At 72.6% G+C, this 113038-nt stretch carries 102 protein-coding genes and 5 pseudogenes (2 of these 107 only partly in view); 43 read left to right on the top strand and 64 right to left on the bottom strand.

Annotated elements, in window-relative coordinates:
- On the bottom strand, positions 1-605 hold the 5' portion of the coding sequence (locus tag H0H10_RS20115) for a sensor histidine kinase (protein WP_188182396.1). Its footprint begins 550 nt before the window's first position; only the first 605 of its 1155 coding nucleotides appear in the window; it begins with the start codon at positions 603-605; the stop codon falls past the left edge of the window.
- A gap of 108 nt (positions 606-713) precedes the next feature.
- On the opposite strand from H0H10_RS20115, the gene H0H10_RS20110 reads away from it, so the two are divergent.
- From H0H10_RS20110 to H0H10_RS20100, 3 genes are read left to right on the top strand one after another with little or no spacing between them, the layout of a single operon-like run.
- Positions 714-1634: an ABC transporter ATP-binding protein gene (locus tag H0H10_RS20110; RefSeq protein ID WP_188182395.1), complete on the top strand. Its 921-nt coding sequence runs from the start codon at positions 714-716 to the stop codon at positions 1632-1634.
- Positions 1635-1636: 2 nt separating this feature from the next.
- Entirely contained in the window at positions 1637-2362 is a 726-nt protein-coding gene (locus H0H10_RS20105) for an ABC transporter permease (protein WP_188182394.1), read from the top strand.
- A 58-nt stretch (positions 2363-2420) separates the two neighbouring features.
- A complete protein-coding gene (locus H0H10_RS20100) occupies positions 2421-2861 on the top strand; it encodes a hypothetical protein (protein ID WP_188182393.1) in 441 nt (146 codons plus the stop codon).
- A gap of 7 nt (positions 2862-2868) precedes the next feature.
- On the opposite strand, the gene mug is transcribed toward H0H10_RS20100, so the two are convergent.
- The 9 genes from mug to H0H10_RS20055 all read right to left on the bottom strand — a co-directional run bounded on the left by mug (position 2869) and on the right by H0H10_RS20055 (position 13021).
- Positions 2869-3414 carry a G/U mismatch-specific DNA glycosylase gene (gene mug / locus H0H10_RS20095; protein WP_188182488.1) on the bottom strand — a complete coding sequence of 182 codons (546 nt, stop codon included), beginning with the start codon at positions 3412-3414 and terminating at the stop codon, positions 2869-2871.
- Positions 3411-4853 (bottom strand): adenylosuccinate lyase, encoded by a 1443-nt coding sequence (gene purB, locus H0H10_RS20090; RefSeq protein WP_188182392.1) that lies wholly within the window; start codon positions 4851-4853, stop codon positions 3411-3413. Before purB ends, mug begins: the two co-directional genes overlap by 4 nt.
- A 70-nt stretch (positions 4854-4923) precedes the next feature.
- Positions 4924-5712 (bottom strand): SGNH/GDSL hydrolase family protein, encoded by a 789-nt coding sequence (locus H0H10_RS20085; protein ID WP_188182391.1) that lies wholly within the window; start codon positions 5710-5712, stop codon positions 4924-4926.
- A gap of 66 nt (positions 5713-5778) precedes the next feature.
- Complete coding sequence (locus H0H10_RS20080) at positions 5779-6792, bottom strand: hemolysin family protein (RefSeq protein WP_188182390.1); 1014 nt, start codon at positions 6790-6792, stop codon at positions 5779-5781.
- The gene (locus H0H10_RS20075) at positions 6789-8135 is read right to left on the bottom strand and encodes a hemolysin family protein (protein ID WP_188182389.1); all 1347 of its coding nucleotides are present in this window, start codon (positions 8133-8135) and stop codon (positions 6789-6791) included. Before H0H10_RS20075 ends, H0H10_RS20080 begins: the two co-directional genes overlap by 4 nt.
- Positions 8136-8228: 93 nt before the next feature.
- Positions 8229-8654, bottom strand: coding sequence for a GNAT family N-acetyltransferase (locus H0H10_RS20070; protein ID WP_188182388.1), 426 nt, complete (start codon positions 8652-8654; stop codon positions 8229-8231).
- 55 nt (positions 8655-8709) lie between these two features.
- On the bottom strand, positions 8710-9600 hold the full coding sequence (locus H0H10_RS20065; protein WP_188182387.1) for an LLM class F420-dependent oxidoreductase: 891 nt from the start codon (positions 9598-9600) through the stop codon (positions 8710-8712).
- A 43-nt stretch (positions 9601-9643) separates the two neighbouring features.
- On the bottom strand, positions 9644-12211 hold the full coding sequence (locus H0H10_RS20060) for an ABC transporter permease (RefSeq protein WP_188182386.1): 2568 nt from the start codon (positions 12209-12211) through the stop codon (positions 9644-9646).
- 3 nt (positions 12212-12214) lie between these two features.
- Positions 12215-13021: an ABC transporter ATP-binding protein gene (locus tag H0H10_RS20055; protein ID WP_188182385.1), complete on the bottom strand. Its 807-nt coding sequence runs from the start codon at positions 13019-13021 to the stop codon at positions 12215-12217.
- A gap of 207 nt (positions 13022-13228) precedes the next feature.
- On the opposite strand from H0H10_RS20055, the gene H0H10_RS20050 reads away from it, so the two are divergent.
- Positions 13229-13447 (top strand): toxin-antitoxin system HicB family antitoxin, encoded by a 219-nt coding sequence (locus tag H0H10_RS20050; protein WP_188182384.1) that lies wholly within the window; start codon positions 13229-13231, stop codon positions 13445-13447.
- A 4-nt stretch (positions 13448-13451) separates the two neighbouring features.
- Complete coding sequence (locus H0H10_RS20045; RefSeq protein ID WP_188182383.1) at positions 13452-13826, top strand: fic family toxin-antitoxin system, toxin component; 375 nt, start codon at positions 13452-13454, stop codon at positions 13824-13826.
- On the opposite strand, the gene H0H10_RS20040 is transcribed toward H0H10_RS20045, so the two are convergent.
- The 4 genes from H0H10_RS20040 to bioB all read right to left on the bottom strand — a co-directional run bounded on the left by H0H10_RS20040 (position 13827) and on the right by bioB (position 18113).
- Positions 13827-14516, bottom strand: coding sequence for a class I SAM-dependent methyltransferase (locus H0H10_RS20040; protein ID WP_188182382.1), 690 nt, complete (start codon positions 14514-14516; stop codon positions 13827-13829).
- Between the two features lie 448 nt (positions 14517-14964).
- Complete coding sequence (bioD, locus tag H0H10_RS20035) at positions 14965-15681, bottom strand: dethiobiotin synthase (RefSeq protein ID WP_188182381.1); 717 nt, start codon at positions 15679-15681, stop codon at positions 14965-14967.
- 1 nt (position 15682) lies between these two features.
- Positions 15683-16969: an adenosylmethionine--8-amino-7-oxononanoate transaminase gene (locus H0H10_RS20030; protein ID WP_188182380.1), complete on the bottom strand. Its 1287-nt coding sequence runs from the start codon at positions 16967-16969 to the stop codon at positions 15683-15685.
- Positions 16962-18113 carry a biotin synthase BioB gene (bioB, locus tag H0H10_RS20025; RefSeq protein WP_188182379.1) on the bottom strand — a complete coding sequence of 384 codons (1152 nt, stop codon included), beginning with the start codon at positions 18111-18113 and terminating at the stop codon, positions 16962-16964. Before bioB ends, H0H10_RS20030 begins: the two co-directional genes overlap by 8 nt.
- Positions 18114-18263: 150 nt before the next feature.
- Between bioB and H0H10_RS20020 the strand changes: the two genes are divergently transcribed.
- Positions 18264-19391: an 8-amino-7-oxononanoate synthase gene (locus tag H0H10_RS20020; RefSeq protein ID WP_188182378.1), complete on the top strand. Its 1128-nt coding sequence runs from the start codon at positions 18264-18266 to the stop codon at positions 19389-19391.
- A gap of 42 nt (positions 19392-19433) precedes the next feature.
- On the opposite strand, the gene H0H10_RS20015 is transcribed toward H0H10_RS20020, so the two are convergent.
- A complete protein-coding gene (locus H0H10_RS20015) occupies positions 19434-19667 on the bottom strand; it encodes a DUF397 domain-containing protein (protein ID WP_188182377.1) in 234 nt (77 codons plus the stop codon).
- 9 nt (positions 19668-19676) lie between these two features.
- Positions 19677-20537 carry a helix-turn-helix domain-containing protein gene (locus H0H10_RS20010; protein WP_188182376.1) on the bottom strand — a complete coding sequence of 287 codons (861 nt, stop codon included), beginning with the start codon at positions 20535-20537 and terminating at the stop codon, positions 19677-19679.
- Positions 20538-20751: 214 nt separating this feature from the next.
- On the opposite strand from H0H10_RS20010, the gene H0H10_RS20005 reads away from it, so the two are divergent.
- Complete coding sequence (locus H0H10_RS20005; RefSeq protein WP_188182375.1) at positions 20752-21231, top strand: ATP-binding protein; 480 nt, start codon at positions 20752-20754, stop codon at positions 21229-21231.
- A gap of 66 nt (positions 21232-21297) precedes the next feature.
- Here H0H10_RS20005 and H0H10_RS20000 read toward each other — a convergent pair whose 3' ends face one another.
- The 3 genes from H0H10_RS20000 to H0H10_RS19990 all read right to left on the bottom strand — a co-directional run bounded on the left by H0H10_RS20000 (position 21298) and on the right by H0H10_RS19990 (position 23269).
- Positions 21298-21771 (bottom strand): C40 family peptidase, encoded by a 474-nt coding sequence (locus tag H0H10_RS20000; protein WP_188182374.1) that lies wholly within the window; start codon positions 21769-21771, stop codon positions 21298-21300.
- A gap of 546 nt (positions 21772-22317) precedes the next feature.
- Positions 22318-22626 carry a hypothetical protein gene (locus H0H10_RS19995; protein ID WP_188182373.1) on the bottom strand — a complete coding sequence of 103 codons (309 nt, stop codon included), beginning with the start codon at positions 22624-22626 and terminating at the stop codon, positions 22318-22320.
- Between the two features lie 7 nt (positions 22627-22633).
- On the bottom strand, positions 22634-23269 hold the full coding sequence (locus tag H0H10_RS19990; RefSeq protein ID WP_188182372.1) for an ATP-dependent Clp protease proteolytic subunit: 636 nt from the start codon (positions 23267-23269) through the stop codon (positions 22634-22636).
- A gap of 201 nt (positions 23270-23470) precedes the next feature.
- Here H0H10_RS19990 and H0H10_RS19985 point away from each other — a divergent pair, with 201 nt between their 5' ends.
- Positions 23471-23749, top strand: a complete 279-nt coding sequence (locus tag H0H10_RS19985; RefSeq protein WP_188182371.1) for a type II toxin-antitoxin system Phd/YefM family antitoxin — start codon at positions 23471-23473, stop codon at positions 23747-23749.
- Positions 23750-24298: 549 nt separating this feature from the next.
- On the opposite strand, the gene H0H10_RS19980 is transcribed toward H0H10_RS19985, so the two are convergent.
- A complete protein-coding gene (locus H0H10_RS19980; protein WP_223180130.1) occupies positions 24299-25324 on the bottom strand; it encodes an ABC transporter permease in 1026 nt (341 codons plus the stop codon).
- Between the two features lie 104 nt (positions 25325-25428).
- Here H0H10_RS19980 and H0H10_RS19975 point away from each other — a divergent pair, with 104 nt between their 5' ends.
- The 8 genes from H0H10_RS19975 to H0H10_RS19940 all read left to right on the top strand — a co-directional run bounded on the left by H0H10_RS19975 (position 25429) and on the right by H0H10_RS19940 (position 32611).
- Entirely contained in the window at positions 25429-26082 is a 654-nt protein-coding gene (locus H0H10_RS19975; RefSeq protein ID WP_188182370.1) for a TetR/AcrR family transcriptional regulator, read from the top strand.
- A 166-nt stretch (positions 26083-26248) separates the two neighbouring features.
- The gene (locus tag H0H10_RS19970; protein ID WP_188182369.1) at positions 26249-26551 is read left to right on the top strand and encodes an urease subunit gamma; all 303 of its coding nucleotides are present in this window, start codon (positions 26249-26251) and stop codon (positions 26549-26551) included.
- Positions 26552-26565: 14 nt separating this feature from the next.
- Positions 26566-26877: an urease subunit beta gene (locus H0H10_RS19965; RefSeq protein WP_188182368.1), complete on the top strand. Its 312-nt coding sequence runs from the start codon at positions 26566-26568 to the stop codon at positions 26875-26877.
- Entirely contained in the window at positions 26870-28591 is a 1722-nt protein-coding gene (locus H0H10_RS19960) for an urease subunit alpha (protein ID WP_188182367.1), read from the top strand. The genes H0H10_RS19965 and H0H10_RS19960 overlap by 8 nt, the downstream gene beginning before the upstream one ends.
- Positions 28592-28599: 8 nt before the next feature.
- Complete coding sequence (locus H0H10_RS19955; RefSeq protein ID WP_188182366.1) at positions 28600-29274, top strand: urease accessory protein UreF; 675 nt, start codon at positions 28600-28602, stop codon at positions 29272-29274.
- 163 nt (positions 29275-29437) lie between these two features.
- A complete protein-coding gene (gene ureG, locus H0H10_RS19950) occupies positions 29438-30115 on the top strand; it encodes an urease accessory protein UreG (protein WP_188182365.1) in 678 nt (225 codons plus the stop codon).
- Positions 30103-30873, top strand: coding sequence for an urease accessory protein UreD (locus H0H10_RS19945; protein ID WP_188182364.1), 771 nt, complete (start codon positions 30103-30105; stop codon positions 30871-30873). Before ureG ends, H0H10_RS19945 begins: the two co-directional genes overlap by 13 nt.
- A gap of 130 nt (positions 30874-31003) precedes the next feature.
- Positions 31004-32611 carry an alpha/beta hydrolase gene (locus H0H10_RS19940; protein WP_188182363.1) on the top strand — a complete coding sequence of 536 codons (1608 nt, stop codon included), beginning with the start codon at positions 31004-31006 and terminating at the stop codon, positions 32609-32611.
- A gap of 59 nt (positions 32612-32670) precedes the next feature.
- Here the strand turns inward: H0H10_RS19940 and H0H10_RS19935 are convergent, their stop codons facing one another.
- From H0H10_RS19935 to H0H10_RS19925, 3 genes are all read right to left on the bottom strand, one after another.
- Entirely contained in the window at positions 32671-33705 is a 1035-nt protein-coding gene (locus tag H0H10_RS19935; RefSeq protein ID WP_223180128.1) for an NAD-dependent epimerase/dehydratase family protein, read from the bottom strand.
- A 73-nt stretch (positions 33706-33778) separates the two neighbouring features.
- Positions 33779-34501, bottom strand: coding sequence for a lysophospholipid acyltransferase family protein (locus H0H10_RS19930; RefSeq protein ID WP_188182362.1), 723 nt, complete (start codon positions 34499-34501; stop codon positions 33779-33781).
- A 126-nt stretch (positions 34502-34627) separates the two neighbouring features.
- Positions 34628-36148 carry an MFS transporter gene (locus H0H10_RS19925; protein ID WP_188182361.1) on the bottom strand — a complete coding sequence of 507 codons (1521 nt, stop codon included), beginning with the start codon at positions 36146-36148 and terminating at the stop codon, positions 34628-34630.
- A 99-nt stretch (positions 36149-36247) separates the two neighbouring features.
- Between H0H10_RS19925 and H0H10_RS19920 the strand changes: the two genes are divergently transcribed.
- Complete coding sequence (locus tag H0H10_RS19920) at positions 36248-36703, top strand: RpiB/LacA/LacB family sugar-phosphate isomerase (RefSeq protein WP_188182360.1); 456 nt, start codon at positions 36248-36250, stop codon at positions 36701-36703.
- Positions 36704-36852: 149 nt separating this feature from the next.
- On the opposite strand, the gene rocD is transcribed toward H0H10_RS19920, so the two are convergent.
- The 3 genes from rocD to H0H10_RS19905 all read right to left on the bottom strand — a co-directional run bounded on the left by rocD (position 36853) and on the right by H0H10_RS19905 (position 39554).
- Positions 36853-38073, bottom strand: a complete 1221-nt coding sequence (rocD, locus tag H0H10_RS19915) for an ornithine--oxo-acid transaminase (protein ID WP_188182359.1) — start codon at positions 38071-38073, stop codon at positions 36853-36855.
- Positions 38070-38924, bottom strand: coding sequence for a dimethylargininase (gene ddaH / locus H0H10_RS19910; protein ID WP_309141845.1), 855 nt, complete (start codon positions 38922-38924; stop codon positions 38070-38072). Before ddaH ends, rocD begins: the two co-directional genes overlap by 4 nt.
- 96 nt (positions 38925-39020) lie before the next feature.
- Positions 39021-39554, bottom strand: a complete 534-nt coding sequence (locus H0H10_RS19905; RefSeq protein ID WP_188182357.1) for an Lrp/AsnC family transcriptional regulator — start codon at positions 39552-39554, stop codon at positions 39021-39023.
- Between the two features lie 77 nt (positions 39555-39631).
- On the opposite strand from H0H10_RS19905, the gene H0H10_RS19900 reads away from it, so the two are divergent.
- From H0H10_RS19900 to H0H10_RS19885, 4 genes are read left to right on the top strand one after another with little or no spacing between them, the layout of a single operon-like run.
- The gene (locus H0H10_RS19900) at positions 39632-40384 is read left to right on the top strand and encodes a LytR/AlgR family response regulator transcription factor (protein ID WP_188182356.1); all 753 of its coding nucleotides are present in this window, start codon (positions 39632-39634) and stop codon (positions 40382-40384) included.
- A gap of 2 nt (positions 40385-40386) precedes the next feature.
- A complete protein-coding gene (locus H0H10_RS19895) occupies positions 40387-40746 on the top strand; it encodes a hypothetical protein (protein WP_188182485.1) in 360 nt (119 codons plus the stop codon).
- 15 nt (positions 40747-40761) lie between these two features.
- Positions 40762-42537, top strand: coding sequence for a sodium/solute symporter (locus tag H0H10_RS19890; RefSeq protein ID WP_188182355.1), 1776 nt, complete (start codon positions 40762-40764; stop codon positions 42535-42537).
- Positions 42534-43739, top strand: a complete 1206-nt coding sequence (locus H0H10_RS19885) for a sensor histidine kinase (protein ID WP_188182354.1) — start codon at positions 42534-42536, stop codon at positions 43737-43739. Before H0H10_RS19890 ends, H0H10_RS19885 begins: the two co-directional genes overlap by 4 nt.
- 9 nt (positions 43740-43748) lie before the next feature.
- Here the strand turns inward: H0H10_RS19885 and H0H10_RS40080 are convergent, their stop codons facing one another.
- The 6 genes from H0H10_RS40080 to H0H10_RS19855 all read right to left on the bottom strand — a co-directional run bounded on the left by H0H10_RS40080 (position 43749) and on the right by H0H10_RS19855 (position 50468).
- Positions 43749-43919 (bottom strand): hypothetical protein, encoded by a 171-nt coding sequence (locus tag H0H10_RS40080; RefSeq protein ID WP_223180127.1) that lies wholly within the window; start codon positions 43917-43919, stop codon positions 43749-43751.
- Positions 43920-43932: 13 nt separating this feature from the next.
- Complete coding sequence (locus H0H10_RS19875; protein WP_188182352.1) at positions 43933-46068, bottom strand: serine/threonine-protein kinase; 2136 nt, start codon at positions 46066-46068, stop codon at positions 43933-43935.
- 68 nt (positions 46069-46136) lie between these two features.
- Positions 46137-47087 (bottom strand): cytochrome c oxidase assembly protein, encoded by a 951-nt coding sequence (locus H0H10_RS19870; RefSeq protein ID WP_188182351.1) that lies wholly within the window; start codon positions 47085-47087, stop codon positions 46137-46139.
- Between the two features lie 133 nt (positions 47088-47220).
- A complete protein-coding gene (locus H0H10_RS19865) occupies positions 47221-48246 on the bottom strand; it encodes a 6-phosphofructokinase (protein ID WP_188182350.1) in 1026 nt (341 codons plus the stop codon).
- A 229-nt stretch (positions 48247-48475) separates the two neighbouring features.
- Positions 48476-49204, bottom strand: a complete 729-nt coding sequence (locus tag H0H10_RS19860; protein WP_188182349.1) for a type 1 glutamine amidotransferase — start codon at positions 49202-49204, stop codon at positions 48476-48478.
- A gap of 25 nt (positions 49205-49229) precedes the next feature.
- Positions 49230-50468, bottom strand: coding sequence for a MurT ligase domain-containing protein (locus tag H0H10_RS19855; protein WP_188182348.1), 1239 nt, complete (start codon positions 50466-50468; stop codon positions 49230-49232).
- 179 nt (positions 50469-50647) lie between these two features.
- On the opposite strand from H0H10_RS19855, the gene def reads away from it, so the two are divergent.
- Complete coding sequence (gene def / locus H0H10_RS19850) at positions 50648-51187, top strand: peptide deformylase (protein WP_188182347.1); 540 nt, start codon at positions 50648-50650, stop codon at positions 51185-51187.
- Between the two features lie 505 nt (positions 51188-51692).
- Here the strand turns inward: def and H0H10_RS19845 are convergent.
- Positions 51693-52349 carry a TetR/AcrR family transcriptional regulator gene (locus tag H0H10_RS19845; RefSeq protein ID WP_188182346.1) on the bottom strand — a complete coding sequence of 219 codons (657 nt, stop codon included), beginning with the start codon at positions 52347-52349 and terminating at the stop codon, positions 51693-51695.
- A gap of 169 nt (positions 52350-52518) precedes the next feature.
- Between H0H10_RS19845 and H0H10_RS19840 the strand changes: the two genes are divergently transcribed.
- Complete coding sequence (locus H0H10_RS19840; protein WP_188182345.1) at positions 52519-53745, top strand: acyl-CoA dehydrogenase family protein; 1227 nt, start codon at positions 52519-52521, stop codon at positions 53743-53745.
- A 74-nt stretch (positions 53746-53819) separates the two neighbouring features.
- On the opposite strand, the gene H0H10_RS19835 is transcribed toward H0H10_RS19840, so the two are convergent.
- From H0H10_RS19835 to H0H10_RS19825, 3 genes and pseudogenes are all read right to left on the bottom strand, one after another.
- Positions 53820-54341: a cupin domain-containing protein gene (locus tag H0H10_RS19835; RefSeq protein ID WP_188182344.1), complete on the bottom strand. Its 522-nt coding sequence runs from the start codon at positions 54339-54341 to the stop codon at positions 53820-53822.
- Between the two features lie 7 nt (positions 54342-54348).
- Entirely contained in the window at positions 54349-55503 is a 1155-nt protein-coding gene (locus H0H10_RS19830) for a cytochrome P450 (RefSeq protein WP_223180163.1), read from the bottom strand.
- Positions 55504-55714: 211 nt separating this feature from the next.
- Positions 55715-56788 (bottom strand): annotated as a pseudogene (locus H0H10_RS19825) (type III polyketide synthase); the annotation flags it as partial.
- A 196-nt stretch (positions 56789-56984) separates the two neighbouring features.
- Here H0H10_RS19825 and H0H10_RS19820 point away from each other — a divergent pair.
- Complete coding sequence (locus H0H10_RS19820) at positions 56985-57662, top strand: thiaminase II/PqqC family protein (RefSeq protein WP_188182342.1); 678 nt, start codon at positions 56985-56987, stop codon at positions 57660-57662.
- Here H0H10_RS19820 and H0H10_RS19815 read toward each other — a convergent pair.
- From H0H10_RS19815 to H0H10_RS19795, 5 genes are all read right to left on the bottom strand, one after another.
- Positions 57650-57886, bottom strand: a complete 237-nt coding sequence (locus H0H10_RS19815; RefSeq protein WP_188182341.1) for a DUF6213 family protein — start codon at positions 57884-57886, stop codon at positions 57650-57652. The genes H0H10_RS19820 and H0H10_RS19815 overlap by 13 nt on opposite strands.
- Before the next feature lie 26 nt (positions 57887-57912).
- Complete coding sequence (locus H0H10_RS19810) at positions 57913-59298, bottom strand: NADP-dependent succinic semialdehyde dehydrogenase (protein WP_188182340.1); 1386 nt, start codon at positions 59296-59298, stop codon at positions 57913-57915.
- A gap of 77 nt (positions 59299-59375) precedes the next feature.
- Positions 59376-59834, bottom strand: a complete 459-nt coding sequence (locus H0H10_RS19805) for an NUDIX hydrolase (RefSeq protein ID WP_188182339.1) — start codon at positions 59832-59834, stop codon at positions 59376-59378.
- Positions 59831-61369 (bottom strand): ATP-dependent DNA ligase, encoded by a 1539-nt coding sequence (locus H0H10_RS19800; protein WP_188182338.1) that lies wholly within the window; start codon positions 61367-61369, stop codon positions 59831-59833. Before H0H10_RS19800 ends, H0H10_RS19805 begins: the two co-directional genes overlap by 4 nt.
- A 159-nt stretch (positions 61370-61528) precedes the next feature.
- On the bottom strand, positions 61529-62476 hold the full coding sequence (locus H0H10_RS19795; protein ID WP_188182337.1) for an NAD(P)/FAD-dependent oxidoreductase: 948 nt from the start codon (positions 62474-62476) through the stop codon (positions 61529-61531).
- Between the two features lie 77 nt (positions 62477-62553).
- Between H0H10_RS19795 and H0H10_RS19790 the strand changes: the two genes are divergently transcribed.
- The 6 genes from H0H10_RS19790 to H0H10_RS19765 all read left to right on the top strand — a co-directional run bounded on the left by H0H10_RS19790 (position 62554) and on the right by H0H10_RS19765 (position 67885).
- On the top strand, positions 62554-63126 hold the full coding sequence (locus tag H0H10_RS19790) for a helix-turn-helix domain-containing protein (RefSeq protein ID WP_188182336.1): 573 nt from the start codon (positions 62554-62556) through the stop codon (positions 63124-63126).
- Between the two features lie 90 nt (positions 63127-63216).
- The gene (locus H0H10_RS19785; RefSeq protein ID WP_188182335.1) at positions 63217-64188 is read left to right on the top strand and encodes an NADPH:quinone oxidoreductase family protein; all 972 of its coding nucleotides are present in this window, start codon (positions 63217-63219) and stop codon (positions 64186-64188) included.
- Positions 64185-65366: an acyl-CoA dehydrogenase family protein gene (locus H0H10_RS19780; protein WP_188182334.1), complete on the top strand. Its 1182-nt coding sequence runs from the start codon at positions 64185-64187 to the stop codon at positions 65364-65366. The genes H0H10_RS19785 and H0H10_RS19780 overlap by 4 nt, the downstream gene beginning before the upstream one ends.
- Complete coding sequence (locus H0H10_RS19775) at positions 65363-66469, top strand: acyl-CoA dehydrogenase family protein (protein WP_223180125.1); 1107 nt, start codon at positions 65363-65365, stop codon at positions 66467-66469. Before H0H10_RS19780 ends, H0H10_RS19775 begins: the two co-directional genes overlap by 4 nt.
- A 243-nt stretch (positions 66470-66712) precedes the next feature.
- The gene (locus H0H10_RS19770; protein WP_188182333.1) at positions 66713-67576 is read left to right on the top strand and encodes a phosphatidylinositol-specific phospholipase C/glycerophosphodiester phosphodiesterase family protein; all 864 of its coding nucleotides are present in this window, start codon (positions 66713-66715) and stop codon (positions 67574-67576) included.
- Between the two features lie 114 nt (positions 67577-67690).
- The gene (locus tag H0H10_RS19765) at positions 67691-67885 is read left to right on the top strand and encodes a hypothetical protein (RefSeq protein WP_188182332.1); all 195 of its coding nucleotides are present in this window, start codon (positions 67691-67693) and stop codon (positions 67883-67885) included.
- Positions 67886-67957: 72 nt separating this feature from the next.
- On the opposite strand, the gene H0H10_RS19760 is transcribed toward H0H10_RS19765, so the two are convergent.
- The 8 genes from H0H10_RS19760 to H0H10_RS19725 form a co-directional block, all read right to left on the bottom strand.
- On the bottom strand, positions 67958-68326 hold the full coding sequence (locus H0H10_RS19760; RefSeq protein WP_188182331.1) for a DUF779 domain-containing protein: 369 nt from the start codon (positions 68324-68326) through the stop codon (positions 67958-67960).
- A 102-nt stretch (positions 68327-68428) separates the two neighbouring features.
- A complete protein-coding gene (locus tag H0H10_RS19755) occupies positions 68429-68818 on the bottom strand; it encodes a luciferase domain-containing protein (protein WP_188182330.1) in 390 nt (129 codons plus the stop codon).
- Positions 68819-68951: 133 nt separating this feature from the next.
- Positions 68952-70034, bottom strand: coding sequence for a lytic polysaccharide monooxygenase (locus tag H0H10_RS19750; protein ID WP_188182329.1), 1083 nt, complete (start codon positions 70032-70034; stop codon positions 68952-68954).
- A 242-nt stretch (positions 70035-70276) separates the two neighbouring features.
- Positions 70277-72241: an SWIM zinc finger family protein gene (locus tag H0H10_RS19745; protein ID WP_188182328.1), complete on the bottom strand. Its 1965-nt coding sequence runs from the start codon at positions 72239-72241 to the stop codon at positions 70277-70279.
- Entirely contained in the window at positions 72238-75903 is a 3666-nt protein-coding gene (locus H0H10_RS19740) for a vWA domain-containing protein (protein WP_373566855.1), read from the bottom strand. Before H0H10_RS19740 ends, H0H10_RS19745 begins: the two co-directional genes overlap by 4 nt.
- Positions 75904-75905: 2 nt before the next feature.
- Positions 75906-77075, bottom strand: coding sequence for an ATP-binding protein (locus H0H10_RS19735; protein ID WP_188182327.1), 1170 nt, complete (start codon positions 77073-77075; stop codon positions 75906-75908).
- Positions 77076-77504: 429 nt separating this feature from the next.
- Positions 77505-82589, bottom strand: coding sequence for a hypothetical protein (locus H0H10_RS19730; RefSeq protein WP_223180124.1), 5085 nt, complete (start codon positions 82587-82589; stop codon positions 77505-77507).
- Positions 82586-83440: a DUF4132 domain-containing protein gene (locus tag H0H10_RS19725; RefSeq protein WP_188182326.1), complete on the bottom strand. Its 855-nt coding sequence runs from the start codon at positions 83438-83440 to the stop codon at positions 82586-82588. The genes H0H10_RS19730 and H0H10_RS19725 overlap by 4 nt, the downstream gene beginning before the upstream one ends.
- A gap of 254 nt (positions 83441-83694) precedes the next feature.
- Between H0H10_RS19725 and H0H10_RS40075 the strand changes: the two are divergent.
- A pseudogene (locus H0H10_RS40075) lies at positions 83695-83987 on the top strand (nuclear transport factor 2 family protein); the annotation flags it as partial.
- Positions 83988-84052: 65 nt separating this feature from the next.
- On the opposite strand, the gene H0H10_RS19720 reads toward H0H10_RS40075, so the two are convergent.
- From H0H10_RS19720 to H0H10_RS19705, 4 genes are all read right to left on the bottom strand, one after another.
- Positions 84053-85447, bottom strand: coding sequence for a hypothetical protein (locus tag H0H10_RS19720; RefSeq protein WP_188182325.1), 1395 nt, complete (start codon positions 85445-85447; stop codon positions 84053-84055).
- Complete coding sequence (locus H0H10_RS19715) at positions 85444-86235, bottom strand: alpha/beta fold hydrolase (RefSeq protein ID WP_188182324.1); 792 nt, start codon at positions 86233-86235, stop codon at positions 85444-85446. The genes H0H10_RS19720 and H0H10_RS19715 overlap by 4 nt, the downstream gene beginning before the upstream one ends.
- An 88-nt stretch (positions 86236-86323) precedes the next feature.
- Positions 86324-87586: a cytochrome P450 family protein gene (locus tag H0H10_RS19710; RefSeq protein ID WP_188182323.1), complete on the bottom strand. Its 1263-nt coding sequence runs from the start codon at positions 87584-87586 to the stop codon at positions 86324-86326.
- A gap of 191 nt (positions 87587-87777) precedes the next feature.
- Positions 87778-88185, bottom strand: coding sequence for a RidA family protein (locus tag H0H10_RS19705; protein WP_188182322.1), 408 nt, complete (start codon positions 88183-88185; stop codon positions 87778-87780).
- Positions 88186-88492: 307 nt separating this feature from the next.
- On the opposite strand from H0H10_RS19705, the gene H0H10_RS19700 reads away from it, so the two are divergent.
- The 6 genes from H0H10_RS19700 to H0H10_RS19675 all read left to right on the top strand — a co-directional run bounded on the left by H0H10_RS19700 (position 88493) and on the right by H0H10_RS19675 (position 94059).
- Positions 88493-88681 carry a hypothetical protein gene (locus H0H10_RS19700; RefSeq protein WP_188182495.1) on the top strand — a complete coding sequence of 63 codons (189 nt, stop codon included), beginning with the start codon at positions 88493-88495 and terminating at the stop codon, positions 88679-88681.
- Complete coding sequence (gene kdpF, locus H0H10_RS19695; RefSeq protein WP_016434100.1) at positions 88678-88767, top strand: K(+)-transporting ATPase subunit F; 90 nt, start codon at positions 88678-88680, stop codon at positions 88765-88767. Before H0H10_RS19700 ends, kdpF begins: the two co-directional genes overlap by 4 nt.
- A gap of 7 nt (positions 88768-88774) precedes the next feature.
- On the top strand, positions 88775-90436 hold the full coding sequence (gene kdpA / locus H0H10_RS19690) for a potassium-transporting ATPase subunit KdpA (protein ID WP_188182321.1): 1662 nt from the start codon (positions 88775-88777) through the stop codon (positions 90434-90436).
- A gap of 32 nt (positions 90437-90468) precedes the next feature.
- Positions 90469-92571, top strand: a complete 2103-nt coding sequence (gene kdpB / locus H0H10_RS19685) for a potassium-transporting ATPase subunit KdpB (protein WP_188182320.1) — start codon at positions 90469-90471, stop codon at positions 92569-92571.
- Between the two features lie 5 nt (positions 92572-92576).
- Positions 92577-93245 carry a potassium-transporting ATPase subunit C gene (locus tag H0H10_RS19680; RefSeq protein ID WP_188182319.1) on the top strand — a complete coding sequence of 223 codons (669 nt, stop codon included), beginning with the start codon at positions 92577-92579 and terminating at the stop codon, positions 93243-93245.
- Between the two features lie 130 nt (positions 93246-93375).
- Positions 93376-94059, top strand: a complete 684-nt coding sequence (locus H0H10_RS19675) for a response regulator (protein WP_188182318.1) — start codon at positions 93376-93378, stop codon at positions 94057-94059.
- 351 nt (positions 94060-94410) lie between these two features.
- On the opposite strand, the gene H0H10_RS40565 is transcribed toward H0H10_RS19675, so the two are convergent.
- From H0H10_RS40565 to H0H10_RS19655, 4 genes and pseudogenes are all read right to left on the bottom strand, one after another.
- Entirely contained in the window at positions 94411-94908 is a 498-nt protein-coding gene (locus H0H10_RS40565; protein ID WP_309141844.1) for an FAD-binding protein, read from the bottom strand.
- 133 nt (positions 94909-95041) lie between these two features.
- Positions 95042-95431 (bottom strand): annotated as a pseudogene (locus tag H0H10_RS40560) (Lrp/AsnC family transcriptional regulator); the annotation flags it as partial.
- A gap of 100 nt (positions 95432-95531) precedes the next feature.
- Complete coding sequence (locus H0H10_RS19660; RefSeq protein ID WP_188182317.1) at positions 95532-96746, bottom strand: MFS transporter; 1215 nt, start codon at positions 96744-96746, stop codon at positions 95532-95534.
- Entirely contained in the window at positions 96743-97333 is a 591-nt protein-coding gene (locus tag H0H10_RS19655; protein WP_188182316.1) for a helix-turn-helix domain-containing protein, read from the bottom strand. The genes H0H10_RS19660 and H0H10_RS19655 overlap by 4 nt, the downstream gene beginning before the upstream one ends.
- On the opposite strand from H0H10_RS19655, the gene H0H10_RS19650 reads away from it, so the two are divergent.
- The 3 genes from H0H10_RS19650 (at position 97332) to H0H10_RS19640 (ending at position 100676) form a co-directional block, all read left to right on the top strand.
- Complete coding sequence (locus tag H0H10_RS19650; protein WP_188182315.1) at positions 97332-97850, top strand: GNAT family N-acetyltransferase; 519 nt, start codon at positions 97332-97334, stop codon at positions 97848-97850. The two genes, H0H10_RS19655 and H0H10_RS19650, sit on opposite strands and share 2 nt — an antisense overlap.
- A gap of 494 nt (positions 97851-98344) precedes the next feature.
- A complete protein-coding gene (locus H0H10_RS19645) occupies positions 98345-98929 on the top strand; it encodes a GNAT family N-acetyltransferase (RefSeq protein ID WP_188182479.1) in 585 nt (194 codons plus the stop codon).
- A 742-nt stretch (positions 98930-99671) separates the two neighbouring features.
- On the top strand, positions 99672-100676 hold the full coding sequence (locus H0H10_RS19640) for an ankyrin repeat domain-containing protein (RefSeq protein ID WP_188182314.1): 1005 nt from the start codon (positions 99672-99674) through the stop codon (positions 100674-100676).
- A gap of 794 nt (positions 100677-101470) precedes the next feature.
- On the opposite strand, the pseudogene H0H10_RS40055 reads toward H0H10_RS19640, so the two are convergent.
- Positions 101471-101770 (bottom strand): annotated as a pseudogene (locus H0H10_RS40055) (DoxX family membrane protein); the annotation flags it as partial.
- 183 nt (positions 101771-101953) lie between these two features.
- Here H0H10_RS40055 and H0H10_RS19630 point away from each other — a divergent pair.
- The 3 genes and pseudogenes from H0H10_RS19630 to H0H10_RS41505 form a co-directional block, all read left to right on the top strand.
- Positions 101954-103408: a basic amino acid/polyamine antiporter gene (locus H0H10_RS19630; RefSeq protein WP_188182313.1), complete on the top strand. Its 1455-nt coding sequence runs from the start codon at positions 101954-101956 to the stop codon at positions 103406-103408.
- A gap of 47 nt (positions 103409-103455) precedes the next feature.
- Positions 103456-104712 carry an arginine deiminase gene (locus H0H10_RS19625; protein WP_373566857.1) on the top strand — a complete coding sequence of 419 codons (1257 nt, stop codon included), beginning with the start codon at positions 103456-103458 and terminating at the stop codon, positions 104710-104712.
- 660 nt (positions 104713-105372) lie between these two features.
- Positions 105373-105522 (top strand): annotated as a pseudogene (locus H0H10_RS41505) (DUF7144 family membrane protein); the annotation flags it as partial.
- Between the two features lie 87 nt (positions 105523-105609).
- On the opposite strand, the gene adh reads toward H0H10_RS41505, so the two are convergent.
- From adh to xylB, 6 genes are all read right to left on the bottom strand, one after another.
- Positions 105610-107133, bottom strand: coding sequence for an aldehyde dehydrogenase (adh, locus tag H0H10_RS19620; RefSeq protein WP_188182311.1), 1524 nt, complete (start codon positions 107131-107133; stop codon positions 105610-105612).
- A gap of 133 nt (positions 107134-107266) precedes the next feature.
- Positions 107267-108562, bottom strand: a complete 1296-nt coding sequence (locus tag H0H10_RS19615; RefSeq protein ID WP_223180123.1) for a GAF domain-containing protein — start codon at positions 108560-108562, stop codon at positions 107267-107269.
- 72 nt (positions 108563-108634) lie between these two features.
- On the bottom strand, positions 108635-109192 hold the full coding sequence (locus H0H10_RS19610; protein ID WP_223180122.1) for an N-acetylmuramoyl-L-alanine amidase: 558 nt from the start codon (positions 109190-109192) through the stop codon (positions 108635-108637).
- A 73-nt stretch (positions 109193-109265) separates the two neighbouring features.
- Complete coding sequence (locus H0H10_RS19605) at positions 109266-110279, bottom strand: acetamidase/formamidase family protein (RefSeq protein ID WP_188182309.1); 1014 nt, start codon at positions 110277-110279, stop codon at positions 109266-109268.
- Between the two features lie 366 nt (positions 110280-110645).
- Positions 110646-111854 carry an ROK family transcriptional regulator gene (locus H0H10_RS19600; protein ID WP_188182308.1) on the bottom strand — a complete coding sequence of 403 codons (1209 nt, stop codon included), beginning with the start codon at positions 111852-111854 and terminating at the stop codon, positions 110646-110648.
- A 174-nt stretch (positions 111855-112028) separates the two neighbouring features.
- Positions 112029-113038, bottom strand: partial view of a xylulokinase gene (gene xylB, locus H0H10_RS19595; RefSeq protein ID WP_188182307.1) — the 3' portion only. It continues 436 nt past the right edge of the window; only the last 1010 of its 1446 coding nucleotides appear in the window; its start codon lies off the right edge, out of view — the gene reads right to left on this strand; it ends in the stop codon at positions 112029-112031.

Here is a 113038-nt window from a genome sequence, read left to right as displayed (position 1 = left end):
GAGTCGTGCAGTTCGCGCGCGATGCGGTTGCGTTCCAGGAGCTGCTCGGTGCGTTCCTCCAGGGCCGCGAGGCGTTCGGCAGCGGACGGGCCGAGCAGCCGGCGCGCCACGGCTGCGGCCAGCTCACCGAGGCCGACCACCACCGCGTACAGCACGACCAGCGGGAGCGGTGCCGCCAGGGCGTACGCCCAGTGAGGCTGCGCACCGTGCAGGACGGGGATGTCCTCGGGCACCGGTTCCACGACGCCCGCGGCGGCCGTGTACGCGAGGATCGGCAGCCAGACCGTGGCGAAGGCCGCCACCGCGCCCAGCACCAGCCGTACTTCCAGCCACAGCACCGTCCGCAGCCGGTCCCGCCAGGTCGTCGCCGGCTCCACGGAGATGCCCGGCTCCCGCTCGCCCGGTGTCAGCAGCAGCCGCGCCTGCACTCCCTCGCCCACACGCACGGCCGGGATCAGCCCGACCGGGATCACCACCAGCGCGGGCACCCACGGCAGCTCCGGCTCGATGAACATCCACACGCTGAAAGCCGCGACCGGCACCCACAGATGCAGCAGCCGGGTGTACGTCGTCCCGCGGAGGAGCGGGCGGAGCAAGCGGACCATTCCGTCATCCTGCCAGCGGCCACTGACAACCGGCCTCCCCCGCACGGGGGAGACGATCTCCACCGGCGGGGGAAGCCCCACCCCCGTGGGACCGGCCACGCTGATGCCATGACCAGCATCGACGTGCGAGACCTCACCAAGGAGTACGGCACCCGACGAGCCGTCGACCACCTCACCTTCTCCGTGCGACCCGGCCGCGTCACCGGCTTCCTCGGCCCCAACGGCGCCGGAAAGTCCACCACCATGCGCCTGGTGCTGGGCCTGGACCGGCCCACCTCCGGGGCCGCCACCGTCGGCGGACGCGCCTATGCCTCGCTCAACGAGCCCCTGCGGCACGTCGGCGCCCTGCTCGACGCGCACGCCGCGCACGGCTCGCGCACCGGCCGCGACCACCTGCGCGTCCTGGCGGCGAGCAACCGCATCCCGGTGCGCCGGGTGGACGAGGTCCTGGAGGAGACGGGGATCGCGTCGGTGGCACGCCGCCGGGTGAGGACGTACTCCCTGGGCATGCGTCAGCGGCTGGGCATCGCCGCCGCCCTGCTCGGCGATCCCGGGGTGGTCATGCTGGACGAACCGTCCAACGGCCTCGATCCCGAAGGCATCATCTGGATCCGGGAGTTGCTGCGCCGGCTCGCGGCCGAGGGCCGCACCGTCCTGGTCTCCAGCCACCTGATGAACGAGACCGCGTCCTTCGCCGACCACCTGGTGGTCCTCGGGCGGGGCCGTCTGCTGGCCGACACGCCCATGCGGGAGTTCATCGACGCACGCGTGCAGCCCCGCGTCAGGATCCGCACCACGGACCCCACCGCTCTCAAGAGGGTCCTCGCCCGGCACGGACACGACGCCGTGGAACACGCCGACGGGTACTGGAGCGTCCACCACGCGCGCGTGGACGACATCGGCCTCCTCACGTCCGCCGCGGGCGTACCGATTCTCGAACTGGCGGCGGACGAGGGGACGTTGGAGCAGGCCTACCTCGACCTGACCGCGTCCGAGGCCGAGTTCACCGCACCGCCCCAGGAGGTCTGACGATGGAATTCACGCCCGTGCTCCGTTCCGAGTGGCTCAAGATCCGCACACTCCGCTCGCTGTGCGGAACGCTGCTGGCGGTGTTCGCCGCGACCACGGCGTTCTCCGCGCTGGCCGGTCTCTCCGGTTCCTCCGACCCGGACTTCGACCCCCTGTTCACATCGCTGTCCGGCGTCATGCCCGGCCAGATCGCCGCCATCGCCTTCGGCGCCATGGCGGTGTCGACCGAGTACCACGGCAACGGCATCCGGCTCTCGCTGGCCGCCGTCCCGCGGCGCGGACGGTGGTTCGCCGCCAAGGTGACGGTCATCGCCGTACCGGCCCTCGCGGTCGGACTGGTCACCGCGTTCGCCTCCCTGCTCGCGGCGCGCGCGGGTCTGGGCTCCGCGGCGAACGGGCTGACCGTGGCGGAACAGGCGCGGGGCGTCGTCGGCTGCGGCGTCTACCTCATGCTGATGGCCCTGTTCGCGGCCGGCCTCACGGCCCTGCTCCGCAGCGGCGTGGCCACGCTCTCCCTGCTGATCCCGTTCATCCTCGTCGTCTCCTTCGTCATCGGCGACGCGGCGGGCGGCATCACCGACTTCCTCCCCGACAGGGCCGGACAGGTGGTGCTGCACGAGACGTACGACGGGACGCCGGGCCCCTGGACCGGACTGGCGGTGACCGCCCTGTGGACGGCGGCCGCCCTGCTGGCGGGCGCCTGGCGGCTGCGCCGCCGGGATGCCTGATCCGGCCGGCGGACTGACGCCCCGCCAATTGTCAGTGCCCGCCGCTTTACTGGACCGCATGAACATCGCGCGGCACATCGCCCTCATCGACGAGCTGTGCTTCCGGCCCTTCCCGGCGGAGCACGGCCCGTCGGACGAGGGCACGGAAGGATCCGGCCACTTCGTCGCGGTGCTGGAGAGCAGCCACGGCCTGCGCGGCGGCGACCAGGGGGAGCGGGGGATCACGGTGGACCAGTACGAGAAGTACCGCGACGCCCTCGCGGAGCGGCTGTCCGCCCGCTGGGGGGAGACCGACCCGTACAACCTGGACACGGTCCTGCTGCGGACCGAACGGGAGACGATACCGCAGCCGTGGGCCACGCTCGGCGCACGCGCGCGTGTGGCCTGCCTCTGGGAGGCCGAGGGCACCGGCCGCTGGATAGCGCTGGCCGTGGCCGACCGGGACGAGACCGACGAGGTGCAGCTGCTGGCCGTCGTCACGGAGACGGACCCGCCGTGACCCCTGGCTACGCCTCCGCCGCGGCCCGCAGCCGTGCGAACTCCTCCGCCATCGTCTGCGCCGTCCAGTGCGCGTTGAGCCCGCTCGGGTTGGGCAGCACCCACACGCGCGTGTCCCCGATCGTCCGCGCCTGCGGACCCACCTGCGCCCGGCGGTCGTCGAACGCGGCCCGGTACGCGGTGACCCCGACCACGGCCAGCCAACGGGGCCGCAGCCGCGCCACCTTGGAGGCCAGCAGCCGCCCGCCCTCGCGGTACTCCTCCGCGGTCAGCTCGTCCGCCCGGGCGCTGGCCCGGGCGACGACGTTGGTGATGCCGAGCCCGTACGACAGCAGCTCCCGCTGCTCCGACGGCTTCAGCAGCCGGGGCGTGAAACCGGACAGATGCAGCACCGGCCAGAAGCGGTTGCCCGGGCGCGCGAAGTGGTGGCCCGTCGCGGCCGTCATCAGACCCGGGTTGATGCCGCAGAACAGCACACGGAGGCCGTCCGCGACGACGTCCGGTACGAGACGGTCGCGGGCGGCCTCCAGTTCCGCCGGTGTGAACCGGGTCAGAGGATCGCTCCCGGGGTGTAGCCCGCGGCCTCCGGGTGCTGCTTGACGATCTCCTCGATCCGGCCGACGACCGCGGCCACCTGGTCGGCCGCGGCCCCCGTGAAGGAGAGCTTGTCGGCCATCAGGGCGTCCAGCTCGGCCCGGTTCAGCGGGATGCGCTCGTCGGCGGCCAGCTTGTCGAGGAGCTCGTTGCGCTCGGCACCCTGCTCCCGCATCGCGAGGGCGGACGCCACGGCGTTCTCCTTGATCGCCTCGTGCGCGACCTCACGGCCGACACCGGCGCGCACCGCGCCCATCAGCACCTTGGTGGTGGCGAGGAACGGCAGGTAGCGGTCCAGCTCCCGGGCCACGACGGCCGGGAAGGCACCGAACTCGTCGAGCACGGTCAGGAAGGTCTCCAGCAGCCCGTCGAGCGCGAAGAACGCGTCCGGCAGCGCGACGCGGCGCACCACCGAGCAGGACACGTCGCCCTCGTTCCACTGGTCGCCCGCCAGCTCCCCGGTCATGGAGGCGTAGCCGCGCAGGATCACCATGAGACCGTTGACGCGCTCGCAGGAGCGGGTGTTCATCTTGTGCGGCATCGCCGAGGAGCCGACCTGGCCGGGCTTGAAGCCCTCGGTGACCAGTTCGTGCCCGGCCATCAGGCGGATCGTCTTCGCCAGCGACGAGGGCGCCGCCGCCAGCTGGACCAGCGCGGTGACGACCTCGTAGTCCAGCGAGCGCGGGTAGACCTGGCCGACCGAGGTGAACGCCTCGGAGAAGCCCAGGTGACCGGCGATCCGGCGCTCCAGCTCGGCGAGCTTGCCGGCGTCCCCGCCGAGCAGGTCCAGCATGTCCTGGGCGGTGCCGACCGGGCCCTTGATGCCGCGCAGCGGGTAGCGGCCCAGCAGCTCCTCGACCCGGCCGTGGGCGACGAGCAGCTCGTCGGCGGCGGTGGCGAACCGCTTGCCCAGCGTCGTGGCCTGCGCGGCCACGTTGTGGGAGCGGCCCGCCATGACCAGCTCGCCGTACTCACCGGCCAGCTTGCCGAGCCGGGCGAGGACGGCCACCGTGCGGTCCCGCATCAGCTCCAGCGAGAGCCGGATCTGCAGCTGCTCGACGTTCTCCGTCAGGTCGCGGGACGTCATGCCCTTGTGGACGTGCTCGTGCCCGGCGAGGTCGTTGAACTCCTCGATCCGCGCCTTCACGTCGTGCCGGGTGACCTTCTCGCGCTCGGCGATCGAGGCCAGGTCGACCTGGTCGAGGACGCGCTCGTAGTCGGCGATGGCGGCGTCGGGCACCTCGATGCCGAGGTCCTTCTGCGCCCGCAGCACGGCGAGCCAGAGCTGCCGCTCCAGCCTCACCTTCTGCTCGGGCGACCAGAGCGTGGCGAGCTCGGCGGAGGCGTAGCGTCCGGCGAGGACGTTGGGGATGCGGGGCTTGGCGGGAGCGGAAGTCACGTGTACGGATTCTACTGGCGATTCGTGCAGGCCAGCGCCACCGGGTGGTTCGGCGGAACCTACAAGGAGGTCACGCCGGTCCCTCGGCGGCCTCGTACGGCAGCAGCTCCGGACGCTTCGGAGGACGGCCGTCGCCGGACGACCGGCCCGTCAGCCGGCGGCCGATCCACGGCAGCAGGTGCTGCCGGGCGAACCGGACGTCCGCGGCCCGCCGCACGACCCAGCCCGGCGGCGGCGTCGCCGGCATCGGCGTGTGCCACTCGGCATCCTCGGGCTCGTACCCGAGCGTCTGCCACACGGCCTCCGCGACCCGGCGGTGCCCCTCGGCGGTCAGGTGCAGCCGGTCCACGTCCCACAGGCGCGGGTCGGCCAGCGAGGGCGCCCCGTACAGGTCCACGACCAGGGCGCCGTGCCGTGCGGCGAGGTCGTCGATGCAGGCGAACAGCGCCTCCATGCGCGGCCGGAAACGCTCCAGCACCGGTCCCTGGCGGCCGGGGCTGCGCATCAGCACGAGCTGCTTGCAGCTCGGGGCCAGCCGCTCGACGGCCTCGGTCAGCAGGTCCCGCACCCGGACCATGTCGCACTTGGGCCGCAGCGTGTCGTTGAGCCCGCCCACCAGCGTGACCACGTCGGCGCCCATGGCCGCCGCCGCGTCCACCTGCTCGTCGACGATCTGGCCGATCAGCTTGCCGCGCACCGCGAGGTTCGCGTACCGGAAACCGGGGGAGCGGGCCGCCATCCGCGCGGCGAGCAGGTCGGCCCAGCCGCGGTAGGAGCCGTCGGGCAGCAGGTCCGACATGCCCTCGGTGAAGGAGTCGCCGACGGCGACGAGACTGGTGTGGGCGGGGTTCATCTGCATGGCGACAGAAATGGTAGCCCGTGCACATACCCGTCGGTCGGTCGCCCTCGGCGCCCGTGCGCCTTCTCACGTGCGCTGCCCGAACAGCTCCCGCAGCACGTCCTCCATGGTCACCAGCCCCGCCAGCCGCCCGTCGCTGCCCAGCACGGCCGCCAGGTGCGTACGGCTGCCCCGCATCGCGGTGAGCACGTCGTCCAGCGGGGTGCTCTCCCGCACCCGGGGGATGGCCCGCATGTCCCGCAGCCGGAACGGCAGGTTCTGCGGGGAGGCGTCCAGGGCGTCCTTCACATGCAGATAGCCCACGATCCGCCGCCCGTCGTCCACCACGGGGAAACGGGAGAACCCGGACTCGGCGGACAGCCGCTCCAGCTGCTCCGGCGTGATGCCCACGCGCGCGTGGACGACGCGCTCCAGCGGCAGCACGACGTCGCGGACCGGCCGCCGGCCCAGTTCCAGGGCGTCGTGCAGCCGCTCCTGGGCCCGGTCGTCGATCAGGCCGGCCTGGCTGGCGTCCTTCACGATCTCCGCCAGCTCCCTGTCCGAGAACGTGGCCGACACCTCGCTCTTCGCCTCCACCCTGAGCAGCTTGAGCAGGGCGTTGGCGAAGGCGTTGATCGTGAAGATCACCGGACGCAGCGCCCGGGACAGCGCCACCAGGGGAGGCCCGAGCAGCAGCGCGCTGCGCACCGGCTCCGCCAGCGCGACGTTCTTCGGCACCATCTCGCCGAGCAGCATGTGCAGATACGTCGCCAGCGTCAGCGCGATCACGAAGGACACCGCGTGCCCCGCGCCGGCCGGCACGCCCATCGCGTGGAACACGGGCTCCAGCAGATGCGCGATCGCCGGTTCCGCGACCACACCGAGGACCAGGGTGCACAGCGTGATGCCGAGCTGGGCCGCCGCCATCAGCGCCGACACGTGCTCCAGCCCCCACAGCACGCTCTTCGCACGCCGGTCGCCGCCCTCGGCGTACGCCTCGACCTGGCTGCGGCGCACGGAGATCAGCGCGAACTCCGCGCCCACGAAGAAGGCGTTGACGACGAGCGTCGCCAGACCGATCAGCAGCTGTACGGCGATCATCGTCCGGCCTCCCCGTCGTCGGCGCCCCCCCGCTCGTCGTCGAGCGGCGCGTGCAGCAGCACCCGCGCCGCCCTGCGCCCGGTGGCGTCCACCACGTCCAGCCGCCAGCCGGCGACCCGCACGGTGTCGCCGACCGCGGGGATGCGGCCGAGCCCCGCCGCGACCAGGCCGGCCAGCGTCTCGTACGGTCCCTCCGGCACCCGGAGCCCGAGGCGCGCCAGCCGGTCCACCCGCGCCGAGCCGTCGGCCCAGTACAGGGCGTGTCCCTGTTCGTCCGTGCCGGCCGGTTCCAGCTCGGGCGTCTCGTGCGGATCGTGCTCGTCGCGCACCTCGCCGACGACCTCCTCGACGATGTCCTCCAGCGTGGCGACCCCCGCCGTTCCGCCGTACTCGTCGATCACGACGGCCATCGTGCGCCGGCCGGACAGCCGGTCCAGGAGCCGGTCGACGGTCAGCGACTCGGGGACCATCAGCGGCTCCCGCATGAGTTCGGCGACCGGCACCTGCGGCCGGCGCTCGGCGGGCACCGCCAGGACGTCCTTGACGTGCGCGGTGCCCACCACCGAGTCGAGGTTTCCCCGGTAGACCGGGAAGCGGGACAGCCCGGTCGCCCGTGTCGCGTTCGCCACGTCCTCACAGGTCGCCCGGGCGTCCAGGGCGATGACCTGGACGCGCGGGGTCATCACGTTCTCGGCGGTCAGGTCGGCGAGGTTCAGCGTCCGCACGAACAGTTCGGCGGTGTCGGGCTCCAGGGCGCCCTCCTTGGCGGAGTGCCGGGCGAGGGCCGCCAGCTCCTGCGGTCCGCGCGCGGAGGCCAGTTCCTCCGCGGGCTCCACCCCGAGGCGGCGCACGACGCGGTTGGCCATGTTGTTCAGGTGGGAGATGAAGGGCCGGAACGCGGCACTGAACCAGCGCTGCGGGCTGCCCACCCGCTTGGCCACCGCAAGGGGCGAGGAGATCGCCCAGTTCTTCGGCACCAGCTCGCCGACGATCATCAGGAACACGGTCGACAGCGCCGTGCCCAGCACCAGCGCCAGCGAGGAGGCCACCGAGCGCGAGACCCCCAGGTCCCGCAGCGGACCCGCGATCAGCCTGGCCACCGAGGGCTCGGCGAGCATGCCCACCACCAGGTTGGTCACCGTGATGCCGAGCTGCGCGCCCGAGAGCTGGAACGTCAGGTTCCGTACGGCCTTCAGGGCGCCCGGCGCGCCCCGCTCGCCGCGCTTCGCCGCCCGCTCCAGCTCGCCGCGCTCGACGGTGGTCAGCGAGAACTCCGCCGCGACGAACGCACCGCAGGCGAGCGAGAGCAGGACGGCCACCAGCAGCAGGAGCACTTCGGTCATCGGGTCACCTCGCCTCCCATGATCGGCCAGGCCGCGGAGGATCGCGCGACGTCGGGCGCCGGGCACGCACTCGTGCGCGGCGCACACCGCCCGTCAGCCGGTGAGGGGCTTCACCCAGCGTCGCCACTGCTCCTCCGGCGCGTACCCGGCGGCCCGCCAGGCATGCTGCGCCCGCTCGTTGCGCCGCAGCACCATCGCGTCCCCGCGGCGCCCGCCGAGCCGCACGAACCGCTCCTCCGCGGCGGCCAGCAGGGCCGAGGCGATCCCCTGCCGCCGGTGGTCCGGGTGCACCGCCAGCCGGTACAGATGGCACCGCCAGCCGTCGAAGCCCGCGATCACCGTGCCCACCAGGTCCCCGTCGCGCTCGGCCAGGACCAGCGCCTCCGGGTCGCGGGCGACCAGCCGCTCCACGCCCTCCCGGTCGTCGCTGATGCTCGTCCCCTCGGCGGCCACCTTCCAGAAGGCCAGCACGGCGTCCAGGTCCTCGGGCCCGGCGGCCCGTATCCGCAGATCAGTCATGCCGTGATCCCACCACGCGCGGTGGGCGGCCACGGGGAATTCCGGGATGTGGACGTCAGTGGCCGCGCAGCGCCCGCATCACCGGAGCGAACGCCTCCATGTACGGCTCCAGCACGGTCAGGTACGAGAACCCGTACCGCTCGCGCCGCGCCCGCACCTGCGCGGTGATCTCCTCCGGCGTCCCGGCCAGCACGATGGGCAGCTCCAGCACCTGCTCCGGGGTCAGATCCGGCACGTGCTCCAGGAAGGGGCGTACGGCGGCCTCGCGGTCCTCGCCGACGAGCACCGCCTGGATGAGCAGATTGAGCTCGGCCGGTTCCTTCCGGTCCCGCGCCAGCCCCTGGTACCGCGCCACGCGCTCGTCGAGCTCCTCGGGGCCGACCGGCACGAGCCGGCCCGTGGTGCTCCCCGGGACCGACCTCGCCCCCGTGAACGCCGCGATGTCGGCATGCCGGGCGGTCAGCTCCAGCATCCGGTCGCCGCCCGCGCCGATCAGCAGCGGCACACCGGGCCGCTGCACGGGGCGGGGCCGGTGCTCCTCCGAGCCGAGCAGCCGCTCCAGTTCCTCGACGGTGCGGCGCAGATGGTCCACCCGTTCGCCCGGCGAGCCGAACGGCAGTCCCGCCGCCTCGTGCTCCGCCTGCACGTAGCCGGTGCCGAGCCCCAGCTCCAGGCGTCCGCCGGTCAGGGCGTCCGTGGTCGCCACCTCCCGGGCCAGCAGGGCCGGGTTCCAGAAGCCCGCGTTCAGCACGAACGTGCCCAGCCGGGGCCGCTCGGTGGCCCGGGCCGCCGCGACCAGGGCCGGAAAGGGCGCCACCATGCCGAGATGGTCCGGCACCAGGATCACGTCGTAGCCCAGCTCCTCGGCCCGCCGGCACTTGGCACTCCACTCCTCGGCCGGCGCGGCGGCCATCAGGTTGACGCCGAAGCGGAACGGACGCGACATGAACACTCCTTGACTGCCGGTGACTTGGGGCACGGCGAGTCAATCACTCGTGCGCGATGGCCGCCAGTACGTTCATCCGCGACGCACGCAGCGCCGGCAGCAGCGCCGCCACGACGCCGACCACCGCCGAGCCGATGACGACCGCGACGACCGTGCCCCAGGGGACGGCGAACGCCGTCATGCCCTGCAGCGCCAGCACCTGCTGTATGCACACGCCCCACACCAGCCCCAGGGCCAGCCCGAGGACGGCGCCGAACACCGCGATCACCACCGACTCCAGCCGGATCATCCGGCGCAGCTGGCGCCGCGAGAGCCCGATCGCCCGCAGCAGCCCGATCTCGCGGGTGCGCTCCACGACGGACAGGGCCAGGGTGTTGACCACGCCGAGCACCGCGATCACGATCGCCAGCCCCAGCAGCGCGTAGACGAGGTACAGCAGCACGGAGATCTGGTCGTGCACCAGCTTCTTGTAGTCGGCGATGTCACGCACCTGCACCTGCGGATAGGGGTCGAGCGTCCGTTCCAGGTTCGCGCGCAGCTCGTCGTCCCCTGTGCCCGGCGCGGCGTTCACGTAGAGCGCCGATTCCTGGCCGCCCGGTGCGTACCGCTGAAGCGTCTCCAGCCCGAGGAACAGCCCTCCCCGCGCCCCGAACCCCTCGGCGGACTCCATGTCGGTGAGCGCGCCCACCGTCAGTTCGGCCGTGCGCCCGCCCTGGAACTCGACGGGGAGGGTGCTGCCGAGGCGTACGCCGTGCTCCCGCGCGAAGTCCGCGTCCATCGCCAGGTGCCCGGCCGCCAGCGCGCCGGCGGTGTCGCCCCGCGCGTAGCTGATGCTGGCGACCTCGTCGAGCCGCGGGTCGTAGGCCGCCGCGGTCGTCTCCACCCGGTCGCCGTCGGGCAGCCGCACCGCGAGCGGCGCGAACCGCGAGCGCACGACGAGCCCGGCGCCCGGCGTCTCGCGCACCCGGTCGGTGATCTCGCGGGGGAACGGCATGAAACCGCCGTTCTGCACGATGAAGTCGGCGCCCAGCGTCCTGTCGATCTGCCGGTCGAAGGACTCGGTCATGGAGGCGCTGGCCACGGACATCCCGCCGACCAGGGCGAGCCCCACCATGAGGGCGGCGGCCGTGGCGCCGGTACGCCGGGGATTGCGCAGGGCGTTGCGCTGGCTCATCCGCCCGACCGGACCGAACAGCGCCGGGAAGGCCGCGCCGAGCACCCGGATCACGGGCCGCACGAGCAGCGGACCGGCGATCACGGTGGCGACGAGGGTCAGCACGACGCCCAGCCCGAGCAGCGACGCCGCCGAGGCGGTCTCCGTGGCCGCCGCGCACCCGGCCAGCGCGGCCGCACCCGCCGCCCCGACCACGCCGCCCACCACGGCACGCAGGCGCAGCGGGCGGCCCACCCCGGCGACCTCGGCGTCCGTGAGCGCGGCCATCGGCGAGACGGCCGCCGCCCGGCGGGCCGGGAGATACGCGGCGACGAACGTCACGCCGATGCCGACGACGTAGGCGGCGACCGGTGTGGCCCAGCCGATGACCATCTCGGCGGAGCTGATGTTCATGCCGATCGCGTTCATCAGCCCGATCAGTCCGGCGGCCAGCCCGATGCCCGCGGCCAGCCCCAGCGTGGAGCCGACCACGCCGAGCAGCAGCGCCTCGGTGAGCACCGAGCGGCGCACCTGCCGCCGGTCCGCGCCCAGCGCGCGCAGCAGTCCGAGTTCCCGGGTGCGCTGCGCGATCAGCATCGAGAAGGTGTTGACGATCAGGAACACGCCCACCAGAACGGCGATGCCGGCGAAGCCGAGCATCACGTACTTGATGACGTCGAGGAATCCGCCCAGTTGCTCGACGTCCGACTCGGCCTGCTCGGCCGCGGTGCGGTACTCGTAGGCGTCCGGGCCGAGGGCGTCGGCGACGCGCCGCTTGAGCAGGTCGTCGCTCACCCCGGCGGCGGCCTCCACGGAGATGCCCGTGGCGGCCTTCGCGTCGCCCAGCAGCTTCGTCTGCGCGGTCGGGGTGTCGAGGAAGAGCAGCGCGGCGCCGGGATTGGTGGTGGTGAACGTGACGATGCCGACGACCTCGACACGGAACGAGCCCGGCGGGGCGACGACGGTGAGTGAGTCGCCGATGCGTACGCCCGTGCGGTCGGCGGTCTCCGAGTCGAGCAGTGCCTGCCCGGGGCCGTCCGGGGCGTGCCCGGAGGTGAGCTCCACGGGGCTGCGTTCGGTGGGGTGCCAGTTGGTGCCGATCGTGGGGGCGCCCGTGGTCGGGCTCACCGGCTCGTTCTCGTCGTCGACCACGGTGAGGTTCTCGACCTCCGCGTCCACGTGCGCGGCGGCCACTCCCTCGACACCGGACAGCCGGCCGGCGAGCGCGGCGGGCAGCGTCGCCGTCGTGCCCGACGGAACGGCCTCGTCGAGGCCCTCCTGGGGGCGGACGGTGACGTCGGCGGCAGTGGAGGCGAACAGCCGGTCGAAGGTGCGTCCGAGGGTGTCGGAGAAGATCAGGCTGCCCGCGACGAAGGCCACGGACAGGACGACGGCCAACGCGGACAGCAGCAGCCGTCCCTTGTGCGCGAGGAAGCTCCTGAGCGTCGCCTTCAGCACGGGTCAGTCCTCGGCGCCGTCGCCGGAGAACCGGGAGCCGGCACCCGTGAACAGGCGCATGCGCTCCAGTACGGCCTCCGCCGTGGGCCGCGCCATCTCGTCGACGATCCGCCCGTCGGCGAGGAACAGCACCAGGTCGGAGTGGGCGGCGGCACCGGGGTCGTGGGTGACCATGACGACGGTCTGGCCGAGGTCGTCGACGGCCTCGCGCAGGAAGCCCAGCACCTCCAGACCGGCGCGCGAGTCGAGGTTGCCGGTCGGCTCGTCCGCGAAGATCAGCTCGGGCCGGGAGACCAGCGCCCGCGCGCAGGCCACCCGCTGCTGCTGGCCGCCGGAGAGCTGCGCCGGCCGGTGCTTCAACCGGTCCCGCAGCCCCAGCGTGTCGATCACCTGGTCCAGCCACGCCCGGTCGGGGTCCCGGCCCGCGATGTTCATCGGCAGCGTGATGTTCTCCAGCGCGTTCAGCGTCGGAATGAGGTTGAACGACTGGAACATGAACCCGATCCGGTCCCGGCGCAGCCGGGTCAGCTCCCGCTCCCTCAGCCCCGTGATCTCGGTGTTCCCGAGCCACACCTGTCCGGCCGAGACGGTGTCGAGCCCCGCCAGGCAGTGCATCAGCGTGGACTTCCCCGACCCGGACGGGCCCATGACCGCCGTGAACCGGCCGCGCACGATGTCCACGTCCACCGAGTCCAGGGCGAGCACCGTCGTCTCGCCGGAACCGTACGCCTTGGTCAGGCCGCGGGCGCGGGCCGCGATCCCGTCGGCCGGCGCCAGGCCCGGGGCGTGCTCCGCAGCAGGTGTGGACAAGACGGCCTCCTCGGTGGTCCGGGCACACGGGTTCCGGCGTCCCTCGTCCCGGCCGAGGGTAATGTGATCCGGCCCACAGCGGGTATCCCCCTGCGGTCTCGGGCGGGTCTCCGCCCCAGGTCGGGTCCCGGAGGCCCGTGTAAGGGGCAACTTCGTCCCGGGAGGGCGTTCCTTGCCGTGCTAGCGGTCCGGCGCTAGCTTCGAGGTATGGCGAAGACCCAGCTGAACGTGCGGGTGGACGAGGGCACCGCCCGAGCGGCACGCGAACGCGCCCTGGCCCGCGGAATCAGCGTCAACCGCTACATCGAGGAACTGGTCCGGCGGGACACCGGGGAGGCCGGCCGCACGTTCGTGGAGGCCGCCGCCGACTTCATGCGGGAGTACGAGAAGGTGTTCGCCGAAGAGGCCGGCGGGGACCGCCGCTGAGCCGTTGAACGACCTCAGGATCGACCTCGCCTGGCTGCTGATGCTCGCCGAACAGCGGACCCCGGGAGACCCCCAGGTCACCGACTGGGGAGCCCTCGTCGCCGCCGTCGCACGCCACCGGGCCGAGATACTCGACGTCCCCGTCTACGACAGCCCGCACGCCCGCGCCGCCGCGCTGCTCCAGCTCCTGATCCACGTCCCCGCGCTGGAGCGCTCCAACGCCCTGTTCGCCTCGGCGGTCGCGTACGCCTACCTCGTCGCCAGCGGCGTCAAGGTCACCACCACACCCGAGCAGGTGCGCGATCTCGCCCTTCTCGTCAAGAGCGGCGAGGCGTCGGTCGACGACATCGCGCGGGAGCTGCGCCAGTGGACCCTGTGACTACCCGTCGGTCCCCGGCGGCCGCCAGGCCGTGCCGAGCACGCAGTACGAGGTGGGCAGCGTGGGACCCGTCTCCGGCATCCGCACCCGCCGGTAGGGGCCCAGCTCGAACCCGGCCGCCCGCAGCGCGGCCACCGGGTCCCGGGAGACGTGGCAGCCGCCGGTCACCCGCGGCCACACCGTACGGTCCAGCGTGCGCTGGGTGAGGGTCATCAGGCGGCCGCCGCCCCGCCCGTGCTCGAAGAACCGCACCTCGCCGCCGGGCCGCAGCACCCGCCGCAGCTCACCGAGCGACCGCTGGACGTCGCGCACGCTGCACAGCACGAGCGACACCACGGCCCCGTCGAACGCCTCGCTCTTGACCGGCAGCGCCTCGGCCGCACCCGGCACCACGTCGACCGGCACCTCCGCACGCAGGGCCGCCTCCACGGCCAACTTCCGCAGCACGCGCTCCGGTTCGATGGCGACCACCTCCGACACGGTGCCGGGGTAGTGCGCGAAGTTCAGGCCGTTGCCCGCGCCGATCTCGATCACCCGTCCGGACAGCCCGGCGAGCAGCCGTCCGCGCACCCGCCCCATGCCCATCCTGGTCTCGGCGGCCACGCTGACCCTGGCGTAGTAGCGGGCGAACACCGGGTGGTGCACGGCGTCCGGCGGCACCCCGCGGGAGCGGGTGGATCGCAACGGCATGGGACCTCCCTCACGAGGCGGCGCCTTACCGCGATTCTCCCCCGTCCACCCGCCGTCCACCCCCGGCCGACACCTCCGGTTCACATCACCCCGCCCACGGCCCACACCGGGCCCGCCGACGGGTGAGGGGCGGCTCGTGCGGCGGGCCCGACTGGTGAGCCGGGCGGGCGAGCCGCCCACCTGTGAGGTGGGCGGGGCGGCGGGCGCCCGACCCGCTCCGCCTCCTGCCGGGGACGGCGTTCCGGCTCCGCCGCAGGTGACCTCACGCCGTGTGCGGTGGCCGCTTGTGCGGCGGCCTCGCGCGGGAGTTCCTGCGGGGCAGGGGCGTCCGCTTCGGTCCGCCCTCTGCCCAGGGCGGCGTGCCGGCTCCGCCGCACGTGACGTCACGTCACGTGCGACGGCCTCGCCAGGGAGGTGGGGCGGGGCGCCGCCCGGTCGCCCAGCCGGCTCAGGGCGCTTCCCGTCTCCGGAAGGACTCCGCGTCCCAGGTCCCGTCCAGTGCGGGGGCCAGCCAGCGCGGTGCCGTCGAGCGGAACGCGGGCGGGGTGAGGGTGCCCGCGCCCGCGGGCAGGGCGCCGAGGAGCGGAGCCCCGGCCACCTCCGGCAGGTCCGCGAGGTTGCACCGCGAGGCGAGGTCCGGCTCCCGCGGCCAGCTGCCGATCACCACGCCCGGCAGCTCGAGTCCGCGAGCGCGCAGTTCACGTGCCGTCAGCTCCGTGCTGTTCAGCGTGCCCAGCCCCGCCGGGACCACCACCAGCACCGGCGCGCCGAGCAGCCCGGCGGCGTCCGCCAGCGTCCCGCCCGCCGCGTCGAACCGGACGAGCAGTCCGCCCGCCCCCTCCACCAGCACCAGGTCGTGCTCCGTGGCCAGCTTGGCGGCGGCCTCGGCCACCTCCTCCGGGTGCACCGGCGCCCGGCCGGCCCGGCGGGCGGCCGTGCCCGGCGCCAACGGTTCCGGGTAGCGGGCGACCTCGGCCGCCGTCACCGCACCCGCGAGGCGGGCGACCTCCTGGGCGTCGCCGGGCTCCTCGGGTCCCACTCCCGTCTGCGCGGCCTTCAGCACCGCCACCGAGCGGCCGGCCGCCACCGCCGTCGCCGCGACGGCGGCGGTCACGACCGTCTTGCCGACCTCGGTGCCCGTGCCCGTGATCACCAGTACCGGCATCTCAACCCTCCCGTGCCGCCGCGCACACCGCACGGCCGATCCGCGCCACGTCCGCGTCACCCGTGACGTAGGGCGGCATGGTGTAGATCAGGTCGCGGAACGGCCGCAGCCACACGCCCTCGCGCACGGCCGCCCGCGTCGCCGCCTCCATGTCGACCGGGTGGTCGAGCTGCACCACGCCGATCGCACCGAGCACCCGGACGTCCCTCACCCCCGGCAGCCCGGCGGCCGGCGCCAGACCGGCGCGCAGGCCCGCCTCGATGCGCTTGACCTCCGCCAGCCAGTCCTGCTCCAGCAGGAGCCCGATCGAGGCGCACGCCACGGCCGCGGCCAGCGGGTTGCCCATGAACGTCGGCCCGTGGGCGAGGACCGGAACCTCGCCCCGCGAGATGCCGTCGGCGACCCGCGAGGTGCACAGCGTCGCCGCCATCGTCAGATAGCCGCCGGTCAGCGCCTTGCCCACGCACATCACATCCGGCGCCACCGCCGCGTGATCCGCCGCGAACAGCGCGCCCGTACGCCCGAAGCCGGTCGCGATCTCGTCGAACACCAGCAGCACGTCGTGGGCGTCGCACGCCTCGCGCAGCACCCGCAGGTACGCGGGGGAGTGGAAGCGCATCCCGCCCGCTCCCTGCACCACCGGCTCGACGATCACCGCGGCCAGTTCGTCGGCGTGCCGCTCGACCATCGTCCGCAGATGGTCCGCGTACGCCTCCTCGTACCGCGCCGGCGGCGCGTCCGCGAAGATCTGGCGCGGCAGCACGCCCGTCCACAGCTCGTGCATCCCGCCCTCGGGGTCGCACACCGACATCGGCTGCCAGGTGTCGCCGTGGTAGCCCCCGCGCCAGGTCAGCAGCCGCCGTTTCGCCGGCCGGCCCAGCGAACGCCAGTACTGCAGGCACATCTTGACCGCGACCTCGACCGACACCGAGCCCGAGTCGGCGAGGAAGACGTGCTCCAGGCCCTCGGGCGAGATGTCGACGAGCAGCTTCGCCAGCCGTACGGCGGGCTCATGGGTGAGCCCGCCGAACATCACATGGCTCATCCGCTCCAGCTGCTCGTGCGCGGCCGCGTTCAGCACCGGGTGGTTGTAGCCGTGGATCGCCGACCACCAGGACGACATCCCGTCGACGAGGTCCCCGGAGCCGTCGGCCGGCCGCAGCCGCACCCCGCTCGCCGACTCCACGACGAGCGGGTCCTGCCGGCCGGGCATCGGGCCGTACGGGTGCCAGACGTGCCTCCGGTCGAGCCGGAGCAGCTCGTCCACCGTCAGATCGGGCTCAGGCATTGGGCGCGAGGTCCGTTCCGGCACCACGGCGGCGTACGGCGACCAGGTCGGTGCGGGGCTCGTTGACGGGCGCCTCGGTCACCGGGGCCGAACCGCAGGCCCCGCCGCCCTCGTGCGAGCCGCAGCCGCCGCCGGCCGTCGCCCGGTGCTCCGGCAGGGTGACCTGGTCGGTGCCCTCCACCTCGAACCCGGCGTCGGCGATCATCTCCAGGTCGGCCCTGCCCGCCTGGCCCTCGCTGGTGAGGTAGTCGCCGAGGAAGATGGAGTTGGCCAGGTGCAGGGCGAGCGGCTGCATCGTGCGCAGGTGGACCTCGCGCCCGCCGGCGATGCGCACTTCCACGTCGGGGCAGACGAACCGCGTCATCGCCAGGATGCGCAGGCAGCGCTGCGGGGTGAGGTTCCACTCCTTGGCCAGCGGGGTGCCCTCGAAGGGGATCAGGAAGTTCACCGGGACCGAGTCCGGGTCCAGTTCACGCAGCGAGAAGACCACGTCGACCAGGTCCTCGTCGGTCTCGCCCATGCCCGCGATCAGCCCGGAGCAGGCGGACAGGCCGGCGGCGTGCGCCTTCTGCACCGTGTCCACCCGGTCGGCGTACGTGTGCGTGGTCGTGATGTCCCCGTACGTCGACTCCGAGGTGTTGAGGTTGTGGTTGTAGGCGTCGGCGCCCGCCTCGCGCAGCCGTTCCGCCTGGCCGTCGGAGAGCAGGCCCAGGCAGGCGCACACCTCGACGGACTCGTTCTGCTCCTTGATGGCCTTGATCGTCTCGGACACCCGGTCCACGTCCCGGTCCGTCGGACCCCGCCCGCTGGCCACCAGGCACACCCGCTTCGCGCCCCCGGACACGCCGGCGGCGGCCGCCGCGGACGCCTCGTCGGGCTTGAGCCAGGTGTACTTCAGGATCTCGGCCTTGGAACCGAGCCGCTGCGAGCAGTAGGAGCAGTCCTCGGGGCACAGGCCCGACTTGAGGTTGACCAGATAGTTGAGTTTCACCCGTCGGCCGAACCAGTGGCGGCGCACCTTGCCGGCCGCGGCCACCACGTCGAGCAGTTCGTCGTCGGAAGTGGCGAGGACGGCCAGAGCTTCCTCGCGGGTCGGCGGCTCGCGCCGAAGCCCCTTGTCCACCAGCGTGTTCAGCAGGTCCATGGGAGCCGATCCTGTCCTATGGAGGCACCCGGGGCCAAGGAGACTTCACACAACACTGCCGGATCACCGTGTGGGTATTGCCACACCTCGGGTGGACGGCCCTGCCGCTAGTGTCTGTTCACTGCCTACAAAATCCCGGAGGAGCGACCCATGGCGTTCGGCTGGATCGACGAGCAGGCGGAGCAGCGCCGCCGGGCCGGGCTCGTACGCACCCTGCGCCCCCGTGCGGCCGACTCCCCGCTGCTGGACCTGGCGAGCAACGACTACCTCGGCCTGGCCCGGCATCCCGAGGTCGTCGAGGGAGCGGTCCGGGCCGCGCGGACCTGGGGCGGCGGCGCGACCGGCTCCCGGCTGGTCACCGGTACCACGGCACTGCACGCCGAGCTCGAACGCGAACTCGCCGCCTTCTGCGGCTTCGAGGCCGCGCTCGTCCTCTCCTCCGGCTATGCGGCCAACCTCGCCGCGGTCACGGCGCTCGCTCCGCACGGCACGCTCGTCGTGTCCGACGCGGGCAACCACGCCTCGCTGATCGACGGCTGCCGACTGGCCCGCGGCACGGTCCAGGTGGCGGCGCACGCCGACCCGGAGGCGGTGGACAAGGCCCTCCGTACGCACGACGGGCCTGCCGTCGCCGTCTCCGACACGGTCTTCTCGGTCGACGGCGACGCCGCGCCGCTCGCGGCCCTCGCCGGTGTGTGCCGGGAGCGCGGTGCCGGACTGGTCGTCGACGACGCCCACGGCCTCGGCGTCCTCGGCGACGGCGGCCGCGGCGCCCCGCACGCGGCGGGACTCGCGGGCGCCGACGACGTGGTCGTGACGGTCACGCTGTCCAAGTCGCTCGGCAGCCAGGGCGGAGCCGTGCTCGGCCCCGCCCGGGTGATCGACCACCTGGTCAACACGGCCCGGACGCTCATCTTCGACACGGGCCTCGCCCCCGCGGCGGCGGGCGCGGCCCTGGCGGCGCTGGGACTGCTGCGCCGTGAGCCGGAGCGGGCGGCGCGGGCCCGTGCGGTGGCCCGCGAACTGCACGCGCGGCTGACCGCCGCGGGCCTGGAAGCGGTGCGTCCCGACGCCGCGGTGGTCTCGGTGCGCGCGCCCTCCCCGGAGGGGGCCGTGCGCTGGGCGGCCGACTGCCGTGCGGCCGGCCTGGCCGTGGGCTGCTTCCGTCCTCCTTCCGTGCCCGACGGCATCTCACGGCTCAGGCTGACCGCTCGCGCGGACCTGACTGCGCAACAGATCGAACGCGCTGTACGGGTGATCGGCGAAACGCGGCCATGAGTCGGCGTGGCACGGCCGTGTTCCGCCCGGTGCGCGCGGGGATCAGAAGCGGTGGACCCCGGCGGTGAACGACGCCCAGCTCTCGGGGGAGAAGAGCAGCGCGGGCCCGGCCGGATCCTTGGAGTCGCGTACGGCGAGCAGTCCGGCCCAGGGGCCGGCCGGCGGCCGGGCCGTCTCCACGCAGTTGTTCGCTCCGGTGCTGTGACTGCTGCGCAGCCATCGCACGCCGTGCAGGTCCTTGCTCGAACAGATGGTCTTCCGGGGGAATGCGGACATGGTGCCTCCTTACGCGCCGGCCGCTGTCGCGGCGATGAAGTCCAACGAGTCCTCGGGCGAAAGGGCATGGTTCACAAGAGCGTTGAAGGCCTCGGTGTAAGCCTCTAGGTCTTCTTTCCGTTCGAGATGCAGGCTACTCGTCAAGTGGTCGAGAACAACCACGTCCAGATCAGAAGTGCTCGAAAATGAGAAGATTACGAAAGGGCCGGTGACGCCGATGTGCGCCCCGGCGGCGAACGGCAGCACCTGGAGCCGCACATGCGGCAGACGCGCCGCCTCCATCAACCGCTGGAGCTGACGGGCCATCACGCCGGGACCGCCGACCTCGCGGCGCAGCACCGCCTCGTCCAGGACGGCGTTCAGCCGCAGCGGCGGTTCGCCGCGCAGCACGTCCTGCCGGGCCAGCCGCACCTCGACGAGCGTGTCCAGCCGCTCCTCCGGCAGTCCGTCCACCGCCGCGCGTGTCACCGCACGGGCGTACTCGGGCGTCTGCAGCAGCCCCGGGACCACGGTCGTCTCCAGGGTGCGCATGGCGCTGGCCTGGGACTCCAGACTGATGAAATCCCGGTAGGTCGGCGGCAGCACCCCGCGATAGGCGTGCCACCAGTGGTGCCGGCCGCCTCCGCCGTCGGATCCCGCCAGCATCAGCAGCAGCTCCCGCAGCTGCGGGTCGTCCACGTGGTAGGCGTCCAGGAGCAATCGCACGTCGGCGGGCTTCGTCCCGCTCGTGCCGGTCTCGATCCGGCTCACCTTCGACTGGTGCCAGCCCACCAGCCGCGCCGCCTCGCCACTGGTGATCCCCGCCGAGGTGCGCAGTGCGCGCAGTTCGGCGCCCAGCTTCCGGCGGCGCACCACGGGACCGTGCTGCATGGGCCACTCCTCTACTCCCCATGAGCCGCCCAAATACGTGCTGCCGTCGCAGAGTTCACCGCATCGAGCGACAGATATATGCAGATCTTGGCGGATCGCCACCCTTCACCGGTGTGGTGATGGCACTCTGGCGACGAAGCACCAGTCCGGGACCGTACTCGAACCATCCGCTCCGTGTCGGACTGCGGTCCCGTCGGAAAGGGACGACGTCGCCATGGCAGACCATCTGGAAGCATCCGTCACTCTGCCGAGCGATCCGGCCTCGGTCGCCGCGGCCCGTACCTATGTGGTCGGCACGCTGGCGGAGTGGGGCCTGCCGGCGGACACGGACGTGTCCGACACCGTCCGCCTCATCGTCTCCGAACTGGCCACCAACGCGGTGCAGCACACGTTCGGACAGTCCCCCACCTTCACGGTCGATCTGGTGCTCGACCGTGACGAGCGGCTGAGCGTCGGCGTGACCGACAGCCATCCGCGCTTCCCCAAACGCCTGCCCGCGGCGGTCCAGCAGGACAACGGCCGGGGCATGGTGATCATCCGGTGGCTGACGGCGGAGTGCGGCGGCAAGCTGAGGGTCCGGCCCACGCGCGAGGGCGGCAAGACCGTCTCCATCGAGCTGCCCTGGACGGCGACGGACCGGCCGGTGACCTCCGAACCGGTCCCGGCCGCGGGCCGGCCGGAGCCGCAGGGGTGAAGCGGTACGGACGCGACGCCCGGGAAGGTGGCGGCGCGTCAGTTCACCGCCACCTCCCCGGGCGGGTCACTTGACCCGGCCGTACAAGACGTTCGAGGTCCAGATCTTCTGCAGCCGTACCACGTCCCCGGTCTTCGGGGCGTGCCAGATCTTGCCCTTCCCGGCGTAGATGCCGACGTGGTAGATGCTTCGGCCCGAGTGGAAGAACACGAGGTCTCCGGCCTTGCGGTTCTTGGCGGAGATGTGACGGGTCTTGTTGTACTGCTGAGCGGCGGTGCGGGGCAGCTTCTTGCCGGCCTTCTTGAACGAGTACAGCGTCAGCCCGGAGCAGTCGAACCTGCGTGGCCCCGTGGCGCCCCACTGGTACGGCGAGCCCTTCTTCGAGGCCGCGATCCGGAGGGCCTTCGTCGCATGGCTCGCGGCCGCGGCCTCGGAGGACGCGCCGGGGACGACGATGGAGCCGCCGACGGCGGCGATGGTCAGGGCCGAGGCCGTACCGGCGCGGGCCACGAGGGACGGGACACGATTGAGCGCAGTCATGCGCAACCCTTCGTCAGCCGCCTGTGAAGGATGACCTGTCGGATTCGGGCTGGCGAAGTGGCCCGGCCGCACGAGTGCGGCTTCACCCCAAGGGCTGCTCGGCCCGGCCGTGACGCGACCGTGCCGGCGACCCGTCGTGCTTGGGTCCTCCACTCCTGCCGATCCACTCCTGTCGACCGGTCATCCGGGCGGCGGCAGGACTCGGCGTCCGCCCGGACCGCCCCGCCGCTTTGGCGGGGGCTTGTCGTCAGTCACGGATCTTGTCTCACTCCAGTCGGAAAATCCCAACGGAACCGGGTTTCTGTGTTGTTGCTCACCACTCACCCGTTCGGGTGGACATTGCTGTGTTCGAGTCGTCGTCCGGTGAGTCGACGACGCCCGGACCAGGAGCGGAGTGAGCTATTCCGCCGTCCGTGCACGCGGGTCGCGCAAGCCGGGCAGGCCGGAAAAACCCTGTGTGGCTACGCCGAAGGGGGGTACGCCATTCGGCTCGTTTCGATTCCGGCCGGCGTGCGTCGTCGACGCCGGCCCTTGCGAAGGCGTCCGTCAACCGTCGGGGCCGGGCGGGAGGCCGACGCGCGCCGTGCGCCGCTCGCCGTCCAGGACGCGCAGTGCCCGGGCCAGGGTGGCGGCGTGCAGTTCCGTCTCGCCGCGCCGGTGCATCAGCGCCAGCGCGTCGCGCAGGGCGGTGGCCTTGCCGACGAGGGCCTGGGCGGCGCGCAGCCCGCGGTAGGTGTCCCTGTGCTGTGCGGGGTTGATGCGGCCGAGCAGATCGACGACCTCCAGGTAACGGTCGATCAGCTCGGCCTCCGCGCGCGTCAGAGCGGGCAGGGGTGGCAGTTCCGGCGGGAGCATCGCCGGCTCACCTCTCGCCGGGCGCCGGACGCGCCCCCCTGCCGGCGGGGACGATCCGGTCCACCAGGCCGTACTCCAGTGCCTGGTGCGCGTCCAGGGCCGTGTCCCGCTCGATGTCGGCCGTCACCTGCTCCGGGGTGCGGCCCGTGTGCCGTACGAGCATCTCCTCCATACGGGCGCGGACACGGGCCAACTCCTCCGCCTGCACGGCCAGATCGCTCGCCCGTCCCTCCAGCTGCCCGGTCGGCTCCGGCTGCCGGAGCACCACCCGGGCGCCCGGCAGCACGGCGCGCTTGCCCGGCGTGCCGGCGGCCAGCAGTACCGCGGCGGATTCACGCGCCTGGCCGAGGCAGGTCGTCTCCACGTCGCAGGCGACGAAGCGCATCGTGTCGTAGATCGCGGACATTGCGCTGAACGAGCCGCCGGGGGAGTTGATGTACAGCGCGATGTCGCGGTCCGGGGCCTGGTGCTCCAGGTACATGAACTGGGCCGTCACGTCGTTCGCCGACGCTTCGTCGATCCGTGTCCCGAGGAGGACGATCCGCTCCTGGAGGAGCTTCGAGTACGGATCGGTGGTCCGGTTCCCGAAGCCCGCGCGCTCGGTGAACTCGGGCAGGACATGGCGGGCGGGCGGTCGGGTCATGGCGAACCCCTCCTCGTGGCAGAGCCGTCGTCGGCTGCGCTGCGCTGTGTCCGTCAAAAATGTACAGGACGTACGTTCCGTGAGGGGAGAAGATGCGGTTCGCGGGCAGCGGAACGTCGGTTGCGGGCCCGGGAGGACGGAAGAGGGGAGCGCGGACTCCGGCGCGGCGGGCCGCCGCGAGGCGAACCGTAAGCTGTGGGTATGGCCTACGAGATTCCGGTGACGCAAGCCAGGGCTGAGCTCGCCGACCTGATCAACCGGGTGGTGTACGGCGGTGAGCGCGTCGTCGTGACGCGGCACGGCAAGCCTCTCGTCGCCCTCGTCTCCGCCGCCGACCTCGAACGCCTGGAGGAACTCCAGGAGCCGCCGGGTGACCAGGTGGTCTCCACGGTCTCCGGCGTCCGCGACACCGCCCCCACGCCCCGGGAGCGGCAGCGCTTCGGCATCGCGGCGGAGCACCGCGGCCCCAACCCCACGTAACCCTCCGGGCACACGCCGAGGAACCGCGGCCCGCGTGCCCGAACGGGGCCACGGCCGACCACCCCCGACGCTGCCGAGCCGCCGCGGCACCGGCACCCTTCAGCCGACCGCGACCGATGCCCGCCCGCCCCCCCGGCTGGCCGGTCCCGCGGCGCCCGGGCCGGGAGCGTTCCACCGGGGCCGGTACCCGTACGCGGGCGACTGGCGTCGAGCCGCTGCGGGTTCGTTCCCGTAGCGTTCCGCCGTAACCGGGCCGGGCGTGGGCCCACCGGCTCAGCATCGGCGTCGGGCCGGTGGTGGTCGGCCGGCCGGTGCCAGTATCCGGTCGCCCGCCGTCGAGTCGCCGTTGGCCCGTTCCCGCAGTGCTTCGCGGCGCCCGGGCCGGTAGCGGTCCACTGGGGCCGCTTCGGTGCGGGGCTGGTGGTGGTCGGCCGGCCGGTGGCGGTACGCGGGCGACTGGCGTCGAGCCGCTGCGGGTTCGTTCCCATAGCGTTCCGCCGACCGAGGCCGAGTGTGGGCCCGCCAGGTCCGCGTCGGCGCGGGCCGTGGTCAGCCGGTCAGTGCCGGTGTCCGGTCGTTCGGCGTCGAGCCGTCGGGGGTCCGTTCCCACAGTGCTCCGGCGAGGAGTACCGCGCCCAGGCCCAGCGCGGCCCAGCACGTCAGCGTCAGGGCGGGGCCGGTGGCCGCGGCGCCGTCGAAGAACGACACCGAGCGCAGCAGTGAGACACCGGCGCCCGGCGGCAGCCACTGGCCGATCGTCCCGACCGGCTCGGGCAGCATCTCCGGGGCCGACGCCGCCCCGGAGAACGGGTTGCCCAGCAGCATCACCAGCGCCGCGCCGAGCCCGACGCCCCGCTGTCCGAGCAGGGTGCCGAGCCCGGCGACGGCCGCGGCCACGGCGAGGGCCGACAGCCAGAAGACCCCGGCCACTGCCCACCAGTCACCCGTGACGGCCTCAAGCCAGCTGTGCGTGACCGCTGCGGCGACCGCTCCGGCGAGGGCCGTGGCGCCGGCCACGGTGGCCACCGCGCGCGTGCCGCGCAGTCCCAGCAGGACCACCACGGCTCCGGTGGCGATCCCGGCCAGGGCGAGCGGGAGCACGCCGGCGTTCAGGGCCGCGCCGCGCGGATCCGTCCCGGGCGCGGCCACCACGTCGACCGTCGGGACTTCCGTCCCCGTGGCGGCGGTCTGCTCGGCCACCGCCTGCTGCAGCAGCTGGGCCACGGCCGGGCTCGCCGCCGAGGCCGTGAGCAGCTTCGGGCCCTGCTCGGTGACGACCACCGCGCCGTATACGGCCCGGTCCTCGATGGCGTCGCGGGCGGCGGCCTCGTCGGCGTAGCGGTGCACCTCGAAGGCGCCCTCGCGCTGGGTGAGCCGCTGCTCCAGCGGTGCGGTCGCGGTCGCCGGTCCCGCCACGCCGAGCGGCAGGTCGTGGGGCGCCGTCCGGGCGGCCGGCCAGGCGAAGGCCCACAGCGCCAGTGCGACCAGCACGGGCACCAGGACGACCACGGCGGCCATGCGGCGGCCGTGCGGAGGAGTGGGAGCCGGGCGCGGCTCGGCGGGTGTGCTGGACATGGGCACTCCACGTAAAAAGAAGGATCGTTCGTTTTCGCTCTGTCCACACCGTGCGGCGACTCGGCGCGCTTGTCAAGAAGGAACGTTCGTTTTACGTTTGGTGCATGGCCCGCGTATCCCAGGAACACCTCGACGCCCGCCGCCGGCAGATCCTCGACGGCGCCGCGCGCTGCTTCGCCCGCAACGGCTTCCACGCCACGTCGATGCAGGACGTCCTGAAGGAGGTCGACCTGTCCGCGGGTGCCGTCTACCGCTACTTCAGCGGCAAGGACGAACTGATCGCGGCGACCGTCACCGAGGTGCTGGACTCCGTGCAGGCCATGTACGAGCGGGCAGCCCTGGAGAGTCCGCCGCCCGCCCCCGACGTGCTCATCGCCCGGACCCTGACGCACATGACACAGGAGCGGTCGGCGGTGCTGGACACCGGCGAATGGGCCTTCCCGCGACTGATGATCCAGGTCTGGACCGAGACGCTGCGCAACGACGAGTTGTCCGCCCTCCTGCGCGAGCGCTTCACGAAGGTCAGGGCGGCCTGGGTCAAGGTCGTGGTCCGCTACCAGGAGGCCGGCATGATGCCCGACGACGTCGACCCGGACGCCGTCGCCCGGACGCTCATGGCCACCGCCCAGGGGTTCGGCGCCCAGTACGCACTCTTCGGTCCCTTCCCCCCGGAGGTACTGCGGGCGGGTGTGCGGGGACTGCTGGGCATGCGTGAGACCGCGGAGGGCGCCGGTAATCAGTCGGTCAAATCCGGGTGACCTCGCCGAAACATCGTAGACCTAGTCTGCGCACCGATCCACCTGCGGTTTCATGGGCACCGGCATGCTCTTCGACGTGCATGCGTGTGTGTTACATCTATAGCCGTCGCGGTGGCCGCGGCAGCCGGACCCCCGGGTCATGGCGCGATGTTCTGTGAGGTGGTACGTGCAACTGACCCCGCACGAGCAGGAGAGACTGCTCATCCATGTGGCCGCGGACGTCGCGGAGAAGCGCCGCGCACGAGGCGTGAAGCTCAACCACCCCGAGGCCGTCGCACTGATCACCTCCCACATCCTCGAGGGCGCCCGGGACGGCCGCACCGTCGCCGAACTCATGGCCTCCGGGCGCAAGGTGCTCCAGCGTCACGAGGTCATGGACGGCATCCCCGAGATGCTCCACGACGTCCAGGTCGAAGCCACCTTCCCCGACGGCACCAAGCTGGTCACCGTCCACGACCCGATCATCTGACGGGAACGGTGGCCATGATTCCCGGAGAGATCCTGTTCGCCGACGAGCCGGTCGCCTTCAACGAGGGGCGCGAGGCCGCCCGTCTGACCGTGCTCAACACCGCCGACCGGCCCGTCCAGGTCGGCTCCCACTACCACTTCGCCGAGGCCAACCCCGCCCTCGACTTCGACCGCGCCACCGCCCACGGCAGGCGGCTCAACATCGCCGCGGGCACCGCCGTCCGGTTCGAGCCCGGGATCCCCGTCGACGTCGAACTGGTGCCCCTCGCGGGCGCCCGCGTCGTCGTGGGTCTGCGCGGCGCCACCGGAGGTGCCCTCGATGCCTGAACTGTCCCGCGCCGCCTACGCCGACCTGTTCGGCCCGACCACCGGTGACCGCATCCGCCTCGCCGACACCGACCTCCTCGTCGAGATCGAGGAGGACCGCTCGGGCGGCCCCGGCCGCTCCGGTGACGAGTCCGTGTTCGGCGGCGGGAAGGTGCTGCGCGAGTCCATGGGCCAGTCCCGCGCCACGCGCGCCGACGGCGCCCCCGACACCGTGATCACCGGAGCCGTGATCATCGACCACTGGGGCGTCGTCAAGGCCGACATCGGCATCCGCGACGGCCGCATCACCGGCATCGGCAAGTCCGGCAACCCCGACACCATGGACGGCGTTCACCCCGATCTCGTCATCGGCCCCGAGACGGAGGTCATCGCCGGCAACGGCAAGATCCTCACCGCGGGCGGCATCGACACGCACGTCCACTTCATCGCGCCCACGCTCGTCGACGAAGCCCTCGCCTCCGGCATCACCACCCTCATCGGCGGCGGCACGGGCCCGGCCGAAGGCAGCAAGGCGACCACGGTCACCCCCGGGTCGTGGCACCTCGCGCGGATGTTCGCGGCCATGGAGTCGAGCCCCGTCAACATCGGCTTCCTCGGCAAGGGCAGCACCATGTCGAAGGAGTCCATGCGCGACCAGCTGCGCGCCGGAGTCCTCGGCTTCAAGATCCACGAGGACTGGGGGGCCACTCCCGCGGTGATCTCCGCCTGCCTGGACGTGTGCGAGGAGTCCGGCGTCCAGCTCGCGGTCCACACCGACACCCTGAACGAGGCCGGATTCGTCGGCGACACCTTCGACGCCGTCGCGGGCCGCACCCTGCACGCCTTCCACGTCGAGGGCGCCGGCGGCGGCCACGCGCCCGACATGATCACGGCGGTGTCGCTGCCCAACATGCTGCCCGCGTCCACCAACCCGACCAGGCCGCACACCGTCAACACCGTCGAGGAGCACCTCGACATGCTGATGGTCTGTCACCACCTGAACCCGGCCGTCCCCGAGGACCTGGCCTTCGCCGAGTCCCGGATCCGGCCCAGCACCATCGCGGCCGAGGACATCCTGCACGACATGGGGGCCATCTCCATCATGTCGTCGGACTCCCAGGCCATGGGCCGCATCGGGGAGGTGATCCTGCGGACGTGGCAGACCGCGCACGTGATGAAGCGCCGCCGCGGCTTCCTGCCCGGCGACACCCGGGCCGACAACCGGCGCGCCCGCCGCTATGTCGCCAAGTACACGATCAACCCCGCCGTCGCCCAGGGCATCGAGCACGAGGTCGGCTCCGTGGAGTCCGGCAAGCTCGCCGACCTGGTGCTCTGGGACCCGCGGTTCTTCGGTGTGAAGCCGCAGCTCGTCCTCAAGGGCGGACAGATCGCGTACGCGCAGGTGGGCGACGCCAACGCCTCCATCCCCACCCCGCAGCCGGTCCTGCCGCGCCCCATGTTCGGCGCACACGGCACGGCGCCGGCCGCCAACTCGGTCAACTTTGTCTCGCAGGCGGCCGTCGAGGACGGGCTGCCCGAACGCCTCGGTCTCGGCCGGGAGTTCCTGCCCATCCGCTCCACCCGCGGACGCACCAAGGCCGACATGCGGGAGAACGACGCCCTGCCCCGTGTCGAGGTCGCCGCGGACTCCTTCGCGGTGACCATCGACGGTGAACTCGTCGAGCCCGCACCCGCCGCCGAACTGCCGCTGGCCCAGCGGTACTTCCTCTTCTGAGTGCCGCCGTGAGCCGCGCAGCACTCCTCGTCCTGGCCGACGGCCGCTTTCCCGCCGGAGGGCACGCCCACTCCGGCGGGGCGGAGGCCGCCGTCAGGGCGGGACGCATCACCGACGCGCCGAGCCTGGAGGAGTTCTGCCGGGGGCGGCTGCACACCGGCGGGGCCGTGACGGCCGCCCTCGCGGCCGCCGCCGCGCTCGACGCCGACCCCGGCGAACTCGACCGGGCCGCGGACGCCCGTACGCCGTCGCCCGCCCTGCGCGCTGCGGCACGCAGACTCGGCCGGCAGCTGATGCGGGCCGCCCGCGCCACCTGGCCGCACCCCGAACTCGACGCGCTGGCCCGGCGGTTCCCCAAGGGCGCCCACCAGCCCGTCGTCCTCGGTCTGGCCGCCCGCGCGGCCGGGCTCGGGCCCGAGGACGCGGCGTACTGCTCCGCCTACGAGGGGGTCAGCGGCCCGGCGACCGCCGTCGTACGGCTGCTGAGCCTGGACCCGTTCGATGCCACCGCCGTCCTCGCCCGGCTCGCTCCCGAGGTGGACCGGGTGGTCCAGGACGCCGTGGACGTGGCGCGCAGGGCCGTGAGCGAGGGGCCCGACGTGCTGCCCGCGCGGTCGGCGCCGCTGCTGGAGACCGGGGCGGAGGCGCATGCCACGTGGCCGGTGCGGTTGTTCGCCTCGTAGGGGGTTCGCCCCCGCCGCCCTTACCCGTTCCCTTCTCCAGGGGCGCTGCCCCTTCGACCCCGCCAGGGGGCTTCGCCCCCTGGACCCCCATCGGCCTGAACGGCCTCGTCCTCAAACGCCGGACGGGCTGGTTGCGCCGGCCCAGTTTCACAGGAGTCGCCACATGCACCTCGACCACCACCATGACGGTCCCGCCGCCGTCTCCGCCGACGCCCACCGCCCCGACGGCACCCGCCGCGCCCTGCGCATCGGGCTCGGCGGGCCCGTGGGGTCCGGTAAGACCGCCACCGTCGCCGCGCTGTGCCGGGCCCTGCGCGAGGAGCTGTCCCTCGCCGTCGTCACCAACGACATCTACACGCGCGAGGACGCCGAGTTCCTGCTCCGTGAGGCGGTGCTGCCGCCGGAGCGGATCAGTGCCGTCGAGACGGGCGCCTGCCCGCACACCGCGATCCGGGACGACATCTCCGCCAACCTCGAAGCCGTCGAGGACCTGGAGGACGAGGTCGGCCCGCTGGACCTGGTCCTGGTGGAGTCCGGCGGCGACAACCTCACCGCCACCTTCTCCAAGGGCCTCGTCGACGCGCAGATCTTCGTGATCGACGTGGCGGGCGGCGACGACATCCCGCGCAAGGGCGGACCCGGCGTCAGCACCGCCGACCTGCTGGTCGTCAACAAGACCGACCTCGCCCCGTACGTCGGCTCCGACCTGGCGCGGATGGCGGCCGACGCCAAGGCGCAGCGCGGCGAACTGCCGGTCGTCCTGCAGTCGCTCAGGAGCGAGGACGGCGTACGGGACGTCGCCGACTGGGTGCGCGCCCGGCTCGCCGCGTGGACGGCGTGACCACGCCGGGCGGCGTGCGGGCGACGGCGAGGATCGTCGCGCGCGGCGACGGCCGCGGCGGCACCTCCCTGCCCGTGCTGGAGGGCGAGGGGCCGCTCGCGCTGCGGCGGACCCGGGGGAGCGGGGCCGAGGCCCGGGTGATGCTGGTCGGCGCGATGAGCGGGCCGCTCGGCGGCGACCACTTCACGGTGGACGCCCGGGCGGAACAGGGCGCCGGGCTCAGGGTCGGTTCGGCCGCCGCCACCCTAGCGCTGCCGGGCCAGGACAAGGCCGCGGCCCGCTACGACGTCCGGCTCTCCGTCGCCGACGGTGCCGAACTGCACTGGCTGCCCGAGCAGTTGATCTCCGCGCACGGCAGCGACCTCTACGTCGGAACCCGGGTCGATCTCGCGGCGACGGCCCGGCTCGTGCTGCGCGAGGAGCAGGTGCTCGGGCGGACCGGTGAGGAACCGGGGCGGCTCACCAGCCGTCTCACGGTGCGGATCGCCGGCCGCTGCGTCCTCGACCAGGAGCTGGCCTGCGGACCCGGCGCGCCGGGCGGCTGGGACGGCCCCGCCGGACTGGCGGGACACCGGGCCGTGGGGCAGGCCGTCGTCGCGCGCCCGGAGTTCGCCGCCGACCCGCCCACCGCCCGTATGCTCGGTCAGGACGCGGCCGTCATGCCGCTCGCCGGACCCGCCGCGCTGGTGACGGCCGTGGCACCGGACGCGCAGCGGCTGCGCCGGCTGCTGGACGAGGCGCTGGCGTCCTTCGTCTGACTGTCCCGACCGCCGAACATGCTTATCCGTTTATCGGATTGGCAAAGAAGTCCGGCCGCCCCTGTCCTCAGGGAACGCACAGCCGCGAGGATCCCCCTACTTGTCGCAACCACGTAGGGGGAGGGCCCACTTGAGGAAGAGAAGCCTGCACCGCAGAGCGGCGGCCTTCGGCTCGGTCGGAGCGCTCGTCACCGCCACGCTGATAGCCGGCGCGGTCACCGCACCCACCGCCGGAGCCAGCCCGGCCACCGGCCACGGGAAGGGCCAGGACCGCGAGGCCCGCGGCGTCGCCATCGCCGCCGAGCGCGCCGCCGAGGCCGGCATCGACTGGAAGGACTGCCCCGCCGACTGGAACCTGCCCAAGCCGATCCAGTGCGGCTGGGTCACGGTGCCGCTCGACTACGCCAAGCCGTACGGCAAGCAGATCAAGCTCGCCGTCGACCGCATCGGCAACACCGGCACGCAGTCCGAGCGCCAGGGCGCGCTCATCTACAACCCGGGCGGCCCGGGCGGTTCCGGCCTGCGCTTCCCGGCCCGGGTCACGGCCAAGAACCCGGTGTGGGCCAAGACCGCCAAGGCCTACGACTTCGTGGGCTTCGACCCGCGCGGCGTCGGCAAGTCCGCGCCCATCTCCTGCGTCGACCCGCAGGAGTTCGTCAAGGCGCCCAAGCTGGACCCGGTGCCCGACTCCGAGGCCGACAAGCTCGCCCAGCGCAAGCTCGCCCGCGAGTACGCCGAGGGCTGCTACGAGCGCAGCGGCGAGATGCTGCCGCACATGACGACGCCGAACACCGCGCGCGACCTCGACGTCATCCGCGCCGCCCTCGGTGAGAAGAAGCTCAACTACCTCGGCGTCTCCTACGGCACCTACCTCGGCGCCGTCTACGGCACCCTCTTCCCGGGCCACGTGCGCCGCATGGTCGTCGACAGCGTCGTCAACCCCTCCCGCGACAAGATCTGGTACCAGGCCAACCTGGACCAGGACGTCGCCTTCGAGAAGCGCTGGCAGGACTGGCAGGACTGGGTCGCCGCGAACGACGCCGTCTTCCACCTCGGCGACACCCGCGCCGAGGTCCAGGACCAGTGGCTGAAGCTGCGCGCCACCGCCAAGAAGAACCCCCTCGGCGGGGTCGTCGGCCCGGCCGAGCTGCTCTCCTTCTTCCAGAGCGCCCCGTACTACGACTCCGCGTGGGTGCCGGTCGCGACCGTGTTCAGCAAGTACGTCGCCGGCGACACCCAGGCCCTCGTCGACGCCGCGGCCCCCGACCCGTCCGACACCGCGGGCAACGCCGCCTCGGAGAACGGCAACGCCGTCTACACGGCCGTCGAGTGCGCCGACGCCAAGTGGCCGACCAACTGGCGGACCTGGGACCGCGACAACACCCGGCTGCACAAGGACCACCCGTTCCTGACCTGGTCCAACGCCTGGATGAACCTGCCGTGCTCCACCTGGCCGGTCAAGCAGCAGACACCGCTGAACGTGAAGACCAGCAAGGGACTCCCGCCGGTGCTGATCGTCCAGTCCGAGCGTGACGCGGCCACCCCCTACGGCGGTGCCGTCGAACTGCACCAGCGGTTCAAGGGCTCGCGCCTGATCACCGAGCGGGACGCCGGCTCGCACGGCGTCACCGGTCTGGTCAACCCGTGCGTCAACGACCGCGTCGACACCTACCTGCTCACCGGCAAGGTGGACACCCGGGACGTGACCTGCGCCCCGCACGCCACGCCCAAGCCGTAACGACCGCAGGGCACAAAGGGGGGGCGGCCGGTCCGACCGGCCGCCCCCTTCTTCCGTCCCTACGGCTGCCGCGCCGCCAGCCAGGCGTCCTCGGCCGCGTAGTCGAACAGGTCGCCGTACGCCTGGACCATCTTCGGGTACGCCTCCCGCCAGTCCCGCCCGGCCAGCCGCTCCTCGATCCAGGCGACGGTCTCCGGCAGCGTCTCGGCGTACCGGACCACCGGGCGGTAGCCCAACTGCCGTTCGGCGGCGGTCATGTCGCAGACCACGGGCACGGGCACGGACCACGGTGTCTCGCCCACGCCAGGCGCGGGCGGCGGACCGTCCACCAGCACGTCCTCCGGCTCCACCCCCATCACCGCGTCGATCGCGGCCGCGATCTCGGCCACCGTCGGCGCGTCCGCGTCCACGGCGTTCAGGACGCGGGCGCCCGGCCGGACCGCGGCCAGCCGGATCAGCTCCGCGACGGTGTGCACGCTCGCCGGGTGGAAGCGGCTCGCGCCGCCGAAGGCGAGCACCCGCCGGCGCCTGCCGTCCAGGTTGCGCTTGACGAAGTACAGCTCGCGCGGGGTGCGGCAGTGCGGGCCGTGGATCGCGCCGGCGCGCAGCAGCGTGGTGGGCAGCCGGTCGCCCGCCGCGAGGAGCTCGCGCTCCAGCCCCGCCTTGCGGGTGCTGTAGGAGGTCTCGCCCGGCCGGACCGTGCGCTGCTCCTCGGTGACCGGCACCGGGTACTCGGGGAAGCCGCCGGGTTCGGCCTGCGTGTCGAAGTTGCGGCCCTTGTCGTCCTCGTAGACCGAGACGCTGGAGATGACCACCGCCGAGCCCACCCGCCCGGCCAGCGACGTCAGCTGCCGGGCGTGTTCGGGCCCGAAGGCCACCATGTCCACCAGGACGTCGCAGCCGTCGCCCACCGCGGCGGACAGGGCCGCGTCGTCCTCCCGGTCGGCCCGCACCACCCGCACGCCGTCGGGCCAGGCCGGGTCCCGGTCGCCGCCCCGCGAGACGGCCGTCACCTCCCAGCCGTCCCGGGCCAGCACGCCCACGGCCACTCGTCCGATCTGTCCCGTCGCTCCGACCACCACAGCACGTGTCATACGTCGGACCGTAGGCGCACCGGCACCGTGGGGTCACGCCCTTCTGCCGACGGCAGACGGCTGAAGGCAGGGGCTAGCGGCGCGGCAGCCGGGGGAGCCTGCGGCCCTTGTCCGCCTTCTCTGCCTCCTCGGCCTTGACCTCGGCGGCGTACCGGTCGACGTACTCCTGCTCGGACAGGGCCAGGATCGCGTACATGATCTCGTCGGTGACGGCACGCAGCACGGCCTTCTCGTTCTCCATGCCGGCGTAACGCGAGAAGTCCAGGGGCTCCCCGAAACGGATCACCACGGGGTGGATGTTCGGGACGACCTTGCCCGGCGGCTGCGCCTCGAAGGTGCCGATCATCGCGCAGGGCACCACCGGCACCCCCGCCCGCAGCGCCATCACGGCCACGCCGACCTTTCCCTTGTACAGCCGTCCGTCGTGCGAACGGGTGCCCTCCGGATAGATGCCGAGCAGTTCGCCCCTGGCCAGGACGCCGAGCCCCTCACGGATCGCCGCCCGGCCCGCGTCCTTGCCGGAGCGGTCCACCGGGATCTGCCCGGCGCTGCGGAAGAAGAACGCGGTGAGCCGGCCCTTGAGGCCGGGGCCGGTGAAGTACTCCGCCTTGGCGAGGAAGGTGATGCGGCGCTTGAGCACCGCGGGCATCAGGAAGTGGTCGGAGAACGACAGATGGTTGCCGGCGACGATGGCCGGGCCCGAGGACGGCACGTTCCCCAGGCCCTCGATCCGGGGGCGGAAGAGCAGTCTCAGCAGCGGGCCCAGCAGTACGTATTTGAGCACGTAGTAGAACAAGGCGTCGCTCCTCACCCCGGCGGAACGGCTCAGTGCCCCGTTCTCACTGGTCAACCGGCGTCTGGCGGGGTGCCAGTGTAGGTGCGGGGGCGGCCGTCCGGTACCGGGCCGGACAGCGCGCCGCGGTCAGAACTTCGGTGCCGGGGCCTGTGCCTCGACGAGTGCCGCGGCCTCCTCCTCGGTCTGCACCGAGGGCGGGGAGCCCGCGAGCGGCATTCGGGCGGTCTCCTTCATGCAGGCCACCGACACCACCCCGACCAGCGCCGCGGCCATCGAGTAGTAGGCGGGCATCATGTCCGAGCCGGTCGCGCTGATCAGGGCGGTGATGACCAGTGGCGTGGTGCCGCCGAACAGGGACGCCGACAGGTTGTACCCGACCGACAGGGAGCCGTACCGGACGTTGGTGGGGAACATCGCCGGGAGCGCCGCCGACATGGTGCCGAGCAGGCACACGAGGGACAGGCCCAGCATCACCATGCCGGCCGAGACGGCGAGCAGGCTGCCCTGCTGGACCAGCACGAAGGACGGCGCCGACAGGAAGAAGAAGCCGAGCATGCCCGTCATCAGCAGGGGCTTGCGGCCGAAGCGGTCGGACAGCCGGCCCACCTGGTTGATGACCAGCATCAGCAGGACCATGGTGGCCACCAGGATCAGCAGGCCGTGGGTCTCGGTGTAGTGCAGCTCGTCCGACAGGTACGTCGGCATGTACGACAGCAGCATGTAGTCGTTGATGTTGTACGCGCCGACCAGCGCGATGCACAGCACCAGCGTCGGCCAGTGCTTGCGGAAGATCTTGGCGAGGTCGCCCCGGGCGGTGGTCTCCACCGTGTCCGCCGCCTCGGAGACGTGCACGGTGCCCTCCTCCAGCTTCAGGAAGGCGGGAGTGTCGTCCAGCCTCAGCCGCAGGTAGAGGCCGACGATGCCGAGCGGCCCGGCGACGAGGAACGGGATGCGCCAGCCCCAGGCGTCCATCGTGTCGGTGCCGAGCCCGGCGGTGAGCGCGGTCACCAGGCCCGCGGCGCACGTGTAGCCGGCGAGCGTACCCAGTTCCAGGAAGCTGCCGAAGAAGCCGCGCCGCTTGTCCGGGGCGTACTCCGCGATGAAGGTGGAGGCGCCGCCGTACTCGCCGCCGGTGGAGAAGCCCTGCAGGAGCCGGAAGACGATGAGCAGCAGCGGGGACCAGAAGCCGATCGTCGCGTACGACGGGATCAGTCCGATCGCGAACGTGCCGATCGCCATCAGGATCATCGTCAGCGCCAGGACCTTCTTGCGGCCGATCTTGTCCCCCATCGGCCCGAAGACCATGCCCCCGACCGGACGCACCAGGAAGGCGACCGCGAAGGTGGCGAAGGACGACAGCAGCTGCGCGGTGTCGCTCCCGGAGGGGAAGAAGACCCGGCCGATGGTGCCGGCCAGATAGGCGTAGATGCCGAAGTCGAACCACTCCATGGCGTTGCCGAGGGAGGCCGCCTTCACCGCCCGCTTGACCGCCGCCTCGTCCGTGACCGTGATGTCCGACCGGCGGAGCCGGGGGTTCTGCCGGCGCCTGATCGCACGGAAGAGCGTGGGGTGGCGCCGGACCGCCGCGGAGTCGGGGACGCGGCCGTTCTCGGTGGAGGACGTGGCGGACTCCCTTTCCTGAGGCATTCGTACGGTTCTCAGGACGTATGGTTTCCCGGATCACGCCGTGAATCTTCGCGACGTCAGTCGTGTGGATCAGCGGTCGGGTGAGTACGCTTTTCTGACATGCGGATCTCCGTCTCCTCCGACATGGACGAACCCGTGGCCCGGCTCCTCGTCGAGGAACTGCGCCGGCGCGGCCACGAGGTGCTGGCGCACGGCGCGCTGGACCCCGGAGCGGACACCCAGTGGGCGGTGTGCTCGGAACGGGCGGCACGCGAGGTCGCCGACGGGAAGGCCGACCAGGCGGTGGTGTGCTGCTGGACCGGCACGGGCGCGTCGATCGCCGCCAACAAGGTGCCGGGCGTACGGGCGGCCCTGTGCACCGACGCCTACTCGGCGGACGGGGCACGCCGCTGGAACGACGCCAACGTGCTCGCGCTGAGCCTGCGGCTGACGTCGGGGCCGCTGCTCGCGGAGATCCTCGACGCCTGGTTCGCGGGCGAGCCGAGCGCGGACGCTGAGGACCGGGGCAACGTGGCGCACGTGGAGCGGCTCGACGCCGGCCGAGCCGCTCCCTGATCCTTCCCTGCCGTCACCGGGTCCGCGATCCCTGCCGTCACCGGGTCCGCGATCCCTGCCGTCACCGGGTCCGCGATCCCTGCCGTCACCGGTCCCGCCCGGCCGCTGTGCCGACAGGGCCCGGGCCGGCGCCCGTCGGCGTCCGCCCGTCAGGACGTCAGCACCTTCTCCAGCGTGCCGAGCGCCTCCCGCAGTTCCTCGCCGGTCACGGTCAGCGGCGGCGCCAGCCGGATCGTGGAGCCGTGGGTGTCCTTGACCAGGATGCCCTCGCGCATCAGGCGTTCGCTGACCTCGCGGCCCGTGCCGAGGGCCGGGTCGACGTCGACGCCCGCCCACAGTCCGCGCGCCCGGAAGCCGACGACGCCCCGGCCGGTCAGGGTCGTGAGGCCGTCGCGCAGCACCGTGCCGAGTTCGGCGGCCCGGCGCTGGAACTCGCCGGTCTCCAGCAGCCCCACCACGGCGGTGCCGACCGCGGCGGCCAGGGGGTTGCCGCCGAACGTCGAGCCGTGCTCGCCCGGGTGCAGCACGCCCAGGACCTCCCGGCTGCCGACCACCGCGGAGACCGGGACGATCCCGCCGCCCAGCGCCTTGCCGAGCAGCACCACGTCCGGGACGACCGACTCGTGCTCGACGGCGAGGGTGTGCCCGGTCCGGCCCAGGCCCGACTGGATCTCGTCGGCCATGAACAGACAGCCGGCGCGGCGGGTCAGCTCCCGGACGCCCGCCAGATAGCCGTCGTCCGGGACGATCACGCCGGCCTCGCCCTGGATCGGCTCGATCAGCACGGCCGCGGTCGTCTCGTCGACGGCCGCCTCCATGGCCGCCAGGTCGTTGTAGGGGACGATCCGGAAGCCCGGCGTAAAGGGACCGAAGCCCGAGCGGGCCGTCTCGTCCGTGGAGAAGCCGACGATCGTCGTCGTCCGGCCGTGGAAGTTGTCCGCCGCGACCACGATCGTCGCCCGGTCGGCCGGGACGCCCTTGACGTCGTAGGCCCACTTCCGGGCGACCTTGATGCCGCTCTCCACCGCCTCGGCGCCGGTGTTCATCGGCAGCACCATGTCCATGCCGGTGAGCGCCGCCAGCCGCTCGGCGAACTCGGCGAGCCGGTCGTTGTGGAAGGCCCGGGAGGTGAGCGTGAGCCGGTCCAGCTGGCGGTGGGCGGCCTCGATCAGCGCCGGATGGCGGTGGCCGAAGTTGAGGGCCGAGTAGCCGGCCAGCATGTCCAGGTAGCGACGGCCCTCCACGTCCTCCACCCAGGCGCCCTCGGCGCGGGCGACGACCACGGGCAGCGGGTGGTAGTTGTGCGCGAGGACGGGCTCCTCCGCACGGATGAGCTCCTCGGAGCCTCGGGTGCGGGCGGGTGCGGTCATGAGCGGTTCTCCCGGATCTCCTGGGTGCAGCACTTGATGCCGCCGCCGGCCTTGTGGAACTCGGACAGGTCGACGGGGACGGGGACGTAGCCGAGGGCGGCGAGCCGGCCGGCCAGGCCGGTCGCCTCCGGCGCGATGAACACGTGCCGTCCGTCGGACACGGAGTTGAGCCCGAAGGCCATGGCGTCCTCGCGCGTCGCGAGGACCGCGTCCGGGTAGAGCCGGGCGAGCACCTCGCGGCTGCCGGGCGAGAACGCTCCCGGGTAGTAGGCGATGTTGCCCTCGCCGCCCGCCTGTCCGTCGTCGAGGACGAACAGTGCCGTGTCCAGATGGTAGAAGTACGGGTCCACCAGCGTCAGACCGATCACCGGCCGGCCGAAGTACTCCTGCACCTCGTGATGCGCCTCCCGGGTCGTGCGGAACCCGGTGCCGGCGAGGATCCACCGGCCGACGGGCACGAGGTCGCCCTCGCCCTCGCAGACCGCCTCGGGATGGTGGACGTCGAAACCCGCGCCCTTGAACCACGTCTCGTACGGGACGGACTCGGGGCGGCGTTCGGGCGCGTGGAAGAGGGAGCCGAAGACCCGGCCCCCCACGACGACCGCCGCATTGGCGGCGAAGACCATGTCGGGCAGTCCGGGCACCGGGGCCACGGTCTCCACGGTGTGGCCGTGGGCCCGGTAGGCGCTGACCAGCTGCTGCCACTGGGCGCGGGCCCGGCCCGTATGGACGGGCTCGCCGGGACGCATCCAGGGGTTGATCGCGTACTTCACGTCGAAGTACGTGGGCTCGCAGACGAGGAAGCGCCGTCGGCGCGGCACAGGTCCGCGCGGCGCAGGGGAGTCGGGCACAGAGGGGTTCCTCCGCTTCCTGACGGAACGTGACTGAGGGTTGACACCACGGTAGGAAGAGGCGGTGACGGCCGACAAGCAAGGAAGGCTGCGTGTTCACGCAGGATTGCTGCGTTCATGACCGAACAGACGCACGTCTGCTGCGTCCCCAGGCGCGGGCTGGCTCGCCCCGGCCTCCGGACTGTCCGGAATCAGATGCGACAGCACCATCACACTGATCGTCTTCCGGATGAACGGCTCGGCCCGGATGCGCTCCAGCACCTCCTCGAAATGCTCCACGTCCCGCGCCCGCACATGCAGCAGCGCGTCCGCCCCACCGGTCACCGTCATCGCCGCCGTGATCTCCGGATGGTTGCGGACCACCTCCGCCAGCCTGCGCGGCGGCGCCGCGCCCTCGCAGTACACCTCCACATAGGCCTCGGTGCGCCAGCCCAGCGCCGACGGCTTCACCGTGGCCGTGAAACCGGTGATCACCCCGGTCTCGCGCAGCCGGTCCACCCGTCGCTTGACCGCCGTCGAGGACAGCCCGACCTCCGCCCCGATCTCGGCGAAGGACGTCCTGGCGTTGGCCATCAGCGCCGTGATGATCTTCCGGTCCAGCTCGTCGAAGGGCGTCGGCCTGCTGTTCATGCGGGCACTGTATCCAGCGGAAACGTCCACGCCCGGCACGTGTGCAGGCGTACGGATTACTCCTACACTCCACGTTCATGCTGCGCGCCCTGGCTGTCGACGACGAACGCCCCACGCTCGAGGAACTCGTGTACCTGCTGAACGCCGATCCGCGGATCGGCACGGCGGAGGGCGCGAGCGACGCGACGGAGGCACTGCGCCGCATCAACCGCGCCCTGGAGTCGGGCCCCGACGGGCCGGACGCCATCGACGTCGTCTTCCTCGACATCCAGATGCCCGGACTCGACGGGCTCGACCTCGCCCGGCTGCTCACCGGGTTCGCCCGGCCGCCGCTGGTCGTGTTCGTCACCGCGCACGAGGACTTCGCCGTACAGGCGTTCGACCTCAAGGCCGTCGACTACGTCCTCAAACCCGTGCGCAAGGAACGGCTGGCCGAGGCCGTGCGCCGCGCCGCCGAACTGCGCGGCGGCGCCGCCCCGCGCATACCGGTCCACGAACCCGACCCCGACCACATACCCGTCGAACTCGGCGGCGTGACCCGGTTCGTCGCCGTCGACGACATCACCCACGTCGAGGCCCAGGGCGACTACGCCCGCCTGCACACCGACAAGGGCAGCCACCTCGTCCGCATCCCGCTCTCCACCCTGGAGGAGCGCTGGCGCGCCCGCGGCTTCGTCCGCATCCACCGCCGCCACCTGGTCGCCCTGCGCCACATCGGCGAACTCCGCCTGGACGCCGGCACCGTGAGCGTCCTGGTCGGCTCGGAGGAACTCCAGGTCAGCCGGCGCCACGCCCGCGAACTGCGGGACCTGCTCATGCGGAGGCCGTGACCGTGCCCCAGGATCCCACCGAACGCCGCGTCACCGTCACCGGCCCGCCCCGGCGCACCCGCCGGGCCTCCGGCTACTACCGGCCGCGCACCGAGATCGACGAGCAGACCACCCTCGGCCACACCTACGTCCGCTCCCTGATGCGCAGCCAGCTGCGCGCCGCCCTCACCGTCTTCGCCGTCCTCGGCCTGCTCGTCGGCCCGCTGCCCCTGCTCTTCGCGACGATGCCCGACGCCCGCCGCCTGCAGTGGGCCGTGCTCGGCTTCGGCCTGTACGCCCCGCTCGTCCTCCTCGCCCGCTGGTACGTGCGCCGCGCCGAACGCAACGAGCGCGACTTCGTACGCCTCGTCGAGGACCGCTAGGACCAGGGACGACCCGTGAACTCCAGCTACGCCGTGCCCGCCGTCGCCCTCGTCGTCGTCGCGACCGTCCTCGTCGGCGCCTTCGGCCTGCGCATCTCCCGCACCACCTCCGACTTCTACGTCGCCTCCCGCACCGTCGGCCCCCGCCTCAACGCCGCCGCCATCAGCGGGGAGTACCTCTCCGCCGCGTCCTTCCTCGGCATCGCCGGCCTGGTCCTCGTCCAGGGCCCGGACATGCTCTGGTACCCGGTCGGCTACACCGCCGGCTACCTCGTCCTCCTCCTCTTCGTCGCCGCCCCGCTGCGCCGCTCCGGCGCCTACACACTGCCCGACTTCGCCGAGGCACGGCTCGCCTCCCAGGCGGTACGGCGGCTCGCGGGCGCCTTCGTCGTCGGGGTCGGCTGGCTGTACCTGCTGCCCCAGCTCCAGGGCGCGGGACTGACCCTGACCGTGCTGACCGGGGCGCCCGACTGGCTGGGCGGACTGATCGTCGCCGTCGTGGTCACCGCCACCGTCGCCGCCGGCGGCATGCGCAGCATCACCTTCGTGCAGGCCTTCCAGTACTGGCTGAAGCTCACCGCCCTGCTCGTCCCCGCCCTCTTCCTGATCCTGGCCTGGCAGGGCGACGGAGCACCGAGCCGCGCCTTCCAGGAACCGGCGACCTTCCGCGAGCAGCGGTCGGTCCTCGTCGACGACGGCCTCGCCCTGAAGCTCGACCGGCCGCTGACCGTCACGGTCGACGGCACCGTCGACGGCCGCGCCCACGACGGCACCCGGCTGAGCCTGCCCGCCGGCACGCACCGCATCGAGGCCGGCACCCGCCTCACGTTCGCCAAGGACACCCCGGTCCCGGCCGCCGGACGCGGCGCCGACGACGCCCTGTCGCCCTCCCGGGCCGAGAGCCGCACCGAACGCCCGCTGTACGCGACCTACGGGCTGATCCTCGCCACCTTCCTCGGCACCATGGGCCTGCCGCACGTCGTGGTCCGCTTCTACACCAGCCCGCACGGCGTCGCCGCCCGCCGCACCACGGTCGCCGTGCTCGGCCTGATCGGCGCCTTCTACCTGCTGCCGCCCGTCTACGGCGCCCTCGGCCGCCTGTACGCCCCCGAACTCACCCTCACCGGCGACGCCGACGCCGCCGTGCTGCTGCTGCCCGACCGGGTGATCGGGGGAGTGGGCGGCGACCTGCTCGGCGCGCTGATCGCGGGCGGCGCCTTCGCCGCGTTCCTGTCCACGGCGTCCGGGCTCACCATGGCCGTGGCGGGCGTCCTCACCCAGGACGTCCTGCCGTCCCGCGCCGTACGGCACTTCCGGCTCGGCACCCTGCTCGCCATGTCCGTACCCCTCGCGGCGAGCGCCCTGGTCGGCGGGCTGCCGGTCGCCGACGCCGTCGGCCTCGCCTTCGCCGTGTCCGCCTCCTCCTTCTGCCCGCTGCTCGTCCTCGGCATCTGGTGGCGGCGGCTGACCCCGCCCGGCGCGGCGGCCGGGATGCTGGTCGGCGGCGGCTCGGCGCTGCTCGCCGTCGCCGCGACCATGGCGGGCTTCCCGGGTGGCGGCGGGGCGCTGCACGCGCTGCTGGCCTGGCCCGCGCTCTGGTCGGTGCCGCTGGGCTTCCTCACCATGATCCTGGTCTCCCTGGCCACTCCGGGCCGGGTGCCGGCCGGCACCGCCGCGGTCCTGGCCCGCTTCCATCTGCCGGAGGAACTGCGCACGGAGGAACTGCGCGCCGACGAGTTGCGCACGGACGGTGTGCGCACGGACGGCGTGCGCACGGAGGTGACCCCATGAGCGGCTTCCTGGCCGGCCTGTGCGTCGCGGTGCTCCCGCTGCTCGCCGCCGGCTTCTGGCTCGGGCGGCGCACGGCCCGGCCCCGGGACCTCGGCGGACTCGGCACCCCGGTCGAGCACGCCACCTTTCAGACCCTGCACACCGCTTCCCTCGCCACGCCCCCGCTCAGGGCCGGCCTGACGGAGGAGACCGCCCGCAAGTCGGCCCGCAAACTGCGTTCCCTGCTCGGCACGGACGCGCTGTGCCTGGCCGACCACAAGGAGGTCCTGGTCTGGGACGGTGTGGGCGCCCACCACCGCGCCGAGATCATGGAGCGCCTGTCCGGCCCGCTGGAGACCGGCCGCGGCGAGGCGTTCCGGCTCAGCTGCGACACCCCCGACTGCGCGGTGCGCTGGGCGGTCGTCGCCCCGCTCACCGTCGACGACCGGGTGCACGGCGCCCTCGTCGCCTGCGCGCCCCGCGAGTCGGCCGTCCTGGTCCGGGCCGCCGGAGAGGTCGCCCGCTGGGTGTCGGTCCAGCTCGAACTGGCCGACCTCGACCAGTCCCGCACCCGGCTGATCGAGGCCGAGATCAAGGCGCTCAGGGCCCAGATATCCCCGCACTTCATCTTCAACTCGCTCGCGGTGATCGCCTCCTTCGTGCGCACCGACCCCGAGCGCGCCCGCGAGCTGCTGCTGGAGTTCGCCGACTTCACCCGCTACTCGTTCCGCCGGCACGGCGACTTCACCACCCTCGCCGACGAGCTGCACGCCATCGACCACTACCTGGCGCTCGTCCGGGCCCGCTTCGGCGACCGTCTCGCCGTCACCCTCCAGGTCGCCCCCGAGGTGCTGCCGGTCGCCCTGCCCTTCCTCTGCCTCCAGCCGCTCGTCGAGAACGCCGTCAAGCACGGACTGGAGGGCAAGTCCGACAAGTGCCACATCCAGATCACCGCGCAGGACGCGGGCGCCGAGGCGCTGGTCGTCATCGAGGACGACGGCGCCGGCATGGACCCGGACCTGCTGCGCCGCATCCTCGCGCGCGAGATCAGCCCGTCCGGCGGCATCGGACTGTCCAACGTCGACGACCGGCTCCGCCAGGTCTACGGCGACGACCACGGCCTCGTCATCGAGACGGCCGTCGGCGCGGGCATGAAGATCACGGTGCGACTGCCGAAGTACCAGCCGGGCGTGCACTCGGCCGGACTGCTCGGCCGTGAGTGAGCGTCCGCGTCAGCTGCTGCGCGTGGCCACCATCCCCAGGGTGATCAGGCCCAGGACGACCCAGCCGAACCACAGCCAGCCGTTGCTGCCGAGCGCCACCGTGTAGGCCGTCACCGCGACCAGGCCGCCGATGGTGAGCGCTCCCATCGTCTTCGTGGAACTGTCCGTGGAACCGGGCATCGCGACACCCTCCTCATGGTCCGTTGCCCTCCATGGTGCCCCCGTTCTGCCTCCGCACGGTGCAGACGACGAGATGTGTGCCGGTTTTCCAGGCACTTTCGCCGATCCGGGACCCGGACTCGTGGAGGGAGGGGTCGAAGCCGTAGTCGCGCGGCGGCACGTCCCGCGCGCACGCCCGGTCCGCCGCGGTCCGCGCCCCGGCGTACGTCACGTCGGAGGCCACGCGGGTGAAACCGAGCACCTGCTCGTCGTACCGGCCCGCGCAGGACACCAGCCGGACGTCCCCGGCGGAGCGGACGTCCAGGCAGTCCCGCCGCTGCATGTTCGCCGTGTCCGAGAACACCGACCCCGGCGTGCGGTGCCGGCCGAGCGGACCGTGCACCGGCCCGTGGGCGCCCAGCAGCAGGCAGGCGGCGCGGCGCCCGGCGGCGTCGAAACCGTCCCCGGTCGGTACGACGGCGATGCTGCGCACATCGGCCAGCCGGGCCCGGACCTCCCGCGTCCGCTCCTCGCACAGCGCCGGGCCCAGCTCGCGGGCCTCCTCGGCGGAGGACGCCGCCACGAACGCCATCACCTGACCGTCGGGCGCCCTGCCGCGGCAGCCCGGGTCGGCGGTGAGCCGGGGCGTCCCCGCGAACCGGGTGCCGCCGGGCCAGTGGGCACGCACGCAGTCCCCGTCCCGCAGCGGCGCCTCCAGCCCCACGGTGTCGCCGTACGGCGCCCCCGTCCCCTGCGGCGCCCGGTCGGCGAGCGCGTACCAGACACCACCGAGGGCGAGCACCAGCCCGAGAGCGCCGGCGAGCCCGGCCCGCAGCGCCCGCAGCCGCGGCCGGCGGTGCCCGGCGGGCGGGGGAGGAGTGGCGGGGGTTGCTGAGGCCCTCGGACCGGATGCCCCCGGACCGGATGCCCCCGGACCGGATGCCGCCGGACTGGGGCCTCGGGGACGGGAGCCGCTGGGGTCGGGGGCGTGCGGCTCCCGGGAGTGCGGAGGGTGGACAGGCGGAACCGAGACACGCGGATCGCGGGAACATGGATCCCGGAGATCCGCGAGGTCCGGACCGGCGCCCGCGCTGCCCGGCGGCGCGGACGTGGACTCTGTGCCGAAGGCCCCGGCCCCGGGCCGGGCGGGAAGCGGCCCGGCCCCGGCCTCGGCGCCGGCCGGACCGGAAACCGGCTCCGTGCCGTGCGGACCGGGCGCGGGCGGGCTCGGTGTGGCCCAGGGCGGCTGGGACCCCGGGTCGGTCCGCGTCCGGGCGTATGTCTCGGTCTGGGGCGTGATGATCCACGCCAGCTCCGCCGCCGCCTCGGCCGCCGTCATCCGCAGGTCCGGGTCCTTGGCGAGGAGGCCGTCCAGCAGGGGCCGCAGCGCACCGGCCCGGCGCGGCGGACGCGGCTCCTCCGTCACCACCGCGGTGATCTCCGCGAGGTGCGACTCCCGCTCGAAGGGCCCTCGGCCCTCGACGCCGTGGTACAGCGTGCAGCCCAGCGAGAACAGGTCGGCCGCCGGAGTGGGCGGCCCGCCCCTGGCCCGCTCGGGCGCCAGATATCCCGCCGTGCCCAGCAGCGCCGACGCGTGCGTGTACCGCGTCTCACCGGTGTCCGGCCGCACGGAGATGCCGTAGTCGGTGAGCAGGATCCGGCCGTACGGCGCACCGGCGCGGTCCGGCGCCAGCAGGATGTTCGCCGGCTTCACGTCCCGGTGCAGCACACCCCGCTCGTGCCCGGCGGTCAGCGCGTCGAGCACGGCGAGCCCGATCCGGGCGCCCTCGGCCGGGGACAGCGGACCGCGCCGGGCCACCAGGTCGCGCAGGTCCACGGCGTTCGCCACGTACTCCATGACGATCCACGGCAGGCCCTCGTGCTCCAGGACGTCGTGGACGGTCACCACGTGCGGATGGTCGCGCAGCCCGGCCGCGTGCCGGGCCTCCGCGCGGGCGCGGGCGACCCGCGCCTCACGCTCCCGGCCTGCCTCGGCCGGGTCGCGGAAGACGATCTCCTTGAGCGCGACCTCGCAGGCCAGTCGCTGATCATGGGCGTGCCACACATGGCCCATCCCGCCGCTGCCCACCCGGCGCAGCAGCAGATAGCGGCCGGCGATGACCCGGCCCACCCCCGACGGCGAAGATCCTGGCGACGCGTGACGTGACATACCGCTCCCCCCGGGCGGTTCCCCCGACGCGCCTCATGCTACTGAACGGCGCCGCGCGGCGTGGTCGCTCAGTTACCGCGTGCGTTCAGTGAGGCCAGATAGGCGTTGTACGCCTCGAGTTCCTTGTCACCGTTGCGCGCGGCGGCCCGGTCCGTGCGCCGGGCGTGCCGCTGCTCGGAGGCGTACCACTGGAACAGCAGCGCGATCAGCACCAGTACGGACGGGACCTCGCTGAAGGCCCAGGCGATGCCGCCGGCCGCGTTCTGGTCGGAGAGCGCGTCGATGCCGAGGGAGGCGGGAGGGTTCTTGAAGGTCTCGACCATGGGGGAGGAGGCCATCATCAGCGCGATGCCGAAGAACGCGTGGAACGGCATGCCCGCGAACAGCTCCAGCATTCGCATCAGGTGGCCCGGCCGGTGGGGGCCGGGGTCGACGCCCATGATCGGCCAGAAGAAGACCAGGCCGACGGCGAGGAAGTGCACCATCATCCCGATGTGCCCGGCCCTGGAGCCCATCAGGGTGTCGAAGAGCGGGGTGAAGTACAGCGCGTACAGGCTCGCGATGAACAGCGGGATGGTGAACGCCGGGTGCGTGACGACCCGGATGTAGCGGCTGTGCAGCAGCATCAGCAGCACCTCGCGCGGACCCCTGCGGTCGCGGCCCGCCGTCGGCAGGGCGCGCAGCGCCAGGGTGATCGGGGCGCCGAGCAGGATCAGGATGGGCGACACCATGCTGATCACCATGTGCTGCACCATGTGCACGCTGAACATGACCATGCCGTAGTCGTTCAGCTTCGTGCACATCATCAGCCCGACGCTCAGCACGCCGGCGACGTACGCGACGGTCCGGCCCACCGGCCACTTGTCACCGCGCCGCACCAGGCGGACGACCCCCCAGCCGTACAGCGCCAAGCCGAGGAGACAGGCGATGAGGAAGAAGGAGTCCGCCGACCACGCGAGACCTCGCCCCAGCGTGAACGGCGGCAGATCCGTCGTCATGCCGTGCCCGCTGTGATCCATCCGCCGGCTCCTGTTTCGTGGGGGTTGAGCACTGTGTGTCCGCAGCTGTCTGCCGACATCTGTTTGTCCGCACCAGAGTAGAACCGCCCCCGGTCGCGGCTGCGACCGGGGGCGGTTTGACGTCGGCTGTGGCCTACAGCACGCACTCCGCCTCGTCGTACCGCTCCCGCGGCACGGTCTTCAGCGTCTCCACGGCTTCGGCCAGCGGCACCGTCACGATGTCGGTGCCCCGCAGGGCGGTCATCTTCCCGAACTCGCCCCGGTGCACCGCCTCGACGGCGTGCCAGCCGAACCGGGTGGCCAGCACCCGGTCGTACGCCGTCGGCGTGCCGCCGCGCTGGACGTGTCCGAGTATCACCGGCCGGGCCTCCTTGCCCAGGCGCCGCTCCAGCTCCAGCGAGAGCTGGCGGGCGATGCCGGCGAAGCGCTCGTGGCCGTAGATGTCCTTGCCGCCCTCGTCGAAGTCCATGGTGCCCGGCCGGGGCTTGGCCCCCTCGGCGGCCACCACGATCGCGAACCGCTTGCCCGCCGAGAAGCGCTCACCGACCTTGGCGGTCAGCTCCTCGATGTCGAAGGGGCGTTCCGGCACGACGACGGCGTGCGCGCCAGCCGCCATGCCCGAGTGCAGTGCGATCCAGCCGGTGTGACGGCCCATGACCTCCACGATCAGCACGCGCTGGTGGGACTCGGCGGTGGTCTTCAGCCGGTCCAGGGCCTCGGTGGCGACGGTGACGGCCGTGTCGAAGCCGAAGGTGACGTCCGTGACCGCTATGTCGTTGTCGATGGTCTTCGGCACGCCCACGATCGGCAGGCCGTTGTCGGACAGCAGCCGGGCGGCCTTCAGCGTGCCCTCGCCGCCGATGGGGATGATCGCGTCCAGCCCGAGATCCTCGACATGGCCCCGTGCCCGCTCCACACCGTCCCGCAGATGCTCGGGACGGACCCGGGAGGAGCCGAGGATGGTGCCGCCGCGCGCCAGGATGCCGCCGACCGCGTCGAGGTCGAGCTTGAGGTAGTCGCACTCCAGGAGGCCCTTCCAGCCGTCCCTGAAGCCGATGACCTCGTCGCCGTGGTCGACGACCGCACGGTGCACGACGGACCGGATGACGGCGTTCAGGCCGGGGCAGTCGCCGCCGGACGTGAGGACACCAATGCGCATAGCCCGAAATACCTTCTCAACATGGGCACGGGGACCGGACCGCGCTGTCCGGCTCGATCCCCGCCACCCTAGCGGCATCGGGGGGCGGGACCGAACAGCGCGTCCGCCTGCTGGACGTGCCCGCTCACCTGTGCGGACGAGCCATCAGACGGGCCGCACCGACCCGCCCGGCGACCCTCCCGGCGGCCTGTCCGGCGGCCCGGCGGCGCGGGCTGCCGGGCGGCTGTGGCTACGCGGGCTGCTGCGCGGCCGCGATGCGCTCGTTGCGCAGCGCCTCGTACCACCGGTCGTCGGTCGGCGGCAGCGCGTTCACGTCGAGGGCCAGCTTCAGCAGCAGGTCGGCGATGAGCGGGTTGCGCGCGAGCACGGGGCCGTGCATGTACGTGCCGAAGACCGTGTCGTTGTACGCGCCCTCCGTGCCGTCGCCCGTGCCGTTGCCGTTGCCGAAACGGACCTGGGCGAACGGGCGGGCGGTGGGGCCCAGGTGGGTGACGCCCTGGTGGTTCTCGAAACCGGTCAGAGGGGGCAGGCCCAGGCGCGGGTCGATGTCGCCGAGGACGTCGCCGACGCACCGTGCGCCCTCGCCGCGCACCGAGACCACGTCGAGCAGGCCGAGGCCCGGCTCGCGCTGGCCGAGGTCGTTGATGAACTCGTGGCCGAGGATCTGGTACCCGGCGCAGACGGAGAAGACGATCGCGCCGTTCTCCACCGCCCGGTGCAGACCGCCGTCGCGGCGCAGCCGCTCGGCCGCGAGCCGCTGCGGCCGGTCCTCGCCGCCGCCGATGAGGTAGATGTCGCCGGAGGTCGGGATCGGCTGGTCGCTGCGCACGTCGAGCCGGGCCACGTCGAGGCCGCGCTGCCGGGCCCGCCGCTCCACGACGAGCGCGTTGCCCTGGTCGCCGTACGTGCTGAGCAGGTCCGGGTAGATCCAGACGATCCGCAGCTGGTTGTCGCTCACTTCAAGTCCCCTACTGGTCTCGTGGTCAGTTGCCGACCCGGCGGCGCAGGTCCTGGAAGGCGGTGTAGTTCGCGATGACCTCGATCCGGCCCGGCGGGCACAGCTGCACGGCCTGGTCGAGGTTCTCGCACACCTGGAACTGCTGGTTGGCGACCTCCAGCCGGACCGCGAGGTCCAGCTTCCGGTCGCCGATGACGCAGATCGGGTGGCCGGTGAGGCGGGTGTAGTCGACGTCCCACAGCCAGGAGGTGTCGGTGCCGTCGGCGCCGCGGGCGTTCACCGACAGGATGACCGGGGCCGGCGGCGGGTCGATCAGGGAGAAGGTCTCCAGCCAGCCTGCGGGGTTCTTGGCGAGCAGCAGCCGCAGGTCGCGGCCCTGGAACTGCACGACGTCGTAGCGGCCGGCGACCGCCTGCACCTGGTACATGCGCTCCAGGGCGACCTGCGGCGGCACCCCGAAGACGGCGGCGACGGCGGCCGAGGAGGCGGCGTTGGCCTTGTTGGCGCGGCCCGGCAGCTGGAGGTGGATCGGCCAGGCGGAGCCGTGCGGGTCGAGGACGTGGTCGCCGGACAGGGCCCAGCTCGGCGTGGGCCGGCGGAAGCCGCACTCCCCGCAGAACCAGTCGTCGCCGGGGCGCTGCATCACACCGCCGCAGGCGGGGCAGGACCAGGCGTCGTCCTTCCACATCTGACCGGCGGCGACCCAGATCACGTTGGGGGAGGAGGACGCGGCCCACACCACCAGCGGGTCGTCGGCGTTGGCGACGACCACGGCCTTCGAACCGGTCAGTCCCTCGCGCCAGTTCTCGGCGAGCATGCGGGTCTCGGCGGCCCGGTCGAGCTGGTCGCGCGAGAGGTTGAGCAGCGCGATGCACTTCGGCTCGGTGGCCTGGGCGACGCCGACGAGGTACTTCTCGTCGACCTCGATGACCCCGTACCGGGCGTCCGAGCCGCCCGCGAGGGCGGAGGTGATGCCGGCCGGCATGTTGGCGCCGAGCGCGTTGGACACGACCGGCCCGGCCGCCCTGAGGGCCTCGGCGATGAGCCGGGTGGTGGTGGTCTTGCCGTTGGTCGCCGAGACCAGGACCACGTCCAGGTTCTGGGCGAGCCTGGCGAGCAGGTCGGGGTCGAGTTTCAGCGCGACCCGGCCGCCGATCACCGAACCGCTGCCGCGCCCTGCGGCGCGCGATGCCGCCGCGACCGCCTTGCCCGCGGTCACGGCCAGCTTGGCCCGCGGCGTGAGCGGGTCCGAGTTGCCTGCCATCAGTTCTCGATCCTCCTTGCGTACGCGCCGCGCCTGAAGCCTGTGAAGCCTGACGGCCACGTGGTGTGGACCTCAGCCTATCGAGATCCATTCGCACTCCCGAATCGCGGCCACCCGCCGCACGGTCCCCGAGGTGGGCGCGGACCGGCCGGGGACACAGGGACCTTACTCTTGCCGCCATGCGACAAGGCTCCATCCCGGGCGCCCACGGGCGCGTACGGCCCCTCACTCTCCTCGGCGACCCCGTCCTGCACGCGCCCTGCGCGGAGGTCACCGACTTCGGTCCGGAACTCGCGGCGCTCGTGGAGGACTTGTTCGCGACCATGTACGCCGCCCGGGGCGTGGGCCTGGCCGCCAACCAGATCGGCGAGCCGGTGCGGGTCTTCGTGTACGACTGCCCGGACGACGATGACGTGCGTCACCTCGGCCATGTGGTGAACCCGCGGCTCGTCACGGCCGACGGGGTGGTGGTGCGCGGGCCGGAGGGCTGTCTGTCGCTGCCGGGACTGGAGGCCGGGACCGAGCGGCACGACCACGCCGTCGTGGAGGGCTTCACGGTGACCGGGGAGCCGGTCACCGTCCATGGGACGGGGTTCTTCGCCCGGTGCCTGCAGCACGAGTGCGACCACCTTGAGGGGCGCGTGTACGCCGACCGCCTCACGGGCTGGCGCAGGCGCAGGGTGCTGCGGCAGGCCGCCAGGGCGTCCTGGAGCCGTTAGCCCGCGGTCCGGCGGATCACGCACCGCGGCCGAGTCCGACCGGCGGCCGGCCCCTCACGGCCGACCGCACCGGCTCCGCACCGTGGCCGCCGCCGACGCGGGTCGGCACCGTGGCCGCCGCCGACCCCCACTCACCGGCGACCGTCGTCCGCCGCCGGCTTTCTGTGTCGGTCGTCCGCCGCCCGTTTCCTGCGTCGGTTGTCCGCCGCTGGATGCCTGTGTCGGGTGTCCGTTGCGGGTCTTCTGCGTTGGTTGTCCGTTGCGGCTTTCTGCGTCGGTTGTCCGCTGCCGGTTCTCTGCGTCGGTTGTCCGCCGCTGGATGCCTGTGTCGGGTGTCCGTTGCGGGTCTTCTGCGCTGGTTGTCCGTTGCGGCCTTCTGTGTCGGTCGTCCGCCGACGGATTCCGGCGCCGATCCTTCGCCACCCGTTTCCTGCGGGCCGGGCCGGTCCGCCGGGCGGGACCCGGCTGTCGGGACCGGCAGCCGGGACGGCCGGTTGTCGGGGCGTCAGAAGCCGGGGCCGCCGAGCCGGTCCCCGGCCGCCGCCAGCCGTCCCCACAGAAGGTCGGCCAGGCTGCGCACCAGGTCCGCCCGGCTGCACGGCCGTTCGCCCAGCCACCAGTCACCGGCGGCGTGCATCATGCCGACGATCCCGTGGCCCCATACCCGGGCCAGCTGCTGGGTGCCCGGACCGAGGTCCAGGCGCTCCTCGATGACCTTGCCCAGTTCCTCGCCCATGCGGCGCAGCAGGGGTGCGGAGTGCTTGCCGACGTCGAAGCCCTGCTCGCCCTGGTCGCCGGGCGCGGCACTGCCTTCCGCCGGATGCATCAGGAAGCGGTACACCTGCGGGCGGGCCTCGATGGCCGCCAGATACGTGTCCAGGGTGGACTCGACGCGCTCCCGCCGCTCCGCCGGGGCGTCCAGGGCGGCGCGCAGCGAATCGAGGAGGGCGTCCGTGTGCCGCTGGGCGAGGGCGGCGTACAGGCCGCCCTTGTCGCCGAAGTGCCGGTAGAGGATCGGCTTGGTGATGCCCGCCTCGGCGGCGATGGCGTTCATCGAGGCCTGGGGGCCGTCGCGCAGCACCACCCGGTCGGCGGCCTCCAGCAGCTCCCGCCGTCGGCGGTCGGCGGACCGCTGCTGATCGGTCCGCTGCGTGGTGTCCATGTGCTCTCCCCACCCGTGCTGTTTCGGTGACGCCTGCGCAAAGTAACACTGAGCGGGCCCCGGACATCGAACGGGATGCCGACGGGTCGTCGGGAGTTGACTTTTCCTACCCGCCGGTAACAGACTCGGGTTACCGCAAGTAACATGCACGTGCGCCGCTGGAGGGGACATGGCCGAGTTCACCATGGAGCTCAACGACGAACAGAAGGAGGTCCGGGACTGGCTGCACGGTTTCGCCGCCGACGTCATCCGTCCCGCGGCCGCCGAATGGGACGAGCGTGAGGAGACTCCCTGGCCGGTCATCCAGGAGGCCGCGAAGGTCGGCATCTACTCCCTCGACTTCTACGCACAGCAGTACTTCGACTCCACCGGTCTCGGCATCCCCATGGTGATGGAGGAGCTGTTCTGGGGCGACGCCGGCATCGCCCTGTCGATCGTCGGCACCGGCCTCGCCGCCGTCGGCGTCCTCGCCAACGGCACCGAGGAGCAGATCGGCACCTGGATCCCCCAGATGTACGGCGACGCCAACGATGTCAAGGTCGCCGCCTTCTGCTCCTCCGAGCCCGACGCCGGCTCCGACGTGGCCTCCATGCGCACCCGCGCGGTGTACGACGAGGCCAAGGACGAGTGGGTGATCAACGGCACCAAGACCTGGGCGACCAACGGCGGGATCGCCAACGTCCATGTCGTCGTCGCCGTCGTCGACCCCGAGCTGGGCTCCAAGGGCCACGCCTCCTTCATCGTCCCGCCGAACACGCCGGGACTGTCCCAGGGCCAGAAGTTCAAGAAGCACGGCATCCGCGCCTCGCACACCGCCGAGGTCGTCCTCGACAACGTGCGCGTGCCCGGCTCCTGCCTGCTCGGCGGCAAGGAGAAGCTGGACGAGCGCCTGGCCCGTGCCCGGGAGAGGGCCAGGAAGGGCGGCGAGCGCGTGAAGAACGCGGCGATGGCCACGTTCGAGGCCAGCCGCCCCGCCGTCGGCGCCATGGCGGTCGGCACCGCCCGGGCCGCGTACGAGGTCGCCCTCGACTACGCCAAGACCCGCGAGCAGTTCGGCCGCCCGATCATCGACAACCAGGGCGTCGCCTTCCAGCTCGCCGACATGCGCACCCAGATCGACGCCGCCCGCCTGCTGGTGTGGCGCGCCTCCTGGATGGCGATCAACGGCAAGCCGTTCACCGCGGCCGAGGGCTCGATGTCGAAGCTGTTCGCCAGCGAGACCGCCAAGAAGGTCACCGCCCAGGCCATCCAGATCCTCGGCGGCAACGGCTACACCCGCGAGTACCCGGTGGAGCGCATGCACCGCGACGCCGCCATCTACACCATCTTCGAGGGCACCAGCGAGATCCAGCGCCTGGTGATCGCCCGCACCCTGTCGGGAATGCCGATCCGCTAGCGCCGCGGCCCCGTCGCGCACACGACGGCGGGGCCGCACCTCGATGCGGCCCCGCGCGCCGGGGACGGACGCCCTCACCCGTGTTTCAACGGGGTGAGCTGCTCGATGTCGTAGCGCTTCCTCAGCGCCTCGATCGCCTCGTGGTCGGGCGGGCCCCCCTCGCCCAGAATCTCCAGCAACTCCTCGAAGTAGCGCTCGTGGTCCGGGGGCGGGGACGCCTGGAAGAACATCTTGGCGGGGCTGTCCGTGGGGTTCGCGAACGCGTGCGGGCAGCCGGGCGGTACGACGATGACCGTGCCCGGGGTGGCGCGCACCACCCGCTTGCCCGAACTCGACTCCCACTTCTGCCAGTTGTCGGGGGTGCGGACCCGCGGCTCGAAGGCGAGCACGTCCAGCTCGCCCTCGAGCACGTAGAACAGCTCCTCGCTGCGGGTGTGCACATGGGCGCCGACGTCGAAGCCCGGCGGCACGACCACCTCGAAGGTGGACGCCATGCGCGAGTGCGAACCCGTCACCTTGAAGGTCACGTGCTGGGCCGGCGCCTGCACCACCCGGCCGTGACCGGGCGGCACCAGGAGCCCCTCCGTCGTCGTCATCGGCCGCTCACCACGTGACGGGCAGGGCCTCGGGCCCGCGGATCAGCGCACCCTTCCTGAAGGGCACCTCCTCGGGCGGTACGGCGAGCCTCATGCCGGGCACGCGGTCCAGGAGCGCGTCGACGAGCAGCTCCGACTCCAGCCGGGCGAGCATGCCGCCCGGACAGTAGTGCGGGCCGAAGCCGAAGGACACGTGCGGGTTGGGGCTGCGGGTGAGGTCGATCGTGTCCGGGTCCGCGAAGACCTCCGGGTCGCGGTTGGCGGCCACGTACGACACGTAGACCGCGTCGCCCGCCCGGATCCGCACCCCGTGGAGCTCCACGTCCTCCAGAGCGATCCGGGACAGCCCGACCGCGTTGCGATGGGGAATCCACCGCAGCAGCTCGTCGATGGCCCGGGGCCGCAGCTCCGGCTCGGAGCGCAGCCGTTCGGCGAGTTCCGGGCGGGTCAGCAGGACGTAGAACATCTGCCCGCTGTTGTTGGTGACCGCCTCGCCGCCGATCTGCAGCAGCACCGCGAGACCCACGGCCTCCTGCAGCGACACCTCTCCCCGGCCGACGGCGGCACCCAGCAGTGAGGTGACGTCCTCGTCCCGGCTGTCCTCCAGCGAGCCGATGAGATCCGCGAAGTACGCGTTCATCTCCCGCTTGGCCCGCTCGCTGACGTCGGCGCCGTGCGAGGAGGACAGGATCAGCTGGGTCCAGGTGTGCATGCTGTGCCGGTCGGCCGCCGGGACCCCCATCAGCTCGCAGATCACCGCGATCGGGAAGGGGCTCAGTACCGCCTCCGTCAGGTCGGCGGGCGGCCCCTCCTTCAGCATGGCGTCGACGAGTTCGCCCAGCATGCCGCGGGCCCGCTCACGCACCCGCTCCACGCCCCGGGCGGTGAAGGCGGCGGCCACCGAGCGGCGCAGCCTGGTGTGGTCCGGCGGGTCGAGGAAGCCCACGGCGCCGCGCTCCGGGATGAAGTGCGGGGCGAGCCGGGTGACCTGCCGGTCCATGACGGGCTCGCGGGCGAACCGGGGGTCGTTGGTGACCAGGCGCACGTCGTCGTAGCGGGTCACGAGCCAGGCCCAGCCCTCGCCGTTGGGCAGGCTGATGCGGGTCACCGGACCCTCCCGCATCAGCTCGGTCAGCACCGGGTCGAAGTCCGTGCCCGCCAGGTCGGCGACGGGCCAGTCCCGGACGGGCGGCGCGCTGTCCGCGCCGGTCCCGACGGGCGGCGGGCTCTGCCCGGTCGTCTCGACCGGCGGTGAGCCCCGCCCGGTCGTCTCATCGGGCGGTGCGGTCCCTTCGATCGTCTCGACGGGCGGTGCGGTCCGCTCGATCGTCTCGACGGGCGGTGCCGTCTGCTCGATCGTCTCCTCGAGCACGTCACCCCACCCCCTGCATGTCGTCCGCGGTCTGCCAGCGGCCCAGGGTCATCTCCGCGGTGATGCCCGGCCCGAATCCGGCCAGCAGCCCGCGCGCCCGGTCGGTGGCGCCGCCGTCGTCGAAGAACCGGCGCAGCGCGTCGAGGACGACCGCGCTCGCGATGTTGCCGTACTCGGTGAGCGTGGCCCGGCTGAACCGGAAGGCGTGCGGATCGACCTGGAGGAAGGTGCTCAGGTCGTCGAGGATCCGCGGCCCGCCCGCGTGCACCACGTAGAAGTCCAGGTCGGACGCGTCCCAGCCATGGGTGTCGGCCAGGTCCTTGAGTGCCGGGGCGAGCGGCTCCATGGTGGCCGGCACCCGCTTGTCCAGCAGGAAGTGGAAGCCGGTCGCCTTCACGTCGTACATGATCCACTCCTCCGTCTTCGGGATCAGGTACGAGCCGTTGCGCTCCAGCCGGACGCCGGTGCCGCCCTGGCCGCGGACGACCGCGGCCGCGATGCCGTCGCCGAACAGTCCGTTGCAGAGGAGGGAGCCGACACCGAGGTCGGTGGGCTGGTAGCACAGCGAGCAGAACTCGCAGGCCACGATCAGCGCGTTGGCCTCGGGGTAGGCCGTGCAGAAGTCGTGGGCCCGGTTGATCGCCGCGCCGCCGGCCGCGCAGCCCAGCTGGGCTATCGGTATCTGCCTCGTGGTGCTGTTGAAGCCCATCTCGTTGATCAGCCACGCGGTGAGCGAGGGCATCATGAAGCCCGTGCACGACACGTAGATGATGACGTCGATGTCGGTGGGAAGGACTTCCGCGTCGTCGAGGGCGCGCGCTATCACCGCGGGCACCCGGGCCTTCGCCTCGGCCTCGTAGATGTTGTTGCGCTCCTCGAAGCCGGGGTGCTTCAGGGTCTCCTCGATGGGCTGGACGATGCGCCGGGTGCGCACGCCCGTGTTCTCGATCAGCCGGAGGGCCAGCGACAGTTGAGGGTGGCCCGCGTGGCGCTCCCGCGCCAGCTCCAGCGTCTCCTCCATCGTGATCACGTGCTCTGGGACGGACACCGAGGGTCTGCACAAAGTCGCCATGAACCGTGCCTGCTTTCGCCTCCCGGAAGGCCCTGCGCCCCCCGGTCAGATAGTGGTGCGCCTCTCGGACGAGGGGAGCACCTCTAGGGGTGTCCACCCACAATCACCCATCAGGGCGGCGATCTCTCGCGGGACTACTCCATTTCGGGGACTCTGGCAGAGGGGAGCACGACCGCACAGCGGGACTAAGGAGGCCTCCATGGCCCGCACGGCCAGGCAACTGCTGGAGACGACCACCGGGAAACTCGCCCCGGATCCCGGTGCCAACCGACTGGTGCCGCTGGTGGCGCGCGGCGCGGCCGGCCGGGACACGCTCGCGGCGCTCGCGCTGGAGCAGCGGTGGGTGATCGCCGCCGACCGCCGGTCGTTCCTGTACCTGGCGGACCGCGCCGCCGAAGAGCCGGAGACCGCCGCCTGGTTCACCGCGCTCGCCGAGGGCGAGAACCTGGCCGGACAGCGGCTGGAGGCGTTCGCCGCGGCGTGCGGCGTGAACGAGCAGCGGACGGTGGCGTACGAGCCGCTGCCGGGCTGCCAGGCCTATCCGGCGTACGTCGCCTGGCTCGCGCTGAACGGCTCACCGTCCGAGGTGGTGCTCGCCCTGCACGCCAACTTCTCGGCCTGGGGCGGCTACTGCGCGACGATCGCGGCCGCTCTGCGCCGGCACTACGGCTTCACCGACGAGGCCTGCGCGTTCTTCGACTTCTTCGCCGAGCCCGACCCGGCACTGGAGCGGACGGCGACGGCCGCGGTGCAGGCGGCTCTGGACGCCGGGCGGCTGAGCGAGGACCTCGTGCGCCGCTACGGGCGGCTGCTGCGGAGCTACGAGGCGATGTTCTGGCACACGCTGTGGGAGCGGGAGGTGGGTCAGGAGGACTGACCGCTGCTGTGGGCGATGCACGCCACGTCGATCCGGTCGGCCAGCTTGGCGAGCTCGATGGTGAGGGCCGCGACGGTGTCCTCGTCCAGGCTCTCCTCGCCGGTCTCCACCAGGCGCAGCCACCGTCCGCCCACCGTGCGCAGCAGTTTGCTCACGTCGGCCGCGGCCACCTGCAGGGTGCCGCGGTCGTCGACGATCAGGGGCAGGGTCACTTCGCGGGTCACAAAAGGGGATCGTAGCCGCGGAAGCCTCACGCCCCGTGCCATACGGTGGTGATGTTGCAGAACTCGCGGATTCCGTGCCCGGACAGCTCACGCCCGTAGCCCGACCGCTTGACCCCGCCGAACGGGAAGGCCGGGTGCGAGGCCGTCATCCCGTTCACGTAGACGCTGCCCGCCTCCAGGTCCTGTACGAAGCGGTCCACGTCGGCGTCGTCACGGGTCCAGACGTTGGAACTGAGACCGAAGTCGGTGTCGTTGGCGATCAGTACCGCCTCGTCCAGGTCGTCCGCGCGGTACACCGTGGCCACCGGGCCGAACGCCTCCTCCCGGTGGATGCGCATCTCCCGGGTGATGCCGGTCAGCACGGTCGGCGGGTAGTACCAGCCAGGACCCTCGGGCCGCTCGCCCCCGCACAGCACGGTCGCGCCGCCGCGCACCGCGTCGTCGACCAGCTCCACCAGGTCGTCGCGGCCCCGCTCGCTGGAGAGCGGGCCGACCTCCGTCTCCTCGTCCAGGGGATCGCCGACCTTCAGCGCCCTCATGCCCTCGGTGAACCGCTGGACGAAGGCGTCGTACACGTCCGCGTGGACGATGAACCGCTTGGCGGCGATGCACGACTGACCGGTGTTCTGCGTGCGCGCGTTCACCGCGACCTGCGCGGCCCGGTCGAGGTCGGCCGACGGCATGACGACGAACGGGTCGCTGCCGCCCAGCTCCAGCACCGTCTTCTTGACCATCTCCCCGGCGGTGGAGGCCACCGCGCGGCCGGCCGGCTCGCTGCCGGTGAGGGTGGCCGCCCGCACACGCTCGTCGCGCAGGACGTCGTCCACGGCCGCGGAGCCGATCAGCAGCGTCTGGAAGCAGCCCTCCGGGAAGCCCGCCCGGTGGAACAGGTCCTCCAGGTACAGGGCGGTCTGCGGCACGTTCGAGGCGTGCTTGAGCAGGCCGACGTTGCCCGCCATCAGCGCGGGCGCGGCGAACCGGATCACCTGCCACAGCGGGAAGTTCCACGGCATCACCGCGAGCACCGGGCCGAGCGGCCGGTAGCGCACCAGGGCCCGGGAGGCGCCGGAGTCCTTCACGTCGGCCTCGGCGGGCTCCTCGTCGGCCAGCAGCCCGGCCGCGTGGTCGGCGTACCAGCGCATCGCCTTCGCGCACTTCGCGGCCTCGGCGCGGGCCTGCTTGACCGGCTTGCCCATCTCCGTGGTGATGACCTTGCCGATCTCCTCCCGGTCCTCCTCCAGCAGACCGGCCGCCCGGTGCATGAGCCGGGCCCGCTCCTCGAACGACGTCGTCCGGTAGGTGCGGAAGGTCGCCTCGGCGAGCTGGAGCCGGCGCTCGATCTCCTCGTCGCCCATGGCCTCGTACGTCCGGAGCGTCTCGCCGGTCGCCGGGTTCACCGTCGCGATGGGCATGGCTGGCCTCCCTGGGAGCGGACTCGTGTTTCGACCTTGGCGTGCGTCGGGGGGTGCCGCAACGCGGACGGGCCCCCTCAGTGCGAGTGCTCCGCCAACCGGTCGAGAAACGCCGCCTGCGCCTTCACGATCACCTCGCGCGCCCGGGCCGGCGTGAACCACGCCACCCGGTCCAGCTCCGGGAACTCCGCGATCCGCCCCGACCGCGGCGGCCACTCCATGCGGAAGGTGCCGGGGACGATCGTCGCCGGGTCGAGGTCGGCCTCGACCGCCCACACCGTGACGGTCTTGCCGCCCGCCTGGCGGACCTCGCCCAGCGGGATGGCCTCGCCGTCGGGCGGCGGCAGCCCCAGCTCCTCCTCGAACTCGCGGCGGGCCGCGTCCCAGGCGGACTCGGCCGGGTCGTACTCGCCCTTCGGGATCGTCCAGGAGCCGGCCTCGCGCCGGGCGTGGAAGGGGCCGCCCATGTGGCCGAGGAGCACCTGGACGCCGTCGCCGGCGGGCCGGAACAGCAGCAGGCCCGCGCTGCGCCTCACGGGGCCACCCCCGGGTGGGCGGCGAGCAGCGTCTCCACCGTGTCCGCCTCCTCCGGGCGCTTGTCCTCGCGGTAGCGGACCACGCGGGCGAAGCGCAGGGTGACGCCGGCCGGGTAGCGGGTGGACCGCTGGAGGCCGTCGTAGGCGATCTCCACGACGAGTTCGGGGCGTACGGTCACGCCCCAGCCGTGCTCCTCGACGGCCAGCTTCCCGAGGCGCTCGGTCTGCCAGGCCAGCATCGCGTCGGTCATGCCCTTGAAGGTCTTGCCGAGCATGGCGAAGGAGCCGTCCTCGGTGCGGGCGCCCAGGTGCAGGTTGGACAGCTTGCCGGTGCGGCGGCCGTGCCCCCACTCGGCGGCCAGGACGACCAGGTCCAGGGTGTGCACGGGCTTGACCTTCAGCCAGGACGCGCCGCGCCGGCCCGCGCTGTAGGCGGCGTCGAGGGCCTTGACGACGACGCCCTCGTGGCCCCGCTCCAGCGTCTTGGCCAGGAACTCCTCGGCCGTCCCGGTGTCCTCGGGCCCCGACACCAGCGCGCGGCGCACCCGCATCGGCTCCGGGACCAGCCGGGCCAGCTCCGCGTGCCGCTCGGTCAGCGGCAGGTCGAGCAGGTCGCGGCCGTCGACCAGGAGCGCGTCGAAGAACACGGGGGAGACGGGGACCGCCCGCGCCGCCGTGGCCACGTCGACCCGGGAGCCGACGCGGCCGGCGGTCTCCTGGAAGGAGCGGGGGCGGCCGTCCGCGTCGAAGGAGATGACCTCGCCGTCCAGGATGAACCGCCCGCCCGGCAGCCCCCGCGCGGCGGAGGTGACCTCCGGCAGGCGGTCGGTGATGTCGTCGAGGGTGCGGGTGTGGACGCGTACGGTGTCGCCGTCGCGGTGCACCTGGACGCGGATGCCGTCCAGCTTCTCCTCCACCGCCGACGGGCCCAGCCTGCCGATCGCCTCGGCCACCGAGGACGCGCTGTGCGCCAGCATCGGCAGCACCGGGCGGCCGACGGTGAGCCGGAAGCGGTCCAGGGCGCCGGGCCCGTCGGCGAGCAGTGCCCCGGCCACCGTCTGCAGGGACCCCGCGAGCATCACCGCTCTGCGTACGTCCGCCGGGGGCGCCCCGGTCGCCTCGGCCAGTCCCTCGACGGCGACCGCGTCCAGGGCGCCCTGCCGGACCTCGCCCGTGAGCAGCCCGACCAGGAAGCGCTGCTCGTCCTCGGTGGCCGCGCCCATCAACTCCCCGACCAGCGCCGTGCGCTCGGCCTGCGAACCGGGCCCGGACACCGAGCCGAGGCGGGTGAGCCGGGCGTCCACCTCGCGCACGGTGAGGGCCGGCTCGGCGGCCGGGGCGACACGGCGGCCCAGCACCTTCCAGCCGACGCCGATCCGGCCCTGCGGCAACCGCCCCGCCAGGTACGGGATGACGACCGGCACGTCCTCCGGCTCCGCCTCCCGGAACAGCTCCGCGAGCAGCGCGATCTTCCGGGACCGCGCCGAGGCGGCGCCGACCTCACGGGACACCTGTGCCAGCCGGGCAAGCAGCATGCAGCCATGGTGCACCGCCCGCGGCGGACCCACACCCGCGCAGGGCGGCCACGCACCCACGCGACCGCGTGCACCGGCGCGCCGACCCGGCAGTCCGTGCCCTCGGGCCCAGGCGTGCCTTCGGCCCCGGGCGTGCCCGCCGCCGCGGGACCTGTGCCTCTACTCCTCCAGGCCGGCGTCCAGGTCCGACATGATCAGGTCGCCCACGATCGCCGATGCCGCGCGGTAGCCGCCGCTCGCCGCGTGGACGACCTGCTCGGCGAAGCCCAGCGCGTTGCCCGCGGTCCACAGGCCGGGGACGGTCGTCCGGCCCGTCGGGTCCACCACGGGATAGGCCCCGAAGGGGGTCTCCTGCAGTTCGGCGCCCAGCCGTTCCATCAGGCCGGTCTGCGGGACGGCGCGCGGGGCGACGAACAGCACCGAGCGCTCGTGCGTGGAACCGTCGGCCAGCCGGACCCCGGTGAGCCGGTCGTCGTCGACCCGCAGGCCGGCGACCTCGCCCGGGACCACCTTGACCCCGGCGGCGGCGAGCCGACGCAGGTCCTGGTCGGTCAGTTCCTCCTCGGCGACCGTGTGCAGGAACAGGGTCACGTCGTCCGACCAGTTGGACACCATGAGCGCCTGGTGGACACTGAGCGGACTGGTGGCGAGGACGCCGAAGCGCTCGTCACGGACCTCCCAGCCGTGGCAGAAGGGGCAGTGCAGCACATCCCGGCCGAACCGCTCCGCGACCCCGGGGACCTCCGGCAACTCGTCCTTGAGCCCCGTGGCGACGATCAGCCGCCGCGCGTGCACGGTCCGCCCGCCGGCCAGCGCCACCGCGAAGTCCTCGCCCCGGCTCACGTCCACCGCCCGGTCCCGGACGAGCTCGACGCCGTACCGGGCGATCTCCTCCCGGCCGAGGGCCAGGAACTCGGCGGGCGGCATGCCGTCCCGCGTCAGGTACCCCTGCATGTGGTCCGACGGCGCGTTGCGCGGCTCGCCCGCGTCGACGACGAGGGTCCGCAGCCGCGCCCGGCCCAGGACGAGCGCGGCGGACAGTCCGGCCGCGCCGCCCCCGACGACGATCACTTCGTACTTCTCGGTCAGGTCGTTGTTCCGGGTCATGGTGACCACCTCCACGAAGAAGGTCGCCCGGACCTCACCGCATTGACAAACGCGTTTGCCGGTTCTGCAATAAGTTCATGACTGCAGACGATGTTCTCGCGGGTGTCGGACCGAGGCTCCGCCGCCTTCGCAAGGAGCGGGAGGTGACCCTCGCCTCGCTCTCGGAGGCGACCGGCATCTCGGTCAGCACCCTGTCGCGGCTGGAGTCGGGGCTGCGCAAGCCGAGCCTCGAACTGCTGCTGCCGATCGCCCAGGCCCACCAGGTGCCGCTGGACGAGCTGGTCGGCGCCCCGCCGGTCGGCGACCCCCGGGTGCGGGCCGAGCCGATCGTGCGGCACGGCCGCACCCACTGGCCGCTGACCCGCCAGCCGGGCGGGCTCCAGGCGTTCAAGGTGCTCGAACCGAAGCGGAAGCTGGAGCCGGACCCGCAGACCCACGAGGGCTACGAGTGGCTCTACGTCCTCTCCGGCAGGCTCCGGCTGGTGCTCGGCGAGCACGACGTGGTGCTGACCGCGGGGGAGGCCGCCGAGTTCGACACGCGGGTGCCGCACTGGTTCGGGTCGACGGGGGAGGGGCCGGCCGAGTTCATCAGCCTGTTCGGCCCGCAGGGCGAGCGGATGCACGTACGGGCGAGGCCGGCCCGGTCGTGACGTACGACTGTCCGCGCGCTGTTCCCTGATCGGCAAGCGACCGCTTAGTATGCGGTGGAGTCCGGTCCTACAGTCGCGTGGAGGCCCCGCATGCAGGCATGGCAGGTGCACGAGAACGGCGAGCCGAGCGAGGTGATGCGCCTCGAAGACGTGGCGCCGCCGGCACCCGGCGACGGCCAGGTCCTGCTGAAGGTCCGGGCCGCCAACGTCAACTTCCCGGACGCGCTGCTGTGCCGGGGTCAGTACCAGGTCAGGCCGCCGCTGCCGTTCACACCGGGCGTCGAGGTCTGCGGCGAGACCGAGGACGGGCGCCGCGTGATCGCCAACCCGGTGCTGCCGCACGGCGGCTTCGCCGAGTACGCCGTCGCGGACGCCGCGGCGCTGCTGCCCGCACCGGAGGCCCTGGACGACGCCGAGGCCGCCGCCCTGCACATCGGCTACCAGACGGGCTGGTTCGGCCTGCACCGCCGGGCGCGGCTGGAGGCCGGCGAGACCCTGCTCGTGCACGCCGCCGCGGGCGGAGTCGGCAGCGCGGCCGTGCAGCTCGGCAAGGCCGCGGGCGCCACCGTCATCGGCGTCGTCGGCGGCGCCGAGAAGGCCGCCGTCGCCCGCGAACTGGGCTGCGACGTCGTGATCGACCGGCGCGGCGAGGACGTCGTGGCCGCCGTCAAGGAGGCCACCGGCGGCCGGGGCGCCGACGTGATCTACGACCCCGTGGGCGGCACCGCCTACACCCAGTCGACGAAGGTCGTCGCCTTCGAGGGACGGATCGTCGTCGTCGGCTTCGCCAGCGGCACGATCCCCAGCCCCGCGCTGAACCACGCCCTGGTGAAGAACTACGCCGTCCTCGGCCTGCACTGGGGCCTGTACAACACCAAGAACCCCAAGCTGGTCCGGCACTGCCACGAGCAGCTCACCGAACTGGCCGCGCGGGGCGCGATCCGGCCACTGGTGAGCGAGCGGGTGCCGCTCGACGGAGCCGCGGGCGCCGTGCAGCGGGTCGCCGACGGCGTGACGACCGGCCGGGTGGCCGTCGTCCTGGAGAAGGGAGCCGCCGCATGACCGACACCGAGGAACTGCGCCGCCGCACCGCCGAGTTGCTGGCCGCGCACCCGCCCGCCGACACCGACCGACTCGACTTCCTCAGGGCCCGCTTCGACGCGGGACTCGCCTGGGTGCACTTCCCGGAGGGCCTCGGCGGACTCGGCGCCCCCCGGTCCCTCCAGCCGGTCGTGGACGCCGAACTGGCCGCCGCGGGCGCCCCCGACAACGACCCGCGCCGCATCGGCATCGGCCTCGGGATGGCCGCGCCGACGATCCTCCAGTACGGCACCGAGGAGCAGAAGCGGCGCTTCCTGCGCCCGCTGTGGACGGGCGAGGAGGTCTGGTGCCAGCTGTTCAGCGAGCCCGGCGCCGGCTCCGACCTGGCCGCGCTCGGCACCCGGGCCGTCCGCGAGGGCGAGGACTGGGTGGTCAACGGGCAGAAGGTGTGGACGTCCAGTGCCCACCTCGCCCGCTGGGCGATCCTCATCGCCCGCACGGACCCGGACGTGCCCAAGCACCGGGGCATCACCTACTTCGTCTGCGACATGACCGACCCCGGCGTCGAGGTCCGGCCGCTGCGGCAGATCACCGGCGAGGCCGAGTTCAACGAGGTGTTCCTCACCGGCGTCCGCATCCCCGACTCGCGCCGCCTCGGCGAGGTCGGCGACGGCTGGCGGGTCGCGCAGACCACGCTGAACAACGAGCGCGTCGCCATCGGCGGCGCCCGTCTGCCCCGCGAGGGCGGCATGATCGGCCCCGTCTCCAAGACCTGGCGCGAACGCCCCGAGCTGCGCACCCATGACCTGCACCAGCGACTGCTCAAGCTGTGGGTCGAGGCCGAGGTCGCCCGGCTGACCGGCGAGCGGCTGCGCCAGCAGCTCGTCGCAGGCCACCCCGGCCCCGAGGGCGCCGGCATGAAGCTGGCGTTCGCCCGCCTCAACCAGGAGATCAGCGGCCTGGAGGTCGAACTCCGGGGCGAAGAGGGGCTGCTGTACGACGACTGGACCATGCGCCGCCCGGAGCTGGTGGACTTCACCGGCCGCGACGCCGGGTACCGCTATCTGCGTTCCAAGGGCAACAGCATCGAGGGCGGGACCAGCGAGGTCCTGCTGAACATCGTCGCCGAGCGCGTCCTCGGCCTGCCCGCCGAGCCGCGCACCGACAAGGACGTCGCCTGGAAGGACCTCGCCCGATGAGCACGACGATCCCGATGAGCCCGAGCGCACAGCCCGGCCTGCTGTACTCGGAGGAGGAAGAGGCGCTGCGCGCCGCCGTCCGGGACCTGCTCACCGACCACTGCGACCCGGCGGGCGTGATCGCGCGCACCGAGTCCGACGCGCCCCACGACCGCGCCCTGTGGAAGTCCCTCACCGAGGGCATGGGCCTGGCCGGCCTGCTGGTCCCCGAGGAGTACGGCGGCCAGGGCGCCGGGCCCCGCGAGGCCGCCGTCGTGCTGGAGGAACTCGGCCGGGCGGTCGCGCCGGTGCCGTATCTCACGAGCGCGGTCGTCGCCACGGAGGCGCTGCTGGCCTGCGACGCCGGCGACCTGCTCGCCGAGCTGGCGTCCGGCCGGCGGATCGGCGCCCTCGGCGTCGGACTGCACCTCGCCCCGGGCGCCGCCTTCACCGCCGTACGGCTGGAAGGCGGCGCGCTGCACGGGGAGCTGACCGGCATCGCGGACGCGGCCGTCGCCGACGTGCTGCTCGTGCCCGCGGACGACGGCGGGCTGTACGCCGTGGACGCCGCCGACGCGACCGTCACCGCGCAGACCTCCCTCGACCTCACCCGGCCGGTCGCGACGGTCGCCCTCGACGGGGCGCCGGGGCGGCGGCTGGGCGACGCCGACACCGCCGTACGACGGGCCCTGCGGGCCGGGGCCGGGCTGCTCGCGTCGGAGCAACTCGGGCTCGCCGACTGGTCGCTGACCGAGACCGTGCGCTACCTGAAGGAGCGCAAGCAGTTCAACCGGCCCGTCGGCGGATTCCAGGCGCTCAAGCACCGGCTCGCCCAGCTCTGGCTGGAGGTCGTCCACCTGCGCGCCGCCGCCCGGAACGCCTCGGACGCCCTCGCCACCGGCCGGGACGCCGACGTGGCCGTCGCCGTCGCCCAGGCGTACGCGGCCGCCGTCGCCGTCCGTGCCGCCGAGGAGGCGCTGCAACTGCACGGCGGCATCGGCATGACCTGGGAGCACCCCGTCCACCTGTACCTGAAGCGGGCGAAGGCCGACTCCATCGCGTACGGCACGGCGGGCGCCCACCGCGCGGCACTGGCCGGCCTGGTGGAGCTGCCGGCTCCCTGACGCGCGTCCTTCCGGACAGGCCCGCCCGACTGCCGGGCGGGCCTTTCCGCGCGTGCGCCCGACTGCCGGGCGGGCTTGTCCGTGCGTCCGCCCCACCCCCGGGCGGGCCTTTCCGTGCGTCCGGCGCGCACGAAGTGAACAGGTGACGGCACTCCGGCCAATTCCCCGCACGACACTGCTCTTTGGCGCCACACGGCTCGCATACTCACTGGGGTCCCGTAAGGCCTACCAGGGAGGCAGAGCATGGCCCTCACCACCCGTCGCAGAGCCCTCACCACCCTCGGCGCCGCCCTCGCGGGCTCGGTCGCCCTGCCCGCCGGCTCCGCGCTGGCGGGCGAACGCACGCACCGCCCGCGCCCGTTGTGGCGCGCCCACGCCCACAACGACTACGAGCACCCCCGCCCCCTCCTCGACGCCCTCGACCACCGCTTCGGCAGCGTCGAGGCCGACATCTACCTCGTCGACGGCCGGCTCCTCGTCGCCCACGACCCCGAGGACCTCGACCCGTCCCGCACCCTGGAGTCCCTGTACCTCGACCCGCTTGCCGCCCGGGTCCGCGCCCAGGGAGGCTGGGTGTACCGGAGCCACCGCCGCCCCCTCCAACTGCTCGTCGACATCAAGACCGAGGGCGCGTCGACCTACCTCGAACTCGACCGGCGCCTGCGCCGCTACCGGCACCTGTTCACCACCTACGCCCACGGCAAGGTGCGCCCCGGCCCGGTCACCGCCGTGATCTCCGGCGACCGTGCGGCCCGCGCGCCGATGGAGACGCAGACCGAGCGCCGCGCCTTCTACGACGGCCGCCTCACCGACCTCGGCACCTCCGCTCCCGCCTCCTTCGTCCCGCTGATCAGCGACAACTGGACGCGCGTCTTCACCTGGCAGGGCGTCGGAGCCTTCCCCGACGCCGAGCGGCGCAGGCTGCACGACATCGTCGGCACGGCGCACGCCCGCGGACAGCGCGTGCGCTTCTGGGCCACCCCCGACCTGGCCGGGCCCGCCCGGGACGCGGTGTGGAGCGAACTGCTGACCGCCGGCGCCGACCACCTCAACACCGACGACCTCGCGGGGCTGGAGGAGTTCCTGGACGCCCACCGGGCCGCCTAGGGCCCCCGCGGACACCACACGTTCGGGGGACAGGTCAGCTCCCCGGACGAACCCTCCGCTACGCCACACTTACGGCCGAAGGCCGCGAAGTGGACGTGGCGGAGGAGGTTGACGATGGCCATTTCCATCTCTGTGGTGCTGCTGCTGTTCGTCCTGGCGGTGATCTTCCTGCGCAACGGCGGCCTGAAGCTCTCGCACGCACTGGTCTGCCTGCTGCTCGGCTTCTACCTGGCCAGCACGAGCGTCGCCCCGACCATCCACAGCGGCCTCAGCGCGACGGCGGACATCGTCGGCAGCCTCAGCCCGTGACGGCACGGCGGCGCCCCCGTGTCCCGCGACGGCACCCCGGGCGTCGCCGGCCGCACGACCGGGGTCGGCCGGCTATGCGCCGACGACGCGAGAACGGATGAGGAAACGCACCCCCTCGGGGGCCTCCAGCGAGAAGCCGCTGCCCCGGCCCGGCACGACGTCCACGATCAGCCGGGTGTGGCTCCACACCTCGTACTGGCTGCGCGACATCCAGAACCCCACCGGCTCCGCGACGCCCTCGACGCCCAGCTCGGCCAGCAGGACGTCCGCGGCACCGGTGCGGAACTCGCCCGCCGGGTAGCACATGGGGGCGCTGCCGTCGCAGCACCCGCCGGACTGGTGGAACATGAGCGGGCCGTGCGCCGCGCGGAGTCTGCGCACCAGCTCGGCCGCGGCGGGGGTGAGCTCGACCCTCGGGGTCTCCTCGTATGAGTCCTGCATGGCCCGTATGCCAGCACGGGGAAGGTTGCGAGAGCGTTGCACGGCCGGCCCGGGACGCGGGTGCGGCGGTGCCCTGGTGCGGGGCACCGCCGCCGGTGCGTCTCAGACCTCGCCGGCGCCGTTGCGGGGCAGCACGGTGACGCGGTGGAAGTTGCATTCCGACCGCGGTTCGGCGGACGGCCAGGTCTGATGGGCCTTCAGTGCGATGCTCACCAGGCTCAGCAGCAGGTCGACGTCCGCGTCGCAGTCGAGGTGCACGGTCACCCAGCGGGACCCGGGGACCAGGTGGATCGCGGTCGAAGCGCCGAGGTCGTAGTGGAAGCGCTGGATGGCCCGGCGGGTGAGGTGGAGGTCCACGTCCCGGTCCGAGTGGAAGTGGACGATCTCGTCGTGGGCGGAGCGGAGCGCCCGACCGGTACCGCAACTGGCCGGCCCCGTGGTGAGGTCGGGCCAGGCTTGCAGCCGCTCCAGGGCGCGCTGGGCCAGAGTCATGCCCCCATCGTCGCCCGATCACCGCGCGGCAACCAGAGGTTGAGCGTTTTGTAACCGGTGTGTGAGGTGTGCGGGACCGCCGAGGCCGTTGGGGAGCGCCGCGCCCGTGCGCGCGGCGCTCCTGCCGGGCGTGCTACGGCGCCACGCAGCCGATCGTCCCCGCGGGCAAGTCGTTGCCCGTGGACGTGGCCGTGAACCCGAAGGTGACGCTGCCGTCCGGGGCGATGACCCGGTTGTGATCGACGTTCCGGACCGTGACGGTGCCGTCGCTGCCGCTGGACAACGAGCCGTTCCACACGCCGCCGATCCTGGTGCCCGCGCCGGGGCGCCACTGCACGGCCCAGCCGTTCAGCGGCTCCGTCCCGTGGTTCATCACCTCGACCGAGCCCTGGAACCCGCCGTTCCAGGAGTTTTCCACCGAGTAGACGGCCATGCAGGAACCGGAGTGCGTCGGGGGCGGCGTCGTCGGGGTGGGCGTCGGCGTCGGAGTGCTGCCCGAGCCGCGGATGCCGGTGACCTCGCCGTTGCCCCCGTCGAAGACCACGTCGGAGCAGGAGAAGAAGTTCTCCTGGCTGTCCGAGCGCACCCACTGGATGAAGATCAACGCGTCGCCCGAGCGGCCGGAGGGCAGCTTCAGGTCCCAGTAGTAGTGCCCGCCGTTGGTGCCCGCCGAGCCCTGCTGGGGCGGGTTGGTGACGGTCTGGATCAGCTCCAGGTCGTCCCAGCCGAGCTCCGACGTGGGCGCCCAGCCGGGCTTCGTCAGATAGACCCGGAAGTCGCCCGGGTGAGCGGCCCAGTTGCTGTACTGCACCTTCATCGTCGCGCCGGACGTCAGATGCGTCCTGGGCCAGTCGGCGCGGGCGGCGTTGTAGGCGGAGAAGTCGTACGGCGACCGGTCGCCGGCGCTGCACAGGGTGCCGTCCGGCACGTACCCGGCGCCCCGCCCGCCCGCGTTGGAGTCGAGCACGGCGAACCAGTTGTACAGCGCCGTCGAACCGCTCCGGTTCAGCGCGTCCCGGCAGGCCGGGTTCGTCGGGTCGAGGGCGCCGGTACCGGTGATGGCGTCCAGTTGGCAGAGGTAGGTCCGCGAGCCGGGCATCATCGCCACGCCGTGCGCCTGCGCCCGGCCCTGCCCGAGGAGGAAGGTCAGGCCGAGCGAGCCGAGGAGGGTGGCCAGTACCGCCGCTAAGGAGATGAGTCTGGTGCGTCGAGCCATGGGGTCTCCTGCCCTGGGTCAGTGTTGATCAGGAACATGACAAAAGCCGGGTCGTGTACGCCGGTTCTGGAACGCGGGAGGCGCCGGCGGCGGGAGCGCTCCCCTCTCCCCACTGATGGGAGCGCTCCCACTCGCCGGTGTGCTGGGGACTGTAGAAGCGGTCGGAGTCCTTGGCAAGACTGTGGGCGCCGGAGTCGTCGAACGAATTTCGAAATGCCTGGTGAGAGCCCTGAGTCCGCGGCTCACCCGGGTGACGGTGACGGCAGCGGGAGGGTCGCGCCCCACGCGACCGCGCACAGAGCACGGTCGAGTTCCTCGGTGCAGACGGCGGCGGCGAGCCAGGCGTGGGCGAAGCGGGCGGTGTCCGCGGGCAGCAGCCTGCCGAAGGGGTCCCGCGAGCGGTGCGCGGCGGCGGAGTGGAGCTCGTCGAGGAGTTCGCCGGCGGTGGCGAGGCCGTGCCGGCGCAGGCGGGCGGTGTCGGCGTCGCGGCTCCCGGGGAAGGCCAGCATGCGGCGGCCACCCGAGGCGGCCTGGTGGACCCGGCGGCGCAGCACATGTACCGGGGCCTCGTCCGGGGCGGGAACGGCCGGGACCGAGGGCATCGGCACGGCGGGAAGGTCCGCGCGGAGGAGCCGGTCGAGACCCAGGTCGACACGGGTCTCGGGGTCGGCGGGAAGGCTGGTGGCCAGGAGCACGGCGCGGGGGAAGGGGGCCGGGGTGAGACGGGCGACGACGCGCAGCCGGGCACCGGTGGCGGACGCGAGAAGACCGAGGTTGTCGCGGTGGGGCAGCGCGGGGTCGTCATGTGCCGCGGCGAGACGGAGCGTCAGGCCGCCGCAGTCGGCGACCAGGCACACGCCCGCCGACTCACGGACCGTGCCGGTGAGGACGACGTCGAGGAACAGCAGGTCCTGATCGGTCGTCAGGGCGCGGGCGGCCTGCTCGGCCACCGGGACGGCCCAGAGCCCGTCGAGCGGCTCTGCGTGCCACGAAGCACCCGACGCGCGCACCGCCCGCACGCCCGCGCCCGCACCCAGGCGTCCCGAGGGGGAGACGGTGGCACCGGACACCGCGAGCCCCGCGCGAGACAGTTCACGGTGCGTCAGAGCCGTGTCCCCGATGCGTACGCTGCGCCCAGCGGCGCCCGTGGCCCGGCCCGCGCCACCCGGGGCGACGTCGGAGACCGTGTAGAGCCGGCCCTCGGCGTCGGCGGTCCAGGTGACGGCACCCGCGTATCCCGTCGCCGTCAGGACGGGCTCGGAGAAGAGCCCGTACAGGCGCAGGGAACCGTCCGGGGTGTACGACTGCCGTACGGTGCCGCGCAACGCGGCGAGTTCCGGACCGGTCGCGCGCGGGAGGCGGTGCGCGATGCGCAGAACCTCGCGGAGGGCGGCCGCCAGGTCGGGCAGCCGGAACCCCGGATCGGCGCTGCGCGCCGCACGCAACGCCGTGACGACGGCGACCGCGCGGCCCGCGGCCCGGGGAAGCCCGGCGAGCCGCGCGGTGTGCGCCGCGCGCAGCAACTCGGCCTGGAGCACGGCACCGGCGCCCTCCGCGCCGGCCTCCAGTACGGCGGCCGCGGCGTCGCGCAGTGCGGCCGCGGCGGTGCGTTGTGCGGCTGTCGCCGTTTCCGGTTCCGCGGTCGGCGCGGTGGTGCCCTCGGCGGCGGATGCCGGCGATTCTCCCGCCGAGCGGGCGGAAGCGGTGAGTGGTCGTGCGGGTGCGGGTGCGGGTCGGGGCTGTGGCGGGTCGGCCTGTGGCTGCGGCGCGCCGGTGGATGGGGCTGATGTGTCCACCGGACCGACGACCGGACCGGCGACCGGGTTTGCGACCGGCTCTGCGATCGGGTCGGTGACCGGGCCTGCGATCGGGTCGGCGACCGGGCCTGTGATGGGGTCGGCGACCGGGTGGGTGACCGGGTCTGCGACCGGTGCGGCCGAGGCCGCAGCGGCCCGGTGCAGGCAGTCGGGGGCGAGCAGGCAGCCGCAGCGGATCGCCTCCGCGCTGGTCACCACGCCGCCGGGAGCGTGCAGTTCGAGGACGGTGTCGTCGTCGAGGGCGATGCGCACCACATCGCCCTCACGGACCGTGGGCCGCCCCGCCACCTTGGCGACGCCTGCGTCCAGCCGCTTGCGCAGGCGGGGCGTCAGCGCCGCGACGAGTTCGGCGGTCACCGCGGGGGCGACCGGCGGAAGGAGCGGGTTCATGCGATCTTCTCTCCTACCCAGCGGGCGAGTTCGAGCGGACTGAGGGCGGCGACGGGCATGCCGGCGGCGACGAGCTGTCCCGCCACACCGGTGGAGTAACGGGGCCGACCCGCGTCGTCGAGGCTCGCGCAGCCCAGGACGTGGCAGCCGGCCCCGACCAGGGCACGGACCTCGGCGAGCAGTCCGCCCAGCGGATACCCCTCCTCGAAGTCGCTGACGACCACGACGAGCGTGCGGGACGGCACCGTGACCAGTTCGCGGGCGTGCCGCAGGCCCGCGGCGATGTGGGTGCCGCCGCCCACGCTGACCTCCAGCAGCAGGGACAGCGGGTCGTCGACGTGATCGGTGAGGTCGACGACTTCCGTCGAGAAGGCCAGGAAGTGCGTGGACAGCGTCGGCACCCCGGCCAGTACCGAGGCGGTGAGGGCGGCCCAGACCGTGGACGCCTCCATGGACCCCGACACGTCGGTGACCAGGACCAGCCGCCAGTCGGCGGCGCGCCGGGCCCGGGCGCGGAAGACGGGGCGCTCGGGGACGACCCGCACGGTGCCGTCCGGGCCTCGGCGGGCGGTCGCGAGGTTGGCCCGCAGTGTACGGGGCAGGTCGAGACCGCCGCCCGGGCGGCGGCTGGGGCGTGGCAGGACCGTGCCGTGCAGCGCGGGGCGCAGCCGCGTGGCCAGTTGCCGGGTCAGCGCGTCCACCAGGCGCCGGACCAGCGGCCGGAGCGCGGCCAGGCGTGCCTCGGGGAGCCCTCCGGCGTGCCGGAGCACGGTGCGCAGCAGGTCGACGGAGGGACGCACACTGTCCGGATCGAGCTCTGCCAGCACGTCCTGCCGGCCGGACGCGGCGGCGGCCGCCAGGACCTCCTCGCGGATGCCCGGCCCGAAGAGCACCGCCAGCTCCTCGGACCACTCCCGCACGCTGGGATAGGGGGCCTCCCGGCCACCACCGCGGCCGCCCGGCCCGGTCAGGTCGCCCCTGCTGCCCTCCCCGCGTCCACTGCCGTACAGCTCGTCCAACGCGGTGGCCACGGCGGACGCGGAGCGCGGCAGCCGGTCGGCACGGCGACCGAGCAGGAGCCGCCAGCGGTCGGCCGGGGCCAGTCGGTGATCCTCCGGGGGGAGCCGACGTTCCTCGGTGGTGGTGGGTGGTGGCTCATGGGCGGGCGTGCCGGACTCTCGCGCGGGGGACTGCGGCAGCAGCCCGAGCGTGCCCAGGGCGGCACGGGCCGCGAGGTCCGCGCGGGTCCACCGGGCGAGGGCGGCGGGGTCCAGGCCGCCGGTGTCGGCGAGATGGCTGGTGGCGAGGCGTTCCTCTACGGCGGCGAGGAGACGGTCGCGGGCGGCCGGGCTGAGGGTGTCGAAGCCTCCGCGCAGCGCCGGGAGCCGGTCCAGGAAGTCCCGGTCGGGCAGCTCGGACACGCGGTCGAGCAGCGGGTCCAGCGCCGGTGCGGCCGCCTCCAGCAGCGGGCCCGCGGCCGTCAGCAGACCGGTGAGCCGGGCGGTGAGCGCGGCCCGGGAGGCGGGGTCGGCCGCCGCATCGACCCAGGAGGCAACGCGCCCCCCGAGCGCCCGGGGGTCCTCGTGCCCCAGGAGCACCCGGACGGCACCCGCGGCGCCGCGCATCAGAGGTGAACCGTCATGCGCGAGGCGGACCAGCGCATCGGTCAGACGGATGCCGCCGAGGACGTCGGCCCGGTGGGCCAGCTCCAGCAGGGCGTGGGCGTCGGCCGGGTCCTCGGAACCCATGAGGCCGTCCACCTGGCGCACCGCGGCGGCGGTGAGCGACTCGGCCAGGGCGGCGGCCCGAGCCGTACGGTCCCCATCGGCGCCGAGCCCGGCGACGTGACCGGCCCGCAACCGGTCCGACAGACTGAGACCGGTGAGGAGTTCGGGCAGTGTGGCGGCGGCCGGCAGCACCTCGGCCGCCTCCGCGAGCCGTGCGTCCGTCAGTCCGGGAAGACCGCACTCCGCCGCCTGGCGAAGTCCCTCCAGCGTCTGCGCGGCCGTAGGACCGCCCTCGTCCCTCTCCGCCCGTCGGCGCTCGCGCAGCACCCCTTCGGCAGCCTGTGCGGGAGTGACCCCGCGGACGCCTGCGGCGGTCAGCATGGCCTCCGTCGCGGGTGTCCAGCGCACTTCCCAACGGGTCGTCAGGGCCTCGGCGCCGCCCGCGCCGGCCACGTCCTTCCTCTCGCCGTACGGCACACCGCACACCGACAGCCGGCGCAGCAGCAGTTCGCGACGGCGGTCGAGGTCGGACCGCAGCGGGTCCAGGCGGAGGTCGCGGGCCGCGCCCGGCGCGTCGGCGCCCGGCCCCGGCAGCCCCAGCGCCGACAGCTCCGCCTCGACGGCCGGGGCGAGGCCGCTGCGCGGTGCGCCCGGGGCGGGACGGCCGCTGCGCGTCCCCACGAGCACCTTCTCCATCGCCCGTGCGACGGCCCGTCCCCTGCCGTACGGCTCGCCCTGGGCGAGTACCGTCTGCACCGCCTCGACCAGTTCTCCCCGGCCCGCGGCGGGAAGCCCACGCAGCCGCGCCAGGTCCGAGGCGAACCGGGTGATCTCGCGTGCGTCGGCGGGCCCCGACGGATGGCCGAGGGCCCGCAGTTCCGCGCACACCCGTACGGCCGCCCCCGTCAGCGCCTCCTCCAGCGCGGCGGGGTCGCCCGCGGACCGCAGGACCAGATGCTGCCACTCCGGGTCCCGGATGCCCGCCGGATAGCCCGACCGCTCGTCCAGAAGCGCGTAGGTGTACGGGATGAGGGACGTCGTCCAGCCCGGCATGACGCTGCCGTCCGGACCGTCCGGCCGTGCCGGGTGCTCCGCACCGGGCCGTGCCCCGGCGGTCGAAGCAGCCAGGGCAGGGGCGTGGAAGGCACCGACGACCACGGCGGCCCGCTCGCCGCTCGCGGTGGCGTCGGCCAGACAGGAGCGCATCCACCGCTCGCGCCGCAGGTCCAGCTCGGGGACCCCGCCGGAGGCGACGGCCTCCTCGCGCAGCGCCCACCCGGTGAGGAGGGCTGCCCGGCGCAGGGCCTCGGGCGGTGAGCCCGGGGCGGTGGCCTCGACGAGCCGGTCCCACAGGTCCTCGCCCGCACGACCGGTGAGCCGGGCGCGGAGAGCCGCGGTGAGGCCGGGGCGACCGGGCCCCGTGCCGGCGCCGGCCGAGGCCGGACCGGACTCCGCGGACGGGGGCGGGGCGTCGCCCGGGCGGAGCACACTGGACGCCGGTGCCGGTGCCGGTGCCGGTGCCGGTGCCGGTGCCGGTGGCGGCGTCGCGTGGCGGCCGTGCTGCCACGCCCGGTCGGCCAGCGGAAGGTCGCAGGCCACGACCCGTACCCCGTTCCGGGCGGCCCACCGTACGGCGACGAGCTCGGGGGAGAAGTCGGCGAACGGATAGAAGGCCGGCCCGCCGCCGCCCTCGGCGGGAGCGGCGGCCAGGGCGACCGGCGCCCGCGTCTCCTCGTGCCCGAGCCACGGCAGCCACTCCTGCATCTCGGCGGGCAGCTCCACCAGCACGACGTCCGGTGCGGCCTCGTCCAGCAACGCCGGGACGGCCGCCGCCAGGGACGGCGCGTGGTGGCGTACGCCGATGAGGTAGGGCGCCGAAGGATCCGTGAGGGCGGCGATCGCTTCGTCGGGGGACAGCGACGGGGAGGCGGACACCGTCAGTCCTCCAGGACCGTACGCAGGTCCCACAGGGTGCGCCAGGTGGCCGAACCCTGCTCGGCCCGGCGCCGGACGGGGCCGTCCCAGTAGCCGCGCAGCCGGGCCGCGTCGGCGGGGTCGTCCTTGCGGACCACGCCGAGGAGATGGCCCGGCAGCAGTCCCAGCACGTCCCGGTCGCCCGGGAAGTACGCCGCCGCCAGCCCCAGCGCACCCGCGACGGACACGGCCTCCGCGGTGCTCATGACAGTGGAGGGCCGCTCGACTTCCCAGCCTTCCGCCGACCGGCCCTCCCGCAGGTCGCGGAAGGCGGTGACGAGGGCCTCCAGCACGGCGTCGTCGACCTGGAACGGCGCCCCCGCCCGCTCCACGGACGCCCGCGCCTGGCTGCGGACCAACGCCGTCTCCGCATCCAGGTCCGGGATGGGGCCGACCGTCTCGAAGTTGAACCGGCGCTTGAGCGCGGCCGACATCTCGGAGACGCCCTTGTCGCGGAGGTTGGCGGTGGCGATGAGGTTGAACCCGGGCGCCGCGTGCGCCAGCGCGTCCTCGGTACCCGCCAGTTCGGGGACGGCGATGCGGCGCTCGGAGAGCAGGGAGACCAGGGAGTCCTGCACCTCCGGCAGGCAGCGGGTGACCTCCTCGACCCGGGCGATGCCGCCCCGGGTCATGGCGGTCAGGACGGGAGAGGGCACCAGTGCCTGCCGGCTGGGGCCCTGGGCCAGCAGCAGGGAGTAGTTCCAGCCGTACTTGAGCTGGTCCTCGGTCGTGCCGGCCGTGCCCTGGACGACCAGACCGCTGGTGCCGCAGACGGCTGCCGACAGCAGCTCGGAGAGCATGGACTTGGCGGTGCCGGGCTCGCCGACGAGCAGCAGGCCGCGTTCGCCGGCCAGCGTGACGACGCACCGCTCGACCAGCGCCCGGTCGCCGACGAACTTGCCCTCCACGACGAGGCGGCGCGGCACGCCCTCGGGCACCTCGGCGTCGTCGGGCAGTCGCAGGGCCACGCCGTCGCTGCCCATGACGAACAGGACGACGGCACGGGGAGTGAGCCGCCAGGCGGGCGGGCGCGGGCCGTCGTCGTACGCGGCGAGGAAGGCCAGCTCGGTGGCGTGACGGTCCTCGGGCGGGACGATCTGGCGGGCGGTGTCGGGGGCGAGGGTGGTGGTCATGGGCGGTTCTTCCGGTGATCGGGGCGGGTGGTCATCGGTGGTGCTCCTCGGGATCCGGGCAGCGTCGTCGGCGGCGCCCAGCGAGTGCTCGGGCGCCGGTCACCTCCGGCCCGCGCTCCTGGCGGATCCGGGCGGTGGGCACCGGAGACCTCGTTGCGGGCGCGGTGGCGGTCGTCTGTGGTTCGGTCCGACGGGTTCGGGCGGTGGGCACCGTAACCGTGATGGCGGGCCCGGGGCGGGGCGGTCATCAGTGGCTTCCGCCCGCGGATTCGGGCGGTCGGCACCGGTGGCCGTGGTGGGGGGCGGTGGCGCGGCGAGGGGCTGGTGACTGTGCGGCAGGCCCGGGTGGTGGCCACCAGTGGGTCCCGGCCGATGGGTTCGGGCGGTCGGCACTGGTGGCCGCCTGTCAGCGGACCCGGGCCGCCGCCGTCATCGGCGCCGGCCCTTCCGCGTGGCACGCGTGGTGAGCTCCTCGTAGGCGGGCGCGTCACCGGAGCGGACCCGCTCCCAGGCCCGGGCGAACAGGGCGGCCACCGGCAGCAGCGGCAGGCTCCGTATCCCCTCGTGCACCGGGTAGAGACCCTCCTTCCAGGTCTCCACCGGCAGGGCGGGCGCCTTGAGGTCGCGCCAACCGCAGGGCAGGAAGAGGGTACGTCCGGCCCGAGGGCGCTTGGCCTCGACGACGAGGTCCGTCGCGGCGAGTTCGGCGCGGGCCTTCTTCAGCCGCGCCGGCTTCCAGCCGGTCCAGCGGGCGCAGTTGCGGTCCGTCGGATCGGGCAGGGCGAGCAACTGCAGATACAGCACTGCCGCGTCCTCGCTCAGACCGTGAACCGCGGCGACCTCGGCGACGAGCTGCGGCGCACCGACCGTGGGGTCCTGAGCGTGTCCGACAGGCCCGTCCCGGTCGGTGCCCGCGTCGAGGGCCGGGGCGAGGTCGTCACCGAGGATCGTCCGCAGCGCCCGCATCCCGGCCCCGCGCGTGGCCCCCACCAACCCGTCGAGCAGTCCGAAGACGGGGTCGTCGGGGCCGGTGAGGCCGGCCGGGCGGACCAGCACGGTCTCCTGGTCGCCGCGCCAGACCCGGAGCACCAGCGCCGCACCCAGCCGTGCCGACCCGTCCGCGTCGGCACCGCCGGTCGCGGGCAGCCCGTATGCCTTGCGCAGTTCGACGGCCGTCGGCCCGCCCTTCTCCGTCCATGAGACGTCGAGATCGAGCAGCAGCCCCGGGTCGGCGACACGACGGCGCAGGGCAACGAGCCCTTCCGGCAGTGCGGCCCGCAGGGGGTGACCGTGGGGCAGGGCGTAGGCGAGGGCCGCGAGGGCGGCGACGGCACCGGTCAGGCCGCGTCCCGAGGGCAGCGCGTCGGGGTCCTCCGGTACCAGCCTGCCGTCCTGGTCGGGCCGCTGGACGGTGGTCCGGCTGAGCCAGGGGGTGCGCCCGGGGTTGAGCACGTCCTCGGCGTAACCCGTGGGCAGGCCGGCGAGGTCGGCGGCCAGGTCCTCGGGCACACGGACGAAGGAACCGAGGCGTTCGGCCCACACCCGGCCCGCGGCGTCCGTGTCCGGCCCGGCCGTCCACAGCTCGGCGGGATCGTCCGGCAGCAGGGCGTCGACGAGTGCCTTGCGGTCGCGGAAGTGAAGCGAGCCCAGCATGCCGTTGCCCACGTCGAGCTGACGCGGCTTCAGTCCGATCAGGGCCAGCGCATCCGCGCCGAGCTGCTGCGGCTTCCCTGCGAGAAGCACCGTGGCCTGGACCGGGCCCAGCCCCGCATCCGTCGCCGCCACGAGCGCGGCGGGCGCCTCGGGACGCCAGGGGGCGGCGCCCTTGTCCCGGATCAGCCGGGCGACGGCGGCGAGCCCGTCAGCCGGGAAGGCCGCGGAGTGCCGGGTCTCCTTTTCCAGGGCGAAGTGGGCGACGGCCCCGAAACCGCCCGACGGATCGTGGTCGAACGCGAGCCAGTTGATACGGCCGCGGGCGTGGTCGACGTTCTTGCAGCCGAGGACGACCACGGTGCGGTCGTCCCGGCGCAGCACCTGACCGGCGCGCTGCTGCTTGTCGTGGGGCTCGCTCAGCACGATCTCGCGCAGTGCGCCCCCGGGAGCGGCGAGCGGCCCTTCGGCCAGCGCCTCGAACAGCAGGAGCAGCGCCTCGCGTTCCGCTTCCGGCAGGACCGGCGAGGCGGCACGGTAGACCAACGGCCGCAGCACGGTCAGGAGCGTCGGCCAGACCAAGCCGATGCCGGGGATCGTGTACTCGTCGCTGTGCCACCCGTCCCGCAGGGCACCGAGGCGCGCGAGGTCCGGCAGCGGTTTTCCGTCGGCGGGCTTCCCGGACAGTACGTGGTTCACGGCGCGGATCTGGCGCAGGGCCGTCCACTGGCGGTTGCCGCCCCAGCCGCCCCACACGGTGGCCAGGCCGTCGGTGGCCGTACGCAGCGTGTGGTCGTCGCCGTGTTCGGGCCGGTGGTCCGCGAACATGCCCTCGGTGCGCCGCGGGTCCGGCTTCGGCCGCTCGGCGGGCGGTGTCACGAACTCGGTGACCAGGCCGGCGATCTGCAGTGCCGTGTGGACCAGGGCGCCCACACCGGTCCGCAGCCGCTCGTCGGTGAGACCGGGAAGCGACCCGTCGAGGGCACCCCGGACCACGTCCTTCACGCTTGGTACGACGGGCTTGTCGTCGGCCGTCGTCCCGGACGCGTCACCGGCCGCGGCCACCTGCGCCTGACGCTCCGCCAGGGCCTGCGCCACGACGCGCAGCACCTCGCCCGCATGCTCGTCGGTCAGCGAGCGCAGGACACCGGACGCCTGCTCGTCACGGGGGCGCAGGGCATGCCAGAAGGCGATCGGCGGCACGAGCGCGGTGCCCGAGGCGAACTCGCCTCCCCGCTCGCCCGGCGTCACCCGGGCGAGCTCGCCCGCGCAGGTGTCGTCGTCGGGAGCGAACAGCACGACCCGGTGGTGGAGGAGCGCGGCGACGGGTCCGGCACCTCCGGGAAGCCGCAGCGCACCGAGCGGCACGGCACGCGGCCGTCCCCGGTCACCCCGCAGGGTGACGGTGCGGCCGTCCGGCGTCCCTGTGGTCGTGCGCTGCTCGGCGCCCTCGTCGTCGGCACGCACCCAGCGGCCCAGCACGGTGCCGTCGGTGCCGAACGGGCTGTTCTCCAGGCCCGGTTGCAGAGGCAGCACGTGACAGTGCTCCTGCAGCAGGCTCGCGTCGTCGCGGATGCCGGACCGGAGGAAGGCGGGCAGGGACGCGCGCCCGTGGGTGCCGGTCTCCGGGTCGTACTCCAGCCACACCTGCCGGAGCCCCTGGCGGCCCTGACGCCAGTACCTCGTGCCGTCCCCGATGACCGGGCGACTGGACGGCAGCACGGTGTCGCCGGCGTGCAACGTGCGCCCGCCGGTGGCGCGGCCGCCGCCGGGCAGGGGGATCGACGGGGTGCCGGCGTCGTTGCCTCCCCACCAGGGCGTCGTCCGATCGTCGTCGAAGGTGACGACCTCCGACGGCCGGGCGGACCAGTAGCCGCGCTGCTTGCCGTCGTGCCACCACATCACCAGCAACTCGCCGTCGGTGTAGCGGAACTGCGGGCGCTGCCAGCGGTCGAGGTCGGCGGGCAGGCGCAGGTCGTGTTCGAGAACCACCTCGTCCGGTCCGACGACGACCGCCTTGTGCCCGCGGCTCAGGATCAGGTGGGGCCAGGCCTCGTTCACCGTCAGCGAGTTGTCGCGGTCCTTGCGTGTCTCGGTGTCGAGCAGCCGAAGGGCGTCGTCGAGGGCGGGCCAGCCCAGCTCGTCCAGGATGCCGGCGTGCAGCGTCCGCGCGAGCAGGGGCGCGATGTCGTACGCCCCGACACGGGTGACTGCTTCGGGGTTGACCCGCGGGGCCACGGAGCGGAAGGGACGCAGCCGGTGCAGGGCCTCGCGGGCCCCGGGCAGGCCCGCCGCCGCGTCGAGCCGGGCGGCCGCGTCGTCGAGCCACTCGCGCAGCACGTCGCTCAGCACGGGGTGGTCGGCGAGGTGTTCCAGCAGCCGGGAGGCCGCACGGTCGTTGCGGAGCGCGCCGACGGCCCGGAGCAGCAGGGGACGCAGCCGTGGGTCCGCTGCGACGGCGCCCAGGTCACGCCGTCCCGGCTCTGTGTCACGCGCCCAGCGCTCCAGCCCGAGGTGTACCTGGGCGCCGGGATCCGGCAGGGCGAGGGGGATGCCCTCCGCCACGCACAGGTCCAGCAGGTTGATGTCGGCACCCGCGTACCGGCGGCCCCCGAACAGGTCGACCGCCCGCCCGTCGGCTCGCAGCCGCGGCGCCATCCGGGCGACGAGGCCGAGGGTGGCGGCGGAGCGGCCGCAGAGCGTGGCACCGTGTTTGCGGTGGGCGGCCCAGCGGCCGAGCCAGTCCGCCGCGTCCACCTCGTCGGCCGCTTCGCCGGCCTCGCCGGTCAGCAGCCGGTCGGCACCGCACTCCGTCAGCAGCGTGAGCCAGAACTCGTCGTCCTCGGTGCTGCGGCCCAGCCCGGTCGGCATGATCTCCAGCAACCGCGTCCGCACGGCCGGCCGCTCTTCGGCCAGCACGGGCAGGACGGCCCGGTAGGCGTTCCAGAACGAGGCGGGTGCCCGGACGGCCGCGGGCGAGGCGATCAGATCGGCCACAAGGGCACACTCCGCTTCGACCCGCGCCAGCCCGGCGGCCTTGATCAGCACGCGGGCGTCCTGCGGCAGCGATGCGTACGGCGGCATGCCGGCCGCGCAACGCTCCACGGTCAGCTGCCGGAACTGCTCCCACGCCTGCCCGGCGTCGAGCCGGCCGGAGAGGTCCTTCACATGCTGCTTGAGCGCCTTGACCGTCAGCGCTCCGGCGAACGCGAACTCCAGGAAGACGGCGCGTTGCCGCTCCTCGTCGACGGGGAGCGCGTGCACCCGTTCGGCCTCGCGGGCCTTGCCGAAGAAGGCGGCGGCGTACGTCGTGTTCTCGTGCTGGAGGAAGATGCGGGCCGCCTGCTCGTAGAAGGTGGGCAGGAAGTGCGGCACGGCCCGGCCGAGGCGTTCGCCGAGCGCCTCGAAGCCCTCCTTGGCCGTCCCGGGACGGGACTTGGCCTGCCGCGCGAGCCGCTCGACATCCTTGACCAGGGCCAGCGCGTGGTGTCCGTTGGCCGGGTCGTTGACCAGTGCCCAGGCGGGGAAGCCGAGTGTCTCCCGGCGCACCTGCCCGACCTCGGGCGCCTCCGGGTCCCGGACCAGACCGAGGAAGTCCAGCGCCAGGTCCTCCGCCTCGCCGAGGGTGCCCGGCACCAGCCGGACGACGGCGCGGCCGTCCAGGGCGGGGTGCGCGTAGCTGCGGACGGTGAGGGTGTCGGCGTCCTCCCGGCCCGTGGTGCCGGGCGGCAGGATGGCGCCCGCGTCGAGCAGGGCGGCCGCGACGGCCTCGTCGTGGAGGAGGCTGCCCGGTGCGGTGGTGCCGCCGGCCACGGGGCCGGTCGCGAGGGCGCCGGGTGCGGTGTTCTCGCCGGCCGTGCTCATGCCGCCTGCTCCTCGTCCTCGATGTCGCGCCCCGCGTACAGGGCGGCGGCCATGCGCATGCCCTCCGACCAGGCCACCGGCCCGACCTGGCCGAGCCGGAGCTCCCGGCCGGCGGCGTCGGTCCACATCAGGGGGCCGGTCTCCGTCTCCTCGTAGCCGTCGTAGTCGCCGACCCAGACCCGGGCCTCGACGCCGCGGCCGTCCTCCAGCACGGAGCAGACGGCATACCCGCCGCGGACGCGGTAGCCGAGCTGGGTGACCCGCCCGTGCAGGAACCGCAGCTCCTTGAACGCGCCGCCCGCGTACTCCTCGACCGCCGTGCTCCCGGCGTCGAGCGCGGCCGGGCGGTGCCACACCTCGCGGAAGAGCTGCTGGGCCCGCTGCTCGACACCGAGTTCGACGGCGAACTCCCGCAGTTCCTCAAGGTCTTCCAGAAGCACGGGATGCGGCAGGCGGACGAGGTCGGGGGCGATGCGCACCGTGTCCCCGTCGAGGTCGACGAGACCGAGCCCGCGCTCGGGGTCGGCGTCCCGCAGGAACCCCGCGACCTCACCGTCCGCACCGGTGACGACGAGATCGCGCAGGGCGGACCGCCAGGCGGGGTCGGGCCACACCCGGGCGATGACGGCGAGGGGCACGGGCAGCGACCGGACCATCCACCGCTCCACGTCGGTGAGGCACTGGCGTTCGTGCCGCTCCAGCCACTCGGCGAGCTGCCGCAGGCCGATGACGGCGGGTTCGTCCGCGAGTTTGGCCGGAACCGACTTCAGCCGCCGCCCGGCCGCGTTGCGGCAGACCACCTTCCCGCCGTCCAGGGCGACCTCGTAGTCGCCGGCCGTCACCCACCCCATCCGTGCCTCCCCGCACCGAAGCGATCAAGTGCTGAAAACTGTAGGCGAGACCACTGACAACGCCGCCGGGCCCGGTCCGCCGACCGCCGGCGGACGCGTCCGGTGCCAGGTGGTCACCGCTGGCGGTGAGTTGGGTGGCCGCCGAGCCGTGGGCAGGGCCCGCATCGCGTCGGCGGAAGAGACGGCACGATGACTTGGTGACGCTTCATGGCGACTCAGCCCCTCAAGTCCCTCCCGGTTCTCCTCCTTCTCCTGTGCTCCTTGATCCTCTGGATCGTCTGATCGCTGAACGGTCGTGCGAGCGCCTGATCGTCGAGTTCGTCCGCGAGCTCGACTTTGGGGAACCGAGCGCGGTGGCCGACTTGCCGAGGGCAACCGCAGGATCCAGGGGCGCGACGCGCTTCGGACCCACTTCGGTTCCCGTCCCGCCGACCGGCTCTCACGTCGTGTCTGCACGAACATCCTGGTGACGGTCACGTCCGAGTCGACCGCGGAGGCGACCACGTACTTCACGACGTACCGCGTCGACGGTCATGCGGGTGGCATGCCACTCGTTCCACGTACCTGGCCCTTGCCGGGCCGACTGACCACGTCGGTGCGGCCGCCACCACTTCACCGCATCGGACGCCAGACGATCTCCTCTCGGCCGGTGAGCGCTGCGGCTGCGCTCGTGATGTCGAGTGACGGGGGCAGCGGACAGCGGGTGCGGATCTTGCTCAGTGCCCGGTGCGAGCGGACGAAGCTCGCGAAGTCGCGGGGGTACGCGGCGGCATCCACGCCGGTGAGGAGGCCGATCTTGCGGGCGCGGGCGGCCGTACACCGCCAGTCCTGTGCGCCGGCCAGACCGATGGAGTCGGTGCCGTGGTTGAACAGCAGGATCCGGATCTCGTCGTAGGGGGCGGAGGCGTCCAGGTAGGCCTCGAGGTGCGCACGGAAAGCCTGCGTGCCGAACACGGTCCAGTACGGCACCGATCCGGTGCGCAGGGCCCACCAGGGTTCGAGCAGGAGGAACGACTCGACGAGAAGTCGCCCGGTGGGCAGACCGCGGTCGGCGTACCAGGTCCGGTACAGGTCGGCCACGGCGGGGCTGAGGCGTTGCGGGGTGTCGAAACGCAGCAGCTGCGCATCGAGCCCGCGCGGTCCGGCGAAGGCACGGATGTCGTCGAGCAGGGTGGGATCCGTGCCCCACTCCGCTTCCGGGCTGTCGCCGTCGGCCGCGGGCGGATCCCAGCGGCGCACGGGGGAACCGTAGCGGGCCAGCAGGCCGGCGACGCGTGGACCGCCCAGGCGATACTCCTCGGGCGTCGCGTCGCCGAGGGCACCGAACTGGAACACGTACCGGTCGTCGATCCTGGTGGTGGGCCAGCGCAGTGTGCAGTCGACACCGACGAGCATGCCGCCGGGGGCCAGATGGTCGCGGATGAACCGACGGTAGGCGGCAGGGAGCCGGTGCCACTTGATGCGGAAGTACGTCATTCCGGCGATCATGAGACGGTCCTGGTTGGGGTCGTGCATGTGGTGCAGTACCAGGTCCGGGTTGGACGCGACCAGTGTCCGGCCGGCCTCACCGACGGCGGCCAGGTCGCCGCGCGGATCGTCCGGAGCGACACCCCGGCGGCGAACGGGCAGCAGCAGCGTCTGCGGCAGCCAGGCCGCATCGAGGGCGGCGGCCAGGTGCACCAGGGCACCATTGGCGGATCCGATGAAGATCACTGGGTAGCGGCGCCGGGGGTAGTGACCGGTCACCCACTCGGCGAGTGCGTCCGAACGCACCTCGCCGACGCGGTGCTGCGGGATGGCCTCCGCCCAGCCACTGACCGCGTACGCCCGTTCCCGGACTGCGACCGGCAGCCGGTTCAGGCCGCCGAGCAGGCCGGACAGCGGGGACTCGAAGGCGGCGGGGAGCTTGCCGAGAGCCGGGACGTCCCGGCCCGCGAGGAAGCGCGACAGGGCACGCAGCATGCCGGTGGCCGAGTCGAAAGAGGCGATCGCCTTCGACGCCTTCACCTCGCCGACCTCTGCTCCCTCGGTCCCGCTCGACCGCCCGCACCGGCGGCCGCGCATTCGTGAGCGAGGAAATCGACGACGAGACCGGCCAGCGCGTGCGCCTGCCGGTAGGGAACCATGTGGCCGGAGTCCTCCACCACGGCCAGCCGTCCCGCGGGCAGCAGCCGGGTCACCTCCTCGGCCCACTCCTGGGGAACCATCCGGTCCTGCGCCCCGCGAACCACCAGCGTCGGCATGAGGACGTGCGGGAGCTTGTCCTCGATGCGGTCGCGCAGCGACTCGGTGAACGCGCCGAGGACGCGGCGTCCGCCTGCATCGCGGTAGTCGGCCAGGTTCAGCGCGGCCATGGAGACGCTTTCGTGGGGCGCGTTGCGGATCCAGCGCAGCATCTGACGGACGAAGCCGCGGGCGGCCGGGTCGACGGTCGGTCCCACGAGCACCATCCCGGCGATGCGGCCCGGATGCCGCACTGCGGCATCGACGGCCACCTGACAGCCGAAGGACCCGCCGAGGAGCACCACGTCGTCCAGTCCGACGGCGGCCAGCCACTCGACGAGCGCGTCGGCCAGCGCCCGCACTCCGAGCGGGTGCCCGGGGCCGGCGCTGGCACCGAACCCGGGAAGGTCGACGGTCCACGCGTCGTGACGACGGCCGAGGACCTCGATGAACGGGCGGAACTCCCGGCTGGAGACCCCGGCACCGTGGACACACACCACCGGTGGTCTCCGTCCGGCGATCCGCCAGGCCACCGTCGGCCGGCCACTCACCGCCACCGTGATCCGCTGCATGATCCACTCCTACCCGGAATCCGGAAGGATGATCAGCGCATTCCGCCATAGGGTGGGCGATTGGTGCATTCCGTCACGGGAAGGGTGATCAGCGTATTCCATCGTGTCCGTGGTCCCCGGCCGGCGAGGTGGGCCGCAGGTGGACGGGCAGGCTCACGTGTCCGTTGCTGATCAGTGAGGGCAGTGGCCGCAGATCCTCGGCAGGGACGGCCAGGCGCATCCCGGGGAAGCGTGCGAAGAGCATGCGCAGGGCGGCGGCGACTTCGAGACGGGCCAGTGGTGCGCCGAGGCAGAAGTGCACGCCGTGTCCGAAGGCCAGGTGGTCCTTGGCGGGCCGGGTGACGTCGAAGCGGTCGGCGGACTCGCCGTGCCAGCCGGGGTGGCGGTTGGCGGCGGCGTACGAGGCGAGGATCGCCTCGCCCTTGGCGATGGTCCGGCCGTCGGGCAGGGGGATGTCCGTGAGGGCGTAGCGCAGCGGCAGGTGCTTGACGGCGGGTTCGTGGCGCAGGGTCTCCTCGACGACGTCCGCCCAGGCGGCACGGCCGGCGCGGACCTGGCCCAGCTGCTCCGGGGCGGTCAGCAAGGAGGTGATGGCCTGGTCGATGACGTTGACGGTGGTCTCGTACCCGGCGCTGATCATCAGCAGGAGCGTGTCGCGCAGCTCGTCGTCCGTGAAAGCGTCGCCGTCGCCCTCGTCGTCGCGTGCTGCGATGAGCAGGGAGGTCATGTCGTCCCCGGGCTGCTCGCGTTTCGCGGCGATCAGCTGGTCGAGGGCTGCGTAGAGGGCGGCGGTGTTCGCAGCGGCCTGCTCCGCGGTGAGCGTCGTGGCGAAGACACCGTCGACCACGGCGCGGAAACCGTGGCGCTGCTTCTCGGGGACGCCCATCAGCCTGCCGATCACCGCGATCGGCAGGGGATGGGCGAACTGTTCGCGCAGGTCGACGATCTCTCCGGCGGGCCGGGCCTCGAGGTCGTCGAGGAGGTCGGTGATGATCGTTTCCACGGCCGGTTGCAGGGCCTGGACGCGGCGCGCGCTGAACGCCGGCGCGACCATCCGGCGGAGCCTGCGGTGGTCGTCGCCGTAAGCGGTGAACATGTTGCTCACCGCGATCCACAGGGCCAGGGGCCAGGTGGACACGGTGTCGGCGAAGGCGGGCCAGTGTGCGCGGCCGTCCTTGGAGACGTGCTCGCTGGTCAGAAGCCGTTTGAGTAAGCCCGGATCGGTGACCGACCAGGCGGTCACGCCCAGGATGTCCACTCGGGTGGCCGGGCCGCGGGCGCGCAGGGCCTGGTGCTCGGCGTGGTGGTCGGATGCCTCCGGGTCGAGGACGAGTACTGGCTGCTGGGGCACGGAATCTCCTTCAGCGGGTGACGGGTAACAGGAAGGGGGAGGGATTCCATCCGACGGGTGTGAAACGCGCAGTCATCAAGCCCTCGCGAACGTCGCGGAAACGGTCTTGTCGGGGTATGCCCAGCCGACCGGACAGGGAATCGCTCCGCAGGGACGCTGCGGCGCGAGCCGCTGCGCGTGGACTTGCTCATTCAGTCCAGGACTGCGGTGGCCTCGATCTCGACCAGATGCTCCGGGACGTCCAGCGCCGCGACACCGATCAGCGTGGCCGGCGGGACCGGAGTGATCCCCAGCTTCGCAGCCGCCCGGGAGATGCCCTCCAGGAGCGTGGGCAACTGCTCGGGAGTCCAGTCGACGACGTAGAAGGTCAGCTTCGCCACGTCGTCGAAGGAACCGCCCGCCTCGGCAAGGGCGGTGCCGATGTTGAGGTAGCACTGTTCGACCTGCGCGGCGAGGTCACCCTCGCCGACCGTGGTTCCCTCGGCGTCCCAGGCGACCTGGCCGGCGATGAAGACGAGCTTCGATCCGGATGCGATCGACACCTGCCGGTAGACATCGATCTCCGGCAATCCGCTTGGGTTCAGCAGGGTGATGGCCATACCGTCCGCCTCCCTTTCTCATGGTGCGTGTGCTTGGTCTCTAGTGGTTACTCAGGAACCGTAGGAGAGTGTGCGCTGACATGGAAGAACGCACTTTTCGGTGACTGGGGAACCTGATGGTGACCAAGCAGTTCAGGGGCTCGGCCGGGCGCTGCTGATCACCGAGACGCTGGGGGAGGGCACCCTGACGATCGGCGGGCGCGGAGCCCGGGCCGTCCGCCGTCACCGAGCTGTGAGGCAGGTCACCGAGGTCACGGAGGTCTGATCAGCGGTTCCGATCGGGTGCCGTAAGAGTTCCGTCAATCCGGTGCGTGCCGTCGTCAGAGAGCCGTCAACGACCGGTCTGATCCGGCCACCGGAGCGGTTTCCTCTAATCGTCAGTTTCCACCGAACCTCATTCCAGGAGCTCACGATGGCCGATCTGGCCTTCGTCGTCACCACGATCGCGTGCTTCGCGCTGGTGGCTCTCGTCGCCAAGGGGGTGACGAAGCTGTGACCGCCGAGAACATCGTCGGCCTGGTCGTGGCCGTCGCCCTGCTGGGATATCTCGTCCTCGCCCTGATCTTCCCGGAGAGGTTCTGAGCACCCCATGAGCCCCGTCCTCGCCGGCGTCCTCCAGTTGCTCGCCCTCATGGCCGCGCTGGCGCTCGCCTACGTCCCCCTCGGCAACTACATGGCCAGGGTCTACTCCTCGGACAAGCACTGGCGCGTCGAGAAGTGGATCTACAAGGGCATCGGTGCCGACCCCGACACCGAGATGCGCTGGCCCGCGTACCTGCGCGGCGTCCTCGCCTTCTCCGTGATCGGTGTCCTCTTCCTCTACGCCCTCCAGCGGCTCCAGGGCGTGCTGCCCGGTTCGCTGGGCTTCTCCTCGATCGATCCGGACCAGGCGTTCAACACCGCCGCGTCGTTCGTCGCCAACACCAACTGGCAGTCGTACTACGGCGAGCAGGCCATGGGCCATGTCGTGCAGACCGCCGGTCTGGCCGTGCAGAACTTCGTCTCCGCGGCCGTCGGGATCGCCGTCGCCGTGGCGCTGGTGCGCGGGTTTGCGCGCTCGCGCACCGGTGAGCTGGGCAACTTCTGGGCCGACCTGGTCCGCGGCACCGTCCGCGTCCTGGTGCCGATCGCCGCGGTCGCCGCGGTCGTCCTGGTGGCGTGCGGCGTCATCCAGAATTTCTCCGGCATCCACGAGGTCGGCCAGTTCACGGGCGGCACGCAGGAGTGGAACGGCGGCGCGGTCGCCTCGCAGGAGGTCATCAAGGAGCTCGGCACCAACGGCGGCGGCTACTTCAACGCCAACAGCGCCCACCCGTTCGAGAACCCCACCCCGTTCACGAACCTCTTCGAGATCTTCCTGATCCTGCTGATCCCGTTCTCCCTGACCCGCACCTTCGGCGTCATGGTCGGCAGCGTGAAGCAGGGCTACGCGATCCTCGCCACGATGGGCACCATCTGGCTCGGCTTCGTCTCCCTGATGATGTGGACCGAGTTCGCCCACCACGGCCCGGCCTTCGAGCTCGCGAACGGGGCGATGGAGGGCAAGGAGGTCCGTTTCGGCATCGGCGGCTCGTCGATCTTCGCCGTCTCGACCACGCTCACGTCCACCGGTGCGGTGGACTCCTTCCACTCCTCCTTCACCGGCCTCGGCGGCGGCATCACCATGCTCGGCATGATGCTGGGCGAGATCGCGCCCGGCGGCGTGGGCTCCGGCCTCTACGGCATGCTGATCATGGCGATCATCGCGGTGTTCATCGCTGGACTGATGGTCGGCCGCACCCCCGAGTACCTGGGCAAGAAGATCGGCACCCGCGAGATCAAGCTGGCGGCCTGCTACATCCTCGTCACGCCGACGCTGGTGCTCGTCTTCACCGCGTTCGCGATGGCCCTGCCGACCCCCGCGAACTCCATGACCAACAGCGGTGCGCACGGATTCTCCGAGATCCTGTACGCCTACACGTCGGCCTCGAACAACAACGGCTCGGCCTTCGCCGGTCTGAACGCGGACACGCAGTGGTTCAACACCACGCTGGGCATCGCGATGCTGCTGGGCCGCTTCGTGCCGATGGTGTTCGTGCTGGCGTTGGCCGGCTCGCTCGCCGGGCAGCAGCCGGTGCCGGCCACCGCGGGCACCCTGCGGACCGAGAAGCCGCTGTTCACCGGCCTGCTGGTCGGCGCCATCCTGATCATCACCGGTCTGACGTACTTCCCCGCGCTCGCGCTGGGCCCGCTCGCCGAGGGGCTGGCGTGATGACCACCCGTACTGAGAAGCCAGAGGACTCCATGTCCACAGCCACTCCCACCCGGGCGCCGCACAGCGACGTCCCCACCGGGCACAAGCCCGCCGCGGGCCGTGTCGGAGGCGGCCTCTTCGACCCGAAGCAGCTGGTCAGGTCGCTGCCGGACGCCTTCCGCAAGCTCGATCCACGGGTGATGGTCAAGTCGCCCGTGATGTTCGTGGTGTGGATCGGGTCCGTCCTGACCACCGTCTTCTCCTTCTCGGACCCCGGCGACTGGTTCGGCTGGACCATCAGCGCCTGGCTGTGGCTGACCGTGATCTTCGCCAACCTGGCGGAGGCGGTCGCCGAGGGCCGCGGCAAGGCGCAGGCCGACACGCTGCGCAGGGCCAAGACCGACACGGTCGCACGGCGGCTGTTCAGGGACGGCTCCGAGGAGCAGGTTCCGGGCACCGACCTGAAGATCGGTGACCTGGTCGTCTGTGAGGCCGGAGACGCCATCCCCGGTGACGGTGATGTCGTCGAGGGTGTCGCCTCGGTCGACGAGTCGGCGATCACCGGTGAGTCGGCACCGGTCATCCGCGAGTCCGGCGGTGACCGCTCGGCGGTCACCGGTGGTACGAAGGTCCTGTCCGACCGCATCGTCATCAAGATCACGACGAAGCCGGGTGAGACCTTCATCGACCGGATGATCAACCTGGTCGAGGGCGCCGCGCGGCAGAAGACGCCGAACGAGATCGCGCTGAACATCCTGCTCGCCTCGCTGACGATCGTCTTCCTGCTGGCCTGCGCCACGTTGCCGCCGTTCGCCGACTACGCGGGCACGCGGCTCACGATGGTCGTGCTGGTCGCCCTGCTGGTCTGCCTGATCCCGACCACGATCGGCGCACTGCTCTCCGCGATCGGCATCGCGGGCATGGACCGTCTGGTGCAGCGCAACGTGCTGGCCATGTCCGGCCGCGCGGTCGAGGCCGCCGGTGATGTGTCCACGCTGCTGCTCGACAAGACGGGCACCATCACGCTCGGCAACCGGCAGGCGGCCGAGTTCGTGCCGGTGCACGGAACCACCGAGGCCGAGGTCGCGGACGCCGCCCAGCTCTCCTCGCTGGCCGACGAGACGCCCGAGGGCCGTTCCATCGTCGTACTCGCCAAGGAGATGTACGGCCTGCGCGAGCGCCACCAGGGCGAACTGGCGGGCGCCGAGTGGATCGCCTTCACCGCCCAGACCCGTATGTCGGGCGTGGACGTCGACGGGCGCAGGATCCGCAAGGGCGCGGCCGGTTCGGTCATCGCCTGGGTCGAGGAGCGGGGTGGCACCGTCGCCGAGGACGCCGACGGGATCGCCCACCGGATCTCCGCGGCGGGCGGTACGCCGCTGCTGGTCGCCGTAGATGACGACCGGGGTGCCCGCGTGCTCGGTGTCATCCACCTCAAGGACGTGGTCAAGCAGGGCATGCGGGAGCGGTTCGCCGAGCTGCGCCGCATGGGCATCAAGACCGTCATGATCACGGGCGACAACCCGCTGACCGCCAAGGCCATCGCCGAGGAGGCGGGCGTCGACGACTTCCTCGCGGAGGCGACGCCCGAGGACAAGATGGCGCTGATCAAGCGGGAGCAGGCCGGCGGCAAGCTGGTCGCGATGACCGGTGACGGCACCAACGACGCCCCGGCACTGGCCCAGGCGGACGTCGGAGTGGCGATGAACACGGGCACGTCGGCCGCCAAGGAGGCCGGCAACATGGTCGACCTCGACTCCAACCCGACCAAGCTCATCGAGATCGTCGAGATCGGCAAGCAACTGCTGATCACGCGGGGCGCGTTGACCACGTTCTCCATCGCCAACGACGTCGCCAAGTACTTCGCGATCATCCCGGCGCTGTTCGCGGCCGTCTACCCGGGCCTGGACAGGCTCAACATCATGGGCCTGTCCTCGCCGGACTCCGCGATCCTGTCCGCGGTCATCTTCAACGCACTGATCATCATCGCGCTGGTGCCACTGTCCCTGAAGGGCGTGCAGTACCGGCCCGTCAGCGCCGACAAGATGCTGCGGCGCAACCTCACCGTCTACGGACTCGGCGGGCTGATCGCGCCCTTCGTCGGCATCAAGCTCATCGACCTGCTCATCTCCCTCATCCCCGGAATCGGCTGACAGCCATGAACAACTCCGTATCGAACACCGCCCGGTTGCTCGGGGCGGGCCTGCGGGCCCTGCTCGTGCTGACCCTGGTGACCGGTGTCATCTACCCGCTCGTCGTCACCGGCATCGCACAGGGGCTGTTCAACGACAAGGCGAACGGCTCCGAGATCGAGGCGGACGGCGAGGTCGTCGGCTCCTCCCTGATCGGGCAGCCCTACAACCTGCCGCTGAAGAAGGGCGAGGAGACCCCGGAACCGGACCTGAAATGGTTCCAGGGCCGCCCGGCCAACGGCCTCGGCACCAACAGCGTCAACACCCAGTACAAGCTCATCCTGTCGGGCGCGACCAACCGGTCCGGTGACAACGAAGAGCTCATCCAGTGGGTGAAGGACGCCAAGGCCGCCGTCGTCAAGGACAACTCGACCGCCGACTTCACGGTCAAGCCGTCCGACGTGCCCGCCGACGCGGTGACGTCCTCCGGCTCCGGCCTCGACCCGCACATCTCCCCGCAGTACGCGGACATCCAGGTCCACCGCGTCGCCGAGAGGAACGGCCTGCCCGTCGCCGGGGTCCAGAAGCTGGTCGACGAGCACACCGAGGGCCGCACGCTCGGCTTCATGGGCGAGCCCCGGGTGAACGTCCTCGAACTCAACATCGCCCTCAAGGAACTCCTGGCCAAGAACTGATGGCGTTACGCGATCCCCACGGGAGTCGGCGGCCCCGGAGACATCCCGGACCCGCCGGCTCCCGCAGCCATGAAGTCGGTTCCCCGACCGGCGAGTACGGCCCGACGTACGACAGGAGAGGCACACACCCATGACCCGGGTGCTCGTGGCGGAGGACGACCCGCAACTCGTGCGGGCCCTCGTCATCAACTTGCAGGCACGCCGTTACGACGTGGACGCCGCCCCCGACGGGGCCACGGCCCTGCGGCTCGCCGCCGCGCGTCAGCCCGACGTGGTCCTGCTCGACCTCGGCCTTCCCGACATCGACGGCGTCGACGTCATCAAGGGCCTGCGGGCCTGGAGCCGCATGCCGATCCTGGTCCTGTCCGCCCGCCAGGCGTCCGACGAGAAGGTGTCCGCGCTCGACGCCGGCGCCGACGACTACATCACCAAGCCGTTCAGCATGAACGAGCTGCTGGCCCGGCTGCGAGCCGCCGTCCGCCGTGCCGAGGACATCCCGCTCGCCCCCGAGACGACGCTGGTGGAGACGGCGGACTTCAGCATCGACCTGCTCGCCAAAAAGGTCGTCCGCGACGGGCGGGACGTGCGACTGACCCCGACCGAGTGGCACCTGCTGGAGATCCTGGTGACCAACCCGGGCCGGCTGGTCACCCAGAAGCACCTCCTCCAGGAGGTGTGGGGCGTCTCGCGGAGCACCAAGACCAACTACCTGCGCGTCTACATGGCCCAGTTGCGACGCAAGCTGGAGAAGGACCCCTCCCACCCCCGCTACCTGATCACCGAGCCCGGCATGGGCTACCGCTTCGAAGCCTGACGGAGCAACGAGACGGCACGCGGCAGGCCGCGGATCCACCTCGGCGCGGCACCCGGCGTCCCCAAGACGTACGTGATGCCGTCCGAGGCGCACCGCCGCATCGGCTGGCGCGAACGCCACCGGCCGCCGCCCGCAGCGATCATCAGCCGAGTTCGCGTCCGGGCGCCGGAAGCGAGCTGTGGGCGCGGGCGCGAAGCACCGGCTGTTCGGGGCCCGGCGAGCCGCGGACAGCGTGCTCACCCGATCCCGGGCCGCCGCGGAAACCATGCCCGAGCAGGCGCCACGCCCGTTGCCATGGCAGGAGAGATGCGTCGCAGTGGCCGCCGTGTCGTGGCAGGCCGCCCCCGCGCGTCATGCGAAAGCGGTCACGGCGGCGAGGTGCGCACCGACGGCGAAGCCGCGGGTGATGGCCGAGCCCAAGGTGGCACCGGCGCCCGGGTAGGCATCGTGGAAGACAGTCGCCGAGCAGTTCCCCGCCACATACAGCCCGTCGATCGGTGCGCCGCTGCCATCCAGCACCCGGCCGTCGAGGTCGGTGCGCAGGCCGCCCGCGGTGCCGAGCACTCCGGCGTGGACGGGCACGGGGTAGAACGGTGCCTTCTCCACCGGTGCCCGGCAGGGATTGGGGGTGTTGGAAGGGTCGCCCAGGTGCCGGTCCTGTTCGCTGGCGCCGCGCCCGAACTCGGTGTCGACGCCGGTGCGTGCGTCAGCGTTGAAGCGCCGCAGCGTCTGCTCCAGGCCATCCGGGTCGATGCCGCACGCGCGGGCGAGGTCGGCGGGGGTGCCGACCGGGCCATCCACTCCCCGGGCGTACCGGGGGTGGAGCCCGCGATCGAGTTCGGCGGCCACGGCGCGGCCTGTGCTCCACGCTGTGGCCACCGGACTCGCGACGTGGAGAACATCCTTGCCCGACGTGCTCACCACTAGCCGTCCTGGGTGATCCAGGCGGCGATGTCCACGTCACGTGGGTGCACGGGTCCGAGAGGACGACGCCGGTCGTGGTGTCTCCCAGTTCCGCCAGGTGCTCGATGGCCTCTTCCAAGTGCTGCGCGTCTCGCACGGCGATCGTCAGCTCGTAGCAGTTCTCGCCGGTGACGTGGACGCAGGAGAGGACGTGCCCCATGTCCAGCAGCCGGTCACGCATGCCCTGTGCGTTCGTGACGGAACGGTGCCGGAGGCGCAGCGAGACGTGTGCCCGCAGGCCCAGCCCGAGCCGGGCGAGGTCGAGGTCGACGCCGTAGCCCTTGATCACTCCGGACTCCTCGAGACGCCGGACCCGCTCGGCGACCGCCGGCCGGCTGAGGGACACCCGGCGGCCCAGCTCGGCAAGGCTGACCCTGGCGTTCCGGGAGAGCTCGCGGATGATCGCAAGATCGACGCTGTCCGCGGGGTGACGATTCGTAACCTGCTATGGGCACGTGACCTCCAGAAGGACCGTCGCCCCGGTTCCGCAGGGCTCTGCGTCCCGGGACTCATCTCTGCGAGCGTGGGGCGAGGCGACGGGCTGTGTCACGGGTCGGCCCGCGGCGGGTCTGCCGGGTTCCGCGTCCGAGGGCGGCGGCGAGGAGCAGCGCGGCGAGGGCGGTGAGGGCGGTGCCATGCCAGCCGAGGATGTTGAGCAGGGGTGCGGCGAGGGCGCTGCCGACGGCGCCGATCGTGAAGTACAGCACGAGGTAGATGCTGCTGAGGCTGCCGGACCGCTGGGGGTCGAGGGCGATGATGCGGCTCTGGTTCGCGGCCTGGGCGGCGAAGCAGCCGGCGTCGAAGAGGGCGAGTCCCAGTGCCGTGGCCGGCGGGGTGTTCAGGCCGGTGGCCAGCAGGGTGGCTCCGGCCGCGGCGCCCAGCATGCTGACGGTGATCACGGTGTGCGGGCTGTACCGGTCGGCGAGGCGGCCGGTGAGCGGGAGTGCGGCGAAGCCGAGGAGTCCGGCCAGGCTGTACAGGCCGATGGTGGTCGGGCCGAGGGAGTGCGGCGGCTCGGCCAAGGTGAGGGCGAGGGCGACCCAGATGAGATTGAAGGCGAAGTACCACAGCCCGCCGGTGGCCACCGCGCGGCGCAGCTGCGGGAACTGGCGCAGCAGCGGAGGAAGTGAGATGAGGGCGGCGCGGTAGGTGCGATCGGGGCGGGGCCGCTGCCGGGGCAGGAGTGCGGCGGTGGCGATCGCGCCGAGCAGGGCGAGGGCGGCGAAGACGAGGAGCATCCGCCGCCAGCCGAGGATGTCGGTGAGTGATCCTCCCACCAGGCGACTGAGCAGGATGCCGGCCGACATTCCGGCGGCCACGGTGGCGACGCCGGTTGCGCGACGCCCGGGTGGGGCGTGGCGGCCTGCGATGTTGCCGGCCTGGGCCGCGACGCCGGCGGCCGCGCCGATGAGCAGGTAGGCGGCCAGGAGCACGACCGCGCCGGGTGCTGCCGCGGCGAGGATGAGGGCGGCGGCCAGGGCGGTGAGCTGTGCGGCCACCAGGCGGTTGGGGGCGAGCTGGTCGGTGAGGGGGAGCAGGAGGGCGAAGCCGGTCATGCAGCCGGCGAGTGCGGCGGTGGGGACGAGGCCGACCACGGAGAGAGGGACGCCCAGGTCTGCGGCGACCGAGGCGAGCGCGGGCTGGATGGCGTAGTTGTTCGCGATCGCCGTTCCGGCTGTCGAGGCGAGGAGGAACGTGCCGCCTCGGCGCAGGGGACCGGTCATGGCTGTGCGCCGCGAGTGAGGATGACGGCGTAGCGGCACTCGGTGTCGGCGATGTTGGCGAAGAGGCGCTCGGTGGGCTCACCGAGCTCGATGGTGTCGCCCGCGTCGAGTTCGTGGACCGTGTCGCCGTCATGGAAGGTCAGGTGGCCGTCGAGGACCCAGACGACCTGTCGTACGAAGGCGAAGGCGGCGGCCGGATACGGCACCTGGGCGCCGGCGGGAAGGCGGATCTCGGCGATCTCCGCGGGGAAGTGCGGGCCGGTGATCTGGCGGCGCCGGTAGCCGGTCGCGGGGTCGCGCCACTCGGCCGCGTCGGCCCGGCGGCGCACTCCTGCGGGTGCGTCCGTGCCGTCCTGCGTTCCTTCGGCGAGGGTGAGCAGGGAGGCGACGCTGAGTTGGAAGGCGGCGGACAGCTTGCCGAGGACGACGGCGGTGGGACTGCTCTCGCCGCGCTCGATCCTGCTGATCATGGCTTGGGAGACGCCAGAGGCGTCGGCGAGCTGGGCCAGGGTCCACCGACGCCGTTCCCGTTCGGTACGGACTCGGGCAGCGATCTGTCCCACCAGCGAGTCTACTATGTTGGACATGAATCCAATATACGAGAGAGGCCGGACGGTGACGGTGCGCTTGGCACACCCCGGCGACGTGGAGGTCATTCGCGCGATCCGCAACCACGCGATCAAGCACTCCACTGCCCTGTGGACGCAGACCCCGCAGTCCCCCGCCGAGGGGGTCGCCTGGCTGGCCGCCCACCTGGCACGAGGCTCGGCGTTCGTGGCCGAGGCGGAGGACGAGGTGGTCGGGTTCGCGGTCTACGGCCCATGGCGGGAGCTGGACGGATTCCGCCACACAGTGGAGGACTCCGTCTACGTCCGCGAAGGCCGCCACGGGCTCGGCGTCGGCTCCGCGCTGCTGACCGCCCTCATCACCTCGGCACGTGAGGCCGGCCACCACGTCATGATCGCCGGTATCGAAGCCGAGAACACGGCATCGATCCGGCTGCACGAGCGGTTCGGATTCCACCACGTCGGCACGGTGCCGGAGGTCGGCACCAAGTTCGGCCGATGGCTCGACCTGACGATCATGCGACTGCCCCTGACGTGAGCCGCCACTGCAGACAGGGGCACGGAGCTGTGTGGGTAGTTCCGCACGAGGGACACCGCACGTTGCTTACCAGCTTGCAGCTCTTCCTTGTCCGGCAGGCCGCACTCTGCCGCGCGGCTGCAGTCCGGCGTGGGGTCGTGGAAGACCAGCCGCTCCTGCTCCAGGGCCCGGAAGCTGCTGCGCAGCACGCTGAGCAGACCGCAGCAACTCGACACGCTCTCAGCCCCCTGACTTCGGCACCGGTGATGTTCCTTCACCGGCGGGTGCCCGGAGGAAGGCGATGATGTCCTGGACGCCGGGCTGGTAGCCGTCCGAGGTGTCCACGGTCAGGGTGGGGACGTCCAGGGAGACCGGGACTCGGGTCGGTGTTCCATCAGACGACTGCTGCTGTCCGACGGAGTGAAGACCCGGGAGACGGCCGCCTGGGAGACTCCCGCGAGCCGGGCACGTCCCGTCCTGTGGGTTGAGTCGTCGGTGGGCCCAAGATGGTGCGCATGACTTTGGCCACCCCCATACTGCACACCGCTCGCCTGCGACTGCGCCCCTTCACCGACGCCGACGCGGACCTGCTCTTCACCCTGCACAGCAGCACCTCCGTGATGCGCTACTGGGACTCCCCGCCGTGGAACGAACAGGCCCGCGCCGAACGCTTCATCAACATGTGCCGGAAGATGGCGGACGAAGGCACCGGTGCCCGGGTGGCCATCGACCGCGTTTCTGACGGTGCCTTCGTCGGCTGGTGCGGTCTGACCAGATGGAACCCGGACCACCGCAGCGCGTCGTTGGGCTACGTCCTCGACGAAGCGATGTGGGGACACGGCTACGCGACGGAGGCCGCGCACGCCTTGCTGCGGTGGGCATTCGACACACTGGACCTGAACCGAGTCCAGGCGGAGACCGATACGCGCAACGTGGCATCTGCCCGGGTCCTGGAGAAGATCGGATTCATACGTGAAGGGACGTTGCGGGAGGACTGCGTCGTGAACGGCGAGGTATCCGACTCGTGGGTGTTCGGGTTGATCAGGCGAGAGTGGCGGCCGTCGGCCGTGCCGGTTCGAGCCCGCGAAGAGCGGCGTTGAGTCCGTCTCCGGTAGAGGCCGCGTCCAGGTTGAGTGAGGAAGCCTTGATGGGTGAGGCGTCCAAGGCGGCCGCGGGTGACGTTCATGGCCGGGTCGTCGGTGGGCATGCCGAGGAGTTCGTGCAGATCACGGGCCCGGAACGCCTGATCGCGGTGGGTGTTGAAGGTGTTCGGGATGACCTGGTAGGTGGAGGTCAACTCGGGCGGTTCGGGTCCGGTCCCGGCCGGAGCGAGTTCCGCGATGGCCTTCCGGGTCGTGACCTGCGCGAGCGCGGCATCCGCGCGGTGATCCCAGCCCGCAGTCCGTCGTGCCGGGGCACCTGCCCCAGACCAAGAGGTGACAGCCCAATCCGCCAGGGCCGCCGGCCGGGAGGAGGCCACCGCTCCAAGGCCAGTGCACCGGGACCGTTTTCTGGGGTTGTGCGTCGTCCCGGCACGGCACCGGGTTGAGTATTTGGCGTGATCGGGCCGGTCGTTTCGGGCGCGGGGATCAACGACCGTACGACACCAGGAGACATGGGCCATCGGCCACGGTGACCACGTTGCCGGGGAGATGAGGAGCCCGGATCGTCAGCCCTCCCGGCTATGGTGCCGTCCACCAGTGATCATCACCAACCGTCCGGCCGCCCCTGAGGGACAACCGATGAGTTCCTTCGTTCTTGCAGCGACTTCCCCGGCCCACCTCGTCTGCAGGGTGAGGTCGTCCCGTCAGCGGGTCCCGGGCACCGTCGAAGAGGAATCGCATGTCTGATGCGTGGGGCATGGCTCCGCTCAACTGGCGTGATCCGGCCGAGGTGCGTCGTCGGCTGGTCGCAGGCGCCGATCCGAACGCGCGGTCGTTCGCGCTCCGTGTGACGCCGTTGCACGAGGCCGTCACCGCAGAGGCGCCGGGTGACGTCGTCGACGTCCTGGTCGCGCACGGGGCCGATGTCGACGCGGCGGACGCAGAGGGGGCGACGCCTCTGTGGGAGGCCGTGCGCTGGGGCAACCGGAGCGCTGCCGAAGCCCTGCTGCGGGCAGGGGCCGATCCATGGCGTCCAGCCATCGCGGGACGGTCTCCTGGCCGTCTGGGCCTCGACGGGCCGCTCACCGACCTGTTTGCCGGTCTGCCTGGAGCGCCGTCGATCAGTGTGAGGGAACGGGACCGGCAGACTCGGGCGGACGTGTTGATCGCCTCCTACGAGTGGGCGGGATACTGGGCAGGACTCGACCTGGCGTTCGTCGCAGACGTCGACGAGGACGAGCTGATCAGGCGACTCGGCAGGGATCCGGCGCGGTGCCCGCTCACGGACAGCCCCTTCATGGCGATGGTCGAGGATCCACACGCCGACTGGGCCGACGACGAGGACGACGGCGAGCCCGAGTACTCGCCGATGGACTTCGACTTCGAGGCGTGGGTGGCACGGCGCGACGGCGGTGCGGTGTTGATCGGCGCCGCGGCGTCGTCCGACTCCCTCTGCGCCCGGATGTCGGCGGGCACCCGGTTGGCCACCGTGTTCTTCAACCCGAAGGGCTCCTGCTACGTGTACTGCTGGGCTGACGGTCGCACGGTGCGGCAGTCCGAGCCCGCCGGCTACCCCGCGGACCCCTGGCCCGAGGAGTGGCTGCACCGATTCGGCCACCACGCACACGCCTCCTCCCACGAGGCACGCGCCCTCGCCTTCATGACCGCCTACACGGGGGTACGCATCGACGAACAGTGGCTCATCCGTGCCCCCAAGCGTGGAGTTCCCCGCTCCAGGGCGTAGGGCGGCAGCTACGGCGCGGGCTCCTCGCGGGCAGCTCACGTCTTGTCCGGTCCGAGGCCGGGGGCACGGTGAGGACGCCCTTCGACGACCAGGCCGCGCTGGTATGCCTCCCGCTGCGGGCGGTCAGGCCCAGGGAGAGCCAGAGCCGTCCCTGCCGGTCGCCGTAGGCGCAGCCCAAGCATCTCCCGGTGGTGGTGCACGTCAATGAGTCCGGGCATCACCAGCCGGTCGCGCGCGTCGATGCGTTTGCCCGCCCGGCCGTCGGCGTGCGGCTCCACGGCACTGATCCGGTGTCCATCGATGACGTGTCGACATCGTGCCGGATCTCTTGGCGGAGGCCGCCCCACCGTGCGGGGGGCGCCCGCCGTCCGCCGGTACGAGGCGGAGCCTGCCGTGGCCGAGGTGCGGGAGGTGGTTCGCGCCGGCACTCCATGACGGCGCGTCGGTCACTTCGCTGGTGATCTGCCGGGCTTCACCGACCGCCGTTCCGTCCGCGGCGACGTCCACGGTGTGGCGACCGCGTCCGCCGCACCGGCACACGCCCGGAGCGAGGAGCGCGAGGACGAAGCCGTACCCCACGACTCCAGTACGGCGACGCTGGTCCGCACCACGACGCTGGGGATCACCACGCCGGTGTCCGGCACCGTCGTCGCGCCGGCGTACCTGTCGGACCAGGTGTTCGCCTCCGGCGCCGTCGGACAGGGCGCCGGCGTCGTGCCGCACGAGGGACAGGCACGTGTGCCGGCCGGGAAGTGCAGCGCACTTACGGGCCGTCAGTTACGGATGAGGAGAACCAGGCCGGCGAGCACCACGGCGGCTACGCCGTACACCAACCGGTGTGGCCCTCCCAAGGTCTCGGTGAGGCCCGCGATCACCGCCATCGCCTCGCCCGACGGGCAGCCGCTCATGGCGAGGAACTGACCGGTGCCCTCGATCCCGCCTCCGCCGAACCAGCCGAACAGCTTCTGCGCGCCGTGGGCGGCGAGAGCCAGGCCCGGCACCAGACTCAGGAGCAGCAGACCCACGTCGTAGGCGTGCGGAGAGGAACGGTCACGCCCGTCGGTGGCAGTGGTATCAGCGGGACGGGTGGTGATCTCCCGCCGCGGCAGCGGCCGGTACCTCCGACGCCGTCCCGGTGAGCAGGCCGACCGTGTCCACGAGGTTCTCGCCCGTCTTCCAGCTCACTGGCATGCCCCTCGAGCAGGGACTACCGGATGCCCGGGACCACCGGGTGATGCACAGTGGTCGGATCCGCCCCGTGATCCTTGGGGGATGGCATGTCACAGGCCGCAGTCACCGAGACCGACCGGGAGTCTCCGCCGCCCGCCAAGCTGCCGCTGCTCACTCTCACCGCGATGGTCGTCGGGTCCATGGTGGGCGCCGGAGTGTTCTCCCTGCCAGCACGGTTCGCGGAGGAGACGGGTGTCGCGGGGGCGATGATCGCCTGGGCGATCGCCGGGGCGGGCATGCTGATGCTGGCCTTCGTCTTCCAGTCCCTGGCGGTGCGCCGGCCCGGTCTGGACGCGGGGGTGTACGCCTACGCCAAGGCCGGCTTCGGTGAGTACCTGGGCTTCTTCTCCGCCTTCGGCTACTGGGCCGGCACGTGCGTCGGCAACGTGACGTACTGGGTCCTGATCATGTCGACCATCGGCTCGGTCTGGCCGGAGCTGGGCGACGGCGACACCGCCGTGGCGGTCGTGCTCTCTTCTGTCGGGCTGTGGGCCTTCTTCTGGATGATCCGGCGTGGCGTGACGGAGGCCACCGCCATCAACAGGATCGTCACGGTGGCCAAGCTCGTCCCGGTACTGATCTTCGTCGTTCTGGCCCTGGTGTACTTCGACGCCGGTGTCTTCGCGGACAACTTCCAGGGCGAGGACTACGCCGGTTCGCTCTTCTCCCAGGTGCGCGGCACCATGCTCGCCACCGTCTTCGTCTTCCTCGGCGTCGAGGGGGCCAGCGTCTACTCCCGGCACGCCAAGCGCCGCTCCGACGTGGGCAGGGCGACGGTGCTGGGCTTCCTCAGCGTGTTCGCCGTCTTCGCGTCGGTGACCATCGTGTCGTACGGCATCCTGCCGATGGGTGAGATCGCCGGACTCCGCCAGCCGTCCATGGCCGGTGTCCTGGAGTCCGCCGTCGGCACCTGGGGCAGGGTCTTCATCAGCGTCGGACTGATCGTTTCCGTCCTGGGCGCCTATCTGGCCTGGACGCTCATGGCCGCCGAGGTACTCTTCGTCGCCGCCCAGGACGACGACATGCCACGCTTCCTGCGCCGTGCCAACGCCGTCGACGTGCCCGTGCCCGCCCTGCTGATGACGTCGCTGCTCATCCAGGTGGTGCTGGTCATCACCAGCTTCTCGGACGACGCCTTCGACTTCGCGCTCAACCTCACCAGCGCCCTGTCGCTCATCCCGTACCTGCTGGCGGCGGCCTTCGCCGTCAAGATCGGCATCCGTGAGGACCCCCGCGCCGCCCGCGGCCGGACGTCCCGACGTGAGCTGACCGTCGCGGTCGTCGCCACGCTGTACACCGCCTTCCTCCTGTACGCGGCCGGCCTGAAGTTCCTCCTCGTCTCGTTCATCGTCTACGCCCCGGCGACCCTCCTGTTCGTCATGGCCCGCCGTGAACAGGGCCGACGGCTGTTCTCGTCCCGAGAACTGGTGATCCTGACCGTCTCCGTGGCCAGCGCTGCCGCCGGCGTCGTGGCCCTGGCCGCTGGATGGATCAGCCTGTGAGAGTTCCCCCCCTTCCGCCCCGCACCGTCCAAGGAGGTCGCGTGACCGTGATCGACAGCGCCGCCGGAGCCGCCCTCGGCGTCCACTCCGAGGTCGGCAGACTCCGCAAGGTCCTGGTGTGCTCCCCCGGTCTCGCGCACCGGCGGCTGACCCCCACCAACTCCGACGAACTGCTCTTCGACGACGTGATGTGGGTGGAGAACGCCCAGCGCGACCATGCCGACTTCGTCGCGGACCTCACCCGGCGCGGAGTGGAGGTGGTCGAGCTGCACGACCTCCTGGCCCAGACCATGGCGATTCCCGAGGCGAAGGCGTGGCTGCTGGACCGGAAGATCGTGCCGAACCGGGTCGGCATCGGCCTCGTCGACGCGACCCGGGGCTATCTGGAGACGCTGGAGCTCCGGCGCCTGGCCGAGTACCTGATCGGCGGGCTCGCCACCAGCGACCTGCCGGAGAAGTACCGCTCCGACTACTGCGCGCTCGCCCTGGAGTCCACCGGCGCACGCGAGTACCTGATGCCGCCGCTGCCCAACACCCTCTACACCCGGGACACCACCTGCTGGCTGTACGGCGGGCTCACCCTCAACCCGCTGTACTGGCCCGCGCGGCACGACGAAACGCTGCTGATGAAGGCGGTCTACACCTTCCACCCCGACTTCCGGGAGGCGAAGGTGTGGTGGGGCGACCCCGAGCTGGACTGGGGACAGGCCACCTTCGAGGGCGGCGACATCATGCCGGTCGGCAACGGTGTCGTCCTGATGGGCATGAGCGAGCGGACCTCGCGGCAGGCCATCACGCAGGTGGCCGCCGCCCTGTTCCGCGAGGGCGCCGCCCGGCAGGTGATCGTCGCCGGGATGCCGAGGCTCAGGGCCGCCATGCATCTGGACACGGTCTTCACCTTCGCCGACCGGGACGTGGTCACGCTCTACCCCCGGATCATGGACGCGGTGCACACGTTCTCGCTGCACCCCGCCGACCGTGCCCCCGGCTTCGACCTCGTCGACGAGGGCACCACGCCCTTCGTCGAGGTGGTCGCCAGGGCGCTCGGGCTGTCCTCGCTGCGTGTGGTGGAGACCGGCGGCGACGTGTACGCCTCCGAACGCCAGCAGTGGGACAGCGGCAACAACGCGGTCGCCGTGGAGCCCGGCGTGGTGTTCACCTACGACCGCAACACGCTCACCAACGCCCTGCTCCGCGAGGCCGGCATCGAGGTCGTCACCATCGTGGGAGCCGAGCTGGGGCGTGGGCGCGGCGGGGGCCACTGCATGACCTGCCCGCTGGTCCGGGACCCGGTCGACTTCTGACAGGCGATGCCGGACGGCAAGCGGCCCGATCGAGCGCACGCCCTCAAGGGGCGTCTGTCTTCCGGACCCGGAATCTCCGCCGGTCTCAGCACCGGCCTGGTGGTCGACCGGTCGACCACAGGCCCGTCACCGACAGCGTGAACGTCCCGTGCACCGTCCATGGCCCGACTCCCGTCGCGCCCCGTCCTCGAGCCCGCCCTGACGGCCACTGGCGTCGACGCCTGCGTAAGCGCGCAGCAGCTGGGTGCTCGATGCCCCCCCGCAGCCTGACCCGCCACCCGCGCCTGGACGCCCCAGAGCTACGGGCAGTCCGGCACAGGAGCCGGCTTCACCGGCCGGGACCGGATTCCGCCGCGCTGGACGCCGGCGCCTCGCCCCTGTCCGGAGCCGCCGTGCCGGGCGGCTCCTGTTCGGGAACGAACGCGATCTCCCCGTCGAGGACCTTCGGCAGATGGTCCAACCATCAATCCGGCCCAATAGATGCAAGAGGCGCACAAGCGCGCTTAACGGAACATGGGTCCTCCGTGACTCGCCGGAGAGCCCGGGGTGCGGTCGCTACGCGACGGCTACGGGGTCACGCTGTTTCACCGTTGCGGACACGCCGCTCCTCGGCTCGCGGTGTGGCGGTACTTCGTGCCATGAGGTGGGGCCGTCAGGGCAGGCGTCGCGATCGCCGCGCTCGGCCTTGTCACACAGTTCATGTTCATCCCGTACTACCCTCTGCGGTCGATCAGCGTCATGACGCTGGACATGATCATCCTGTGGGGCCTGGCCAAGGTCGCCGCGACTTGTGGGAGAGATCAGGGGTAGGGCCGAATTTCGCTTCGCGGCCCAGGGGGAGTGCGACAAGGGCGCCTGCCGGGCGAGTTGCCTGGTCAGGCGCCCTTTTCTGGGGCTCTAGAAGAAGCCCAGCTTCTTCGGCGAGTACGAGACGAGGAGGTTCTTCGTCTGCTGGTAGTGCTCCAGCATCATCTTGTGGGTCTCGCGCCCGATCCCCGACTGCTTGTAGCCGCCGAACGCGGCGTGCGCCGGGTAGGCGTGGTAGCAGTTCGTCCAGACGCGGCCCGCCTGGATCGCGCGGCCCGCGCGGTACGCGGTGTTGATGTCCCGGGTCCACACGCCCGCACCGAGGCCGTACAGCGTGTCGTTGGCGATCTTGATGGCGTCGTCGAAGTCGTCGAACGAGGTCACGGACACGACCGGACCGAAGATCTCCTCCTGGAAGATCCGCATGCGGTTGTGCCCCTCGAAGATGGTCGGCTGGACGTAGTAGCCGCCCTTCAGCTCGCCGTCGTGCTCGACGCGCTGCCCGCCCGTGAGGACCTTCGCGCCCTCCTGCCGGCCGATGTCGAGGTAGGAGAGGATCTTCTCCAGCTGGTCGTTGGACGCCTGCGCGCCGATCATCGTGTCGGTGTCCAGCGGGTGGCCCGGCGTGATCAGCTCGGTGCGGGCGACCGCGGCTTCGAGGAACTCGGCGTAGTTGCCGCGCTGGATCAGCGCCCGGGACGGGCAGGTGCACACCTCGCCCTGGTTGAGCGCGAACATCGTGAAGCCTTCGAGCGCCTTGTCGCGGAAGTCGTCGTCCCGTGCCCAGACGTCGTCGAAGAAGATGTTCGGGGACTTGCCGCCGAGCTCCAGGGTGACGGGTTTGATGTTCTCCGAGGCGTACTGCATGATCAGCCGGCCCGTGGTGGTCTCGCCGGTGAACGCCACCTTCGCCACCCGCGGGCTGGAGGCGAGCGGCTTGCCCGCCTCGACACCGAAGCCGTTGACGACGTTCAGGACGCCGGGCGGCAGCAGGTCCGCGACCAGGCTGAGCCAGTAGTGGATCGAGGCGGGGGTCTGCTCGGCGGGCTTCAGGACCACCGCGTTGCCGGCGGCGAGAGCCGGAGCGAGCTTCCACGCCGCCATCAGGATGGGGAAGTTCCACGGGATGATCTGCGCGACCACGCCCAGCGGCTCGTGGAAGTGGTACGCCACCGTGTCGTCGTCGACCTCGCCGAGGGAACCCTCCTGGGCCCGGATCGCGCCCGCGAAGTAGCGGAAGTGGTCGATGGCGAGGGGGATGTCGGCCGCCAGCGTCTCGCGCACCGGCTTGCCGTTCTCCCAGCTCTCCGCGACCGCCAGCCGCTCCAGGTTCGCCTCCATGCGGTCCGCGATCTTCAGCAGGATGTCGGAACGCTCGGTCACCGAGGTGCGGCCCCAGCCCGGGGCGGCCTCGTGCGCCGCGTCGAGCGCCCGCTCCACGTCCTCCGCCGTACCCCGTGCCACCTCGGTGAACGGCTGACCGTTCACCGGGGACGGGTTCTCGAAGTACTGCCCGCGCACCGGCGGTACGTACTCACCGCCGATGAAGTGGTCATAGCGCGGCTGATAGGAGACGATCGCGCCCTCGGTGCCGGGCGCCGCGTAACGGGTCATCCTGGTCTGCCTCCGTCGTCGAGCGCTGCCCGCCGTTGGGCAGCTCTCCGCGCGAGGCTAGGGAGCGGGAGGTTGCAGGGACGTTGCGCGGCCGCGGCCCGGGCCTGGGGGACCACCGCTCACCGGCCGGCGGTCACCACCGGTCCGGCGCCGCCAGCTCGGATTCCAGCACGGCGAGCCGGGACCGGATCGCCGCCGTGGGCCGGACCGCGGCCAGTGCCCGCCAGACGTCGAGGTCGTCCTCACCCCAGGGCGCGTGCGCCCAGTCGGCCAGCAGATCGGGGTCGCGGCCCGCTATCAGTGCCGTGCGCAGGCCGTCCGCGAGCCGCTGCCTGAGCCGTGCCACCGCCGGGGCCTGGGAGCCGGGCAGCAGCGGACCGGCGTACGCCGTCGCCGCCGCGGTCACCGCGCCGGCCCCCAGGCGCCGCTCCACGACGGCGACGTCGGACTCGACGGGCATCGTGAGCCGGTACGGGCGCGACGCCAGCCGGCCGGGTCCCAGCACCCGGCGCAGCCGCGCGAGTTCGGCGCGCAACGTCACCGGCGTCACCCTCTCGTCCTCGTACAGCGCACACAGCAGCTCGTCGCCGGTCAGCCCCTCCGGGTGCCGGGCCAGCAGGACGACGATCTCGCTGTGCCGCCGGCTGAGCCGGACCCGGTGGCCGCCGGCGCTCAGCAGGGCCTCGTCACGGCCCAGGGCGGTCAGCTCGGCCGTGTCGGCGGCGGGCCGCTGCGGCGTGAGCAGTGCCAGCTGGGACTCGGCGGCCCGGGCGACGGCCTGGACGAAGCCCAGACTGTGCGGGTGAGCCAGTCCGTCCCCGCCGGTGATGTCCACGGCACCGAGCACCCGCCCGGTGCGCGGATCGTGCACCGGAGCCGCCGCACAGGTCCACGGCTGCACCTGCCGGATGAAGTGCTCGGCGGTGAAGACCTGCACCGGCCGGCCGACGGCCACCGCCGTGCCCGGCGCGTTGGTCCCGACCGCCGACTCCGCCCACCGGGCACCCGGCACGAAGTTCATCCGTCCGGCACGGCGCCGTGTGGCCGGATGGCCCTCGACCCACAGCAGTCTGCCGTGTGCGTCGCACACCGCGAGCAGATGCTCCCCGTCCGCGGCGAAGGTGCCCAGGAGCTCACGGACCAGCGGCATCACCTGTGCCAGCGGATGCTCGGCCCGGTAGGCGCCGAGATCACCGTCCATGAGCTCCACGCTCGCGGTGCCGTCCGGACCGACCCCCGCCCGCACCGAACGGCGCCACGACTCGGCCACCACGGCCCGCACCGGCCGGGGGACCGTGCCCGCCTCGGTGAACGCCTCGTGTGCGCGCCGCAGCGTCCGTGTGCGTTCGACCGGGTCGGCTCCCGGCTCCAGAGCGAGCCATGGATCGGTCAACTCGGCCTCCCCGGACGGCGATGCGGCTGGGGACATCGTCGCTCCGGGGATGGGCGCCGACAACCTCTTCGACCGGTCGGCTCACCCGAACGTGGCCGTCCGCCTCGGTCAGGCGAAGTTGACCAGTCTGATGTACCGCGACCAGTCCCACAGAGGCCCCGGATCCGTGTGGTCGCTGCCCGGTACCTCGTGATGCCCGATGATGTGCGCGCGGTCCTTGGGGATGCCGTATGTGGTGCAGATGGCCGCGGTGAGTCTCGCCGACTGCTCGTAGAGGGCGTCGGTGAAGTACGCGGGCCGGTCCACCCAGCCCTCGTGCTCGATACCGATACTGCGGGTGTTGTAGTCCCAGTTGCCCGCGTGCCAGGCCACGTCGGCCTCACGGACGCACTGCGCGACATGCCCGTCGGAGGAGCGGACGACGTAGTGCGCGGACACCTGACTGCGTGGGTCGCGGAAGATGGACAGGGTGTCGGCGTACGTCTCCTGGGTGACGTGGACGACCACATAGTCCAGCGGGTAGGCGGTGGGGCGGTTCGACGGCGTGTAGTTGGACGTACTGGCAGGCTGCCACTCGGCGGACGGATAGTCGACGACCTGGGGCCGCGCCTCCGCCCGTGCGCCGGCAAGCAGCGCGGAGGGGACGGTGGCGAGCGCGGCACCCATCAGGAGCCGCCGCCTGCTGGGAATCGGTGTAGCCCGTTCCACGGGAACTGCCTTTCGTCGTTGGGGAGAGTCGTCAGTTCCGCAGCGTGGCCGCCGTCTCGCGCAGCCGCGCGTGCACTCCGCGGTGAGTCTCGCGCGCGGGTAGCCACTCCTTGCGGACCTTGGCCACGCAGGTGTAGTTGGTGTCGCAGACGTTGGCCAGCGGCGATTCGACTGCCTGGGTGGCGAACTGATAGGCGTCCAGCTCGCTGAATCCGTAGTCGCGGGCCAGCCACTGCACCATGTCCAGCTGGGATATCCGGAAGGCGTCCTCCAGCGGCCGCGCCGAGCCCGTCGAGATGATGTGCGTGTCCGACTCGATGCGTGGCCATGGGGTGACCAGCCCCTTGAGCAGTTCGACGATCACGACCGTGTTCATCGCGCACTCCACGGCGACGCCGCAGGTCTCTCCCTCGCCCTGCCGGGCGTGCCCGTCGCCGAGACTGAGCAGCGCGCCCTCCACGTTGACCCCGAGGTAGCACGTGACGCCGGCCCGCATCTCGGGCGTGTCCATGTTGCCGCCGTGGGCGTCGGGCACCAGGGCCGAGCGCACCTCCAGGTTGGCGGGGGCCACTCCCACCGTGCCGTGCATCGGGTCGAGGGGCAGTTCCACCTCGATGTCACTGTCGCGGGCCTGGAACAGTGCCGTTCGGCGGGCCCGGTCGAGCTGCCAGATCCAGACGGCCTCCGGGAGCGGTGGCTGGAGCGTGGCCGTGGTGTGCGTCGAGGTCAGTGCGCCGAACAGCGGAACAGTGGTCGACGCCGCCCAGTCCCGGGCCGGTTCGATCGACACGAAGTGGACGGCGACGGTGTCGCCGGGCTCTGCGCCCTCCACGTGGAAGGGCCCGGTCTGCGGATTGAGGTAGGGGAACTCGCACACCTCGGACACCAGGTCCTTCTCGGACCGCACCCGGCCGGCGAAGCAGTCCTCCGTGTACAGATCGAGGACCGTGCCGGGTGAGATGCGGGCCACGGGGGGTGCGCCGCCGAACGTCCAGGCGTACTCACCCGGTTCGGGTCGCACGGTCAGGATCCGAAGGTCGCTCATCGCAGCGCAGCTCCGTTCGTTTCTGGCGAATGCCGGTCGAGGCGGGAAGGAGGTGAGGTGGGAAGGCCGGACGGTGGGGCGGAGGGACGTAGGGAAGCGGTGAAAGCTGACGCACCCGGCGTCCCGGTGACGGCTGCGTCCGCGTGAATCACCGTACGGCGCTTGCGTGTTGGGCAGAAGAGCACACCGTGATCCGGTGGATGCCCGAGAGATTGTGGACAACTCGCTCACCCGATCGAGTGGGCGCGAGCGAGCCGGCGGCGCAACCCGCGGGCGGGGCGAGCGGAACCGCGGTGCGGGCGAAGACCAACGGGCCGTGTGGCGCGGCCGTCCCCGGTGGGCGGGCCGCGACGCCGGCTCCCCGGGTCAGGCGCGCTCGGCCACCGCAGCGGGATCGTCCAGGACGGCCCGTACCACCGAGTGCGCGGCGCCGAGCAGAGGACCCTGCGGGCCCAGTCCGGACACGGACACGGGACAGACCGGACCCGCCGTACGCCGTGCCAGCTCGGCCCGCAGCGGCGGCAGCAGCCAGGGAGCGAGTCCGGCCAGGGCGCCGCCCAGCACCACGCCCTCGGGATCCAGCAGGTTGACCGCACCGGTCAGGGCGATGCCGAGGGCCGTGCCCGCCTCGTGCAGAGCCCGGACCACGGCCTCGTCGCCCTCTTCGGCGCGTCCCGCGAGGAGTCCGACGCGGTCCTCGCCCGGCTCCACGCCGGCGGCGCGCAGAACGGCCTTCTCACCGGCGTACTGCTCCAGGCACCCGCGCCCTCCGCATGCGCACTGCGGCCCGTCGGGATGCACCGGCACGTGTCCCAGCTCGCCCGCGAACCCACGGGTCCCGCGCAGCAGCTGTCCGTCGACCACCACGGCCGCACCGATGCCGATCTCGGCCGAGACGTGCAGGAAGTCCCGGGGCGTGCCGTCACCGAGCCAGAGCTCGGCGAGCGCGCCGAAGTTGGCCTCGTTGTCCACGGTCAGCGGCAGGCCGGCGGGCAGCAGCGCACCGAGGTCCGCGTCGTGCCAGTCGAGGTTCGGTGCCCGTACGACGGTCCGGGCGTTGCGTGCCACGAGGCCGGGGACGGCCACGGCGAGCCCGGCCGGCCACAGCCCCTCGTCCTCCGCCTCGGCGACGACCTGCCGCACCAGGCCGGTGAGCTGCTCGATCACCGGTTCCGGCGATCGGCCCCGGTTGCTGCCGTACCGCACGGCCCGTGACCGTACCCGGCCGCGCAGGTCGACCGCGCAGACCGCCAGGTGGTCGACGCCGACCTCCGCGCCGAGGCCCGCGGGGCCGTTCGCGCTGACCGCGAGCGCCGACCCGGGCCGGCCCACCCTGCCGGGACGTTCCGGGCCCAGTTCCTCCAGCAGGCCCGAGCGGATGAGCTCGTCCACGAGCGTCGAGACCGCCGCACGCGTCAGCCCGATCCGTGAGGCGACGGCGGCCCGGGACAGGGGCCCCTCGGCGCTGACGGTGTGCATCACCCTGGCCAGGTTGCGGCGGCGCATGCCCTGCTGGGTGTCCGGCAGGGGACGCCCGGGGCGGGCCGGGTGTGCTTCGTGCGGCGGTGCGGTCATGCCTCCGTCAGTCCTCGGTCGCGTGTCCTGCGGCGGACGCGGAGCGGACGTCTCCCTCCGGGGCCGCCGGGGAGTGTCCGCGGGGGCACGTTCTCCGGCGGCCCGGCCCCGAAGGCGTCCCCGTGGTCACCCCGAAGCAGCCGTGCAGGGTGTCGTCTCCCACCAGCGCGTCCGTCAGCGTGTGTCCGCGCCCCGCTCCAGCAGCGGGGCCGCGTCGGAGAGTACCCCGGCGATCCTGGTCAGCGTCGCCTGGTCCCGTTCGACCGGGTCGAGCACCGGGCCCGCTGCCGTGTTCCAGCGCCGGGCGACCGCGGCGGGATCCTCCTCGGTCAGCAGGCCGGCCGCCTGGGCCGCCGCGCCGAGGGCGACGAGTTCCCTGGCCTCGGGGATCTGCACCGGGCGTCCCGACAGCCGCCGTACGGTCTGCTGCCATGCCGTCCCGCGCGCACCGCCCCCGATCAGGAACAGGGGCGCGGAGGGATCCGCGTCCGCGTCCAGGACCAGGTCGAGCGCGCCGAGCAGCGAGTGGACGGCGCCGTCGTACGCGGCCTGCAGCAGCTGGCCTGCGGTCGTGTCGTGGCGCAGTCCGTGCAGGAGGCCCGAGGAGTGGGGGAGGTTCGGGGTGCGTTCGCCGTCCAGGTAGGGCAGGAGGGTGACGCCCGTGCCGGGTTCGACGGCCTCGCGGTCCAGGCCCACCAGGGCTGCGACGCGGTCCACGGCGAGCGTGCAGTTCAGGGTGCAGGCCAGCGGCAGCCAGTCGCCGCGCGCGTCGGCGAAGCCCGCCACGGTGCCCGTCGGGTCGGCCGGCCGGTGCTGCGACACCGCGTACACCGTGCCGGAGGTGCCGAGGCTCATCACCGGCACGCCCGGCCGCAGACCGAGCCCCATCGCGGCGGCCGCGTTGTCGCCGGTGCCCGGGGCGACCAGGGTGCCCTTGGAGAACGGCAGGTCGTGGCTGTCGCGTACGGTGCCGGCGACTTCCCCGGGACGTACCACCCGGGGCAGCAGCGCCGGATCGAGCCCCACGCGCGCGAGGATCTCCTCGTCGTACGACTCCGTCCCGGACGCCCACCAGCCGGTACCGGACGCGTCACCGCGGTCGGTGGTCCCCTGACCGGTGAGGCGCCCGGTGAGGTAGTCGTGGGGGAGACGTACGGACCTGGTCGCGCGGACCGACTCCGGCT

Source organism: Streptomyces griseicoloratus (genome assembly GCF_014534645.1).
Lineage (GTDB): Bacteria > Actinomycetota > Actinomycetes > Streptomycetales > Streptomycetaceae > Streptomyces > Streptomyces griseicoloratus.
This window is presented reverse-complemented; position numbering and strand designations above follow the sequence as displayed.

Excerpts from the sequence above, each read along its gene's own strand:
- kdpA (WP_188182321.1), top strand. The coding sequence starts at position 88,775 with ATGAGCCCCGTCCTCGCCGGCGTCCTCCAGTTGCTCGCCCTCATGGCC.
- H0H10_RS19735 (WP_188182327.1), bottom strand. The coding sequence starts at position 77,075 with ATGACCACCACCCTCGCCCCCGACACCGCCCGCCAGATCGTCCCGCCC.
- H0H10_RS19995 (WP_188182373.1), bottom strand. The coding sequence starts at position 22,626 with ATGCTCCCGCCGGAACTGCCACCCCTGCCCGCTCTGACGCGCGCGGAG.
- H0H10_RS19715 (WP_188182324.1), bottom strand. The coding sequence starts at position 86,235 with ATGCAGCGGATCACGGTGGCGGTGAGTGGCCGGCCGACGGTGGCCTGG.
- H0H10_RS19640 (WP_188182314.1), top strand. The coding sequence starts at position 99,672 with ATGTCTGATGCGTGGGGCATGGCTCCGCTCAACTGGCGTGATCCGGCC.
- H0H10_RS19765 (WP_188182332.1), top strand. The coding sequence starts at position 67,691 with ATGGCCATTTCCATCTCTGTGGTGCTGCTGCTGTTCGTCCTGGCGGTG.
- H0H10_RS19745 (WP_188182328.1), bottom strand. The coding sequence starts at position 72,241 with ATGAACCCGCTCCTTCCGCCGGTCGCCCCCGCGGTGACCGCCGAACTC.
- H0H10_RS20010 (WP_188182376.1), bottom strand. The coding sequence starts at position 20,537 with ATGCAGCACGGTCCCGTGGTGCGCCGCCGGAAGCTGGGCGCCGAACTG.
- H0H10_RS19835 (WP_188182344.1), bottom strand. The coding sequence starts at position 54,341 with ATGACGACGACGGAGGGGCTCCTGGTGCCGCCCGGTCACGGCCGGGTG.
- H0H10_RS19975 (WP_188182370.1), top strand. The coding sequence starts at position 25,429 with ATGGCCCGCGTATCCCAGGAACACCTCGACGCCCGCCGCCGGCAGATC.
- H0H10_RS20100 (WP_188182393.1), top strand. The coding sequence starts at position 2,421 with ATGAACATCGCGCGGCACATCGCCCTCATCGACGAGCTGTGCTTCCGG.
- H0H10_RS19725 (WP_188182326.1), bottom strand. The coding sequence starts at position 83,440 with ATGGGGTGGGTGACGGCCGGCGACTACGAGGTCGCCCTGGACGGCGGG.
- kdpB (WP_188182320.1), top strand. The coding sequence starts at position 90,469 with ATGTCCACAGCCACTCCCACCCGGGCGCCGCACAGCGACGTCCCCACC.
- H0H10_RS19755 (WP_188182330.1), bottom strand. The coding sequence starts at position 68,818 with ATGACTCTGGCCCAGCGCGCCCTGGAGCGGCTGCAAGCCTGGCCCGAC.
- H0H10_RS20110 (WP_188182395.1), top strand. The coding sequence starts at position 714 with ATGACCAGCATCGACGTGCGAGACCTCACCAAGGAGTACGGCACCCGA.
- H0H10_RS20020 (WP_188182378.1), top strand. The coding sequence starts at position 18,264 with ATGGCGTTCGGCTGGATCGACGAGCAGGCGGAGCAGCGCCGCCGGGCC.
- H0H10_RS19615 (WP_223180123.1), bottom strand. The coding sequence starts at position 108,562 with ATGTCCCCAGCCGCATCGCCGTCCGGGGAGGCCGAGTTGACCGATCCA.
- H0H10_RS19960 (WP_188182367.1), top strand. The coding sequence starts at position 26,870 with ATGCCTGAACTGTCCCGCGCCGCCTACGCCGACCTGTTCGGCCCGACC.
- H0H10_RS19600 (WP_188182308.1), bottom strand. The coding sequence starts at position 111,854 with ATGACCGCACCGCCGCACGAAGCACACCCGGCCCGCCCCGGGCGTCCC.
- H0H10_RS19845 (WP_188182346.1), bottom strand. The coding sequence starts at position 52,349 with ATGGACACCACGCAGCGGACCGATCAGCAGCGGTCCGCCGACCGCCGA.
- H0H10_RS19705 (WP_188182322.1), bottom strand. The coding sequence starts at position 88,185 with ATGGCCATCACCCTGCTGAACCCAAGCGGATTGCCGGAGATCGATGTC.
- H0H10_RS19770 (WP_188182333.1), top strand. The coding sequence starts at position 66,713 with ATGGCCCTCACCACCCGTCGCAGAGCCCTCACCACCCTCGGCGCCGCC.
- bioD (WP_188182381.1), bottom strand. The coding sequence starts at position 15,681 with ATGCCGGTACTGGTGATCACGGGCACGGGCACCGAGGTCGGCAAGACG.
- H0H10_RS19870 (WP_188182351.1), bottom strand. The coding sequence starts at position 47,087 with ATGGATCACAGCGGGCACGGCATGACGACGGATCTGCCGCCGTTCACG.
- H0H10_RS19820 (WP_188182342.1), top strand. The coding sequence starts at position 56,985 with ATGGCCCGCACGGCCAGGCAACTGCTGGAGACGACCACCGGGAAACTC.
- H0H10_RS19980 (WP_223180130.1), bottom strand. The coding sequence starts at position 25,324 with ATGTCCAGCACACCCGCCGAGCCGCGCCCGGCTCCCACTCCTCCGCAC.
- H0H10_RS20030 (WP_188182380.1), bottom strand. The coding sequence starts at position 16,969 with ATGCCTGAGCCCGATCTGACGGTGGACGAGCTGCTCCGGCTCGACCGG.
- H0H10_RS19650 (WP_188182315.1), top strand. The coding sequence starts at position 97,332 with ATGAATCCAATATACGAGAGAGGCCGGACGGTGACGGTGCGCTTGGCA.
- H0H10_RS20005 (WP_188182375.1), top strand. The coding sequence starts at position 20,752 with ATGGCAGACCATCTGGAAGCATCCGTCACTCTGCCGAGCGATCCGGCC.
- def (WP_188182347.1), top strand. The coding sequence starts at position 50,648 with ATGCGACAAGGCTCCATCCCGGGCGCCCACGGGCGCGTACGGCCCCTC.
- H0H10_RS20000 (WP_188182374.1), bottom strand. The coding sequence starts at position 21,771 with ATGACTGCGCTCAATCGTGTCCCGTCCCTCGTGGCCCGCGCCGGTACG.
- H0H10_RS19800 (WP_188182338.1), bottom strand. The coding sequence starts at position 61,369 with ATGCTGCTTGCCCGGCTGGCACAGGTGTCCCGTGAGGTCGGCGCCGCC.
- H0H10_RS19750 (WP_188182329.1), bottom strand. The coding sequence starts at position 70,034 with ATGGCTCGACGCACCAGACTCATCTCCTTAGCGGCGGTACTGGCCACC.
- H0H10_RS40080 (WP_223180127.1), bottom strand. The coding sequence starts at position 43,919 with ATGCCCGGTTCCACGGACAGTTCCACGAAGACGATGGGAGCGCTCACC.
- H0H10_RS19925 (WP_188182361.1), bottom strand. The coding sequence starts at position 36,148 with ATGCCTCAGGAAAGGGAGTCCGCCACGTCCTCCACCGAGAACGGCCGC.
- H0H10_RS19645 (WP_188182479.1), top strand. The coding sequence starts at position 98,345 with ATGACTTTGGCCACCCCCATACTGCACACCGCTCGCCTGCGACTGCGC.
- H0H10_RS20105 (WP_188182394.1), top strand. The coding sequence starts at position 1,637 with ATGGAATTCACGCCCGTGCTCCGTTCCGAGTGGCTCAAGATCCGCACA.
- H0H10_RS20075 (WP_188182389.1), bottom strand. The coding sequence starts at position 8,135 with ATGACCGAAGTGCTCCTGCTGCTGGTGGCCGTCCTGCTCTCGCTCGCC.
- H0H10_RS20050 (WP_188182384.1), top strand. The coding sequence starts at position 13,229 with ATGGCGAAGACCCAGCTGAACGTGCGGGTGGACGAGGGCACCGCCCGA.
- bioB (WP_188182379.1), bottom strand. The coding sequence starts at position 18,113 with ATGGACCTGCTGAACACGCTGGTGGACAAGGGGCTTCGGCGCGAGCCG.
- H0H10_RS19965 (WP_188182368.1), top strand. The coding sequence starts at position 26,566 with ATGATTCCCGGAGAGATCCTGTTCGCCGACGAGCCGGTCGCCTTCAAC.
- H0H10_RS19875 (WP_188182352.1), bottom strand. The coding sequence starts at position 46,068 with ATGTCACGTCACGCGTCGCCAGGATCTTCGCCGTCGGGGGTGGGCCGG.
- H0H10_RS20080 (WP_188182390.1), bottom strand. The coding sequence starts at position 6,792 with ATGATCGCCGTACAGCTGCTGATCGGTCTGGCGACGCTCGTCGTCAAC.
- H0H10_RS19840 (WP_188182345.1), top strand. The coding sequence starts at position 52,519 with ATGGCCGAGTTCACCATGGAGCTCAACGACGAACAGAAGGAGGTCCGG.
- ureG (WP_188182365.1), top strand. The coding sequence starts at position 29,438 with ATGCACCTCGACCACCACCATGACGGTCCCGCCGCCGTCTCCGCCGAC.
- H0H10_RS19810 (WP_188182340.1), bottom strand. The coding sequence starts at position 59,298 with ATGCCCATCGCGACGGTGAACCCGGCGACCGGCGAGACGCTCCGGACG.
- H0H10_RS19605 (WP_188182309.1), bottom strand. The coding sequence starts at position 110,279 with ATGAGCGACCTTCGGATCCTGACCGTGCGACCCGAACCGGGTGAGTAC.
- H0H10_RS20070 (WP_188182388.1), bottom strand. The coding sequence starts at position 8,654 with ATGACTGATCTGCGGATACGGGCCGCCGGGCCCGAGGACCTGGACGCC.
- adh (WP_188182311.1), bottom strand. The coding sequence starts at position 107,133 with ATGACCCGTTACGCGGCGCCCGGCACCGAGGGCGCGATCGTCTCCTAT.
- H0H10_RS19775 (WP_223180125.1), top strand. The coding sequence starts at position 65,363 with ATGAGCACGACGATCCCGATGAGCCCGAGCGCACAGCCCGGCCTGCTG.
- H0H10_RS19655 (WP_188182316.1), bottom strand. The coding sequence starts at position 97,333 with ATGTCCAACATAGTAGACTCGCTGGTGGGACAGATCGCTGCCCGAGTC.
- H0H10_RS19785 (WP_188182335.1), top strand. The coding sequence starts at position 63,217 with ATGCAGGCATGGCAGGTGCACGAGAACGGCGAGCCGAGCGAGGTGATG.
- H0H10_RS19920 (WP_188182360.1), top strand. The coding sequence starts at position 36,248 with ATGCGGATCTCCGTCTCCTCCGACATGGACGAACCCGTGGCCCGGCTC.
- H0H10_RS19900 (WP_188182356.1), top strand. The coding sequence starts at position 39,632 with ATGCTGCGCGCCCTGGCTGTCGACGACGAACGCCCCACGCTCGAGGAA.
- H0H10_RS19985 (WP_188182371.1), top strand. The coding sequence starts at position 23,471 with ATGGCCTACGAGATTCCGGTGACGCAAGCCAGGGCTGAGCTCGCCGAC.
- H0H10_RS19795 (WP_188182337.1), bottom strand. The coding sequence starts at position 62,476 with ATGACCCGGAACAACGACCTGACCGAGAAGTACGAAGTGATCGTCGTC.
- H0H10_RS19780 (WP_188182334.1), top strand. The coding sequence starts at position 64,185 with ATGACCGACACCGAGGAACTGCGCCGCCGCACCGCCGAGTTGCTGGCC.
- H0H10_RS19905 (WP_188182357.1), bottom strand. The coding sequence starts at position 39,554 with ATGAACAGCAGGCCGACGCCCTTCGACGAGCTGGACCGGAAGATCATC.
- H0H10_RS19855 (WP_188182348.1), bottom strand. The coding sequence starts at position 50,468 with ATGGCAGGCAACTCGGACCCGCTCACGCCGCGGGCCAAGCTGGCCGTG.
- H0H10_RS19730 (WP_223180124.1), bottom strand. The coding sequence starts at position 82,589 with ATGAGCACGGCCGGCGAGAACACCGCACCCGGCGCCCTCGCGACCGGC.
- H0H10_RS19680 (WP_188182319.1), top strand. The coding sequence starts at position 92,577 with ATGAACAACTCCGTATCGAACACCGCCCGGTTGCTCGGGGCGGGCCTG.
- H0H10_RS19990 (WP_188182372.1), bottom strand. The coding sequence starts at position 23,269 with ATGACCCGACCGCCCGCCCGCCATGTCCTGCCCGAGTTCACCGAGCGC.
- H0H10_RS20015 (WP_188182377.1), bottom strand. The coding sequence starts at position 19,667 with ATGTCCGCATTCCCCCGGAAGACCATCTGTTCGAGCAAGGACCTGCAC.
- H0H10_RS19675 (WP_188182318.1), top strand. The coding sequence starts at position 93,376 with ATGACCCGGGTGCTCGTGGCGGAGGACGACCCGCAACTCGTGCGGGCC.
- H0H10_RS19935 (WP_223180128.1), bottom strand. The coding sequence starts at position 33,705 with ATGACACGTGCTGTGGTGGTCGGAGCGACGGGACAGATCGGACGAGTG.
- H0H10_RS19660 (WP_188182317.1), bottom strand. The coding sequence starts at position 96,746 with ATGACCGGTCCCCTGCGCCGAGGCGGCACGTTCCTCCTCGCCTCGACA.
- H0H10_RS19865 (WP_188182350.1), bottom strand. The coding sequence starts at position 48,246 with ATGCGCATTGGTGTCCTCACGTCCGGCGGCGACTGCCCCGGCCTGAAC.
- H0H10_RS20065 (WP_188182387.1), bottom strand. The coding sequence starts at position 9,600 with ATGTCGCGTCCGTTCCGCTTCGGCGTCAACCTGATGGCCGCCGCGCCG.
- H0H10_RS19790 (WP_188182336.1), top strand. The coding sequence starts at position 62,554 with ATGACTGCAGACGATGTTCTCGCGGGTGTCGGACCGAGGCTCCGCCGC.
- H0H10_RS19630 (WP_188182313.1), top strand. The coding sequence starts at position 101,954 with ATGTCACAGGCCGCAGTCACCGAGACCGACCGGGAGTCTCCGCCGCCC.
- rocD (WP_188182359.1), bottom strand. The coding sequence starts at position 38,073 with ATGACCGCACCCGCCCGCACCCGAGGCTCCGAGGAGCTCATCCGTGCG.
- H0H10_RS20085 (WP_188182391.1), bottom strand. The coding sequence starts at position 5,712 with ATGCAGATGAACCCCGCCCACACCAGTCTCGTCGCCGTCGGCGACTCC.
- H0H10_RS19610 (WP_223180122.1), bottom strand. The coding sequence starts at position 109,192 with ATGGGTGCCGCGCTCGCCACCGTCCCCTCCGCGCTGCTTGCCGGCGCA.
- H0H10_RS20040 (WP_188182382.1), bottom strand. The coding sequence starts at position 14,516 with ATGCCGTTGCGATCCACCCGCTCCCGCGGGGTGCCGCCGGACGCCGTG.
- H0H10_RS19885 (WP_188182354.1), top strand. The coding sequence starts at position 42,534 with ATGAGCGGCTTCCTGGCCGGCCTGTGCGTCGCGGTGCTCCCGCTGCTC.
- H0H10_RS19760 (WP_188182331.1), bottom strand. The coding sequence starts at position 68,326 with ATGCAGGACTCATACGAGGAGACCCCGAGGGTCGAGCTCACCCCCGCC.